This window comes from Alishewanella sp. SMS8, assembly GCF_030737935.1.
GTDB classification, from domain to species: domain Bacteria; phylum Pseudomonadota; class Gammaproteobacteria; order Enterobacterales; family Alteromonadaceae; genus Alishewanella; species Alishewanella maricola.
In genome coordinates this window covers 1-115343 of record NZ_JAPJEA010000004.1, presented here as the reverse complement: position 1 = coordinate 115343, position 115343 = coordinate 1, and the positions used below count along the sequence as shown (strand labels likewise).

General features: G+C 44.7%; 87 protein-coding genes, 2 tRNA genes and 1 pseudogene (1 of these 90 running past the window's edge). 69 read left to right on the top strand and 21 right to left on the bottom strand.

The features are described from left to right. On the top strand, window positions 1-324 hold the 3' portion of the coding sequence (locus ORJ01_RS13430; RefSeq protein WP_306178470.1) for a hypothetical protein. It extends 138 nt beyond the left edge of the window; only the last 324 of its 462 coding nucleotides appear in the window; the start codon falls outside the window, past its left edge; it ends in the stop codon at window positions 322-324. A gap of 1 nt (window position 325) precedes the next feature. Beyond that, window positions 326-715 carry a DUF1761 domain-containing protein gene (locus tag ORJ01_RS13425; RefSeq protein WP_306178469.1) on the top strand — a complete coding sequence of 130 codons (390 nt, stop codon included), beginning with the start codon at window positions 326-328 and terminating at the stop codon, window positions 713-715. A 90-nt stretch (window positions 716-805) separates the two neighbouring features. Here the strand turns inward: ORJ01_RS13425 and katG are convergent, their stop codons facing one another. Beyond that, window positions 806-2989, bottom strand: a complete 2184-nt coding sequence (gene katG / locus ORJ01_RS13420) for a catalase/peroxidase HPI (protein ID WP_306178468.1) — start codon at window positions 2987-2989, stop codon at window positions 806-808. A 174-nt stretch (window positions 2990-3163) separates the two neighbouring features. Beyond that, window positions 3164-3445, bottom strand: coding sequence for a hypothetical protein (locus tag ORJ01_RS13415; protein ID WP_226752099.1), 282 nt, complete (start codon window positions 3443-3445; stop codon window positions 3164-3166). Between the two features lie 243 nt (window positions 3446-3688). Between ORJ01_RS13415 and ORJ01_RS13410 the strand changes: the two genes are divergently transcribed. Both ORJ01_RS13410 and crcB read left to right on the top strand, forming a co-directional pair. Further along, a complete protein-coding gene (locus ORJ01_RS13410; RefSeq protein WP_306178466.1) occupies window positions 3689-5452 on the top strand; it encodes an ABC transporter transmembrane domain-containing protein in 1764 nt (587 codons plus the stop codon). An 86-nt stretch (window positions 5453-5538) separates the two neighbouring features. Beyond that, window positions 5539-5937 carry a fluoride efflux transporter CrcB gene (gene crcB, locus ORJ01_RS13405; protein WP_226752097.1) on the top strand — a complete coding sequence of 133 codons (399 nt, stop codon included), beginning with the start codon at window positions 5539-5541 and terminating at the stop codon, window positions 5935-5937. Here the strand turns inward: crcB and ORJ01_RS13400 are convergent. After that, window positions 5918-11431 (bottom strand): hypothetical protein, encoded by a 5514-nt coding sequence (locus ORJ01_RS13400; RefSeq protein WP_306178465.1) that lies wholly within the window; start codon window positions 11429-11431, stop codon window positions 5918-5920. The two genes, crcB and ORJ01_RS13400, sit on opposite strands and share 20 nt — an antisense overlap. 304 nt (window positions 11432-11735) lie before the next feature. Here ORJ01_RS13400 and recC point away from each other — a divergent pair, with 304 nt between their 5' ends. The 4 genes from recC to ORJ01_RS13380 all read left to right on the top strand — a co-directional run bounded on the left by recC (window position 11736) and on the right by ORJ01_RS13380 (window position 22021). Continuing rightward, complete coding sequence (gene recC / locus ORJ01_RS13395; protein ID WP_306178464.1) at window positions 11736-15203, top strand: exodeoxyribonuclease V subunit gamma; 3468 nt, start codon at window positions 11736-11738, stop codon at window positions 15201-15203. Further along, entirely contained in the window at window positions 15200-19024 is a 3825-nt protein-coding gene (recB, locus tag ORJ01_RS13390) for an exodeoxyribonuclease V subunit beta (RefSeq protein WP_306178463.1), read from the top strand. The genes recC and recB overlap by 4 nt, the downstream gene beginning before the upstream one ends. Then, complete coding sequence (gene recD, locus ORJ01_RS13385) at window positions 19014-21206, top strand: exodeoxyribonuclease V subunit alpha (protein WP_306178462.1); 2193 nt, start codon at window positions 19014-19016, stop codon at window positions 21204-21206. Before recB ends, recD begins: the two co-directional genes overlap by 11 nt. A 134-nt stretch (window positions 21207-21340) precedes the next feature. Continuing rightward, window positions 21341-22021 carry a HEPN domain-containing protein gene (locus tag ORJ01_RS13380; RefSeq protein ID WP_306178460.1) on the top strand — a complete coding sequence of 227 codons (681 nt, stop codon included), beginning with the start codon at window positions 21341-21343 and terminating at the stop codon, window positions 22019-22021. Between the two features lie 8 nt (window positions 22022-22029). Here the strand turns inward: ORJ01_RS13380 and umuC are convergent, their stop codons facing one another. Then, the gene (umuC, locus tag ORJ01_RS13375; RefSeq protein WP_306178459.1) at window positions 22030-23304 is read right to left on the bottom strand and encodes a translesion error-prone DNA polymerase V subunit UmuC; all 1275 of its coding nucleotides are present in this window, start codon (window positions 23302-23304) and stop codon (window positions 22030-22032) included. Beyond that, window positions 23301-23732 (bottom strand): translesion error-prone DNA polymerase V autoproteolytic subunit, encoded by a 432-nt coding sequence (gene umuD, locus ORJ01_RS13370; RefSeq protein ID WP_226752090.1) that lies wholly within the window; start codon window positions 23730-23732, stop codon window positions 23301-23303. Before umuD ends, umuC begins: the two co-directional genes overlap by 4 nt. A gap of 146 nt (window positions 23733-23878) precedes the next feature. Here umuD and ORJ01_RS13365 point away from each other — a divergent pair, with 146 nt between their 5' ends. Further along, complete coding sequence (locus ORJ01_RS13365; RefSeq protein WP_306178458.1) at window positions 23879-25198, top strand: AarF/ABC1/UbiB kinase family protein; 1320 nt, start codon at window positions 23879-23881, stop codon at window positions 25196-25198. A gap of 11 nt (window positions 25199-25209) precedes the next feature. Here the strand turns inward: ORJ01_RS13365 and ORJ01_RS13360 are convergent, their stop codons facing one another. Next, window positions 25210-26595, bottom strand: coding sequence for a M24 family metallopeptidase (locus ORJ01_RS13360; RefSeq protein ID WP_306178457.1), 1386 nt, complete (start codon window positions 26593-26595; stop codon window positions 25210-25212). Window positions 26596-26745: 150 nt separating this feature from the next. Between ORJ01_RS13360 and ORJ01_RS13355 the strand changes: the two genes are divergently transcribed. The 3 genes from ORJ01_RS13355 (at window position 26746) to ORJ01_RS13345 (ending at window position 30516) form a co-directional block, all read left to right on the top strand. Beyond that, complete coding sequence (locus ORJ01_RS13355; RefSeq protein ID WP_306178456.1) at window positions 26746-27477, top strand: DUF429 domain-containing protein; 732 nt, start codon at window positions 26746-26748, stop codon at window positions 27475-27477. Window positions 27478-27600: 123 nt separating this feature from the next. After that, a complete protein-coding gene (locus tag ORJ01_RS13350; RefSeq protein WP_226752086.1) occupies window positions 27601-28530 on the top strand; it encodes a chemotaxis protein in 930 nt (309 codons plus the stop codon). 327 nt (window positions 28531-28857) lie between these two features. Then, window positions 28858-30516, top strand: coding sequence for a phosphoethanolamine transferase (locus tag ORJ01_RS13345; RefSeq protein ID WP_306178455.1), 1659 nt, complete (start codon window positions 28858-28860; stop codon window positions 30514-30516). Here ORJ01_RS13345 and ORJ01_RS13340 read toward each other — a convergent pair. Beyond that, on the bottom strand, window positions 30513-31403 hold the full coding sequence (locus ORJ01_RS13340) for a WYL domain-containing protein (protein WP_306178454.1): 891 nt from the start codon (window positions 31401-31403) through the stop codon (window positions 30513-30515). The two genes, ORJ01_RS13345 and ORJ01_RS13340, sit on opposite strands and share 4 nt — an antisense overlap. 572 nt (window positions 31404-31975) lie before the next feature. On the opposite strand from ORJ01_RS13340, the gene ORJ01_RS13335 reads away from it, so the two are divergent. The 7 genes from ORJ01_RS13335 (at window position 31976) to ORJ01_RS13305 (ending at window position 45451) form a co-directional block, all read left to right on the top strand. Continuing rightward, entirely contained in the window at window positions 31976-33037 is a 1062-nt protein-coding gene (locus tag ORJ01_RS13335) for a hypothetical protein (RefSeq protein ID WP_306178453.1), read from the top strand. Between the two features lie 263 nt (window positions 33038-33300). Continuing rightward, window positions 33301-33924 (top strand): DUF2799 domain-containing protein, encoded by a 624-nt coding sequence (locus ORJ01_RS13330; RefSeq protein WP_306178452.1) that lies wholly within the window; start codon window positions 33301-33303, stop codon window positions 33922-33924. A gap of 237 nt (window positions 33925-34161) precedes the next feature. Beyond that, window positions 34162-36165, top strand: coding sequence for a S9 family peptidase (locus tag ORJ01_RS13325; RefSeq protein ID WP_306178451.1), 2004 nt, complete (start codon window positions 34162-34164; stop codon window positions 36163-36165). A gap of 306 nt (window positions 36166-36471) precedes the next feature. Beyond that, complete coding sequence (locus ORJ01_RS13320) at window positions 36472-38022, top strand: M17 family metallopeptidase (RefSeq protein ID WP_306178450.1); 1551 nt, start codon at window positions 36472-36474, stop codon at window positions 38020-38022. 148 nt (window positions 38023-38170) lie between these two features. After that, window positions 38171-38860 carry an NAD-dependent deacylase gene (locus ORJ01_RS13315; RefSeq protein ID WP_306178448.1) on the top strand — a complete coding sequence of 230 codons (690 nt, stop codon included), beginning with the start codon at window positions 38171-38173 and terminating at the stop codon, window positions 38858-38860. A 634-nt stretch (window positions 38861-39494) separates the two neighbouring features. Further along, on the top strand, window positions 39495-41210 hold the full coding sequence (locus ORJ01_RS13310; protein ID WP_306178447.1) for a response regulator: 1716 nt from the start codon (window positions 39495-39497) through the stop codon (window positions 41208-41210). A 452-nt stretch (window positions 41211-41662) separates the two neighbouring features. After that, on the top strand, window positions 41663-45451 hold the full coding sequence (locus ORJ01_RS13305; protein WP_306178445.1) for a PAS domain-containing protein: 3789 nt from the start codon (window positions 41663-41665) through the stop codon (window positions 45449-45451). Between the two features lie 11 nt (window positions 45452-45462). Here the strand turns inward: ORJ01_RS13305 and ORJ01_RS13300 are convergent, their stop codons facing one another. The 3 genes from ORJ01_RS13300 to ORJ01_RS13290 form a co-directional block, all read right to left on the bottom strand. Continuing rightward, window positions 45463-46062, bottom strand: a complete 600-nt coding sequence (locus ORJ01_RS13300; protein WP_306178444.1) for a response regulator — start codon at window positions 46060-46062, stop codon at window positions 45463-45465. A 304-nt stretch (window positions 46063-46366) separates the two neighbouring features. Continuing rightward, window positions 46367-47707, bottom strand: coding sequence for an ATP-binding protein (locus ORJ01_RS13295; protein ID WP_306178443.1), 1341 nt, complete (start codon window positions 47705-47707; stop codon window positions 46367-46369). After that, window positions 47694-48887: an FIST signal transduction protein gene (locus tag ORJ01_RS13290; RefSeq protein WP_306178442.1), complete on the bottom strand. Its 1194-nt coding sequence runs from the start codon at window positions 48885-48887 to the stop codon at window positions 47694-47696. Before ORJ01_RS13290 ends, ORJ01_RS13295 begins: the two co-directional genes overlap by 14 nt. A 722-nt stretch (window positions 48888-49609) precedes the next feature. Between ORJ01_RS13290 and ORJ01_RS13285 the strand changes: the two genes are divergently transcribed. From ORJ01_RS13285 to ORJ01_RS13275, 3 genes are read left to right on the top strand one after another with little or no spacing between them, the layout of a single operon-like run. Beyond that, on the top strand, window positions 49610-49903 hold the full coding sequence (locus tag ORJ01_RS13285; protein ID WP_306178440.1) for a hypothetical protein: 294 nt from the start codon (window positions 49610-49612) through the stop codon (window positions 49901-49903). A gap of 43 nt (window positions 49904-49946) precedes the next feature. Next, complete coding sequence (locus ORJ01_RS13280; protein ID WP_306178439.1) at window positions 49947-51923, top strand: EAL domain-containing protein; 1977 nt, start codon at window positions 49947-49949, stop codon at window positions 51921-51923. Window positions 51924-51934: 11 nt separating this feature from the next. After that, window positions 51935-52336, top strand: a complete 402-nt coding sequence (locus tag ORJ01_RS13275) for a response regulator (protein WP_306178438.1) — start codon at window positions 51935-51937, stop codon at window positions 52334-52336. Window positions 52337-52470: 134 nt separating this feature from the next. On the opposite strand, the pseudogene ORJ01_RS13270 reads toward ORJ01_RS13275, so the two are convergent. After that, window positions 52471-52938 (bottom strand): annotated as a pseudogene (locus ORJ01_RS13270) (IS3 family transposase); the annotation flags it as partial. 356 nt (window positions 52939-53294) lie between these two features. On the opposite strand from ORJ01_RS13270, the gene ORJ01_RS13265 reads away from it, so the two are divergent. The 9 genes from ORJ01_RS13265 to ORJ01_RS13225 are packed head-to-tail and all read left to right on the top strand — an operon-like array spanning window position 53295 to window position 63069. Further along, complete coding sequence (locus ORJ01_RS13265) at window positions 53295-53828, top strand: chemotaxis protein CheW (RefSeq protein WP_306178437.1); 534 nt, start codon at window positions 53295-53297, stop codon at window positions 53826-53828. Window position 53829: 1 nt separating this feature from the next. Next, window positions 53830-55056, top strand: a complete 1227-nt coding sequence (locus tag ORJ01_RS13260; RefSeq protein WP_306178436.1) for a methyl-accepting chemotaxis protein — start codon at window positions 53830-53832, stop codon at window positions 55054-55056. A gap of 8 nt (window positions 55057-55064) precedes the next feature. Then, window positions 55065-55430, top strand: coding sequence for a response regulator (locus ORJ01_RS13255; RefSeq protein WP_306178435.1), 366 nt, complete (start codon window positions 55065-55067; stop codon window positions 55428-55430). A gap of 10 nt (window positions 55431-55440) precedes the next feature. Continuing rightward, the gene (locus ORJ01_RS13250) at window positions 55441-55734 is read left to right on the top strand and encodes a hypothetical protein (protein WP_306178434.1); all 294 of its coding nucleotides are present in this window, start codon (window positions 55441-55443) and stop codon (window positions 55732-55734) included. Beyond that, window positions 55727-57874: a chemotaxis protein CheA gene (locus ORJ01_RS13245; RefSeq protein WP_306178433.1), complete on the top strand. Its 2148-nt coding sequence runs from the start codon at window positions 55727-55729 to the stop codon at window positions 57872-57874. Before ORJ01_RS13250 ends, ORJ01_RS13245 begins: the two co-directional genes overlap by 8 nt. Then, entirely contained in the window at window positions 57871-60636 is a 2766-nt protein-coding gene (locus ORJ01_RS13240) for a methyl-accepting chemotaxis protein (protein WP_306178432.1), read from the top strand. The genes ORJ01_RS13245 and ORJ01_RS13240 overlap by 4 nt, the downstream gene beginning before the upstream one ends. A 12-nt stretch (window positions 60637-60648) precedes the next feature. Continuing rightward, the gene (locus ORJ01_RS13235; protein WP_306178431.1) at window positions 60649-61464 is read left to right on the top strand and encodes a protein-glutamate O-methyltransferase CheR; all 816 of its coding nucleotides are present in this window, start codon (window positions 60649-60651) and stop codon (window positions 61462-61464) included. Continuing rightward, window positions 61461-61967, top strand: coding sequence for a chemotaxis protein CheD (locus ORJ01_RS13230; protein ID WP_306178429.1), 507 nt, complete (start codon window positions 61461-61463; stop codon window positions 61965-61967). Before ORJ01_RS13235 ends, ORJ01_RS13230 begins: the two co-directional genes overlap by 4 nt. A 19-nt stretch (window positions 61968-61986) precedes the next feature. Next, a complete protein-coding gene (locus tag ORJ01_RS13225; RefSeq protein WP_306178427.1) occupies window positions 61987-63069 on the top strand; it encodes a chemotaxis response regulator protein-glutamate methylesterase in 1083 nt (360 codons plus the stop codon). Window positions 63070-63334: 265 nt separating this feature from the next. Here ORJ01_RS13225 and ORJ01_RS13220 read toward each other — a convergent pair. Together ORJ01_RS13220 and ORJ01_RS13215 are read right to left on the bottom strand one after the other, a co-directional pair. Beyond that, window positions 63335-63411, bottom strand: a tRNA-Met gene (locus ORJ01_RS13220). A gap of 176 nt (window positions 63412-63587) precedes the next feature. Beyond that, window positions 63588-63664: transfer RNA gene (locus ORJ01_RS13215), tRNA-Met, on the bottom strand. A 206-nt stretch (window positions 63665-63870) separates the two neighbouring features. Here ORJ01_RS13215 and rlmKL point away from each other — a divergent pair. The 5 genes from rlmKL (at window position 63871) to rmf (ending at window position 70463) form a co-directional block, all read left to right on the top strand. Beyond that, window positions 63871-65985, top strand: a complete 2115-nt coding sequence (rlmKL, locus tag ORJ01_RS13210; protein WP_306178426.1) for a bifunctional 23S rRNA (guanine(2069)-N(7))-methyltransferase RlmK/23S rRNA (guanine(2445)-N(2))-methyltransferase RlmL — start codon at window positions 63871-63873, stop codon at window positions 65983-65985. Further along, window positions 65985-66233 carry a glutaredoxin family protein gene (locus ORJ01_RS13205; protein ID WP_306178425.1) on the top strand — a complete coding sequence of 83 codons (249 nt, stop codon included), beginning with the start codon at window positions 65985-65987 and terminating at the stop codon, window positions 66231-66233. Before rlmKL ends, ORJ01_RS13205 begins: the two co-directional genes overlap by 1 nt. Beyond that, a complete protein-coding gene (locus tag ORJ01_RS13200) occupies window positions 66233-68149 on the top strand; it encodes an ATP-binding cassette domain-containing protein (RefSeq protein ID WP_306178424.1) in 1917 nt (638 codons plus the stop codon). The genes ORJ01_RS13205 and ORJ01_RS13200 overlap by 1 nt, the downstream gene beginning before the upstream one ends. A 17-nt stretch (window positions 68150-68166) precedes the next feature. Continuing rightward, window positions 68167-69981 (top strand): DUF3466 family protein, encoded by a 1815-nt coding sequence (locus ORJ01_RS13195; protein ID WP_306178422.1) that lies wholly within the window; start codon window positions 68167-68169, stop codon window positions 69979-69981. 299 nt (window positions 69982-70280) lie between these two features. Further along, entirely contained in the window at window positions 70281-70463 is a 183-nt protein-coding gene (rmf, locus tag ORJ01_RS13190; protein WP_229585678.1) for a ribosome modulation factor, read from the top strand. Window positions 70464-70562: 99 nt separating this feature from the next. Here the strand turns inward: rmf and fabA are convergent, their stop codons facing one another. Continuing rightward, entirely contained in the window at window positions 70563-71075 is a 513-nt protein-coding gene (gene fabA / locus ORJ01_RS13185) for a bifunctional 3-hydroxydecanoyl-ACP dehydratase/trans-2-decenoyl-ACP isomerase (protein WP_306178421.1), read from the bottom strand. Window positions 71076-71263: 188 nt separating this feature from the next. Here fabA and ORJ01_RS13180 point away from each other — a divergent pair, with 188 nt between their 5' ends. From ORJ01_RS13180 to ORJ01_RS13170, 3 genes are all read left to right on the top strand, one after another. Beyond that, window positions 71264-71521 carry a hypothetical protein gene (locus ORJ01_RS13180; protein WP_226752197.1) on the top strand — a complete coding sequence of 86 codons (258 nt, stop codon included), beginning with the start codon at window positions 71264-71266 and terminating at the stop codon, window positions 71519-71521. A 72-nt stretch (window positions 71522-71593) separates the two neighbouring features. Then, window positions 71594-72454: a 6-carboxytetrahydropterin synthase gene (locus ORJ01_RS13175; RefSeq protein WP_306178420.1), complete on the top strand. Its 861-nt coding sequence runs from the start codon at window positions 71594-71596 to the stop codon at window positions 72452-72454. Then, window positions 72414-73250, top strand: coding sequence for a M23 family metallopeptidase (locus ORJ01_RS13170; RefSeq protein WP_306178419.1), 837 nt, complete (start codon window positions 72414-72416; stop codon window positions 73248-73250). Before ORJ01_RS13175 ends, ORJ01_RS13170 begins: the two co-directional genes overlap by 41 nt. A gap of 23 nt (window positions 73251-73273) precedes the next feature. Here the strand turns inward: ORJ01_RS13170 and ORJ01_RS13165 are convergent, their stop codons facing one another. Beyond that, the gene (locus ORJ01_RS13165) at window positions 73274-75040 is read right to left on the bottom strand and encodes a M61 family metallopeptidase (protein WP_306178418.1); all 1767 of its coding nucleotides are present in this window, start codon (window positions 75038-75040) and stop codon (window positions 73274-73276) included. Window positions 75041-75184: 144 nt separating this feature from the next. Here ORJ01_RS13165 and ORJ01_RS13160 point away from each other — a divergent pair, with 144 nt between their 5' ends. The 4 genes from ORJ01_RS13160 (at window position 75185) to ORJ01_RS13145 (ending at window position 78160) form a co-directional block, all read left to right on the top strand. Continuing rightward, window positions 75185-75583 (top strand): acyl-CoA thioesterase, encoded by a 399-nt coding sequence (locus tag ORJ01_RS13160; RefSeq protein ID WP_226752201.1) that lies wholly within the window; start codon window positions 75185-75187, stop codon window positions 75581-75583. A gap of 71 nt (window positions 75584-75654) precedes the next feature. Then, window positions 75655-76122, top strand: coding sequence for a DUF962 domain-containing protein (locus ORJ01_RS13155; RefSeq protein ID WP_226752202.1), 468 nt, complete (start codon window positions 75655-75657; stop codon window positions 76120-76122). Window positions 76123-76257: 135 nt separating this feature from the next. Beyond that, window positions 76258-77349: a sensor histidine kinase gene (locus tag ORJ01_RS13150; protein WP_306178417.1), complete on the top strand. Its 1092-nt coding sequence runs from the start codon at window positions 76258-76260 to the stop codon at window positions 77347-77349. Further along, on the top strand, window positions 77342-78160 hold the full coding sequence (locus ORJ01_RS13145; RefSeq protein ID WP_226752204.1) for a LytTR family DNA-binding domain-containing protein: 819 nt from the start codon (window positions 77342-77344) through the stop codon (window positions 78158-78160). The genes ORJ01_RS13150 and ORJ01_RS13145 overlap by 8 nt, the downstream gene beginning before the upstream one ends. Before the next feature lie 8 nt (window positions 78161-78168). Here the strand turns inward: ORJ01_RS13145 and ORJ01_RS13140 are convergent, their stop codons facing one another. Further along, entirely contained in the window at window positions 78169-79164 is a 996-nt protein-coding gene (locus tag ORJ01_RS13140; protein ID WP_306178416.1) for a 6-phosphofructokinase, read from the bottom strand. 163 nt (window positions 79165-79327) lie between these two features. On the opposite strand from ORJ01_RS13140, the gene ORJ01_RS13135 reads away from it, so the two are divergent. Beyond that, window positions 79328-80299, top strand: coding sequence for a DMT family transporter (locus ORJ01_RS13135; RefSeq protein WP_306178415.1), 972 nt, complete (start codon window positions 79328-79330; stop codon window positions 80297-80299). A 78-nt stretch (window positions 80300-80377) separates the two neighbouring features. Here the strand turns inward: ORJ01_RS13135 and pyk are convergent, their stop codons facing one another. Both pyk and ORJ01_RS13125 read right to left on the bottom strand, forming a co-directional pair. Continuing rightward, window positions 80378-81814, bottom strand: a complete 1437-nt coding sequence (pyk, locus tag ORJ01_RS13130) for a pyruvate kinase (protein ID WP_306178414.1) — start codon at window positions 81812-81814, stop codon at window positions 80378-80380. Between the two features lie 115 nt (window positions 81815-81929). Next, on the bottom strand, window positions 81930-82787 hold the full coding sequence (locus ORJ01_RS13125) for a MurR/RpiR family transcriptional regulator (RefSeq protein ID WP_306178412.1): 858 nt from the start codon (window positions 82785-82787) through the stop codon (window positions 81930-81932). Between the two features lie 278 nt (window positions 82788-83065). Here ORJ01_RS13125 and zwf point away from each other — a divergent pair, with 278 nt between their 5' ends. The 10 genes from zwf (at window position 83066) to ORJ01_RS13075 (ending at window position 95713) form a co-directional block, all read left to right on the top strand. Beyond that, entirely contained in the window at window positions 83066-84538 is a 1473-nt protein-coding gene (gene zwf, locus ORJ01_RS13120; RefSeq protein WP_226752209.1) for a glucose-6-phosphate dehydrogenase, read from the top strand. Between the two features lie 2 nt (window positions 84539-84540). Next, window positions 84541-85230: a 6-phosphogluconolactonase gene (pgl, locus tag ORJ01_RS13115; RefSeq protein ID WP_306178411.1), complete on the top strand. Its 690-nt coding sequence runs from the start codon at window positions 84541-84543 to the stop codon at window positions 85228-85230. A gap of 11 nt (window positions 85231-85241) precedes the next feature. After that, window positions 85242-87074: a phosphogluconate dehydratase gene (gene edd, locus ORJ01_RS13110; RefSeq protein ID WP_306178410.1), complete on the top strand. Its 1833-nt coding sequence runs from the start codon at window positions 85242-85244 to the stop codon at window positions 87072-87074. Next, window positions 87067-88038, top strand: a complete 972-nt coding sequence (locus ORJ01_RS13105) for a glucokinase (protein WP_306178409.1) — start codon at window positions 87067-87069, stop codon at window positions 88036-88038. The genes edd and ORJ01_RS13105 overlap by 8 nt, the downstream gene beginning before the upstream one ends. Window positions 88039-88041: 3 nt before the next feature. Then, window positions 88042-88686, top strand: a complete 645-nt coding sequence (locus tag ORJ01_RS13100; RefSeq protein ID WP_306178408.1) for a bifunctional 4-hydroxy-2-oxoglutarate aldolase/2-dehydro-3-deoxy-phosphogluconate aldolase — start codon at window positions 88042-88044, stop codon at window positions 88684-88686. Between the two features lie 137 nt (window positions 88687-88823). Continuing rightward, entirely contained in the window at window positions 88824-90419 is a 1596-nt protein-coding gene (locus ORJ01_RS13095; RefSeq protein WP_226752214.1) for an ABC-F family ATPase, read from the top strand. 389 nt (window positions 90420-90808) lie between these two features. Next, window positions 90809-91276 (top strand): Dps family protein, encoded by a 468-nt coding sequence (locus ORJ01_RS13090; RefSeq protein WP_306178407.1) that lies wholly within the window; start codon window positions 90809-90811, stop codon window positions 91274-91276. 207 nt (window positions 91277-91483) lie between these two features. Then, the gene (gene nhaD, locus ORJ01_RS13085; protein ID WP_306178406.1) at window positions 91484-92929 is read left to right on the top strand and encodes a sodium:proton antiporter NhaD; all 1446 of its coding nucleotides are present in this window, start codon (window positions 91484-91486) and stop codon (window positions 92927-92929) included. Between the two features lie 190 nt (window positions 92930-93119). Next, entirely contained in the window at window positions 93120-93965 is an 846-nt protein-coding gene (locus ORJ01_RS13080) for an HDOD domain-containing protein (RefSeq protein WP_306178405.1), read from the top strand. A gap of 50 nt (window positions 93966-94015) precedes the next feature. After that, window positions 94016-95713 carry an NAD-dependent malic enzyme gene (locus ORJ01_RS13075; RefSeq protein WP_226752218.1) on the top strand — a complete coding sequence of 566 codons (1698 nt, stop codon included), beginning with the start codon at window positions 94016-94018 and terminating at the stop codon, window positions 95711-95713. A gap of 145 nt (window positions 95714-95858) precedes the next feature. On the opposite strand, the gene ORJ01_RS13070 is transcribed toward ORJ01_RS13075, so the two are convergent. Then, a complete protein-coding gene (locus tag ORJ01_RS13070; RefSeq protein ID WP_306178404.1) occupies window positions 95859-98873 on the bottom strand; it encodes a ligand-binding sensor domain-containing diguanylate cyclase in 3015 nt (1004 codons plus the stop codon). A gap of 365 nt (window positions 98874-99238) precedes the next feature. Between ORJ01_RS13070 and ORJ01_RS13065 the strand changes: the two genes are divergently transcribed. Together ORJ01_RS13065 and ORJ01_RS13060 are read left to right on the top strand one after the other, a co-directional pair. Then, window positions 99239-100207: an endonuclease gene (locus ORJ01_RS13065; protein ID WP_306178403.1), complete on the top strand. Its 969-nt coding sequence runs from the start codon at window positions 99239-99241 to the stop codon at window positions 100205-100207. A 62-nt stretch (window positions 100208-100269) separates the two neighbouring features. Further along, window positions 100270-100950: a tellurite resistance TerB family protein gene (locus ORJ01_RS13060; RefSeq protein ID WP_306178549.1), complete on the top strand. Its 681-nt coding sequence runs from the start codon at window positions 100270-100272 to the stop codon at window positions 100948-100950. Window positions 100951-101024: 74 nt separating this feature from the next. On the opposite strand, the gene yghU is transcribed toward ORJ01_RS13060, so the two are convergent. Continuing rightward, entirely contained in the window at window positions 101025-101873 is an 849-nt protein-coding gene (gene yghU / locus ORJ01_RS13055; protein ID WP_306178401.1) for a glutathione-dependent disulfide-bond oxidoreductase, read from the bottom strand. Window positions 101874-102273: 400 nt separating this feature from the next. On the opposite strand from yghU, the gene ORJ01_RS13050 reads away from it, so the two are divergent. The 6 genes from ORJ01_RS13050 (at window position 102274) to kynU (ending at window position 109650) form a co-directional block, all read left to right on the top strand. Next, a complete protein-coding gene (locus tag ORJ01_RS13050) occupies window positions 102274-103323 on the top strand; it encodes a phospholipase A (protein WP_306178400.1) in 1050 nt (349 codons plus the stop codon). Between the two features lie 17 nt (window positions 103324-103340). After that, window positions 103341-104513, top strand: a complete 1173-nt coding sequence (locus tag ORJ01_RS13045) for a GNAT family N-acetyltransferase (protein ID WP_306178399.1) — start codon at window positions 103341-103343, stop codon at window positions 104511-104513. A gap of 6 nt (window positions 104514-104519) precedes the next feature. Further along, entirely contained in the window at window positions 104520-106250 is a 1731-nt protein-coding gene (locus ORJ01_RS13040; RefSeq protein WP_306178398.1) for a potassium/proton antiporter, read from the top strand. A 64-nt stretch (window positions 106251-106314) separates the two neighbouring features. Beyond that, on the top strand, window positions 106315-107400 hold the full coding sequence (locus ORJ01_RS13035) for an AI-2E family transporter (protein ID WP_306178397.1): 1086 nt from the start codon (window positions 106315-106317) through the stop codon (window positions 107398-107400). Between the two features lie 121 nt (window positions 107401-107521). Next, window positions 107522-108418, top strand: coding sequence for a S9 family peptidase (locus ORJ01_RS13030; RefSeq protein WP_306178396.1), 897 nt, complete (start codon window positions 107522-107524; stop codon window positions 108416-108418). Further along, window positions 108415-109650: a kynureninase gene (gene kynU, locus ORJ01_RS13025; protein WP_306178395.1), complete on the top strand. Its 1236-nt coding sequence runs from the start codon at window positions 108415-108417 to the stop codon at window positions 109648-109650. Before ORJ01_RS13030 ends, kynU begins: the two co-directional genes overlap by 4 nt. Here kynU and ORJ01_RS13020 read toward each other — a convergent pair. Further along, on the bottom strand, window positions 109643-110260 hold the full coding sequence (locus tag ORJ01_RS13020) for a DUF938 domain-containing protein (RefSeq protein ID WP_306178394.1): 618 nt from the start codon (window positions 110258-110260) through the stop codon (window positions 109643-109645). The two genes, kynU and ORJ01_RS13020, sit on opposite strands and share 8 nt — an antisense overlap. 323 nt (window positions 110261-110583) lie before the next feature. Here ORJ01_RS13020 and ORJ01_RS13015 point away from each other — a divergent pair, with 323 nt between their 5' ends. The 7 genes from ORJ01_RS13015 to ORJ01_RS12985 all read left to right on the top strand — a co-directional run bounded on the left by ORJ01_RS13015 (window position 110584) and on the right by ORJ01_RS12985 (window position 115191). Next, complete coding sequence (locus ORJ01_RS13015) at window positions 110584-111012, top strand: hypothetical protein (protein WP_306178393.1); 429 nt, start codon at window positions 110584-110586, stop codon at window positions 111010-111012. Between the two features lie 481 nt (window positions 111013-111493). Continuing rightward, complete coding sequence (locus tag ORJ01_RS13010; RefSeq protein WP_306178391.1) at window positions 111494-111895, top strand: hypothetical protein; 402 nt, start codon at window positions 111494-111496, stop codon at window positions 111893-111895. A gap of 194 nt (window positions 111896-112089) precedes the next feature. Next, window positions 112090-112536 carry a hypothetical protein gene (locus tag ORJ01_RS13005; RefSeq protein ID WP_306178390.1) on the top strand — a complete coding sequence of 149 codons (447 nt, stop codon included), beginning with the start codon at window positions 112090-112092 and terminating at the stop codon, window positions 112534-112536. 553 nt (window positions 112537-113089) lie between these two features. Continuing rightward, the gene (locus ORJ01_RS13000) at window positions 113090-113380 is read left to right on the top strand and encodes a DUF3144 domain-containing protein (protein ID WP_306178388.1); all 291 of its coding nucleotides are present in this window, start codon (window positions 113090-113092) and stop codon (window positions 113378-113380) included. Between the two features lie 129 nt (window positions 113381-113509). Then, window positions 113510-114091 (top strand): tetratricopeptide repeat protein, encoded by a 582-nt coding sequence (locus ORJ01_RS12995; protein ID WP_306178387.1) that lies wholly within the window; start codon window positions 113510-113512, stop codon window positions 114089-114091. Window positions 114092-114101: 10 nt separating this feature from the next. Further along, entirely contained in the window at window positions 114102-114617 is a 516-nt protein-coding gene (locus ORJ01_RS12990; RefSeq protein WP_306178386.1) for a hypothetical protein, read from the top strand. A 61-nt stretch (window positions 114618-114678) separates the two neighbouring features. Beyond that, window positions 114679-115191, top strand: coding sequence for a DUF2199 domain-containing protein (locus tag ORJ01_RS12985; protein ID WP_306178385.1), 513 nt, complete (start codon window positions 114679-114681; stop codon window positions 115189-115191). Window positions 115192-115343 lie beyond the last annotated feature (152 nt).

The window sequence follows — 115343 nt, the reverse complement described above, 5'->3', positions numbered from 1 at the left end:
ATGACCACGCTGACTGGGGCCGTTGCCTTGTATAGCAGCAGCAATAATCGTTGTTTGTTAAATTATAACTATGTGATTAAAGCTGAGACCTTTTTACAAGAAATGATGGCTGAAAATCAGCTGACATTGGCAGAAAATGTGGAAGTTTTAAAATCGGATGAAGGTATCGCATCTATTCAAGAGGTGTTTAACGGCTTCGCTAAAGATGCCGCTAAAATGCATTTTCAACCTTTTAGTGGTATCGCTGGGATCACGATTCATTATTCCTATCGGTTTGATGATTATGGCATACCCGGCGTCGTTGCCGTGGTGATGGAGAATTGACATGGTTGAGGTAAGTATACTTGCCGTATTGGTAGCAGCAGTCAGTAGTTTTGTGCTCGGTGGCTTGTGGTATTCACCCTTACTGTTTGGTAAGGCTTGGCTGAAAGAAAGTGGCGCACCGACAACACCGGGTCACCCCGCTAAAGTATTTGGTATCAGTTTTATCTGCAGTTTGCTGGCAGCTTATGCCTTTGCAGTGTTAATGGGATCGTCTGCAGAGCTGGCCACAGCCTTGCATATGGGTTTATTAGTTGGGGTGTGTTTTGTCGCCACTAGTTTTGGTATTAATTATCAGTTTGTGCAGCGCAGTGGTCGCTTGTGGTTAATTGATGGTGGCTATCATATCTGTCAGTTTCTATTGTACAGTTTAGTGTTTGGCTTGTGGCCATAAGCGGTATCGATAGAGCGACTTACTGACCTAAGGTATACCCAAAAAGAACAGGCACCGAGAGGGTGCCTGTTTAGTTCTTTTAAAAGCGAATTATTTCAGATCAAACCGATCGGCATTCATCACTTTTACCCAGGCGTTAATAAAGTCTTTCACAAATTTTTCCTGGTTATCGTCTTGCGCATACACTTCGGCATAAGCACGTAAAATAGAGTTTGAACCGAAGACTAAATCGACTCGTGTCGCTGTCCATTTTACTGTGCCGGTGTCACGGTCAACAATGTTGTAACTATTGCGGCCCGTTGGTTTCCAGCTGTATTGCATATCGGTTAAGTTAACAAAGAAATCATTACTTAACACCCCCTCACGGTCAGTAAAGACACCATGTTTGCTGCCAGCATAGTTGGAGCCAAGTACCCGCATACCACCGATTAACGCGGTCATTTCTGGCGCTGTTAAGCCTAATAGCTGCGTTTTATCCAACATCATTTCTTCTGGCTGTACCGCATAATCTTTTTTCAGGTAGTTGCGGTAAGCATCATGTAAAGGTTCTAAAACCTCAAACGCTTCGATGTCCGTTTGTTGTTGTGTCGCATCGCCACGACCTCCAGCAAAGGGCACGCTAACATTCACGCCTGCCGCTTTGGCGGCTTGTTCAATAGCGGCGCTACCCCCTAACACAACAAGATCAGCGATACTGACGTTTTTAGCAAAATCCGCTTTAATCTTGTCATACACCGCCAAAACTTTTTGTAAACGAGCAGGCTCGTTACCTTCCCAATCTTTTTGAGGCGCCAGACGAATACGCGCGCCATTAGCACCGCCACGGTAATCAGAGCCACGGAATGTACGGGCGCTATCCCAAGCGGTTGCTACTAACTCACCAATAGTTAAACCACTGGCTAAGATTTTTGCTTTTAATGCTGTCACATCAGCATCGGTAAGTTGATAATCGGCAGCGGGGATCGGATCTTGCCAGATTAACTCTTCTGCTGGCACATCTGGGCCAAGGTAACGGCTACGAGGACCTAAATCACGGTGCGTTAATTTAAACCAGGCCCGAGCGAATACGTCATCAAAATAAGCCGGATCTTTATAAAAACGCTCAGAGATTTTGCGATATTCTGGGTCTATTTTCAGTGCCATATCGGCATCGGTCATCATCGGATTACAACGAATTGACGGATCTTCTACATCAACCGGCTTATCTTCTTCTTTAATGCTCACCGGCTCCCATTGACTGGCGCCAGCAGGGCTTTTGGTCAGTTGCCAATCATGCTCTAGCAGTAAATAGAAGTAACCGTTATCCCATTGGGTAGGGTTGGTAGTCCACGCGCCTTCAATACCACTGGTCATGGTATCGCGACCTATGCCACGGGTTTTGTGGTTAACCCAGCCAAAGCCTTGCTCTTCAATCGGCGCGCCTTCTGGCGCTGGGCCCAAATTACTTTCTTTGTTGTTACCGTGCGCTTTACCGACGGTGTGGCCACCTGCCGTTAGAGCAACGGTTTCTTCATCATTCATGGCCATGCGTTGAAAAGTCACGCGCATGTCGTGTGCGGTTTTAAGCGGATCGGATTTACCATCAACCCCTTCAGGATTGACATAAATGAGACCCATCATTACTGCAGCGAGTGGGTTTTCTAAATCTCGCTCACCAGAGTAACGAGTACCTGGGCTACCAGAGGGGGCTAACCATTGTTTTTCTGAGCCCCAGTAGGTGTCTTTTTCTGGATGCCAAATATCTTTGCGGCCACCAGCAAAACCAAACGTTTTAAAACCCATTGATTCATAAGCCATGTTACCGGCTAAGATCATTAAATCGGCCCAAGAGAGTTTATTGCCGTATTTCTTTTTAATGGGCCATAGTAAGCGGCGTGCTTTGTCTAAGTTACCGTTATCAGGCCAGCTGTTTAGTGGCGCAAAACGTTGGTTACCGGTACCGGCACCGCCACGACCATCGGCAATACGGTAACTACCGGCACTGTGCCAAGCCATTCGGATAAATAAACCACCATAATGACCCCAGTCAGCCGGCCACCAAGATTGGCTGTCGGTCATTAAGGCTTTCAGATCGGTTTTAACGGCGTCTAAATCTAAGCTTTTAAAGGCTTCGGCGTAATTAAAGTCAGCACCCAGTGGATTGGTTTTCTGATCATGCTGGTGCAAAATGTCTAAATTAAGAGAGTTTGGCCACCAGGTCATGGTGCTGTTGGCATTGGCTGTATTCGCGCCGTGCGCGATAGGACATTTGCCAGAAGAATTGTTCGTACTCATTGATCACTCCTTGTAGAGGTCGTTGCAAAAACGTTTACGGCTAAGCCGTTTGTAACTGCATTGACTATAGACCTCTAACAAATTTTTTTAAAGTAACTTATTCCGAACAGTCTAATAGCTTTTTTGAATTAGGAAATGAATTGATGGTTAAAATAAATGGCTAAAAGTGGCAGCTTAATGTGGTTGCCACTCAACACCATAATGCGTAAAAATCTCGGCATCGCGGTTATACCAGCGCCGAAACGGTTCAATATCAAAACCGTGTAATTGCGCCAGCCACGCATAACGTATAGCGGTTTTTAATAAATCAGGGTATTGCCAGATCCGGCCATAGGCAACCACAGCGAGCTCAGGTTGCTCGCCCAAAATATCAATGGCTTGCATCACTTTGTGTAAATAACGCAATTCTTCGGTAAACTCGGGAGTAATGCTGCTGTTATCGTGTTTGCTGCTCATTATGCCAGATCCCTTTTTCCTTCAATAAAGCTATATCGGCCAACCAGGGGTAAGGTTTAGCACGAACCGCTACGTGCGCAGTCCTTTTTTGCTAAGTGAATAAATTACTTAAATTTTATTATTTTGAAGCGGGTACAAGGCCATACCACAGTCAGCAGCGTTAAAGTTTAATCAGCGCTTGTATTCAGTGTCTGTTGTCACCATTAACAAGCTAGCCTACTTGCTGACTTACCCGAGGAATGTATGACTGTTGCCAGCAAAGGCGTTGCCACACGTGCAGTATTACCGTGGATCGGCCGCTTTTTATTACCCTATCGCGGCCGTGTGGTCGCGGCCATTGTGTTTCTGTTGATTGGCTCTTTAGCCTGGCTGGGTTTAGGGCAGGGCGTGCGACTGATGGTCGACGAAGGCTTTGTCACCGGCAATTTAGCGCGTTTAAATCAACTCACTGCCCTGGTGCTTGGCATCACTTTACTTGCCTCGGTTGCGGTATTTTTACGTTTCTATTTTATGAGCTGGCTGGGTGAGCGCGTTAGTGCCGATATTCGCAATGCGGTGTATCACAATATGCTAAGGCTCTCACCGGCATTTTACAGTGAAACGCGTACTGGCGAAGTCATTTCCCGTTTTACCGCCGATACCACTTTGTTACAAAGCGTGGTCGGTTCCAGCCTTTCGATGGCGCTGCGCTCTGCGGTGACGGCTATCGGCGGTTTAATTATGATGGCTTTTACCAGCTTTAAATTAACCGCCTTGGTATTTATCGCGGTGCCGTTAGTGCTGTTACCTATTTTAGTGTTAGGCAAAAAGGTACGGCAACTGGCGCGAGACAGCCAAGACAAATTAGCCGTTATTGGTGCTCATGTGGATCAAAGTCTGCACGAAATTCATACCGTACAAGCCTATGGTCACGAAGCACGCGATGAAACTGTGTTTAAAGCAAAAATCGAGCAGGTGCTCGCTGCCGCGCGCGGCCGTATTTTTTATCGTGCGTTGTTAATTGGTACGGTGATGCTGCTGAGTATTGGCGCTATCACCATTGTCGGTTATGTCGGCGCTTTAGACGTGGTGAGCGGGAAGGTTAGCCCTGGGCAATTAACTGCCTTCTTGTTTTATGCCGTAATGGTGGCCGGCGGCATGGCGACGATTAGCGAAGTCATTGGTGAGGTACAGCGTGCCGCAGGTGCGGCTGAACGTTTAATTGAATTAGCGGAAATGCCAGTGACGATTAGTGCGCCAGTGCAACCGCTAACGCTTACCGCTCCGGTGCGCGGTGAGCTGCAATTTAAGCAGGTTGCTTTTGCTTATCCGCAAGTCCCTGAACAAACCGTGTTGTCACAACTGGATCTGCACATTCAACCCGGTGAGCGTTTAGCCCTTGTTGGCCCCAGTGGCGCTGGTAAAAGTACTTTATTTCAATTGTTACAACGCTTTTATGATGTTACCGCAGGCAGCATAGCACTAGATGGCCAAGCCATTACACAGCTTGACCCTCAGCAGTTGCGCGCACAATTTGCACTGGTACCGCAAGATGCCGTAATATTTGCCGATTCTGTTGTCGAAAACGTGCGCTATGGTCGGCCAGAGGCCAGCTTGGCTGATGTTAAAGCGGCCTGCCAAGCCGCGCGTGCCGATGAATTTATTCAGCAGTTTAGTGCCGGTTACGAAACACAACTGGGTGAGCGCGGTGTGCGCTTATCGGGTGGTCAAAAACAACGTATTGCCATTGCCCGCGCCATTTTAGCGGATCGGCCGATTTTGCTATTAGACGAAGCCACCAGCGCTTTAGATGCCAGCAGCGAACACGCTGTTAAACAAGCGTTAGAGCAAGCGATGCAAGGTCGCACCACCTTGATCATTGCCCATCGACTGAGCACGGTACTGACTGCCGATCGCATTTTAGTGTTAGATCAAGGTCGCGTAATTGCCAGCGGTAAGCATGACGAGCTCTTACAAAGTTGTGCGCTGTATCAAGAATTGGCGCAACTGCAATTTTTAACGGAGTAAGTTTTCACCAAAGCTGATAAGTTTGCCAGAGCGCTGGCAGGGTGCGGTGAGCTTCACAAACCCCAATAACAAGCAAAGAGTGCGCAATGTTACTACCTATTCTTGCCATCAGTGTTGGCGCTTCCTGTGGCGCGGTGTTGCGCTGGTTACTTGGCTCAGCGCTGAATCAACATTGGCATGTGTTACCACTGGGTACCTTGACTGCCAATTTACTGGGCGGCTTTTTAGTCGGGGTGGCGGTGCCATGGTTGGCGCAACACTCTCACTTAGCGCCAGAGTGGCGCTTATTGATTATCACCGGCTTTTTAGGTGGCTTAACGACGTTTTCCACCTTTTCTGCTGAAGTGATTGAAATGCTGCTAGAGCAAAAATACAGCCACGCCGCCGCAACAGCGGCGCTGCACTTAATTGGCGCTTTACTGCTTACTGGCCTGGGCTTTATGCTGGCGCGTTTTTTTATGCCACCTACGGCTGGGGCAGGATAGTTAAACTATCGCTGCCCGCGCTCTGACCATACACTAACCAATCATTATTTAGCACAATGGTGCTACTGCCAAATTGATAACGCCCCGGCAAGGTCGCCAGTACACGATACTCCAAAATGGTTTCTCCTTGCTCGATAGCATTAACCTGTAGCTGTAATTGCTGCTCTTGCTGCCAAAGCGTATTGATGATTTGGCTGCGGCTATCCGTGTGAGTGGCATGCTCTTCAGGTAAGGTATCTGCATCACGGGCCGGTAACAATAATAACCCCGGTAATAGGCGCTCATGAATTGTGAGATCGCGCCGTGACACAGGGCTTTGCACGATAAGTTGTACTCGTAAAATATCGCCTGATAGCACCTCATTTGCCGTAACCCATCGTCCCTGTTGCAACTTTAACAACTGCCGCTTAAGCCCAAGTCCCTGATGTAACGCCTTGATGCGGCTAAGCGGCTGCTCAAATTGCACGCTTAACCAATAATTGGCCGGTAGGCTATGCTGCCAATCGTCACTGTTAGATACAGCGCGAAGTTTAGCCGCAACCGGCTTAGCGACGGCTTGCGACTTCGCACCATAAAGTGCCAGTGTACAAATAAAATTCGCTTGGGCAGAGCCAAAATGGCCAGCTGCGTGTTGTGCTTCGACAATTCGGCTTTTTAAGCCTTGTAAGCGTGGCAGGTTAACGGGGCTTGCGTATAACACCCAGCAGGCGGTGACGGTATCTAACTGGCTAAAAGACTGATCCTGGTAGCCACTTTGGATAAGGGCCTTTTGCCATTGCTGGTATTGCGGTTGTAAGGCTGCATCCTCGTTTAGTAAATGACCTAAAGCAACAACCAATTGGGCTTGCAATTTTAAACTGGCCGCATCGCTTGCTTGCCCCACTTGGCTGCGTAAACCTTGCAAGGTTTCAAGCGGTACATGTTGGCGCATACTTTGCCACAGTGCCAATAACACCTGCTCGTCCAAAGATAATGGCCGATAGCGCGAAGTTAATTGTTTTTCTGCCTCGGCGATATTACTGGCAGAGAGCAAGTCAACGGTGTTTACCCCCAAGGCAGCAAGGTGCTGTAGCGCCCAGAGCGTATAAAGCTGACTGCTGTTATCGGCCTGCTGCGCTTGATGACGACGATAACCACTATCATCACGATAGGCAATTGCCCAGTTTGACAGCGGCACTTGCCCGGCCCAGGTTGGTGCTTTATTAGACAGAGTGTAAGCGATTAACCAATCACTCAGTTGCTCAAACCATTCTGTTGGCGCCTCGGTTTGCTGTGGCATCAAGGCGGCCCAATCAGCTTGCTGGGTAGCGGCAGCAAAGGCTTGGGCGCTTAGTACTGTTGCCCCTACAGGCAGGCTTACCCTTGAGGTATTGCTGGTTAGTAAGCGCCGTTGCTGCTGGGCTTTCGCGGCTAAAACCTGCAGCTTATGTTGTTGTAGCAGCCTGGGTACGCCAGGGTTATCTGAGCTGTTGCTTAGCAGCTCCAGGCGCAAGGTGTAGTGGCCGGCGTGACGTTTTGGCAGCGCAATAGCATGTTGTTGCCGCTCTGCTGCGGCAAGTGTGACTGTCCACTGTGCGATAGGCACATCATCTAGTAGCAGTCTTAGCTGTTGCTGCTCAGCCTGTTTGTTTGGGTTAAAGAGCATCACGCTGGCATAGCTGTCATCACCTTCGAACGCCTCAACGGGGGCATGTAAGCGGTTTTCGAGATTAGCCTTTACTAAGGTCGAAATAGACTGGCTGTGCTGCTGTTGTGTACTAGCAGCAATGGCCACCAAATGCCAGTTGCCCGGTTTTTTCGGTGTATTCAGGGTTAAACGAAGTGGCTTGTTTGCCATAAGCCTATGTTGTCCTAGCCAAAGGGGAATTTCGGCCTGAGGTAATGCTGGGGGTTCTGAACTTCTCACTGCGCTATCTGCCATAGCGAATTGCAGGCCAGCGCTTAGCATACGAGCAGATAATGGCCACTGCGCCATAATGAAGGGTGTTATAAGCTCAGGTTCAAAGGCGCTGGCTAAATCAGTAGCATACAAGTAAGACGCTTTAAAACGTGAAACCAGATCATTAGGATTTAGGTTACCTAGGGCGCCACTGCGGGTGTGATAAAGCAGCGCCTCATCTAACCAAAACAGCATAACCGAAGCGGCGCTCTTGCTTGTGATCTCAATATCGACACTGTTATCTGCCTGTAACGCTGTAGCCGGCGTTAACAGTGACAGCGTAAAAGGTAAGGCGCTGATACTGTCAGCGGCACGGATGTCATGCGTTACGCGCGTTAACTGTTGCTGTTCATCGGCATACTGCAGTGTTAACGACAGTTCGGGCTGCATTGCTGGCGTTAACGCCAGCTGTACGGGGTTATCCCCTGGCGTAAGTCGCAGTGGCATAACCTGTTCAATACCTTGGCTTAGCACAAACAATAACGCATCACGCGCTATCTCACTTTGAATACTGATATCCAGCGTTGCTGGCCAGCTATTTAAGGTTTCAGGCGCGATAATGAGGGGTTTGCTTAGCGCTTTTGACCTGGGTTTTTGCTCCGTCAAATTGACCCGTTTAATGGCTAATTGGCTGGGTGTGCCGTAGTGTAAATGCAAGTATAGCCATTGCCTTTTGTCTGTTTTTAACTGTGTAGGAACTTCACAATCAAGTGGCAAGCGCGTAGGCTTTGTAATACAGCGTGCGAGCACCGCTGAGGTCGGATCGGCACTTTCACGCCAGAGCGCTTGCGTAACCGGCACGGTATTATCCAATGTGTTGTGTAAAGTACCTAGCTCAAGCGCCACTAACTTCACCAGGTTGGCCGTGCGCTGATGGCCAATTAAATGGGTACGATTGTAAATAACCAAGCCACTACCACTGCGCTGGCGTTCACCTAAGCTATCGGTGACATCAAAAATATGATGCTGTTGATAGGCCGGGGCACCATGACTGACCGTTATGCCTGCTGGCAGTTGTAATGGGATACTCAGCTGTCCGTTTTCATTGTTTGTATAAGGCGAGATTACCTTGGCAGGGGTGGCGTAATCACCCTCATCATCAAATCGATACTCTTTGGGAAAGCTACTTTCATAGTGGTAGCGCAGCGGTCGCCAACTGGCCTCATGCTGTAATTCGGTTTGTATTGGTACACCTGTCATTGAGCTTACAGAAAGCGTTAGCGCAGCGCTTTGTTTCGGGGTTACGTACTCTGGGTGAGCGGTATCAATCCGATACAGCGGTAAACGCAAGGGTTTCACCTCAAAATAGTGGCTTTTAAGCACGCGATCCTGCTTAAGCAGTGACACGTTGTAGCTCCCCGCGTGTTTGATGAGCGCAGCCGGTAAGTGATAGTGATAAAAGGCTTCAGGGTTGGCGTTTATCTTGGCAATCGTAACAAAAGGCGTTGTGGCGCTCTCGCTAAGTGTACTGGTCAGTGGCCAGCTTAAGATCTGTTGGCCATGGCGGCTCAGTGTCAGTTGAAATTCGCTTTGCGATGCAGGCGCAGTCAGGCCCTCTGCACTTTGCTGGCGTAACAGCAACATGATCTCTGCACTTTGGCCTGGTTGATACACCGGCTGATTACTTTCTAGCCAAGCTTGTGGGGCAGCGTCCTCTTCATCAAGATACAAGGGGTTAATGGCAATGAAGTTTTGCTGTTGGCTCCAGATCCAACAACGTGCATACTCAGGTGCCGCCAGCCCTTGTGTTAATTGGTGTTTAGGCAGCGCTAAACGCCCGGCTGGATCGGTATGTCCTAGTAATAGCGGTGTGGCTTGGCCCAAACAAAGCCGTGAGATCGCTACCTCAGCCTGCGGTTGTTGTTGCCAATTGGTCACTTGTACAACGAGATCACCGGCCTGAAAAATCTGTAGATTAAAGGCCGCCCGTTGCAGCCAGTTTTGCACCGCTTTGCCGGTGTTATCCTCCAGTTGATAAACATACACGCCGCTTTGGGCCAGTGTTTCGCCGCTAAAAAGCGGGCTACGAGCGGCAAAGTGTTCATCGTTTACCGCACTTTGCCAAGGCTGCTGCGTGTTAAAATGCGTGGCAAGCTCTGCGGCAGTGAAAGCCGGAAATAAGGAATGCTCATTGCCATAGCGCTCAACTTTACGTGGCGGTATGCCTTGCCATAAGTTATTAAGCCAAGTTTGAAAAGCCGTTGCGTTGGTAAAATGTTGATAATAGATCGTAAGATCAAAGCTCTGGCTTTGCTGACTGAGGACTTCAGGCACCGCTTTAGGCTTTTCGGCAATGCTGCTGGTTAATGCCTCGTCGGTTTGCGTGATAAAGGCGGTGCGTTTTTTGGCATAGTGCTGCTGCCAGGCTTGGTCTGGCCAAGGCAGCAAGAGTGCGCTTTGCGCGTCTTGCTTGCTTATTTGCCAAAAAGGCGTGGCGGCATTGGTGTAAAACGTCAGGTTAGTGGCTTCTGGAAAAATAGCCGTGAGTTGAAACTGATAGCTGGCTAAAGCACTGAGATATAACTGCAGCAGCGTTGTGCCATCAGCCTCGCGACTGATTTTGCCCTCGGCATAAGGCCCTGTGACCCAATGTTCAGCTAAGTGTCCGATACCCTCGTTATGATCAGTAAAAAAATCTTTTGCAACGGGCTCTGCTAACAACATGCGCAGTGCCAGTTGCTGTGGTGAACAGTCGGTGTGGCGTGGATCAATGGCGCGATACTGCCGCTCTTCGCTGTGATCTGCGGTATAAGTCATAGCAGTTTGGCTAGGCTCAGCAAGGCAATACCAGCCTAAAAAGCGATTTTGCGTAAACACCTCGCCTTGCCAAATAACCCGCTCTGGTGCATCCGGCTGGCTCACCCCAGCGGGTAAAAACAGCTGATGCTCGCCGGTTTCATCGGTTGCTAAGCTGATTTCTTGATAACTGTATTGATTTTCAGGGTAGTAGCGCCCGCCAGTTAAAGCTGTTGGCCGAACCTTACCCGAGGGCAAACGTAATTGAAGTTGTGCTAATTGCGCTTCTGACCAGCGTGGATCTGCTTTTAAAAGGTGCGCCTGATTAAAACTACTTTGCCTGATAAAGGCGCTTAGCCCTTCCACTTCTAATAAAAACGCTCCCGCGCTAAAGTGTTTAGTGACTGAGCTGGCTAAATGGGCATTTAAGGCTGTTACCTTCTCATTTAGCGTCACAGTAACTTGCTGCTCTGTGGCCACTTGGCTATCACAGGCCAATACGCTCGGCTCTGGGAAATGCCAGCGACAGCTAAGTTCAGGCTGAAATTCAATGGCCTCGGTAAGCTCAGCGGGCGGTAATTGCCCGGGTATATGTAGCGCTTGGTTAAAGCGAAACTGCACCTGCATTAAACCGGTTTCATTTAACGACCGAGTCTTAAAGTCGATAAGCGCTAAGCTCGATTCGACCGATGGTTTAGTATCATCGGTTATGGCTGTGGGGCTTTGCCACTTAGTGCAGGATAGTAAACTTACGCTTAAGCAAGCCGTTATAAAAATTGCGCTAAAGGTGCGTTTTGTAAAGGTGGCAGTGGATGTCATTCATCGTCCGTGATTAGCCAAAGTGCATTAAAAGCCATTTAAGCATGGTGCAAATGGGCTGTAAATCACCTTTTTTGCTACGCTAGGGTGCCATTTTGCAGGGTATCTCTATCTTTTTCTGTGATTATAAGTAGCCGTTTATCTTCAAGTAATTTGTGTTATGTCGCTTTACGCTACACTGTGCAAATTTACAGTGTGGCGTTATACTGCCTGCTCGTTATGATATTGCATCCATCGTTATTGCCTTTGCAAACAGTTAACTGACTGTTCTAGCAAGTGCAGTCAAGTTTTCAGGAACGAAACAATGACCCTCACCCCCGGCTTTATTGCTGCCCATAGCCATCGCTTAGAAGCCTTAACTGATCTTGTGGTGCAGTTAGTGGCGCAATATCCGATTGCCCCTTTAGAAGAAGAAGTGGTATTGGTGCAATCTAATGGTATTGCCCAGTGGTTAAAACAAGCGCTGGCCAGCCATACCGGTATTGCCACTATGCTGGAGGTGACTTTGCCTGCGCGTCTTGTGTGGCGTGCTTATCGGGCCGTGCTTGGCCAAGCGATCCCCAGGCAATCACCGTTTGATAAAAGCCGTTTACGCTGGCGCTTATTGCGTTTACTACCTGCGTTGATGCAGCAACATGCCGAGTTTGCAGCGCTGCAAAGTTATGTAGCAGAAGATGCCGATCAACGTAAGCTATTTCAGTTAAGTGACAAGCTTGCTGATTTGTTCGATCAGTATCAAGTGTATCGAGCCGATTGGCTGGACGCTTGGGCCAACTGTCAGGCAACAATTTGGCATCGTGGTAAAGCCGAGCCTTTAGCCGCCGATCAGCAATGGCAAGCTCTGTTGTGGCAAGCCTTGGTGCAAGATATCGGCGCCGAGCAAATTTGTAGTAACCGCGCCACCTTGCATCAGCGCTTTTTGACAGAAGCCGCTATCCTCACCGCCACGGGTCGCAAACCGGCCGCCTTACCGCCGCGCATTGTGGTGTTTGGTATTTCTTCCTTGCCGCGGCAAACCTTAGAAGTGCTACACGCCCTTAAAGGGCTATGTCAGGTGGTGCTATGCGTTCATAACCCGTGTAAATACCACTGGGCCGATATTGTGGATGGTCGTGAGCTGTTAAATCAGGCAGCGAAGCCTCGCTTTAAAGAAAAACAGCCCTTAACAGCTGTGGAGCAAGCCGAGTTACATCAATTTGCTCAACCCTTGCTGGCGTCTTGGGGCAAACAGGGGCGTGATTATATTCGTTTACTGGATGAGTTTGATGAAACGCGGGCTAAGGCTGAGCGTTTTGCCGATCTGCATTTTGATTTATTTGATGAAGATGAAAACGACACGCTTTTAACACAATTACAAAGTGATATTTTGAATTTACGGCCTTTAGCAGAAAGTCAGCAAGGGCGGCAGCGCCAAGCAACGGATCAGTCATTACTTTTTCAATCTTGTCATAGCCCACAGCGCGAAGTGGAAGTGCTGCATGATCAATTACTTGCCGCCTTTGCCGCCGACCCAAGCTTGCAACCGCGCGATATTATGGTGATGGTACCGGATATCAACCATTATGCGCCCTATATTGATGCCGTGTTCGGTCAACTGGCGCGCGAGGATAAACGCTTTATTCCTTATACCATTGCCGATCAAGGGTTACGGCAGCGTAACCCGATTTTGCAAGCCCTTGAATTGGTGCTCAGTGCGCCACAACAGCGTTTTACCCAAAGCGACGTATTCGACTTACTTTATGTGCCGGCAATTCAACAGCGTTTTGCGATCAACCAAGCGCAGGTAGTGCAACTGCAGCAATGGAGCCAAGCAGCCGGTGCTCGCTGGGGCTTAGATGCGAAGCAGCGCCAAGCCTTGGGTTTAGACTATTCCTTTAATGCCAATAGTTGGCAATTTGCGTTAGATCGTATGTTGTATGGCTATGCCGCTGGCAACCAAGTTGAGCAACCGTGGCAGCAGATTGAACCCTATGCTGAAGTCGCCGGTATTGCTGCGCAAGCGGTGGGGGCACTTGCCAATATACTGCAGCTATTACAGCATTATTGGCAAGCCTTGGCACAAAGCCAAACACCGGCACAGTGGCATCAATTATTACAAAACTTGCTGGATGAACTGTTTTTAGCCAAGGCCGATGAGGAATATTTACTGCTTGGTCGGTTACGCGATACTCTTGATGAGTGGCTAAGCAGTACCGATGAAGCCGAGTTTCACGGCGATCTGCGTTATAACATCGTGTTGGATGTTTGGTTAAGTGCGGTGGATGAGCCTAATTTACAACAGCGCTTTATGGCCGGCAGTGTCAACTTTGCTACCTTAATGCCGATGCGGGCTATTCCGTTTAAACGTATTTGTTTGCTAGGAATGAATGATCAAGATTACCCACGAACCAGCAGTAAAACCGATTTTGATTTAATGAGTTACTACACGCGGCCCGGTGATCGCTCGCGCCGTGAAGATGACCGCTATTTATTTTTAGAGGCCATGCTCTCGGCGCGTGAGCAATTTTATATCAGTTGGGTTGGGCAAAGTGCTCAAGATAATAGCCATTTGCCGCCTTCGGTATTAGTGGGACAATTACAAGATCACCTGAACGCGGTATGGGGTGCAGACTGCGCTGCGGCTTTAACGCTTAACCATCGCTTACAACCTTTTGCCAGTAGTTATTTTCAAGCTGAGGCGGATGCCCGCTATTTTAGTTATGCCAAAGAGTGGTTACCGTTACATCAGGCTAATACAGCTGCGGCTGCGGCTACGTTGACACCTTTACCGCCGTATCAAGCTGAAGCGGCGTTTAGTTTAGCTGACTTACGCATCTTACTGCGTGAACCGGCACAAATGTTAGCCCGCAGACGGCTTGGGGTTTATCTTGAGCGTGTTGAGCAAGCCGCCACTGATGTTGAGCAATTCACTGCCGATAATTTAGTGGCTTGGCAACAACGCGATTTGTTGTTACAGCAACTATTGCAAGCCGAAACCAACAGCATGAGCATCGCGCCGACACTGTTGTTACAACAAAGTATTACTCGGCTTAGGCAGCGCGGTCATTTGCCTTATGGCCATGCGGCTGATCCGGTTTTAGCCGACAGCGAGGCGGCAGTACTGACGATATATGAACACTTTTGCAAGTTACGCGATACCAAAAGGCCGCTTAGCGCTGAGCGATTCAGCTTATCTTTCGAGGGTTACCAGTTAGAAGATGAGCTAAACAGCCTGTATCACGTTGCCGATGGGCAGTTGCTGCAAATCGAATTAAACGTGAGCAAAGTCGCTAATTTTAAAGCGCGCAGTTACGAACTGGTTTGGCGTAACGTTATCGTGGCTTATTTAAAGCATCTTTTTGCCAGTGCCGCGTTACCAAATCAGTTACTCAGTACGGTTATTATTGGTGAAGGCAGCATGTTAACCTTGTCACCCATCGCAGCAGATGAGGCGAAACGTCAGCTGGCTCATTTATTTAAACTCTTAACCGAGGCGCTGTCTCAGCCATTACCGGTTGCGTTAAGTTTGGCCGAAGCCTGGTGGAAAAAATCAGATAAAGACCAAGAATTGACTGAACAAGACTTAAGCAAATTATATCTAGGTGATGACTTTATTGCCGGTGAACAAAGCAAGTTAGGGTATTTAGCGCGTTTTTACACCGATGCCCAGAGCCTGCTTGCCGCGAACTTCGTCAGTTATTGTCAGCAATTTTACCAGCCGATGTTTGCCTTATTACAACAAGGCAGTGCCACGAAACTGGATGCGGCTCAGGATGCAGGAGATGAGGCATGAGCGTCACGTTAAGCAGTCCTTTGCAATTGCCTTTAGCGGGCAGTGCTTTAATTGAAGCCAGTGCCGGTACGGGCAAAACCTTTACCATTGCGGCCTTGTATGTGCGCTTTATTTTGGCGCATATTCCCACACTTTTGGCACCCGCTCGTCGCGCTTTACCTTTATTGCCCGCAGATATTTTGGTGGTGACGTTTACTAAAGCAGCCACAGCCGAGCTTAAAGATCGTATTCGCCAGCGTTTAGTCGAAGCCGCGGTGTTGTTTCGAGACACTGAAACACCGGCTGGCGCCGATCCTTTTTTGGTGGCGCTAAAAGCCGAGTTTGCCGTTGAGCACTGGCCACAATGTGCTTATGCGTTGCAAATGGCCAGCGAAGCGATGGATGAAGCCAGTGTTAAAACGATCCACAGCTGGTGTCAAAATGTGCTGCGCGAGCATGCCTTTAGCAGTGGCAGTTTATTTAGCCAGCAATTAGTCACCGATCTTAGTCAATTGAAGCTAGAAGCCGTTCGTGATTACTGGCGTAACTTTTGTTATCCGTTAACTGCACAGCAATTGCAGGCGGTGCGTGCTGTGTGTCAAAGCCCAGAAGACTTGTTAGAGCGGATCAATGGTTTATGGGAGCATGCCAAACCAAGCCTGATGCCGCAGGATCTGGCCGAGATGATCAATGCGCAACAGCAGCAGTATCAGCAACAGATCTTCGCGGCGCAGCAAGATTGGCAAACGCGCTTACCACGTTATATCGATTGGGTTGATTTGGCTTGCAACAACAAATGGTTGGATAAACCACGCACTTATAACAGTAATAAAGTACGCAAAGATTTTTCGGCATTAAATCAATGGTTAGCCACTGCCGATGAGCAGGTACTGCAAGATTTTCCTGATTTAAAAGACGCGCTACTAAAAAACTACGGTAGCGATTTTCAGAGTAATTACACTGGCCCAGCTTTAGAGGAAGATTTTCCGGCGCAGTTATTGGCTCTGAATAGCTTGTTTAACCAAGGCCCGGATTTAACCCTGAGTTTATTAAGTCATGCCGTCAGTTGGTGTAAAGCGCGGTTTCAACAGCAGTTAGCGCGGGATGCATTAATGGGTTTTGACGATATTATTGAACAAACGGCGCGCGCGGTCACGTCGGCGAGCGGTGCACAATTAACCGAGGTACTGCGACAGCAATATCCGGTAGCGCTGATTGATGAATTTCAAGATACCGATCCGGCGCAGTACAGCATCTTTAATGCGGTGTATCAGTTAGCCAACGATCGGCATGATCTTGCGGTATTTTTAATCGGCGATCCAAAACAAGCCATATACGCCTTTCGTGGCGCCGATATTTTTACCTATCTGCAAGCCCGACGCGACACGGCGGGGCGTCATTACACCTTAGCAACGAATTTCCGCTCTAGCCAAGCCTTAGTCAGTGCCACCAATGCTATCTTTATGCCAGCAGAGCAGGCCGCTGGCGAAAAAGCTTTTTTGTTTAATAGCGAGCAAGGTAATCAAGTGCCCTTTGTTGAGGTTGCGGCCAAAGGCGTTAAAGCGCAATTACTGATTGATGGTAAGGTACCAAGCCAAGCGTTAACGCTTTGGCAGTGCAGTGCCTCGATGCTAGATAGCAGTATGGATGACAGTAAACCACTGAGCGTTGAACGCTATCGGCAAAGTCAGGCTGAGCACTTTAGTGATTATATCGTGCAGCTGTTATTGCAAGCGGCGGTGGGCAAAACCGGATTTCAGCTGGGCGACGAGCCGTTAGTGCCGTTGCAAAGTAATGATATTGCCATTTTAGTTAGTACCCACAAAGAAGGGCATTTAATGCAACAAGCACTGCGCCAACGTGGGCTGGCCAGTGTCTATTTGTCTGATCGGCAATCGGTGTTTGATACCGAAGTGGCGCGCGATCTGCTAACGGTACTGCACGCCTGTGCTGAGCCTGGCGATCGCCGTGCGCTGTTAGCGGCACTTTATACCGCGTTGTTGCAATTGCCGTTAACTGAACTCGACCGCTTACAGCATGATGACCAATATTGGGATCAGCGGGTCGGGCAATTCTATCAATTTGCCGCCACCTGGCAGCAGCAAGGTGTGCTGGCGATGATCCGTCAGTTATTACAGCAATTTGCTATTGCCGAGCGTTTATTAGCCGACAGTGCCCGCAACAGCGGTATCGCTGGCGAGCGCTATCTAACCGATCTGCTGCACTTGGCTGAAGTGTTACAACAAGCTGCGGCGAAATTGGATGGGCCCTTGGCATTGATCCGCTTTTTACACGAGCACATTTATCAACGTGACAGTTTGCAGCAAGCGGCCGATGAGCAAATTGTTAGGCTAGAGAGCGATGCTGAGCTGATTCAAATTGTCACGATCCATAAATCAAAAGGCTTAGAATATCCGCTGGTGTTTTTACCTTTTATTAGCAGTTGTAGACCCATTAAAGCCGATGACAAGGTGTTTAATTTTCATGATGAGCACGGTCAGTTACAGCAAGTATTGCAAGCAGACGAGTTGATGCTGGCTCGCGCTGATAAAGAGCGTTTAGGTGAAGATATCCGTAAGCTTTATGTGGCACTGACCCGCGCCAAGCATGCCTGCTGGGTGAGTTTAGCGCCAGTGGGAAGCAGTAACAATCGGGTTTGGCAAAAAACCGCCTGGGCACATTTAGCCGGGTTGGCTAACAACGCCTTACCTGATGAGTTGCTTAAGCAAGCACAGCAGGTGTGGCAACACCCGGCGATTGCTATTACGCCTTTGCCGCAAGCTAGCAGCAACGTGTTCTATCAGGTAGCGCCAAGCTCCGAGCCCGCCGCAGCTGCGCAAGCCCGGCACATGCCAGCCGATCATCGGTTTGATTTATGGTGGGTGGCAAGTTATTCCGCGTTAAAATACGGTGCACTGCGCCAGCCGGACAGTCCGAGTGAGCATAATCTGTTGGATGAGCAAGACGATGCACGGGATGAATTGGCTAATGCCTTAGCGCAAGATACGGCAAGTCGTGCACCGAATAATGACACTGCCGTAAGTAAGCAAGCTATGGCGCTGAGCCTACACGATTTACCCCGCGGCGCGGGGCCTGGCACCTTTTTACATAACCTATTGCAAGATGCCGCCGATGAAGGTTTTGCTAATGTAGCGCATGACGCTGCTGTTCGCGCCGCTATTTTGGCTCGGCGCTGTCGGCATGGCAGTTGGCTGGCACGGCGGGAGCAGCTCGATAGCTGGTTGACGGCCTATTTGCAATCACGTTTTACGCTCGCCGATGGCACTCAGCTGTGTTTAGCCGATCTTAAGCACTATAAGGCTGAACCTGAGTTTTGGTTTGCGGTTAATGGTATCAGTACGCTGCAGCTCGATCAGTTGATCTGTCAGCATGTGCTGCCAGGTTTTGCCCGGCCGGGGTTACAAGCGAACTATTTGAATGGCATGCTCAAAGGCTTCATCGATTTAGTGTTTGAGCATAATGGACGTTATTACGTTATAGATTACAAGTCGAATTATTTAGGGCCCAATAACAGTGCTTACACGCCAAGTGCGATGCGCGATAAAATATTAAGTAGTCGTTACGACTTACAATATGTGTTGTACACGCTGGCATTGCATAAGCTGCTAAAAGTGCGGTTAAAAGAGCAGTATTGTTATGAGCAGCATATGGGCGGCGTGGCCTATTTATTTTTGCGCGGCCAAACATCTAACGGCAGTGCCGCCTTTACCGATCTGCCACCGGCCTCGCTAATTATGGCGCTGGAGCACTATTTACACCAAGGTTCACCGCAGGGTGACTCGGCTAAAACCGTTAGTAAGGAGAGCCAAGATGTTGAATAACCTGGTGAGCAATGCCGCTGAGATCGGCTTACTTAAACAGATTAATAGCCCGCAATTATTGCAGTTATTGGTTGATTGGCAGCGAGTGGGTTGGTTAACTGCGCTTGATTTAGCCTTTGCTCGTTTTATTCAGCAGCATACGGCGGTTCCAAGCCGAGCCGAGTGTGACACAGCTAACCGCACTGTCACGGACCTGTCTAACAATATCAGTATGCTACTTGCCGCTTTGCTTTCGCATCAAGTGGGGCGTGGCCATGTCTGTTTATCGCTTAGGGCGTTATTAGCCGAGCCAGAGCGGTTGTTGAATATCTCTGTGGAGAGTGCATTATCAGCGTCAACTAGCGCTTCGTTTACGCCGCTTTCAGCGGTGTCATCTGTATTACTCGCGCCAAGTCTTGGCAACGAGCAGGAAGCTTCATTAGTCACGCCTACAGCGTTATTAGCAGGCTTAACGCTTAGCGATCTGCAGCAGGCCTTAGCGCACAGTGCCGCGGTGCAAGTTTCGAGTGAACAGCAGGAAGCACATCCTTTAGTGCTGGTGGGTGAGACACTCTATCTTTACCGTTATTGGCAATATGAGCGGCAGTTAGCGGCTGATTTACAGCGTTTAATGCAACCGGTTGCCAAAGCATTACCGCCGGTGGCGCAGCTTAATAGCTGGTTAAGTGAATTATTTGATACCCCGCAAACCACCACCGCCATTAACTGGCAAAAACTGGCCTGTGTGAACACGCTGCGCAGTCATTTTAGTGTGATCACGGGCGGGCCCGGTACCGGAAAAACCTATACGGTGGTGCGCTTATTAGCCTTATTGCAACGGCTGCATTTGGCAGACTCAGCCGATGCTCAGGTTCGGCCGTTGGTGATTAAATTGGCAGCGCCTACCGGTAAAGCGGCGGCACGTTTAAAAGAGTCTATCCAAGCGGCCGCCGAGCAATTACGGCAGTTACCCGCCAGTTGGCACAGCGCGCTTCAGCAGATTAGCGCCGACAGTTCGACCTTACATAAATTACTTGGGGTGCAAGCCGGTACACGGCAATTTCGTCACCACCGCGCCAAACCTTTAGCTTTAGATGTATTGATTATTGATGAAGCCTCTATGGTGGATATTGAGTTGATGCATGCCACCTTAGCGGCTTTACCGCCCGGTGCGAAATTAGTATTGCTAGGCGATAAGGATCAGCTAGCCTCGGTGGAAGCGGGCGCCATTTTAGGGCAGTTATGTGCTGGCGCTGAGCAGGGCGGTTATAGCCGTGAAACCTTAGCCTTCTTGCAAGGTTTTACTCAAAGTCATTTACCGGAGTTTATGCATGTTGCTGAAGCACCACGGCATCTTCAGCATGTGATCATGTTGCGCGTTAGTCGACGTTTTGATGATAGCAGTGGTATTGGCGCACTGGCTCGTGTTGTTAATCACGGTCGCAGTAACGAGGTGGCGGCATTATTTAAACCGGACAGTGGTTTTACTGATCTGCATTTATTACAGCCAACACAGCCAGATCCAGAAGGTCAGCAAGCGCTGTTAGCGTCTTTGCAGCAACTTTGTCAGCAAGGTTTTGCCGGTTATTTGCAGCAAATTTCAGCTCGGCCTGCGCCTGGCGCGAGTGCTGAGCAGTTTGAGCGGTGGGCACGTTCGGTGCTTAAGGCTTATCATGGCTTTCAACTGTTAACGCCCGTACGCGATGGCCCTTTTGGTGTCAGCGGTTTAAATGCGTTAGTGCAGCAAAGCCTTAGCTTTGTATCACGTAGCGCCTCGGCACAAGGGCGGCAAGATAGCTGGTATGAAGGGCGGCCGGTGATGATCACGGCGAATGACTACAACTTGAATTTGCGTAATGGCGATATTGGTATCGTTCTGCGATCCGCCGATACAGAGCAGAAACGGGTGGTGTTTGTGGACAGTGATAATCAGCTTCGTTGGATCTTACCCAGCCGTTTAGCCGAGGTGACGACTGTTTTTGCCATGACGGTGCATAAGTCACAAGGCTCAGAGTTTACGCATACGGTGTTAGTACTGCCGGATCGTGATAACCCGGTGTTAAGCCGTGAACTGTTATATACCGGTTTAACCCGTGCTGCTCAGCAACTGACCTTAGTGGTGCCGTCATGGCCCGTGCTAACACAAGCGGTGGATCGGCCAACGATCCGGGCAGGTCAATTGCATTTATCTTTTAGCCCATAGCCCATGCCGTTAATATTACGGTCAATCTCCCCCTGATAACGCGGCATAAGCTGCGCTATTCAGGGGGGAATGGTACTTGCCATCCTCGCGATATTTATGCATCATAAGTTATTGAATGCTATGGATTGGCTCTTATGTTGACTTTAACGGATTTATCCTACGCTAAACTCAAAACCTATCAGCGATTATATCGTGATCATTTCCCTGAAAATTTAGCGTTGCGGGTGCATCGGGCGCTGAGTTGGCTAGCCCGCGCCGAAGCCGCCAGAGCGGCGCAAGATAGCGACAGTGCCTTTATCTTTTATTGGATCAGCTTTAATGCCGCCTATGCCAATGATTTTGGTCAAGCCGACCGGTTACCGGAGCAAGAACACTTTCAGCAGTTTTTAGCTAAGATCTGCGCTTATGATACCGATGAGCATCTTTATGAACTGATTTGGCAGCAATTTTCATCTAGTATTCGGCTGTTAATTAGTAATCATTTTGTTTATGCGCCGTATTGGGAGTTCCAACGCGGTCGTATCAGTGAGGTGGAGTGGTTAAAACGTTTTGCGCAGTCTAAAGAGCAAACCCACAACGCCTTAGCCAACAAGAATGTGCCGCTGGCGCTATCGCATATTTTTAATCGTTTATACACCTTACGTAATCAACTTATGCATGGCGGCTCGACGTGGAATAGCCAGATAAATCGTCAACAAGTAAACGATGCCAGTAATTTACTGAGTAAACTGGTACCGCTGATTATTGGTTTGATGATGAATGCGCCCGATCAATTATGGGGTGAGGCGATTTACCCGGTGATTAACCCGTCTTAGCTTAACACTTAGCTTACCACCGGCAACTGTAACCAGTTGGTGGTGTACGCTGGTGACAAATGTTGTCGTTTCATCGCCCAGCTTTGCTTCACGCCTTGGCTGGCAAACCAGATCTTACCTTTACCCGACTGATTATACCGATCGAGTGTTTGCATTAAGCTGGGATCAGCATGATAACTGGCGGTGGGTTCAAATAAGCTGGGTTGATATACGCCCTCATCATAAAAGTCACTTAACATTACGCCGGCTTTGGCATAGCGATAGCCATCGCGCCAGATCTGCTGTAATAAGCGGTTAGCTAAGGGCAAAAAATCACGGGTATCAGCACTAGGCGCGCCCAACGTGGCATTGGCGCTGTTGGCATAATAAGGCTCTTGTGGTTTGCTAAATGGGCTGGTGCGTAAAAATACCGTCAGTTGTCGGGCATGTTGCCGCTCTTTGCGCAGTTTTTGACAGGCTCGTGCCACATACTCGGCAATGGCTTCTTGCAATAATGGCTGCGCGGTAATGCGCTCACCAAAAGAGCGCGAACTGACAATCTCTTTTTTAGTGGGGGGCTGTTCTTCTAACGGGATACACGACTCACCATTCAGCTCGCGCACGGTACGTTCGACCACCACCGAAAATTGCTGGCGAATAAAGCTGGGATTGGCATCTGCTAACTGTAAAGCGGTGTGGATCCCCAGTGCTTGTAAACGGATCGATAACTTATGACCAATGCCCCATACTTCACCAACAGGTAATAATGCCAGCAGCTTACGTTGGCGCGTGACCGCCGTAAGGTCGACCACGCCCTGGGTTTTTGGCCAGGTTTTTGCGGCATGATTGGCTAATTTGGCTAACGTTTTACTCGGCGCAATACCCACACACACGGAAATGCCTTGCCACTGGGCAATGCGCTGCCGGATAAATTGGCCATACTGCGTTAACTCCGAATGCGGTAAGAGGCTCAAATCTAAAAAGGCTTCATCAATACTGTACACCTCAACGGCGGGGGCCATTAATTCTAAGGTGGTCATCACCCGAGCAGACATATCGGCATACAGGGCATAATTCGATGAAAAGGTGACAATACGGTGCTGTTTAATTAACTCGTTAATTTGAAATAACGGCACGCCCATTTTTATGCCCAGCGCTTTCGCTTCTTTAGAGCGCGCCACGACACAGCCGTCGTTATTCGATAACACCACCACCGGGCGGTGCGCTAAGTCAGGCCGAAACAGTTTTTCACAACTGGCATAAAAGTTATTGCAATCGACCAGCGCAAAACACGTTGCTTTCATTTACGATTAAACCGACGAATAGCATTGGTTACCACGCCAAAGATCTGTAACTCATCGGCGTTTTTAATGTGCACTGGCTGATAGCGCGGATTCTCTGGCAGCAGCATCAAATTCATTTTGCAGCTTAAACGCTTCACGGTAAATTCGCCGTTGATTGAAGCCACCACAATGTCTCCGTGTTCAGCAGTGATCGCGCGATCAACCACCAAAACATCATCTTCAAAAATACCGGCTTCAATCATCGAATCCCCCGATACGCGCACAAAAAATGTGGCGGTGGGGTGATGAATACACAACTGGTTTAAATCGATACTTTGCTCGATATAATCTTGCGCGGGTGAAGGGAAGCCCGCAGGCACCTTACTGCTAAAAAAAGGCAACCGAATAGGTGCGCCGGCTTGCGCCTGACCGAGAAACTGAACAGACATGGCATTACCTCAAATACTGTTTATCTATACAGTGTAGTATGCCTTGCTTCAGGTTGCACAACAAGTGCTAACTTATGCCCGAGAAGCAACCAAAAAGCGGTTAGCTGCGTATAGCCTACTATACAGATTGCAAGAGTAAGGTACTTATGTCGGCAGGTAGTTCAAAGGTGCCCGCGCACCGGATATCCCGTTTTGGTAGTTTAGCCTCATTAGCAGGGCGAGTCGCCGGTGGCATGCTGGCTGAAGGGGCACGACAATTAGCCAAAGGCCAAGTGCCGTCTAAAAAAGATTTGTTACTTACCCCAGGCAATGCCAAACGCGTCGCCGATCAATTGGCGCATTTGCGCGGTGCGGCGATGAAAGTCGGTCAGTTATTGTCCATGGACAGCGGTGATATGCTGCCACCAGCTTTAGCTGAAATTTTAGCGCGCTTGCGTGCCAGCGGTAACCCCATGCCCGTTAAGCAGTTAGCACAGGTGTTACGCAACGAATGGGGTGAGCAATGGCAGCGTCATTTCAGTGATTTTACCTTTACGCCTTTAGCCGCCGCCTCGATAGGTCAGGTGCATCAGGCTTATCATGACAATGGCCAGCGCCTTGCGGTAAAAATTCAATATCCGGGGATTAAAGCCAGTATCGACAGTGATGTTGATAACGTGGCAACCTTATTACGCATTAGCGGGCTGGTGCCTAAAAGTGTCGATTATCGTGGGCTCTTAACCGAAGCAAAAGCACAATTACACAGCGAAGCCGATTATTTGCAAGAAGCCACCTACTTGCGGCAGTATCGCCAAGCCTTGGGGCAAAGCCCACACTTTGTGGTACCCGAAGTGTTCTCAGAATTAACCACCGAAAACATTTTGGTGATGAGTTTTGTGGAAGGCAGTGCGTTAGAGGCATTAAGCAGTCATGAGCAAGCCGAGCGCGATCGTGTGATGGGCTTGTTGTTTGAACTGCTGTTTCGTGAATTATTTGAATTTAAATTGGTGCAAACCGATCCGAACTTTGCCAATTATTTATACAACACGAAAACCCAACAACTGGTGTTATTAGATTTTGGCGCTTGTAGGCATTACAGCAGCCGCTTTAGTGATGGTTATCGCCAATTATTTGCTGCGGCCTTAACTGAAGATCACGCGGCCATGGCCGCTGCGTTAACGCAGATTGGTTTTTTCAGCCAACAGATTTTACCCGCACAAAAACAAGCCGTACTTTCATTAGTGAATTTAGCGGCCGAGCCTTTAAAGCACGATAGCGCCTTTGATTTTGGGCAAACGGATTTAGCACTGCGAATTCGTGAAGCGGGCACCGCCTTAAGTATGCAGCAAGATTACTGGCATACACCGCCGGCAGATGCGATCTTTTTACATCGCAAAATAGGTGGTTTGTATTTGTTGGCGGCGCGGTTAAAAGCGCGCGTCAATGTGCGCGCTTTGTTAGCCCCGTATTTAAGCAACGAGGCCTAAAAGTAACGGGGTTAACGCACCAGATGCCACTGTGTTTGCCGACCGGCTAAATAGATCACGCGCCGGCCATCGAAATAGGCGCTTTGTTCTAGCTTGACCTGCAGCAGTTGGTTTTGCCACTCGGGTACCGCTTGTTTAATATTGCCTTCAATGGCATAAGCGGTATTACTATAAAGCGGCCAATCGCCATGGATCTCAGTAGGGCCCTGATTATCCCACATGCCAATAGTTGGGCCTGGGGCATGGCCGGTAAAGCCAATTGGGTGGGTGTAAGTGCTGCTAATAATACCTGCCGCTTGGCTTTTTTGTTGAACGCCCGCTAACACCTGATTACCTGTACGACCCACCACAAACTGCTCAGTTAACAGATCTTGCCAACGATTACCGGTGGCCAAAGCCGCACGAATACCGGCCGGCGCTTGCTCCTCATCGGCTTTGAGCACATAAGCCATCTCTTGGGTGTCAGTGCACAGGGTTAAATAACAAATGCCAACATCGGTATGCAGAATATCACCGCGTTGGATCACGCCGCTTTGACCACAATTGGCGGCATCAGCCGCACAAGCAGTGCCGGCACGTTGTAAGCTGACATAGGGCATAAACCACACCGGCAATTGCAACTGAGCAAAACGCTCACGGATATACCAGGCCACATCATCGGTATGGGTTACGCCTGGCGTAATCACTTTACTGCTAAAGGCTTCGGCAATCACACCGCGAGCAAGGCTAACACTGTGTGGATAGACGCTCAGCTCGGCTGCTGTGCGCTGTTCAAACCAACGTACCACCAGCTTTTCTGCTGAGATTAAACGCGATTGATACTCTGGCGGCAGCACAGCTTGTAAACGGCTATGTAAAGCTGACGATAAACCATCGGCGACTGGCCAATCTTTAGACACATTAATGCCGATACGCTTCGGGTTTTTACTGACAATTAACTCTCCCAAGGCCTGCCATTGTTCATCTAAACTGCCGCCTTGCCAGGCTGAGTTGTAAGGTGCACCTAACGGGTAACGATTCACCGTGAGTTTTTCGATAGTACCGTCGGCTAAACGATGAAACACCAGCATAGTGGTGCGTCGAGCAGCAAAAGTGGGTTGTGGCACTAAGGTGAAATACACCGGATCTTCAGCGTTTTCTCGGTTAATCACTAACCACATATCCAAATCTTGCTCGGCCATTAAGGTGGGTAAAAGCTTATCTATACGCTCACTGAGTAACGCATTTTCAGGTGCAATACGCTGGCGTGGGCTAAGTACCGCAAAGTCAGCAGCGCTATTCAGTACCCGGCCTTGGCTGGCCGGCGTAGCGGCTGTCAGCGTAGCGCTTAAAAAAACACTGCCAAGCAAGGCAGTGACTACCGCAGAACGAACCAAGTAAGAAGAGACAGATATCATAAGATGATCCTTTTTCAGCTGAGTGTTGGCACAAAGCAAGTTAAAGCACGTAAGGTATGCACTTATCCTAACTGAAAACGTCAACAAGCCCTAGAATGAGTTATCTCAGAAAAGGCGGGGCTCATCGCGAAATATACAAAAGGAGTTTTTATGCAAACAACGCCAACAGAACATAACACAACTTATGTGGGCATTGATGGCTGCAAAAGCGGTTGGTTTGTGGCGATTTTGCAGGGCGAGCAGCTTCGTTTTCAGCTGTGTCGTACCTTAGCTGAAGTGGATGCCCGTTTGCCCAGGCACAGTATTGTGTTTATTGATATGCCAATTGGCTTTATTGAACCCGGTGAAGCGCAGCGCCAATGCGATCGCTTAGCCCGTCAGGCTTTGCCAGGACGGCGTGGTAGTGTCTTTCCGGTGCCATGTCGAAAGGCGGTGTATGCTGATGATTATCCTACCGCCTGTGACATCAATGCGGCTGAGATCGGGAAACGTTTTCCCATTCAAACCTGGCACATTGTGCCAAAAATACGTGAAGTACATCAATTATTGCAAACACAACCACGCTGTAATGGCGACTATTACGAATCACATCCGGAATTGGTGTTTGCCGGTTTTGCACAGGCTCCGATGGCGGAGTTGAAAAGTACTGCTGCTGGGCAACAAGCACGCTTAGCGGTGATCGCGAGACAAGTACCTCACTGGCTACCCGTTATTGAGCAGGCGTTAAGCGAAACCTTAAAAAAACACGCAAAACCCGATGATATTATCGATGCTTTTGTTTTATTACTGGCGGCGAGTCAGCCTAAACACTGGCAATATCTGCCGTCAGTGGCCGATCCAGACAGTGAAGGCCTGAATCGGCAAATTGTTTATGTACCTTGAATAAATTAATTTATAGATTTAACGATGTGGTAAAAAGAAAGCAGAAAAACTATGCTATCGTTATATGACAATAAATAACGCTTTGCCAAATGAGCAGAATGCGTGCAAGCAGGGGTTGCAGTAATGAGTAATGTTTTAAATTCAGTTAATCAGCGTACTAACTTAGCTGGGCAAAACCGCTTTGAGTTACTGTTATTTCGGTTAAATGGTAATCAGTTGTTTGGTATCAACGTATTTAAAGTGCGCGAAGTGATTCAAGCTCCCGAATTATCAGAAATGCCTGGCTCACATGCTTGTGTTAAGGGCATTGCGCAGTTGCGGGGTGATTCAGTTATTGTGGTAGATTTATCCCAAGCAACAACCGGCGTACCAATTGCAGATATGTCGAAAGCTTTTGTTATCGTGACTGAGTACAACCGTCATGTACAAGGGTTTCTTGTGTCGGGCGTGGATCGGATCGTGAACTTAAATTGGGATCAAATTAAGCCACCACCACAAGGTGCAGGCCGTGGTCATTATCTGACGGCAGTAACAGAAATAGAAAAGCAGTTAATTCAAATTATTGATGTTGAAAAAGTCTTTTCTGAAATTATCCCGATGGAAGAAGAGGTCAGTGATCAAGTTAAAGCGCAGTCACACAAACTAGATCTGAGCAAAATCGTGGTACTGGTAGCCGACGATTCTGCGGTAGCGCGAAATCAAGTAAAACGGGCGTTAAATAGCGTGAATATTCATGCGGAATTAGTGAAAGATGGTCAAGAAGCCCTCGACTGGTTACATAAACGAGCCGAGAGTGCAGGGACGAATTTGATTCATGAAGTCCCGTTATTAATTTCGGATATCGAAATGCCTCGGATGGACGGTTATACCCTAGCCGCCGAAATTAAAGCCGATGCTAAGCTAAAAGATATTCACATTATTCTTCACTCGTCACTGAGCGGTGTATTCAACGAAGCTATGGTAAAAAAAGTCGGGGCAGATCAGTTTATTGCTAAATTCCATCCCGATGAATTGCTCTCTGCCGTGAATTATTGGTTAGAGCAATCATCTTAAACCGAGAATTTTAAAGTGCAACATCCCAGATGTATGGCTTAGCATTAGTTTAAATCGATATGCTAAGCTTGCCTGAAAAGGAGATATCTCATTTAACATGCTCAAATTGCGCGGCGTTTTCTATAAATGTAACGCGCAAACTGCCTTTGCTTCATCCCGCAACTTCAGCCTTTCTTAAGTAAGCTGCTTTAAACTTTGCTGTATTCGGTGCTCAGCACCTGCCTCAAAAGGTGCGCTTTGCCAAAACGGGCAGGGGTTAGCTGAGTCATCAGTTTTGCTCGGTGTTTCAGCGCCGAAATAACATGACTGAGTTTTAAGAGGGGCAATATGGCGGAAGCGGCGTTAACGGTAAATCATACAACCTTTAGTTTACGGGCATTACAACATGCCTGGCATCCGTTATGGTTTGCCGTATTGATGGCTATAGGAATGACCTTAATGTTAAACGCGCCTTTTTTATCCGCGTTACAAGCCAAAGTGCCAGGCCAATATCTGTTACAAGCATTTTTACTCAGTATGTTGCTGTTACTTAATTTGTTATTACTCGTTTTGTTGAGTGTTAATCGGTTACAAAAGCCTATTTCAATCGCGCTGTTTGCCGTAGGAGCCATCAGTCTTTACTTTATCGATAATTTTGGCATCGTTATCGATAAATCCATGTTACAAAATGCTATCGAAACCGATGCGGCCGAAGCACAAGGGATCTTGTCATTAAACCTGTACTGGCAGGTGATCACTATTATGTTGTTTCCGTTTCTGGCCAGCACCTTGATTAAAATACGGCGATTGCCCCGTATGCAATTGCTTAAGCATTGGCTGCTGTGTTTAGTGTTAATTATGTTGGCTTTAAGCAGTATTGTGGTGGTGGAATATGCACAGCTCGCGCCTTTTTTTCGTAATAATCGTGAAGTTAAACATATGGCATTACCCTTTAGTGCGGTGTCTGCAGCGGTATCCATGGGTAATACCTTGCTGCAACAACAATTTCCAACAGAGTTTACTTTACTAGGGCAAGACGCTGTGCAAGCCCCTTATGTTGGAACAAACAAACCTCGTTTAATCATCATGGTGCTTGGCGAAACCGCGCGGGCTGATCATTTTCAATTAAACGGTTATCAGCGCGCCACTAACCCTAAATTAAGCCAATTACCAGTATTTAGTTTTCAGCAAGTAAGCTCTTGCGGCACAGCAACGGCACATTCGGTACCCTGTATGTTTTCGAATATGGGCAGACAACACTATGACGAACGCATAGCTAAAAACAGCAGTAATGTGTTGGATATTTTGCAACGCAGTGGCGTAGCGGTAACGTGGTTGGATAATAATTCAGGCTGTAAAGGGGTATGTGATCGTGTTGCCACCGAATTGTTGTTTCAAAAGCAACAGTCCGAAGATTGTCAAAATGGGCAGTGCTTAGATAGCATTATATTACCGGCAGTAGATAAGCAAATCGCGCTAGATTTAACCACTGATCGACTGATAGTGGTTCATCAACTGGGAAGCCATGGCCCAGAGTATTTTAAGCGAAGTGCTGAGCAGGATAAGCATTTTTTACCCGAGTGTGGTGATAAGCAATTACAACTGTGCGAACCTAGCAGCATAATCAATGCTTACGATAACAGTATTGTTGCCACAGACCATTTATTAGCCGATTTGATTGACCGCTTACAACAACAAACCGATTTTCAAACGGCGCTATTTTATGTGTCAGATCATGGTGAGTCTTTAGGTGAAAACGGTGTCTATTTGCATGGTTTACCCTATTTTATGGCGCCCGACGCACAAACACATGTGCCACTGATTTGGTGGATGTCGCCCGATTATGTAACTGCGCATACACTTACCGCAACCTGTTTGCGAGATAAAGAAACCGAGCCTTTCAGCCACGATAATGTATTTCATAGCTTGCTAGGTATGTTTAATGTGCAAACTGCGGTGTATCAGCGCAATAAAGATATGTTTCAAAGCTGTGTAAATGAACGCTAAAAGGCGTGTAAACGCACCTCTGCCAGGTTAGCGACCATAATTTGTTGCGCTTCGGGCCTGGCATCTAATTTATGTAAATCCAGATTCAAGGCCTGCACAACATAAGGCACTAAAGCTGAGCGAACCGTGATGATACGTTTACCTGCGATCATATGATAATCTTCGGCGATGATACTTTGCTGATAAGCGCTTAAGCGTGAGTCGGGAATCAGCACGATATCAACGGTATTTTGCCAGCGCAGATCTAGCTCACGGCTCATATTGGCATCACCTTCTATACCGTTAATGCCTCGAAAACGACTGAGTACAAAGTCACGATAATCCCGATTTTTCTCACAATAAGCACGCACATGCCACCGCAGTGGTGTGCATACCAAGGTGTGCGGCGCAATGATGCGGCTTTCTTCATCGGGTGATGATAGCGACACATAACCCATATCAATTTTTTTACTCTCGCGAGCTGCTTGCACCAAAGTACGTAAGATCTCGGGTTTCACCTGACGCAGTGGTGGCGTGAGCATTTCGGTATGCGTAAACCCTAGATCGAGTTGGGTAAAGGTATGCGAAAAATCTTGTGAGCTGGCCAGTGCATGTAAATACTCGTCGGCGAGGCCACGTGTAACTTTCGGGCTAAATTCGGCAGTAGGTTTATAGCCTTTTAACTTACTGTCATACACTAGATTGTTTGGCGCAATTTCACGTAAATAAGTATTAATGTCTTTTGACGCTTGTTGGCGAGCGATACCAAAACTGTTACACAAATGATTAGTCGTGAGCCGACCTTCCCATTGCGCCACAATTTCAATCAGCCGATAACGCATCAGTAATTCCCAACGTAGCGGCCAATTTTCGGTGGGCGCTGATACAGCAATAGCGTTAGATAGCATAAAAGTCCTTTTCAAATGCAGCTGATCTGTTTACAAAACAGACACCACTAAATGGGCCAAGCTAAATGATGCTCGTTTAAAATGGCATGTTATTGCACTAACCCGGTGACAACACTGTCGGTATTTAAATCGAAGTGTTTTAACAAAAAATAATACTGGTAAACAAGATATACTAAATCAGCAAAACACCCTTTGCTGCCTGCATAAATCGCTTTATCCTGACAAGCCCTTCTTTTTGTGTTGGTTTCACGCAGGTTGGCTAAACGAATAAGCGTAAAGCGACAAAAGCTAAGCGTGGCTAGGTACTTGACTTAACCGTTTACCGGCTCATCAAACCGTAGAACATACTGAGGTTAAGGCCTAATACTTTTTTTGCAAGGTAAACGAGATCTGCCTGAAAAAGCGACACTGCATACTTACACAGTATGGTGGCTTTTTTACGTTGCGTTATGCTGTTTGCAGCAAGGATGTACGCCGCTGTTGATTCAGTAGTTAACGCGGCGCGACTGCTAAAAGCAGGTCAGGATGAGCAAGGGATAACGAGGCAGGGATGCCATTTTAGGGAGATAAGTATGTGGTTTGCAGAGTTAACCGGTTTTAAAGAGCAGGGCGCCGCCCAGATCAGACAATTACTGCAGTTAGAGGGTGATTATCTTCGCAGTAAAGTGAATGGTGTTAGCTATAAAGTGGGCTCGTTAATCACGCCAAGTTTAGCGGAGCTACATACCCGTGCTGCGGCTGTGTTAAAACAGCCACAGCAGCCGTTATCACATCTGCAACTGCGCGAGGTGGTGGCAAATGCGCAAGCCTTACATGCCGATCCGAAAAATGCAGGGGCGCTATTTCAAGTCGCATCACAATTTAACTTGTTGGAAATGGTGTCACCGACCATTACCCCAGATAGCGGTATTACTAATTATCAATTTGATAAAACCCAGGGCCCAGCCTGCGCTATGGCCTGTGGTGCTGGGCTGATTTATCGCAACTACTTTGTGCCGGTGCAAGGTGAACTAGGCCAAACGGCTGAGCGCCAGTTAGATATGTTGGAAGATTTTTCTGACGCTTTACTTAGCCATATTAAAACAAGCACGGGGCGCAATGATCAGCCACTTTGGTTGATGAAAAATGGTTACGCATTACCAAATCAGCAACAACTATTACTGATTAATCAGGTGTTAACTACCTGCTCTAGCGCTGAATTGGCGCAGTTACGCGGCAGAATAAAAATCGGCTTGCAACTTGATACCCAAGTTACGCTCAAAGGCTGTTTTCATGCCGTGTCGCAAGCATATTGCTCGGCCATGCCAGTGGCATATAGCCAACACAGTAAAGCGTTATGGCAACCGTTAGCCACCTTGGTATTGCAAGCTGCATACGAGGCAACGCTGGCTGCAGCAGTAGTAAACGCCGCAGCAACGGGTAATAAAACGCTGTATTTAACGCTACTCGGTGGTGGCGCCTTTGGTAACCCGACAAAATGGATTATCCAGGCGATCAGCGCTGCACTAGAGCAATATAAACACAGTGGTTTAACCGTTAATATTGTCAGTTATGGCGCGAGTAAACCTGAGGTGCAAGCGCTGCTGAACGACTATCACGCAGTGCCAACTAACAAAATAGCAGATCCAGCCTAAAGCATGAGCGATAGCATCACCAAAAAGACTTGAGCTGGTTAGCAACGCAAAATGGCCAATTTTTTTAAATACACGGTATGTGCAGCAACAGGCGAGAGATAAAAATGTTGTCTGCAGAGCGGTGCGTTTCGTCACGGCACGGCGATAAGACCGGGTCTTTAGGATCCTCGCTTGCCAAAACAGCGTGTTAGCAGTTAACGTATACGGCATCATTGCTTTGTAATGCATGAGTTACAAGGCGTAATCAGTATATCGAGACGGTAATGAATAACAATAAATGGCCACTTTTGCTGCTGAGCATGATCATTTCTGGCTGTTCTGGCATGAACAAATCGCAATGTATTACGGCAGATTGGCGCACCATTGGTTTTGAAGATGGCGTTAATGGTAAAGCAGAAAACGCCATTGCCACTTACCGGCAAGAGTGTGCAGAGCACGGTGTCACACCGCAACTGGAAGCGTATCGGCTGGGTCATCGTGAAGGTTCAGAGCGTTATTGCACTACGCGTAACGGTTTTATTGTAGGCAAACGCGGCAGTCATTATCAAAATAGCTGTATGCCCGACTTAGAAAAGGGCTTTTTGCTCGGTTATCGCGATGGTAAAACCGTGTTTGAATTGCAGCGAGCGTTAAATTCAGCGCGTTCGAGCCTTGATAAACAACGTCGTGTTATTGCGAATTTACAGCAGGAAATCGTCGATAAAACCGAATTATTGGTAGCCGATGGCTTAACGCGCGATGACCGAGTACAGTTATTAAATGAAATTGAGCTGCATAAATATGAAATTAATGAAGCGCTTAATGCGTTGCCGGGGTTAGAAGAACAAGCCTATAGCGCAGAGCAAGCCTATATCCAAGCTGAGCAGCGTGTTAAAAACCATTTATAGCCAAGTATTTGAAAAACTTGGGTTTTTTATTATCCCGCCATGCTTCTCTGCTAAACAAACCGTTTAGCGTTATTGCCTCAGATAACAGGCGTAAAACGGTTGGGTTTTATTCACTAAAGCCTGCTGATTTAATTAACATAAAACGTATTTATTAGCACGTTGAACGGTTTTCACTTGTAGATTTTTAGCGGTTACGTTTCAATCAAGATTGTCGTGATTCAGCTAAAGGTCGATCTTATGTTGCTACGTTATTTTCTCTACTTCATCTTGTGCTGTTGTTTTGGCGCTTTTGCCGATACCCGAGGCATGCAACCAGAAGACTACTATCGTTTTGTGTTTGTGGCAGAGCCGCAATTAGCGCCCAACGGCAAGCAGGTAGCCTTTGTACACACCACCATTGCGGCCGATAAACGTGAGCGGTTAAGTAACCTCTGGCTGGTGGCGACCGATGGCAAAAGCCCGCCACGGCAACTGAGTTTTAGTAACGCCGATAGCAGCCCAGTGTGGTCTCCTGATGGCAGCATGTTGGCCTTTATCTCTGGTCGTGAAGTGGGGCAACAGCTGTATATCCTACCCATGGCGGGTGGCGAAGCCCGAGCGATAACCGCATTAAAACAAGCTGGCATTCGGGATGTTAAGTGGTCACCTGATGGCCAACAGCTGCTATTGACATTATCTGTGGATCCAACTGTTACGGATCCCAGCACAGAAAAAAGCAAAAGTGACCAAGCTCAAGCCGATGTGGTGGTGATTACGGATGCACTGTATAAACGCAATGGCGGTGGCTATTTAAATGAACGCCGCTCTGGCTTATGGTTATTGGATCTGAACAGCGAAAAACTGACAAAACTCACCGGTGACACACGTTGGCATGATCATTCAGCAGCATTTTCACCTGATGGCAAACAGATTGTATTTGCTTCAGATCGCAGTGCTGATGCGCTGGAAGGCAGCATGCAGCAGGGGTTATATCTTTATCAATTAAGCGATGGCTCTACCAAGCAACTGACTACCTTGCCTGGTTATGCCAGCGCGCCGCAGTGGTCACCCGATGGCCGTCGACTGCTCTATCAATATCAAGCCGATTACTTTACGCCAGAGCAGTTAGTGTTGCTGACTTTACGCGATGGCACTAACAAGCAGGTGGCAGTTGATTGGGATCGTAATGCTAATAGCATGCAGTGGCTTAATAATGATCGTATTTTACTCAGTGCGGATCACTTAGGCGCTCGGCCTCTTTTTGAACTCAACTTACGGCGTGATAAAACGCAAATTCGCTTAAGCGAACAAGGTAGTGCTTCAAATGTGAGCCTTTCCGCCAATGGCAAACAGCTAAGCTACCTGTGGCAAGATGCGCTAAACCTGCCCGAAATTTGGTTTCAAACAGAGAGCAATGCGCCGCGCCAATTAACCCAGTTTAATCAAGCGTTATTGGCCGAGTTAACACTACAGCCACTAGAGTCGTTTTGGTTTGAACATGAGCAGGGCAAAAGTCAGGGCTTTTTCATTAAACCGCTTGGTTGGCAAGCCGGGCAGTCGTATCCACTGGTATTGAATATAAAAGGTGGCCCCGGTGGCATGTGGGGTGACGAATGGTTTCATGAGTTTCAGATGATGGCCGCCAGGGGGTACGCCGTGGTCTTTACCAATTATCGTGGCAGTACCGGCTATGGTTTTGCCCATCAACATGCGGTGCATGCCGATTACGGCGGTGTAGATTATCGCGATAATATGGCGGTGCTGGATACGGTATTACAGCAACATGACTGGCTTGATGCAACACGCTTGTTTATCACCGGCGGCAGCCATGGCGGCTTTTTAACCAACTGGATCACTACGCAAACCAGCCGTTTTAAAGCGGCGGTCACCCAGCGTAGTGTCAGTAACTGGATCTCTGAAGCGGGTACTCAGCAATTTCCACCCAATTCAATGCGTCGTGAATTTGCCGGTAGCATTTGGGAAAACTATGACTTGTATTGGGATCGCTCGCCGTTAAAGCATGCCGATAAAGTCACGACACCCACCTTGATTATTCACAGCACCGCCGATCACATAACGCCAATTGGTCAAGGCGAAGAGTGGTTTTATGCGTTAAAAGCCAACCAGGTTCCGGTTGAAATGGTGGTGTTTAAAGATGAGAACCACAGTTTGTCTCGAAGCGGTACACCGGTTAATTTGGTCGAGCGTTTAAAGCGCATTTTAGACTGGTTTGAGCGTTATCATCAGCCAACCAAAGCCTAAAACAAAGCGATGATCTGATGCAGGTTGCGCTGTTCTAAACGCCGTAACCTGCCGTTATTGCTCAAGGCATAATCACTGAAAAGCTCATTGTTATTAAGCATGACAACAAACAGCGGTTTTCATGAGCTAATTCATCGAAATAGCCAGGTGCGACAAAAGCGATTTCACCGTTAACTATCGGTTAAATACTCAGTTTTATCGCTAAAAAGTACGCAAGCCATGACGGGTATGATAATTAAATATTCATAACCCCGTTAAGCCAGTACTGACGTTGGTAACATGTTTATTGAAAATTTTAGGAGCCATATGAAAAAGTCTCTACTTTACTGCGCAGTCGCGCTCTTTAGTTTTAGTGCCGCGGCAGTCACACCACAGCCCTTTTTAAATACGCAGGTGCAATTCAGTCAAAGCCAGCAGCAGGCTGACATCTTAGTGCTTTTGGTGCCTGAAAATACCACTGATCTGGCGATAACTAAGTGGAGCAGTGCCACTCGCGCGCACATCAACCGCGCCATGCAAGTGGCCGAGTTTACCGGTAAAAGTGGCAGTAAACTGGAAGTCGTTGCACCCGTTGGCTTAGATGTTGGCCGAGTAGTGTTACTCGGTGTGGGTAACCCCGCAGAGTTAAGTCGGGCAAAAGCCGAAGAGTTGGGTGCGACGCTAGGAGTGCATGTTAACAGCACCTCGGCTAAACGGGTGCAAGTCAATAGCCAGTTGATCAGCGATACCGCCCTGAATACCCACATCAGTACTGCTTTAGCCCATGGTATGGAGCTGCGTAATTACCGCTTTGATCGCTTCAAATCGAAACCGGATGCACGGCCTGTGCAACAATATACTTTGCAAGTCACTGATGTTAAAGCCAGCCAAGCACAATACCAGCAACTGCATGCGCTAGCACAAGGCGTATTTACCGCGCGGGAACTGACCAATTTACCGGGTAGTAGCGGTTATCCTGAAGCCTTTGCTAATTATGCCAAACAGGTATTAGAGCCACTGGGTGTTAAGGTGACTATCTTAGGGCCAGAGCAAATCAAGGCGTTAGGCATGGGTTCGCTGTATGGTGTCAGCCAAGGTAGCGATAAAAAATCACATTTATTAATTGCGCATTGGCAAGGCGCCGACGGGCAACCCGTTGCCTTAGTGGGTAAAGGCAATACCTTCGACTCTGGCGGTTATAACTTAAAAACCTCATCCTCTTCTATTATTCGTATGCATACCGATAAAGCCGGTGCGGCCGCTGTTGTTGGCGCAGTACAAGCGTTAGCAGGGCAAAAAGCGGCGGTGAATGTGGTGGCGGTAGCACCACTGTCTACTAACATTATTTCGCGTGATGCGCAGCTGCCGGGTGATGTGGTTACCGCCGGTGATGGCAGTACCATTGAAATTGGTAGCACCGATGCTGAGGGCCGTTTAATTTTAGCCGATGGCATCTGGTATGCGCGTGAGCATTTAAAGGCGCGGGCAATTGTTGATGTGGCTACCTTAACCGGGGCCAAAGTGGGCGCTTTAGGCACGGTTTATTCGGCCGTGTTTACCGAAAACGCGACCCTTGAACAAACGCTACGCGAGGCAGGCGAAAAAGTGCAAGAGCGTGTATGGCCATTACCTCTTGACGGTTATGACGGCATTATTAAAAGCCGTATTGCCGATAGGATCAATACCGGCTCACCCGGTGCGCAAGCGGGTGCCATCTTCCTACAACACTTTGCCGCTGATACGCCATGGGCACACGTTGATATGGCTGGCGATGCCTTTAATAGCAGCGCGAAAGGCATTCATCCAGAAGGCAGTAATGGCTATGGTGTTCGTTTATTAACAGAGTGGGTTAAGTTGTATCAGCAACAGAGCAACTAACATGCTTGCCAATAGCACAGTGTGAAGTATTGCAAGGGCTAGGGAAAACTCTGGCCTTTTTTAATTTTTAAATAGCGGCGCGACTTATCTTGTCGAGGTGATACTTTACATTGTGTTTAAACTATGACTGGCTAGGGGTAAAGGACAAGTGCAAAACAATCAACAAAAAATTGTGGTGATCAGCGGCGCGGGCATCAGCGCCGAAAGTGGCCTGGCAACCTTTCGTGATCCCGAAGGGTTGTGGCAGCAATACTCGCTGGAAGATCTGGCAACGCCGCAAGCCTTTGCACGCAATCCTGAATTGGTACACCACTTTTACAATGCCAGGCGCAGGCAAGCGGCACAGGCAGAGCCAAATGCCGCGCATTTGGCTATTGCTAAATTGGAACAGGCTTATCAAGTGGTGGTGATCACACAAAATGTGGATGATTTGCACGAGCGGGCTGGTTCAAGCCAGGTACTGCACTTACATGGCAAATTATCAGAAGCCCGCAGTAGCCGCGATCCACAACTAATACAAGAGATTGGCAGCCAGGCGCTTAACCTAGGTGATCTCGCCGCTGATGGCTCACCGCTTAGACCTAACATTGTTTGGTTTGGTGAAGAAGTTACCGCTATGGCATCGGCTATGACAGAAGTGGCCAGTGCCGATAAAATTTTGGTGGTAGGTACCTCATTGCAAGTGTACCCGGCAGCCTCATTGTTGTTTTATGCCAGAGAGGATGCTGAAAAAGTGCTGATTAACCTGGATATTGCTGATATTGAAACGGGCTATCAATTTATTCAAGGTAAGGCAGCAACTCAGGTGCCCGCGTTAGTGGCGGCATGGGGCTGTTGACACAGTTAATCATAAATTGTGGCAGTGTCGGTTCATTTCAGCCAGCGGTTTAGTGATAAGCAGCCGGCTTATAAAAGTCGTGCTAGCTCTGACCATGTTTTTCTTTTGAACACCAGCAAGAATGCATTCGCACAAAGGCAAAGCTCTCTATCTTGTGTTATGTGAATAATTTTCTTCAATCGGTGAGTTTTTGTGCCGTATCAAAATGCTATCTTTTAATTTTCAATGCTTTTACCAGACGAAAATCCTATGATTAAGGCACTGATACTATTTGTTTTTTACTAAGCCATTTTGCCAAAGCAACAACAGCCCGTGTTAAGACTGACGCAATTTGTTTGCGAGCCGTTACAGTAAAATCGAGCCTTTAACTATCTAGCCTTTCGTTTAGATCAAGAAGGCATTTTGCTGAGTATGTAGCAAAATGATTTGCTTAGTTCGTTAGCATATGTGTTTTTTTGCATCGTAAAATGGGTGAGCTCTATCTATTGGCTGATTGATTAAAAGTGAGGAAGAACATCGAAGTTTTACTCAATACGTATCTAAGTAATTTAGTGGGAGTTAATGTACTAAAATATTGACAAGCTATTCTAAAGTCTTATCCTTAAAGACAGATAAGACAGTTTCGGAGTTTTAAATGGTGACATCAGCGATAAACACTGTAGATAAGCCTGATGGCTTATATGAGTTATTGTTAAAAATCGCACTTCGATATATCAACGTACCGCTCACAGAAGCTCATAGCACCATTAATCTCACCCTGGCTGAAATGGGGCAATTTGTAAATGCTGATCGAGTGTATATTTTTGATTATGACTTTGAAAATAATACTTGCTCGAACACCTACGAATGGTGTTCCAAAGGTATTACACCAGAAATTGCCCACTTACAACAAACACCGATCGATGCAATTCCTCAATGGGTAGCTGCCCATAAGAATGGTCAAGAAATGTATATCGCAGATGTACCAGGTTTAGCCGATGACGAACCTATTAAAGCCATATTATTTCCGCAGGGAATTAAGAGCATTATTACGTTGCCAATGTTAAATGAAGGCGAGTTGTTAGGTTTTGTTGGGTTCGATTCGGTTAATGCCTATCATCACTACAGTGAGCAAGAGCGTACCTTATTAGCCGTTTTTGCACAGATGCTGGTCAATATTAAGGCTAGAGTTCGCTCTATTGCACTGTTATCTGCGGCCAAAGAAAAGGCAGAGCAAGCTACCCGGGTGAAAAGTGATTTTGTTGCTAATATGAGTCATGAATTAAGAACCCCTCTTAATGCCATTATGGGGTTTGCCGATTTGTTGGCTTTTAGTGAGCTTAACGAGACCCAAAGCAGCTATTTAGAAAAAATTACCCAATCATCAGAATTATTATTAAATCTGATCAATGACATACTCGACTTTTCCAAGGTAGAAGCCGGTAAGCTGCGTTTACAGCCTAAACCAGCCAACTTAGGTATTATTAGTCAGCAATTATACAATTTATTTTCTCATGTAGCAGAAGACAAAGGCTTAGCTTTTAACATTGAATTGGATCCTTTGCTGCCAGAAACATTATATTTAGATCCGCTCCGTTTAACGCAAATTCTTACTAATCTGTTGAGTAATGCTGTTAAATTTACAGAAAAAGGCAGTGTAAAACTAACTATTGGCTACTTCGGGCAACGTCAGAACGCCCATGTATTAAGGTTTCAGGTTAAAGATACAGGGATCGGTATACATCAATCTCATCTAGCCACACTTTGTCATGCTTTTACTCAAGCCGATACCTCCATTACCCGACGCTATGGTGGCACCGGATTGGGTTTAGCCATCACGAGTAAATTGTTAGAGCAAATGCATAGCGAGCTTGATATTTTGTCTCAGTTGGGTGCTGGCAGTAATTTTAGCTTTGAACTGGTAGTAGCCGGTGTAACTGTTTTAGAGCAAACTGAACCGGATGTTAAAACTGAACAAATAGAATCACAAACCGAGATGTACATGAAACACATTTTGGTAGCGGAAGATAATAGCACCAATCGACTGGTAATCAGCAAAATGCTTGCTAAGTTAGGTGTGCAAGTTACTTTAGCTGAAGATGGCTTACAAGCAGTAACTAAAGCTAAAAAGCAGCATTTTGATCTAGTTCTAATGGATTTACAAATGCCTGTCATGGATGGCTTTGCTGCGACTCGCGCGTTAAAGACCGCATTTCCTAAACTACCTGTTATCGCACTGTCTGCTGCCGTATTAGATAACGATAAGGCTGAGGCAAAAGCTGCAGGGGTCGATGCACATTTAGCTAAACCTATATCACTTGCCACTTTATCATCGGCTTTACAGTATTGGTTGGCCAAAAGCGCTGAATAATAAATCTACAACTTGACAGGGTAAGATTTCAAAGCCATTATGGGACATATAAGACAAAAGGGTCAGAGGGGTCGAGGGTGAATGCCGTGACTTGTTACCTTCTCAGATGATTCTGCCTTATCCCTTAAATTGATAGCGTGGGCGAGTTTTTCCGGAACATTACGCTGCAATGTTCCGTGAAGCAACCAATGGTAATGAGGCTTTAACGGCCGTGATGTTGATAGAACAGATGTGCTTTTTTGTTTTGTAAATGCCTGATATAGATAGCTATCAAGTATTGAAAACACCGAGAGAGCATTATATCAAAACTATTGTAATTGTTATCAGCGCGGATCTTCAGCTAAAAGCAACGTCACTCGATATTACGTTAGGTTCTTTTCGTTTTCCCGTCAGTGTCAAGTTTGAATTGTGAGCGATAATGTGCTGTTGACAAAGCTAAAGGAGCCGAAATAATGGCCGAATTTGAGCTAATTACACATAAACATTCTGTTCTGATTGCAAAGCTACTGGCAAACCGAGAGCAGAATATTCCTCGCTATTTACGTATTCTTCGTTTAGCGCAAGCGCTATTTAATACTCCTTTCATATCGCTTTCCCTTGTGCATGACGAGATTTTTTACCGCTTTGCTGAACTTGGCCAATCTGCCTTTTCTAAAGCGCAAATTGCAAGGTTATGTGCTGCAACGCTTAATGAAAAAGCGGTTTTCGTTCTTACAGAGCCCCAAAATATTACTAGGCCCGTTAAAGTATCTTCTGATATGCATGAGATGAGTATGCATTGTTATGCTGGCGTGCCGATTTGTGTTCAGGGACAACATACCTTGGGTATCCTGTATCTTATTGATCATCAGCCAAGAGTTTTTTCTGATGAAGCCAAGGCACAATTGGTCGATCTTGCTGATATTCTTGCAGAAGAATTCGCTTCAGACTTAATTAGTGAGCAAATCCATAAAATCAATAAAGTTCAGATGGTTAGTGAAAGTATTGCGCGCGTGCAATCCGACTTTATTCTCGAAGATGATAGAAAAGCAGCTTTTGCTCGTGTATTAAACGATATCTTACAGATCACCGATAGCGGATACGGTTTTGTTGGAGAGGTGCTCTACGATGAGCAGGGTGCACCTTACCTTAAAACTTTTGCGCTAACCAACATCGCTTGGGATGAAGCAAGCCAAAGATTTTATGATGAACATGCCCCTGTAGGGCTGGAATTTAGAAATTTACAGTCAATATTTGGTTATACGCTACGCACAAAACAAGTGATGATTACCAATGATCCAACAACAAATCCTCATTCTTGCGGTATACCCAAAGGACATCCGCCACTGAATTGCTATCTTGGGCTTCCTATTTTTTTCGATAATCAGCTTATTGCGATGATAGGATTGGCAAATAAAGTTGGTGGCTATCATGAAGAAGACGTTGAATTTTTACGTCCGTTTCTTACTACTATTGGTCAACTTGTTTATGCCACCCGAATTAAACGCCAACAACAACAGGTTAAACAACAACTGAAAAATATTGTAGAAGCCTCTGAGATTGGGACCTGGACATTAGATTTGGAAACGGAGTTACTCGAAGTCAATCCAAGGTGGTTGGAGATGTTAGGTTATCAACCAAACGAGTTGCCCCAAGTAACGTTGTCGTGGATGCGTAATAATATGCATCAAGATGATTTACTCGCTTCACGCGAAAGTGTTCGTTTGCATTTAGAGGGCATTAAAGATTTTTACGAGAGCCAGTTTAGGATCCGCCATAAAAAAGGATATTGGGTATGGATCCAAGCACGTGGACGTATTATGGTTGATTCAGACCAAAGCACTAAGTTCTCTAAACTTTATGGTATTAATATCGATATTACGCGAGAGAAATTATTACAAAATCAATTAAGTCATTTGGCAGAGCACGTGCCGGGTATGGTGTATCAATTTAAGCTAAAACCCGATCAAAGCAGTTCATTTCCCTATGTGGGTCCTGCCGTCGAAAAATTACTCGGCTTTACTGCTGATCAACTTGCGACAGAAGGCGCTTTGGTTTACTCAAAGGTACATCCTGAAGACCTTAAAGTTTTTTATGAATCTTTACAGCATTCTGCTGCTACATTACAACAGTGGAGTCTGCGATTTAGAATTTCTGCAAAAGGTGCGAAGTATCGTTGGCTTGCAGGACAATCCAGTCCAGAAATACAAGATGATGGCGCTATCATTTGGCATGGTTATATTCAGGATGTCACAGAAGAAACGGAGATGCAGCTCGCTCTCGAAGCCGCAAAAGCTCAAGCCGAACTCGCTGTTGCTACTAAATCCAGTTTTTTGGCCAACATGAGTCATGAAATTCGAACACCGATGAATGGTGTAATTGGTATGTTAGATATTCTGGCAGAAAATAATACTGACGCAAAACAGACCGAAAGTATCAGCTTGATGCGCGAATCTGCGTATTCGTTACTGACAATCATTGATGATATTCTCGATTTTTCTAAACTTGAAGCAGGTAAATTAAACATTGCTAAAGAGCCTTTAATGCTCGAACCGGTGATAGAGCAAATATGCAATATGCTCGATTACTTGGCATTAAAAAGTAACGTTGAACTGACCTGTTATGTTGATCCTGCCATAGACACCCAAATTATGTTTGATCCCAATCGTGTGCGGCAGATACTGGTTAATTTATTAAGCAATGCGATTAAATTTTCCAGCAAGCTCGATCGAACTGGCCAAGTTAGACTCGCCGTGACGTTAGCAGATAAACAACAAGATCAAGCGTTAATTGATTTTAGTATTACCGATAATGGTATTGGCATGGCGTCTGATGTTGTTGAAAAACTCTTCCAGCCCTTTACTCAAGCTGACGATTCTACCAGCCGAAAATATGGCGGAACTGGCTTGGGATTAGCTATCACTCATCAATTAGTGCAACTAATGCAGGGAATCATCACTGCTGAATCCACGCCTAGTATAGGGAGTACTTTTAAAGTCAGCTTACCTGTAGAAATGTGTAGTAATAAAGATTTGTCACGAACAAAACTCTTAAACGCGATAGAAGTAGTCATTTTAGGTGAGAGCAAGCAACAGCAGCTTGTTGATTATGCTAGCTATCTAACCGCTGCAGGTGCAACAATAAGTTGGATGCCAATTACTAAACTGACGGTAGATTGGTTAACTAAGTTAGAGCATCGAGTAGTTTGGCTATTTGACAGTGTATACAGTCAAGGTGATTCTTTAGTACTAATCGACAAAATAAAGCAGTATTGTGAAGAAAACAGTCGTTTTGTTGTTCTCGACCGAGGGCGCAGAAGAAAAACTCGGCGCACTGGCCCTGATTCGGTCAAAGTTGATGTTAATGTATTACAACGTAGTCAGTTAATACAAGCTGTTCACGCTGCTTTTCATGATGCTGACTTAGCGCAAGACGTCGAACAAATTCATCAACCGGTTTTTACCCAACAACACTCTCGCATACTTGTACTTGAAGACAACTCAACCAACCAAAAGGTTATTAAACAACAATTACAGCGATTAGGTTATAACGTGGTTGTGGCAGAAGATGGTCTCACAGGTTTGCGTTGTTTAGAAAAACAACAATTTGATCTCATTTTAAGTGACTTACACATGCCGAATATGGATGGTTATCAATTTGTTAAAAAATTTCGTCAGCAAGAGTTAGAGCAGGGGCGCACCAGAATTCCGGTTATTGCCTTGACAGCAAATATCGTCCCCGAAGAGTTGTTGCGTTGTAAAGACGAGGGCATGGATGACTACTTAGTTAAACCTTTGCCCTCAGATCAATTAAAAGCCACTTTAGATACTTGGTTAAATTCAAAAAGTGAAAAAAATAGTATGGTTTCTAAGCTACAAACTCAAACTACTGAGCCCCATGTACTCAACACCAACACGATAGATTTTGATATTAGCGTATTGGCAGAAACGGTTGGTGAAGAGTCGGTAACAGAAATTTTGCAAGATTACGCCTGCTCTCTTGATAACGCCATAGCGAAGCTTGAACAAGCTATGATAGTAAAAGATTTTGCTACTGCTTCTGCTGAGGCACATAAACTGAAATCATCAAGTCGTTTTGTTGGCGCAACAGAATTAGGCGACGCTTTTGCTAACTTTGAACAGGCCAGCAAGGCTGTCGCCTCGAATAATCTTAACCATAAAGAGCAGGTTAACGACATCTACTATACTTTAATTGCAACTGCCGCTGTTGTCATGGAGCAATTGAACAATTATCTAAAATAATAACGCCGTTTCTAACGGCGTCTCTCCATACAAATGGCTTGTAAGTACCCCTCTATAAAAGCAGGGTTAACAGGTTTTTTTAATAAAGTAATATTATGTTGCTGTGCATTACTTACAAGGATTTCACTATCAGTTAAACCAGTAATAACTAATATATGTTTAGATTTATTCACGGATATTTTCTGTAGCCGCTTTAACATTTCAAAGCCATCTATAAAAGGTACTTCTAAGTCCAGAAAAAGCACGTCCGGAAAATTTGAGCCAATTTTAAGCATGGCATCTAAGCCATTGTCAAAGGGCTCGCATATTACAGGTAATTGTGTTTTTTCAATGAGTTTTTGATAGCTCTTAAGCAACAAAGGATCATCTTCAACAATATAGAGCGATAACGGCTTTTGATTAGGTATAGTATTAACTTGTGTTTCAGTGTCTTTTGTGTAGAGTAGTGTTTCGACAGACGTTAATAAAATACGTCTATGCCCACCTGCCGTTTTCCAAGCTTGTAATGTACCGTTTTCAACAAGCTGTTGAACAGTCCCAACCGATATACCTAATAATTTTGCGGCCTGTGTAGTGCTGCAATATTGATTTTTTTTAGTAGAAGTGTTCAAGCTGACTCTCTCAATCAATAAACAATACAATTAATAATAACTGACAAAAAAAACAAAATCATCTAAATTGATAATTTATTCCTTAACTTATGTTATTAGTGTTGCAAATAATTCGCTATAGCGTCTATTGGTTTGAATGGCCTGCACACAGTTTAGTGCAGATTCAGATAACGCCTAATAATCAAAACAAGTACTTGATTGCTACAACCTAGGGCAGTATCAGATATTTAGCCCAAGCAGTGAGTGAGATTTACGAAGCCGATCGCGAAGTCTTAAATGAGGCAGAGCAACTTATTTTGTTTAATTACACTAGCACAGCAGGTAAGGTCACTCTAAATGTAGAACCTGTTTGACTAGAATGGCGCAGTTCAATTTGCCCTTTATGCTGATCGATAATTGCCTTGGACAAAGATAAGCCTAAACCTGTACCTTGACCAATATCTTTAGTGGTAAAAAAGGGTTCGAATATTTTCGATTGTGCCTCTATGGATATACCACAACCATTGTCAATAATTTCAAAATAGCAATTATCTTCAACAAAGCCTGATTGGATGGAGATAATACCTTTACCCTCAGCTACGGCTTGATTGGCATTAACAATCAGATTCAAAATAACCTGATTAAGTTGGTTCGCATTGACAATGACCATTGGATTCTGAGCGCATAATTTAAGTTCAATTACCGAATTGTGCTTTATCTGCGTTTTAGCAATTTTTACTGCGCTGTCCAATAATTGATTTAATGCCATCTTGCTTGAGGTTTTGTCATCGGGATGAGAATAACTTCTCAGATTATTGATAATATCCCTTGCACGACGTGCTCCTTCTAAAGACTCCTCAATTAAATCTTTGCCGTCATCTAATAAAAAATCTACATCAATTTTCTGTTGGTTTTGCTCTGCCGAAGGGTGCGCTCTAATCACCTTTTCAAAGTCAGCTAAATACACTTTTAAGGTATTTAAATTACTGTAAATAAAGCCTAGCGGATTATTAAGCTCATGCGCCACACCAGCAGCTAATTGGCCTAAAGACGCCATTTTTTCTTGTTGTAATAAGCTTTGCTCAATACGATGTTGGCGCAGTAATAATTTATCCCGTTCAGATATCAGTTTGCGCGTCTCTACCTGAGTGAGGGTGTTGGCAACAAAGCTGGTAAATGAGCTAAGCAACTCTTGGATCTGTGGACTAAAAGCACCACGCTTTTCACTTAATAAAAGTAATATATAATGCGATTGAGATGTTTTAAAAGGGTGACTTAAAGCCGAATTAATTGTGTCAAAGGTATCAGCAAAAATATCTGTCCACCATGGCAAGTTTTTCACATTAAAACAATTCAGAGTATGCTCTGTTAGATGTACTAACTTATCCAAAGGTTTAGGCTCACAGGGCAAGTTTTCATTGGTACTGCGAACCAGTTCTAGCTGCTGCGGTTTGTCATTCACCAACAATAAAACAATATCCTGGCAACTAATCACCTCATGGATTACCGAGAATAATTTCTGAAATATTTGTTCATGATTATCAGAGCTTAAAATGGCATTCAAGCCATTTAATATCAGGTCATTTAAAAACTTAAATCGCTCAAGTTGTTTTTTCTCAAAACTAAGTTGCATGAGCTTCTCATGTAACTGCTCATTCGTTAGCATGGTGTGCTCCAATTAAAACAGCCGAGATCATTAAATTACCATGTCTGTTTGAGCCGTCAACAAAACAACCTTGTTCGCCAAAAGTAAAAGTCACAATAAAAGGGATATCACCAAGTTCTGCTTGAATAGCCTGTTGTACTTCATCAATGTTGTCTTTCACCGCCAGCATGCAGCCTGCACAATAGACGATGATTGCGCCAGCTGCATCGCAATTATAATGAAACTTTAAGTTTTGTTTTGCTGTTCTAACCACCTCGCCGGCTCTAGCAATTAAATCCGTTTTGTCACCTTGCATTAACCAAAGTTGTTCACCAACTTGTATCTCGGAAAATAGCGATAGGCTGCCGTCTTCATGCAACACTGCTGGATGAGATAATAAATAAAAAGGTAAGTGACTTTCCTGCTTTACTTCACGACCTAAAGGAAAGAGTGTGCTCTCCATTAAAATATTTCCGGGATTCAATACGCTGTTGTTTGTTTGTTGCAACCATTGGTTATAAATTTTAGCGGCAGGTTGATTGTCAATACTATAAAGGCGCCTTTCAGTTACAGCAGTGGCAACACCATGGCATTCAGTTAAAAAGTAACCACTACTAAAGAAATTGCTGATTGGGGTGGAAGGGTAGAATACAGCTAATAAAAGGGTGTTAGCAGAGAGCGTATTACCATCAAACTGTAACCACTGTCCACTAACATCATTATCTGCTGTACTACCGCCAAATATCGGAACTTGGTCACCAACTAAATTTTCTATGCCCTGTATTACTGCTTCTTCTGTACCTGGCGCTTGTAAACACCAAATTAGATTTGGTAGTTCATGGCTTTTGCCTGCGATATCCATAGCCATTTGTAACGCGTTGCTTGCTTTATCCGCGATATTGCCCGTTAGTTCAGCTGAGCCAACACCATAGTGACCTGTTGGATCATCTATTAATAATACTGTGACACTTGGCGCACTACTATTATTTAACCCTGCTTGATCGGCACATCCTAAACAAGAAGAACCTGCAAGCCAATTTTTGGCAAGTTGCTTAAGATCCGCTCGCAGACCTAATTGTTTTATACCCTCAATATTCCCAAAAGCAATTGCTAATTCTGCTGGATTTGATAAATCATCAAACTGCCAAGCGCCAAGCGTCGATATTTGGTCACCAACAATTCTTAAGGTCCGGATTTGCATTGCTACTCTTCCTCTTCTAGGGCTGTTTTAGAAAGCGATTTAATATTATCAAAACAGGGTGTTGCTCATGCTAATTAATTTTTCAACATTAATTGAATTGATAGTCGAGCAAAGATCAAGACAACCGGTCATTATGATACGGTAAATGTCTTGCCGAATTAACACTGCTTGGGCTAAAAGTATTACCTAAAGTCATTTCAGGCATGAGCACATCAATAATAAAAAGAACAAATGGTTGTAGACTAGGAGTGACCCATACCTCTTGCCCGCTGTTTGCTAACTGCAGGTTGATAATTTGCCCAGAAAAAAACCGAGCAAGATATTTAAAGATACTTGTTTCGTCATCAACACACCATAAAGCTGGGCTATTTTGTACTAGCGTAATGTAACACTCTCAAAATTCTCATTTGTCTCATATGTCTTTTGGTGTATTTATATGCTATAAGAAGCAAAAGATCAAATAGTAATCTGATAATTGCTTGATGAAAGCTTTTAAACTCGGTGAAATTGCCGCCTATTATGATATTCGTCACAGAAAGCGAGTTGTTGTATCGATAATGATTAATTAAAAGACCATGAACTATTTGGAAGAGGGCATTTACGGGTACAATTTGAAAGTTTTCTCGCTTTTTTGCAAAAGCAAAAAAGCTCAAACAGTGGCCTTCGCTTTTCAAACACAATTTTCAGTGAGCACATTACTCGTGATTGACGATGGATAACTTTTGCATGCGGCCATAAATCGTGCCCTCAACAGCAAGGAGCAGGATACTACGCTGGTTAATAATGTTTTCCAGTTTAGGCTCAAGTTAATGCATCTAAAGCTTGTTTTAATGACTTTTGATCTTGATATCTCGGGTTTAAATAAATTTGTGGTATTGAGTTATATTCGACATACGCCTGACCTAGCGGCATTTAAAGTGTTAGTAATATCAGGATTATCTGACATCGAATTTGTAACAGCTATGATGAGTGCCGCTGATAATTTCTGGCAAAACCCCTTGAAAATAAGCGTTTAAAAGTGTTGTAGCTGAGTTTCTATCAAGATATAAGGCCATTAATATGGAAAAAATTCTGCTAGTAGACGACGAAATAAATATTCTAAAGTCGTTAGAGCGACTTTTACGCCGTGCCGGTTTTAATGTTTTTACAGCAGAAAGCGCTGAACAAGCGCTACAGTTACTTGCGTTAACGCCATGCAAGGTAGTGATATCAGACTATCGAATGCCTGAAATGAATGGCGGTACCTTGCTAAAGCAGATTCATAAACGTTATCCAAATACGGTGTGTATGATCTTAAGCGGTTATGCAGATTTTAATGCGGTTATTGATTTATTAAATGCGGGTGTTGTGTTTCGTTTTTTACAAAAGCCTTGGGATGATTCACAGTTGCTTACTGAAGTTGAATCTGCTTTTAAAAAATATAAGTCAAAACGATCAGAGCACATTCGTACTCAGTTTTTAATTTCAAGCCCCGAACCTTTATTAGAGATCGCATTAAACGGTGTGGTATTGCGATGTAATTTCGCGGCCCAACAACTTTTGCAATTATCCGCAGCTGAAATAAATGGGTCTTTGCTAGAGCAGGTGTTTAATGATTTAACCGCTGACAAGGTGATGCCTTTTTTGCAAGCCAAGATATCAATGTTAGTTGCAAGTAAGCTCGGGAAAGAATTCGAATTAGTTGTTCAAAAATCAGATAATGATATCAAACTAATAAAAATTCAGCAGCTTGACGAATTATCGTCTACTTTCACCAATATCGTTAACTTACCGATGGTGTTAAACCAATCGCAACTTATTCAAGAGATGGATAATCTTCTTTACTGCGAAGACACTTTTGCGGTGGTCTCTTTACAAATTCGTGATTTTAATCTTATGGCTGACATTATCGGTATTCATGAAGCAGAAGGGGTTTTTGAACGTGTTTCAGTCGCATTTTTACAAGGTATGGAACGACAAGGTCGATTAGCCTATCTGGCTAACGAGCAGTTTATTCTTTTATTTCCAAATGTGTCTTCGGAATCTGAATTACACCAGAAAATCCTTGAATTTATCAACCTAGTAGATGCTAGACAATTGATAAAAGGCAAGATGGTACAATTAGGCTTTACAGTTGCTTATGCTATAGCACCAGAAGATGGCCGTTCAGGTAAAGCGATACTTAACAATGTTCTGTTAACAAACCGTTTAAACAGCAAAGGTAATGTTGACTTCTTTATGCGTTACAGTGCAAGCCTTACGGCTAACCGTAAACAGAAACTACAATTAAGCGAAGCGCTGTACTATGCTGTTGAACAAGAAGAGCTTTCATTACAATTTCAGCCCAAGTGGGACATTAAGACAAATAAGATCATAGGTGCAGAAGTGTTATTGAGATGGCACAGTAGTGCCTTTGGCAGCGTTTCGCCAGCGGTTTTTATTCCTATAGCGGAAGAAGATGGCCAAATTTTGGAACTGGGTCATTGGGTTCTAAGTCGTAGCCTCCAATTTCTAGCCAAGTGGCAAAAAGAGGACATAGCAGTTTTACCTTTGGCAGTAAATATGTCGGCATTGCAGTTAGTAAAAGCCGATTTTCTGCAAGAAACACTACAGTTGATTGAACAATACGCAATAAGTACCGATTTACTACAGCTAGAGATTACCGAAAGCGCAGTGATGGAAAATTTAGAGAGTAATGCCCAAAAACTAACAGAGTTAAAAAATGCGGGTTTGAGTTTAGCAATAGACGACTTTGGCACAGGCTACTCATCGTTGGCATATTTAACACGATTACCAGTAGATACACTAAAAATTGATCGCGCATTGATCACAGATCTTGATGGAAATTTAAATATACAAACTATGTTGCAAAATATCATACGTATGGCTCATGATCTCAATCAAACCGTAGTAGTTGAAGGCGTAGAAACAGCCGAACAACTTACTATTCTCGAACGTCTAGGTTGCGATCAGGTGCAAGGTTTTTTACTCAGCAAACCTTTAAATGAAACTGATTATATTGCTCTTTTAAGCGCAAATGCTGAAGCGCCTAAATAGGGAGAATTCTTATGAATTTTAATGTGCTGTTTATAGATGATGATGCCTTTATGTTAAAAGCATTGTTGATAATAGGAAAACGACTAAAACCAGATTGGCATTTTTTTGGTTGTGAGCACTCATCTGAATGGCTGAAAGTTGCAAAAGATATTGCTCCACTGGATTTGATTATATGTGATTATCAAATGCCAGAAATGAACGGCGAACAAGTTTTATTTCAAGCAAAAACAGCTTGTCCAACAGCAGTAAGAGTATTACTAACAGGTGATATTTCGGAAGAAATGCTGAAAAAAGCGGTTCAATTCAGCCATCATATTGTTGGTAAACCATTTTCAGAGCAAGATATCCTCAGGGTATTTGAATCGGTTATCCAATTCAAACGTAAGCCTTTTGATACTGCCATCTTTAATTAACTTTGGTAAATAAGGATGGCCTATTTTGCGGGTTATTGTTTAGAAAATCGCGCAATTTATACCTGATCTGTACCAACAACGGTACACAGTTCACTAAGCACTGTTATTCAATTCAAAATTTTCTGGACTAAGATATCCATATGAGCCGTCACTGATGAAGGACAGTTCCAACGAAACAGAGCCATCTTTAGCACAATACACATCAAGTCTGCTGTCATACGGTTGCTCCTAAACCAGTTAATTACTGCATACGAATACAGATCAATAAAACGGCCACATAGGTCCCGCTTTCACTGGTCATCAAAGACATGATATCACCAACGAACTTCTGGCTTGAGATTGTTTAGTTAAGGTCACTGTAAAGTAAATTTAGTATAAATAACTGCGAGTGTTTGCTGTCAGTCGTCACTTTAAATTTGCGTGCAGTTTTAGCTAGCGAGCCTTAGCACATCATGCTGCTTAGTCGTTTTTATATCAGGTTTCTTGTCATGCTTAGCCAGGTTTACCTGAATACGTCTGAAACCATTACGTGTTTTGGATTCAGCAAACGCTTCCTTGATCGGGACATCACGTTCTGCACGTTTCACCGATTTAGCGCTTGGCTTGGCCGTTTGCTGACAGAACGCTTCACAGCGAGCACCCAAGTGCAACTGCAACAAATCCAACCTTTCTGAGCAACAACCACTCCGGTGCCTGAGATTGATGCACCGCTTACGAATTACTATCAAATTTTAAGCTCATCTCCCCAAAAAAACACGCTGCACTTTGACCCAAAATGGCAGCAGGCGGGCAGCAAAATTTGAAATGAACGCTATTAACTGTTGCAGCTAAGATAAAAAAAGCCATTATATTAATTGCTGAATTTATCAATTAATAAGAATTAAAATTTAATTTTTATGATTTCTTGACATATTTGGCAAATGAAGTAATTATTGTTTAGGTAAACACGGGAGGGGCTATGCAGCAACAATCCAATGGTATGCAAATTATTTCAGCTATTCCAAGCATTAAGCAATATCTAACCTTCAATACAGGTGGAGAATGCTATGCATTAGGCATTCTTCTTGTTAAGGAAATTATCGAATTTGGCGGAATTACTAAAATTCCACTAATGCCAAATTTTGTGCGTGGCGTGATCAATTTAAGAGGTTCGGTAGTTCCTGTTATCGACCTTAGCGCCCGCCTTTATGGCAAATGTGTTGATGAGGGTAAGCGTACTTGCATTGTTATTGTTGAAATACCAGACAACGCTGAAGGGCTTACAGAACTTGGCGTAGTGGTGGATGGCGTAAATGAAGTGCTTGAACTTAATAGCGCAGATTTAACCGCACCTCCACAATTTGGTAGCAAAATAAGAACAGATTTTATCGAGGCCATGGCGCGTTTATCAAACCGCCTTCTAATGATTCTGGCACCTGAAAAAGTACTCTCTGTGGAGGAAATGGCAACATTAGTGGCAGCAACTGAGCATGCATCAGCAAAGGAGCACTAAAATGAGCAGCCTTAAATCTTCAATTATGGCACCAGAGCACTCCAGTTCAGAGTGGTTATTGCAACGTTTTTTACAAAGCAGTGTTATTCACCTCAACCGTTATGGTCCGTCATTACCTTATTTACTACTTGGTTTAACTTTATTGTTTGTCGTATTTGCTATTTGGTGTTTGTGGAGTCTGTTGATTGCCTCGGTGCTATGTGTTGCTTGGTTACTGGAGCGTCAAATTTTTTCAGAGTTACAGCACGGCAAAACCACAATAGCGCAACTTGAGTGTAGCCTTAGTGTTCTGGAACAAAATGTTGTAGCGCAGCAAGAAAATGGTTTAACTGAGTTACTGGCCACCCTGTGTCAACAACTCGAATTAGCTAGAACGGATGCCAACAGTGCAGTTACCTTATTAACCCAAGACTTTCAGTTTATTTACGAGGCTTTAGATCAAAGCATCCACTTAGCCAGTGAAGCTACTACACAGTTTGGTAATGCAGAGCAGGGCTTTGTCCGCAAGAGTAAACTCGAGCTCGCCGAGGTTATTAGTGCCTTAAATGCCGCGCTTGCCAGTAAATCAGAGCTGGTACAAGCCGTGAGTTATGTGTCAGAAACGGCAACTGAACTGATGACACAAACAACTTCTATTCAAAAGATATCAAAAGAAATCAACTTACTTTCTCTTAATGCCTCTATTGAAGCTGCACGAGCAGGGGAAGCAGGCCGTGGGTTTGCCGTAGTCGCTGAGCGAGTTCGAGAATTGTCTGATATCACTGCAGACGCTGCTAACTTAATTATTAACCGGATGGATGCGCTTATGGCTGCTGTGACTGAAAGCAGCAATAAATTGTCGATTTCACAACATCAAGATCAGCAAATTTTGCACGATGCTGAACAGAAAATTTCTGATGTTTTAGTGCAAATGAACGATGTTAACCAAAACCTTAACCAAAATGTGGTTGCCCTTGAGCAAAGTTCTTCTGAAGTACAGCAAAAGGTAGCTACAGCTATAACACAATTTCAGTTTCAAGATCGCGTGAGTCAAAAGTTAGAACATACCATCTTCGCGCTAGCAAGCTTGCAGCAAATTAGCGACAGTAAAAAACCCATACAGCGTGAGCAGATTGAACAAGTCAGTCAGCAACTGTATGCCTCTTATACCATGCAAGAAGAGCGGCAAAGTCATCAAGGTAATACAGCAAATACCAAGCATGTTGAAAGCGAAATAACCTTTTTCTGAGGTGAGAAATGAGTAAAACAATATTAGTGGTAGATGATTCCGCTTCAATCAGGCAAGTAAGCCGCATGGTACTTACAGGTAATGGCTTTGATGTGATTACTGCTGAGGATGGTTTAGATGCACTCAATAAATTAGATGGTACAAAAATTCATCTCATTATCAGTGATTTAAATATGCCTAAGTTAGATGGTTTGTCACTACTAAAAAAAGTAAAAGAGCTACCGGCATACAAATTTACCCCCTTTGTGATGTTAACAACTGAATCGGGTGAAAGCTTTATGTCGCAAGGCAAAGCGGCGGGTGCCAAAGCCTGGATGGTAAAACCCTTTCAACCCGACAATTTATTAAATGTAGTACAAAAACTGCTGCCGTAACGAGGTGCTTATGTCTGACATCTTACAGGTAATAGAAACGCCAGCAATTCTTACCATCTATGAGGTGGCTCAACAAGCTGCCATATGGCAAGAGCAGCTAAAAACGACAATGATTGATTGTTGGTCTTTAGAGGCCTTAGCAGAATTTGATGCGGCAGGTCTGCAGTTATTAATAGCGATGTCGAATGCTGTTAACACTCTTAATCAAGACAGGAAATTAAGCATAAAACCACCTGTAAATCCCGATATTGCACATTGGCTCATGCCAAGGCTTAGTTTAGCGCGAGGTAACGATAATGCTTAATATGCAAGAACTTGTCAGCATTTTTCTTACTGAGGGTAGAGAGCTCACAGATTTTCTAGAGCAGCAACTATTACACATAGACCAAGACCCTAATAACTTAGATGAAGAGACTGTAAATGCGCTGTTTCGTGCGGCACATACGATTAAAGGATCAGCTGGTGTGGTAGGGTTGAACGAGGTTGTTGCCTTTACGCATTTAGTAGAAACGGCGTTTGAAAGTGTCCGTGCAAAAGCGCTAACACTAAATACTCCTCTGATTAATGTGTTACTGCGCTGTAATGATCACATTGTCAATTTGTTTAATTTTGCTGAGAGGCAACAAGCGGTTTCACAGCCGGATATTCAGGCTGGTCAGGCTTTACTAGACGAGCTGAGTACTTTTTTGAATCAATCTGAACTAACAAATAAACACATTGTTGTTACAGAAACGCCTGTGTCAGTCGATACAACCCAACATATCTACATTAAATTTGGTATCGATACGTTCCGTGATGGCTTCGACCCGATAGCCATAGTTCGCTTTATTGCTAAACAGGCTAATGTTCTGTTAGAACACTGGTCTTATGACACGAAAAAATTACCAAATTTAGTAAACACAACTCACATTGAAGATTTCGAAAGCTGCTGGCTAATCTTAGATTTACATGTCTCACAAGCTTCTTCCACGTTGCTATCTGAAGCCTTTGAATACATAAAAACAGATAGTTTAGTCCAAATTTTCAGTCCAAACGCTGATTTGTCAGACTACAACGATTTTTTGAGTAAGTATCCCACAGACGAAGCCATTGCACTAAAAGCACATTGGCAAAGCCTTAATCTTTTGCCTTTGGCTAACGAGATCCCGCTCAATACGCCATCAATGACTTCTTCAGCACAGGCTGCCAAGGATGATAATTTAGCAATAGTTGCTGAAGAAGAGACATCACAAGTAATACCCAAAAAATCGGTACTGAAAGATCAACGTTTAATGCGAGTTCCTGCCTATCGCCTAGATGAAATGGTTAATCAGTTGGGTGAACTACTCATTGCCACAGCAACAATGCAATCGTTAATTCAGCAAAGCGGCAATACGGCCTTAAGTGAGACTGTAGAACATATTCAACAATTGGTGGATGATATTCAGGGAACGGCTTTACAGTTAAGGATGGTTCAAATTGGTGAAACCTTTAATCGGTTCAATCGTGTTGTTCGTGATATTGCCGCATCTTTAGGTAAAGATATTCGGTTGCAAATTGAAGGTGCTGAAACTGAGCTTGATAAGTCTATGGTCGAGCGGATAAGCGATCCTTTGATGCATTTGGTGCGCAATGCTATGGATCATGGTTTGGAATCACCAGAAGAGCGTCTTTCTGCGGGTAAAACATCTCAGGGCTTATTATCGCTTAGCGCATACCATGACTCAGGTTCAATAGTTATTGAAATTAAAGACGATGGTCGTGGGATTAACCGCAAAAAAGTTCTAAAAAAAGCCATAGAAAAAGGCATTGTAAATAAAACGGCTGAGTTGTCTGATAATGAAATAGATGAGCTTATTTTTGCTGCAGGTTTTTCAACCGCTGATGAGGTGAGTAACTTATCCGGCCGCGGTGTGGGCATGGATGTGGTACGCAAAAATATTGAGGCATTAAGAGGGACTGTGCACATTGCTTCAGTTCCAAGCAAAGGCACCACGTTTCAATTACGTTTACCTTTAACTTTAGCCATTATTGACGGTTTTATGGTTAGGGTGGCCGAATCCAAATTTGTTATCCCACTTAATCTGGTTACTGAATGCATTGAATTACCTGAAGACATTTCGAAAAGTCAGGCAACAGCTTTTATGAATTTGCGTGGCGAGATGCTGCCTTTCATTTTTTTAGATCAAATGTTTCAACTATCAACGGCAAAACAAGGCAGACGCAGCATTATCGTCGTGCGATATGGCCAACATAAAGCAGGCTTGGTCGTTGATCAAGTGCTTGGTGAGTTTCAAACCGTTATTAAACCTTTAGGAAAGTTATTCGAGTTTATGCAGGGCATAAGCGGATCCAGCATTTTAGGTTCTGGTGATATCGCGCTAATTCTTGATATTCCAAAGCTAATTAATACACAAACAGTTAAAAGCACTATAGCCAATGCTAAGCACGAGGTGATCAAATGAGCATTATCGATTTTTTAAGTAAAAACCAAACAAAAAGTTTAGCCTCTGCAATAGAGCAAACTGTTCAGCAAAAACAATTTCAAGCGTTAGCTGCAAGAAATTATGCGGGAGAACACGCGCAACTTGCCGCATCGGTAAATGCACTTATTGAAAATGTTCGTCAAGGTATGCTGAAAAATAGCGCTTTAGATGCCGTAGAAACCAATATCATGGTCGCGGATAGAGATTACAACATTGTTTATGCTAATAATTCATTATTAAACATGTTATTAACAGCAGAAAGCGATATCAAAAAAGATTTACCCAACTTTCAAGCCCACAATGTTGTTGGTAGTAATGTTGATGTTTTCCACAAAAAACCTGCTATGCAGCGTGGCATGTTAGATAAGCTTACCTCTCCCCATCGCACGCGGTTACTGATTGGTGGCAGAACGTTCACATTGTTAGTCACGCCAGTCTTTGAACGAGAGCTGCGTGTAGGTACCGTAGTTGAATGGAAAGACATGAGCGAGCAGCTTCATCGCGAGCAACAACAAAAAGAGTTGATACAAAGTGCGACGGATAATATGCGTGTCGTCAGTGCGCTTGAAGCTGTTGAGAGCAACATTATGGTTGCTGATGCTGACTATAACATTGTCTATGTGAATAAATCACTGATGGATATGTTGCAGTTTGCTGAAGCAGACATAAGGAAAGATCTAGTTAAATTCTCAGCTAACACCGTTGTGGGAACTAATATAGATGTATTTCACAAAAATCCAGCGCATCAACGTAATATGCTTGATCGCATGCAAGCACCGCATAAAACCAAACTATTAATTGGTGGCCGCACTTTTACTTTATTGGTTACGCCAGTGTTTGATCAGCAAATTCGTATTGGTACGGTTGTTGAGTGGCAAGATATGACTGACCAACTGCAAAGAGTAGAACAAGAAAAAGCAGCAGTTATTAAAGAGCAAAAGATTGCAGAAGAAAATCTCAGAGTTCGAACGGCTTTAGATGCCAGTACCGCCAATATTATGCTAGCAGATGATAATCTCAATATCATTTATGTGAATCGCTCAATGGCAAATACGTTAAGGCGTATTGAGAGTGCAATTCAAACCACCATACCTGTTTTCTCCGCCGCAAGTGTTGTTGGAACAAATATTGATGTCTTTCATAAAAACCCGTCACATCAACGTAAAATGTTAAGTGCACTTGAGCAACCCTATACAGCCATATTACGTTTTGCCGAATACACACTTGAGCTGATTATTACACCGGTGTTTAATCAAGATAACCAAAGAACCGCCACAATCGTGGAATGGAAAGATATTACCGCTCAGCTTAAATATGATGAGCAAATGTTAGAGATATTTGGTAACGCTTTTATTGCTATACAGCAAGGTTTGTTTAATCAGCGAATTGAAACTCAATTGTTAGAGGGCGTGGTGAGGGAAATTGCTATCAAATATAATGAGGCGGTTTCTGTACTCGATTCTGCAGTGTCCGATAACGCTAGTGTACTTAAAGCAGTATCTGAGGGTCGGTTAGAAGTTATGCCCAAGGTGGAGTGTGCTGGTTTATTAGACGAATTAGCACAAAGTACCGCCACCGTAGCCAATACTGTTAAACTTGTTGTTAACAGTGTTCTTGAAATGGTCACGGATGCTCAGCAAGGTAATTTAAGCAGCAGAGCGGATAGCGGTCAGTACAGTAATAGCTTCGAAGTGTTAATTGAAAGCATGAATCAGCTATTAGAAGCCACCGAACGGCCCATTAAAGAAACTGCAGAGGTCATGAATAGTTTACGAGACGGTAATTTAAATATCATGATTGAAGGAGATTACCAAGGTACCTACGGTGAACTCAAAACCAGTGTAAATGGAACTATTGAGAGCCTGCGCCAAGTTATATCTGATGTTCGGTCTAACTCCGAATCATTAGCTCAAGCTTCGTCAGAAGTATCTGCAACCGCCCAATCATTAGCACAGGGTGCCAGCGAGCAAGCCGCGTCAGTAGAAGAAACCTCTGCTGCTGTTGAACAAATGACCGCCTCTATTGCCCAAAATGCCGAAAATGCCAAAGTCACCGATTCGATGTCAGCCAAGGCTGCTGCTGAGGCGCGTGAGGGAGGCGTTGCGGTTGAAAATACCGTTCAGGCTATGAAAGAGATAGCCTCTAAAATAGGCATTATTGACGATATCGCGTATCAAACTAACTTGCTAGCACTCAATGCTGCCATTGAAGCGGCTAGGGCGGGCGAGCATGGTAAAGGTTTTGCTGTTGTTGCGGCAGAGGTGCGTAAATTAGCCGAACGTTCACAAGTTGCTGCGCAGGAAATTTCTACGCTCGCTAGTGGTTCAGTTCAAAAAGCCGAACGCGCGGGATCATTATTAAATGAGATCGTGCCTGCCATTGGAAAAACTTCTGATTTAGTGCAAGAGATAGCTGCGGCATCCGATGAGCAATCGGCAGGGGTTGGGCAAATTAACGAATCCATGGCGCAAGTTACACAGGCAACTCAACAAAGTGCTTCTGCGTCTGAAGAGTTGGCAGCTACGGCTGAAGAAATGTCAGGTCAGGCTGAAACGTTAATGCAGCTGGTTAGTTACTTCAATATTGATGATGAAACACAAAGCCAAACCAGTTATGTAAAAGCCTCCGCACAAACGTCAAAACCCATACAACAATCCGTTAAAGCTGTCACTGCACCCACAACAGCCAAGCAAACCGTACTGGGTAAAAAAGTAGATAAAAGCCAGTTTGGGGCCTTTTAAGGGGGTTAAACCATGCAAGTGGATCTGATCTCTAACATTGAATTTGACCAGATACGGCGTTTTTTTCAGCAAGAATCCGGTATATGTTTGGCAGATACTAAGCGCAGCTTAGTATCTGGCCGCTTAGCGGGTAGGTTAAGAGCATTAAAATTGGATAATTTTAATGCTTATCTCAGTTATATTGCAAAACAAGGTAACGAGTTAGAAAGACAAATGGCGGTAGATTTACTAACTACCAATGAAACCTATTTTTATCGTGAGCCCAAACACTTTGCTTTTTTAGAAAAAGTACTTACAGAAAAGCAGGGAGAAAAGGCTCCATTAATATGGAGCGCTGCCTGTTCCTCTGGCGAAGAGCCATATACTATCGCCATGCTTATGGCAGAAGTATTTGGTAGTAGACCTTGGCAAGTCTTAGGCAGTGATATCTCGATGAGAATGCTCGAAAGTGGCAGAACTGGGTTATATCCACTTAGCCGAGCAAAAGAATTACCCACACATTTATTAAAAAAATATTGCCTTAAAGGCCATGGTGATTTTGACGGTTACTTATTAGTTGATGACAAAATCAAGCAACACGTGCAGTTTGCGCAGCGTAATTTAATGGAACCACAGCAGCTCGATACAAAGGCTGATATCATTTTTCTACGCAACGTACTGATTTATTTTGATAATAAAACCAAAACACAAATCATCAATAACATATCACGCTGTTTAAAACCCAATGGCTTACTTTTTATAGGACATTCGGAATCATTGCACGGAATTTCAGAGCAATTTACCGCTCTAAAACCTGCACTTTATCGCTTTAAAGGAGCACGTTCATGAACAAAAACGTGTTTTTAAAACCCGGTGAGTGGTTTTTTGGTAAAGGTCAAGGCAAGGTGAGTACTATTTTAGGATCATGTGTTTCAGTAGTGCTTTGGCATCCTGAAAAACACGTGTTAGGTGTAAGCCATATTCTTTTACCAAATCACCAGCAGTCAGCTATGCCGCTATCTTGTGTTAAAAAATCTGACCTAAATGGCCGTTTTGCCGATGATTTAATGAAGATATTTCAACTCGAAATAGCACTATTTGGTATCAAAGCTTCTGAGTTTAAAGCTTATTTAATTGGTGGCGGCAATATGTTCCCGCATGCTCAAAAAGCGCCAGGTATAGGCGAAAAAAATATTGAGCGCTGTTTAAGTCTTCTCGGGGCTTTAAATATTCCTGTACAAAGCACCGACGTTGGAGGCCCACTATATCGGCGCTTAACTGTAGATATTGCCAGCGGGCATTTCAGTATTGAGCAATCTGAAGTGAATCGCTTCGAACTGTTATTTGCTTGAAAGAGCCAAAAGGTGCGATATGAATAATTCACCTATTAAAGTGATGATTATTGATGATTCTGCTGTTGTTAGGCAGACCTTAGGACAAATTATACAATCTGATATGCAACTTGAGCTAATTGGCGCACATAGTAACCCGCTGTTTGCTATGAAAGCGCTAGAGCAAGTATGGCCTGATGTTATCGTACTTGACGTTGAAATGCCGGGGATGGATGGCATTACCTTTCTAAAAACCATAATGAAAAGCAAACCTTTACCTGTGATCATTTGCTCCTCTTTAACCACTAAAGGCGCGGCTATGACCTTAGATGCCATGGCGGCAGGTGCAGTGGAAATCATTGCCAAACCTACCGCAGGTTTAAAAAATCATTTGAAATCGATTGGTATTGAAATGCTTACTGCGATAAAAATAGCGGCTAAAGCCAACGTAAAACGAAACGTTTTTAGAACTGGCAATGAAGAGAACGCCAGTTTAGTAAAAACTGCACAGCAATTACTGCTTTCTTCTGAAAATACTGCCTTACAACAAACGACTGATCGGTTAATTGCAATAGGCACTTCAACGGGTGGTACTCAGGTTTTAGAGTATATTTGTCGTGCTCTACCTATATCTGTACCAGGTATTGTTGTAGTACAGCATATGCCAGAGGCATTTACTCGCGCTTTTGCCGAGCGTTTAGATAAATGTTCTGCGGTTACAGTAAAGGAAGCAGAAAATAACGAACGTATTTTGCCTGGTCATGTTTACATTGCCAATGGGGGAGTACATTTGCAAATACGCCGGCAGGGGGCATTTTACTATACGTTATTGAAGGATGGTCCTGCGGTGTCACGTCACAAACCTTCTGTAAATGTATTATTCGACTCTGTTGCCAGTAGTGCCGGTAAAAACGCCATTGGCGTTATTTTAACCGGAATGGGCGATGATGGTGCTCGGGGTTTACTTGCCATGCGACAAGGAGGGGCTGTTACTTACGGTCAAAATGAGCAAAGCTGTGTGGTGTACGGTATGCCAAAAGAGGCGGCAAAGCTAGGTGCTGTGAAACATAGCTTAGCGCTAGAGCAAATAACGGAAATTCTTTGCAAGATTAAAGCAGTTTAAGCTCCAGGTTATAAGGGCAAAAATTTAAATTAATTTCAAAAAATCAGCACAAGGCTGATTAAGATGTTGGTGGCGGGAGCCCTGTTCTGAGTGAAGAGCGAACCGACGTCCGTCGGGTTACCGAACTTTAGGGACAAAAAAATCAGCACAAGGCTGATTAAGATGTTGGTGGCGGGAGCCCTGTTCTGAGTGAAGAGTGAACCGACGTCCGTCGGGTTACCGAAATTTAGGGACAAAAAAATCAGCACAAGGCTGATTAAGATGTTGGTTGCGGGAGCCGGATTTGAACCGACGACCTTCGGGTTATGAGCCCGACGAGCTACCAGGCTGCTCCATCCCGCGTCCGTGTATTACCCTTGAGCAGTGAGGGTAATAGTTTGATTTGCAAGACGTTAATTGATGACCTTTGGAATAAGTTGGTCACAATTGGTTGCGGGAGCCGGATTTAGACCTTCGCCCCGTGGTTATAAAGAGGAGGCCGAGGGCCGTTTCTTAATAACTACTTGTCACAATCAATTTGGTTGCGGGAGCCGGATTTGAACCGACGACCTTCGGGTTATGAGCCCGACGAGCTACCAGGCTGCTCCATCCCGCGTCCGTCATTGCGGGGCGCATCTTAGTGTTTTTAGATAAGCGATGCAAGCGGTTAATTGCAATATTTTTGCGAATGGCAGTCAACTGCTGCTTTAAGCAGCGGCTTGTTGTTTTTAACATCAATATCGTTACTAACGATAATTCTTCAAACGTCTTTAAAGCACATTCTGTTATACTACTGGCCATTTTATTTGAAGGTTGGGTGTTATGCTGGAATTCTGGGCTTTAACGTCAAAAGGCGTCGAAGAGCTGTTAGCCGATGAGATACGTTCACATCAAGGCGAAGTATTAAAAGTTTCTATGGGTGTGGTGCGCTTTAAAGCAGAGCTAAGCAGCGCTTATCAGTTGTGCTTATGGTCGCGCTTGGCTACCCGTATTATGCGGCTGATCCAGTCAGAGCCGGTAACAGCAGAAACCGATCTTTATCAAGTGGCACGTAAAATTGATTGGCCACAGCTCATGACCATTCGTCAAACGCTTGCCGTAGATTGCGTGGGTAAACATGCCACTATTGATAACAGTCAGTTTGGCGGTATGCGTTTAAAAGATGCCATCGTCGATCAATTTCGCGAAGAAACCGGTCAGCGCCCGGATGTGGATCGCTTAAACCCCGATATGCGTTTCCAAGTACGTTTAGAGAAAAACTTCTTTCATTTCTTGCAAGATTTCTCTGGCCCATCATTACATCAGCGTGGTTATCGCGCCGGGCAGGGTGAAGCGCCGTTAAAAGAACATCTGGCGGCCGCCTTATTAAAGCGTTCTGGCTGGACACCCGAGCAACCGTTATTTGATCCGTTTTGCGGTAGCGGTACCATTATTATTGAAGCGGCATTAATTGCGCTGAACAAAGCTCCCGGCTTACAGCGCGAGCGTTTTGCTTTTGAAGGCTGGCCTGGCCATCGTGCTGCGATATGGCAGCAACTTAAAGCCGCCGCTAAGGCGCAAGAACGCAGTTTACCCGATCAGATACTCTGTTATGGCAGTGACACCGACGAGCGCGCTTTAGGGAAAGCGCGGCAGAATATTGCTCGTGCTGGTGTCGCACATTTAGTTAGTGTCGATTATGGTGATGCCACGGCATTACAAAAAGCGGTTAGCGAGCAACCGGGTGTGATTGTCACTAACCCGCCTTATGGTGAGCGGTTAGGTGATTTACCCAGTTTAATTCCGTTATACAGCAAATTTGCCTTAGCGTTAAAACAGCATTATCAAGGTTGGCGTTTAGCCATTATTACCTCAAATGCCGATTTACTGCGTTCATTGCGTTTATCAAAAAGTAAAACGTACAAATTTACCAACGGCCCATTGGATTGTGAATTCACCTTATTTGAATTAACCGAAAAACAAGTGGCAGTGAGTTCTAGCGCACCGTCGTTGTTTTATAGCGAAAGCAGCTCTTTTGGTAATCGCTTGGCGAAGAACTTAAAGCAATTACAAAAATGGGCCAAACGCGAAAACCTGAATTGTTATCGTTTATATGATGCCGATATTCCAGAATATAACGTTGCGGTAGATTGGTACGATGGCGAAGTGGTGGTGCATGAGTATACGGCACCGGCGACAGTGGATGAAGATATTGCACAAAAACGGTTGTTTGATGTGGTTAATCAAGTGCCTACGGTACTGGGTATTACATCCGATAAAATGATTTTAAAAGTGCGGGAAAAGCAAAAAGGCACCAATCAGTATCAAGCCATGGCCAAAGCGGGGCAATATAAAGAAGTGTCAGAATATGGCGCGCGCTTTTTGGTTAACTTGCGTGATTACCTAGATACCGGTTTATTTTTAGATCACCGCTTAACGCGTCGGCTTATTCAGCAACAGGCTAAAGGCAAAACAGTTCTTAACCTCTTTGCTTACACAGGCACCGCGTCTGTTCACGCTGGTATGGGTGGTGCGGCGAGTGTTACTACCGTCGATATGTCGAATACTTATTTAGATTGGGCTAAACGTAACTTCATGCTGAATGGCCTGCAAGGCAATCAGTATCAGTTTGAGCAAGCTGACTGTTTACAATGGCTGTCACGTAATCGCAATTTGTATGATTTGATCTTTGTGGATCCGCCCACGTTTTCTAACTCAAAGCGGATGGAAGACAATTGGGATGTGCAGCGCGATCATGTGAAATTAATCAATATGTTGATTGGCCGCTTGGCACCCGGTGGCAAGGTGATTTTCTCGAACAACAAGCGGCGTTTCAAAATTGATCAAGCTGCCTTAGTCGAGTCTGGCTGGCAGGTAAAAGACATTTCTGCCGCCACATTACCGGAAGACTTTAAACGCAATCCGCACATTCACGTTTGTTTTGAGTTAACACGTTAATGTCTGTTTATACCCTTTACAGTACCTGGGGTTGCCATCTGTGCGAAGAGGCAGAAAGCCTGTTAGCGACAGTCGGCATTGCCGAGCATACTCAGGTTCTGGATATTATCGACGATGAACAATTGCTAGCACGTTTTCGGGTACATATCCCGGTGCTAGCTGGCATCGATCAGCAAGGTAATGAAAACCTATTATATTGGCCTTTTACAGCGGCACAGTTACAGCATTGGCTTAAGGATACAAAGTAGTGGAGTTATTACGTTTTCAACAGGCGAGCTTGGCTTTTGGTACCAACCCGGTATTAGATCAAGTCGATTTTAGTTTATTCAGCGGCGAACGCGTCTGTTTAGTGGGGCGGAATGGTGCAGGCAAATCAACCTTTTTAAAATTGCTGACCGGTCAACAAAACTTAGATGATGGCCAAATCGTTATGACCAACGGCGTAATTTTAAGCCGTTTAGAGCAAGATCCCCCGGCGAAAATGGACGTGAAAATTGCCGATTTTATTCGGGAAGGTGCCGGCGATTTAGCGGATAAAGTACAGCAATTTTATACCTTATCTGAAAACTTAGACGGTGCCGGCGATGCCGAATACCGTTTATTTGAAAGCCTGCAAGCTGATTTAGATGCCCGCGATGGTTGGGGTTTAGAAGCGCGCGTTGAAATGCTTTGCCAGCAGTTTGAGATGGACGGTAATAACAGTTTAGCGACCTTATCAGGAGGTTGGTTACGTAAAGCGGCTTTAGCCCGCGCGTTAATTGCCAAGCCCGATATTTTGTTACTTGACGAGCCAACCAACCACTTAGATGTGGCAGCCATTAACTGGCTTGAGCAATTTTTATTAAGCTTTGGCGGCGCCATTATTTTTATCTCGCACGATAGGGCCTTTATTCGCGCCTTAGCCACCCGCATTATCGATTTAGATCGTGGTCAGCTCACTTCGCACCCCGGTAATTATCAAGAATACCTCGATCGTAAGCAAAAAATGCTAGAAGACGAGCAACAACATAATTCACTCTTCGATAAACGTTTAGCCGAAGAAGAGGTGTGGATCCGCCAAGGTATTAAAGCGCGCCGCACCCGCAATGAAGGCCGCGTGCGTGCGCTTAAGGCATTACGGCAAGAACGGGCGGCTCGGGTTGAGCAACTAGGCAAGGTCGATTTTAATATCGAACAAGCGGCGCGCTCAGGTAAGTTAGTATTTGAAACCAAAGCGTTAAGCCATGCCTTTAGTGGTAAAGCGGTGTTGAACGACTTAGATTTACTGGTGATGCGCGGTGATCGGATTGCCTTATTAGGGCCAAACGGTGTCGGTAAATCCACACTGATCAAATTACTGTTAGGTGATTACCAGCAAGATAGTGGCGAGATTAAGCGCGGTACCAATTTAGAAGTGGCTTATTTTGACCAACACCGGATGGCGCTGGATTTAAATGCCACGGTGCAAGATAACGTGGCTGATGGTAAACAAGAAATTACCCAAAACGGTCAAACACGGCATGTATTAAGTTACTTACAAGACTTTTTATTCCCGCCACTGCGCGCTCGAACACCCGTGCGCGCTTTATCGGGTGGTGAGAAAAACCGCTTATTACTGGCTAAGTTATTTGCAAGGCCAAGTAACTTATTGATCCTCGATGAACCGACTAACGATTTAGACGTGGAAACCTTAGAGCTGTTAGAAGATATATTACAGCAGTATCAAGGTACCGTGTTGTTAGTTAGTCATGACCGTGAATTCGTTAATAATACCGTAACCAGCTCATTATTATTTGCCGGTGAAGGCAAAATCATTGAATTAGCCGGTGGTTATGACGAAGTCATTGCTTGGCAAAAACGTCAACAAACGGCGCAAAACAGCAAAGCGCCAGTAAAAAATAATGATAAAAACAACAGCCAAGTTGAGGAAAAGCCGATACAGGCTTCTGTTAACAATGGTAAAAAGCTATCATACAAAGAAAAGCGCGAGCTAGAGCTGTTACCTGTCTTAATTGAAGAGCTTGATCAACAAGTCAAAGCCTTACAGTTGGAAGTGAACGACGCCGAGTTTTTCAAAGGTTCTGCTGAACACACACAGCAAAGATTGAACCTATTACAAGATACCGAGTCGAAGCTGGCGCAAGCGTACACGCGCTGGGAAGAATTAGAAGCTGCAATTTCGTAAATTTTTAGGGGCCATGCATGAAATTATCACCGATCAGCTTAGCATTATTGCCGTTGCTGACAGTATTTACGGCGCAAGCCGCGGTGTATCAGATCGTTGAATTAGATACTACCACTAAAGTTCGTTCTACCTCGGGCGTTGCGGCAACGCCTCAGGGTGAGGTAATTTTAAATGGCAGCACCTTATTAGACTTTGAAATTGATCTTGATGAAATCGATTTTGAAAGTGAAATCATCTTAGCGCTATTTACTGATGAGCAGATTGAAGAAATTAATAATGGGATCTTTAGTTCCACGGTTAAATCCACGTTAATCAACTATCTTAGTTCACAAGCTTTTGTCACTATTCAGCCTGTTGGTTCGACACGTGTTATACGTCAAACTCAAAATTCAGGGCAATCGCAGGTGGTGTTGCGTGATACGCAGCAAACCAAAAATAACAGTGAATTTGCTTATGCCGTGAACAACAGCGGATATATTGCAGGTATTGCCACCGCGCCATCCTTTAAAAGCACTTTTACGCCTACGGCTGCGCCGGTAGCTGAAGGTGAAGATCCGGTTGAGCCAGCCAATCCTTATACTGCCTGGATCCCCGAAGCCGGCTACTTGTTCGGCTATGTTGTTAATGGTCAGCAAAGCACCGCTTTACCGCCGCAGTTTTCTAGTTATGGTGGTGGCATGTCAGCGGCCCTTGATATTAATAACAATAATCTTGTGGCGGGTTTCACCTCTACCGGTATTACTACAACCACTCAAGAAACCATTGATTCAATTTGTACTGGCTTTAGTCAGCCATTGCAGTTTTGTTTAAATCAAGTGCTGTCTGCCAGAAGCGTGAATGTGCTTTCCTTGTTAAGCAAAGTACGTTTATATGGAACGGTAGATACTTATACCGAGGGTTATGAAGAGCGCGCTGCTCTTTGGCAATATTCACCAGAGGGTACAGCGGTTTTAAATCGCACTTGGGGCTTTTTAGGTGAGAAAGGTACAGGTTTAGCGGCAACGACTTCTGAAGATTATACCGTGCCGGTATATTACAGTCGGGCTAATGCTGTTAATGACAGCGGTATTGCTGTCGGTAGTTCGTTATATTCAGATACCAGCCGTGTTACGACCTTTCTAGATGGTTTTGGTGGTGAATTCCGAATTATTTACAGTGCGCCACATGCCACCATTTTTAATGGTGACAGCGTGACCGGCTTTATTGATACTGAAGAATGGGTGGGTAGTGTCGCTACTGATATTAATAATCAGAATTTAATAGCGGGCTATGCGCTGAAAAACATTAATAGCAGTGTTCGCTCACGTTTTTTTACTTATGATATGAACACGCAAACCTTGCGTTTTCCTGAGGGCTTTTTCAGTAGTTCAGGTACTGAACCGCTGGATATGAATAACCAAGGTCAGGTAGTTGGCCGGGCTGAAGTGATTGTAGGCGGTACTACCTCACGCCGTATTAATGCTTTTCTGTATGATAACGCCAGTAACACCTTTACTAATTTGAACAGTTTAGTGGGATGTGATGCGCCTTACACCTTAGTTGAAGCGAGTTCAATTAATGATGATGGTGTGATCACCGCAACCGCGCTAATTAATCGAGTGGTGTATGGTTATAATGGCGAGCCGGTGCTTGATGAAAACGGTGATGTGTTTGAATCTGAGCAAGCGACTACGGTACTTTTACAGCCTATTGCTAATGGCCAAGTTGAAGACTGTAATGCCGAAGAAAATACCTATGAACGTAACGCTGGTTCACTTTCAGCGTTATGGTTGATGTTGCTAGGTACTTTACCTTTACTACGTCGTCGCAGCCGCGCGCGATTAAACCGATAAGCTATTAAGTTTACGGCAAACAAAAAAGCTGCTTCGGCAGCTTTTTTGTTTGCATAACCTCATCGACTTCGCTTTATGCTTTTATGTTTGAAATTCACATTGCCTTATAGCTCTTCCATCTAAAAATAAAAAACTTCAAAAACCGACTAGTTCTCATGCTGTTAGTAAAAGTCAAGTTGTTTATTATGGTAATTTCGCTTGAACCTTTTGCCGTCTTTGACTATCTATTAAATGTAACATTTAGCTGTTATGGCAGCGCAGTGTTATTTCTAAATAAAAATTGTGAGGAAGATTGCCGTATGAAAAGACAAAAACGTGATCGTCTGGAACGTGCTCATGCTCAAGGTTATCGTGCTGGTGTTACCGGCCGTTCAAAAGAACTTTGTCCTTATCAAAATTTAGACGCTCGTTCTGAGTGGTTAGGTGGCTGGCGGGAGGCCATAGAAGATCGTAACGTGGGTTTATTTAACAAAGGCGCCTAGAATTCATATACACCTAAACCAAAGCCCCGTACTTAGACGGGGCTTTTTGGTATTAAGCGCTAAGTGCTAAAACGCACTAAAGCTTACAGGCAATAGGTATTAGAAGCTGGAAGTATCTTGAAATAAACCTACTTTGAGATCGGTTGCTACATAGATATCGCGTCCGTCGACACTCACTACACCGTCACCAATCCCCATAAACAGTTTACGCTTAATCACACGCTTCATATTGATGGTGTAAGTCACTTTCTTCGCCGTTGGCAATACTTGACCAGTAAATTTCACTTCACCAACACCTAAAGCACGCCCTTTACCCGGGCCACCGGCCCAACCTAAGAAAAAACCAACCAGTTGCCACATGGCATCAAGGCCTAAACAACCTGGCATAACCGGATCGCCTTTAAAGTGGCAAGCAAAGAACCACAGCTCAGGGGTAATATCTAATTCGGCAATGATTTGGCCTTTACCATATAAACCGCCTTCTTCAGAGATGTGCACTATGCGATCCATCATTAGCATGTTGTCAGAAGGGAGTTGGCTGTTGCCTGGGCCAAACAATTCACCGTTGCCGCAAGCGATTAAATCTTCTTTTGAAAAGCTATTCTTAGTCATGTATGTTTATCCAATAAAAATGCATCATCAGCTTAGCGAACAGCTGTACGCTAAACAAGTCCGATTTGTTATAGTATTAACGATTTCTGCAGGTAAATCATTCTAAAACGGTTTGTTCAGCGCTGAAACTGAACAGCCACACTCCGACACCAAGCAGGTGCGGGTAACGCGTTATGATGGAGTGTCCCATGAGTAATGAAAAAAAGCCGGCGTTAAGTAACGCAGAAAAACAACGACGCTACCGTGATCGGCAAAAAGACTCCGGTAAAAAAGAATTACGCGGCTATTTAACACCAGAAGCCTTAAAGTGCTACGAAGATATTGTGCAAAAAACGCAGTGGAACGACAGTACAATTTTGAGCAATGCGCTGCGTTTAATGTATGCCGCACATAAACTTGGCCAAGTGGGGATTTTAAATAGCTGGTTAAATGAACATAAACGCTAAAAGTGACGCCACCGTGTGGTAAAGGTATAATAGGCTTCATTTTTTGCTTGAAGCTTATTTCAGGAAGGCGCCATGATTTTATTTGTGCAGGATCTTACCGTAATTGATTTTTCTTATCTGCATCGGCAGCGTGGTATGTTGGGTGAAAGCTTTATTGTCGATGTCGAGCTACATGGTGCTTTAGATGACACCGCTATGGTGTTCGATTTTGCTAAAGTGAAAAAAGTGATTAAACAAGCGATTGACCAATTAGTTGATCACAAGTTAGCCGTTGCTGCGGCATGTCCTGCGCTTCGTCACAGTGAAGCAGAGCAAATGATTGTGCTGCAGTATCAAAGTGAACGCGGCACCTTACAACTCGCTTGTCCGCCTTCTGCTTTTGCTTTTATTCCCGGTACAGAGATTAACGAGCAAACGGTAGCCCATTTCCTTGAGCAACAAATAAAACCCTTGTTACCTGATAATGTCGCTAAACTGGTTTTAAATTTGCGCAGCGAAGCGATGCGCGGTTTTTATTATCATTACAGTCATGGTTTGAAAAAGCACGATGGTAATTGTCAGCGCATTGCCCATGGTCATCGCTCTACTATCCAAATCTTTGAAGATGGCATGTTAGTACCACGCTTAAATAAAATGTGGTGCGAGCGCTGGGAAGATATTTATTTAGGCAGTAAAGACGATCTCGTTTCGGCCGAAGCCTTGTCGTTTTTAACGCCGGGCAGCGATGATTATAGCTTCCGTTATCAGGCTACCCAAGGTTGGTTCGAGTTATGTATACCTGCCAGTCATTGTGAACTTGTGCCTTGTGATACTACGGTAGAATGTCTGGCCGATTTTATTGCCGATCAGTTAAAAGCGGCCAATGGCAGTAAACAATATAAGGTGGTAGCTTATGAAGGTGTGGGTAAAGGCGCTATTGCTTTGCGCGATTAGTGTTGCGGCTAACGCCGCGGAAGTGGTGTTACATGGCCCATTAACCCAAGGCAGTTTGATCCGTGGTCAAGCGCCGATGGGTGCTCAGGTTTGGTTTAACGAGCAACCAGTTGTTGTTAGTGCGCAAGGCCAATTTGTTTTTGGTATTGGCCGTGATGCGTCACTGCAACATCAACTTAAAGTGGTACATCAAGGCAAGCAACAGCAATTTCCACTGCGCTTTACCGCCAGAGAATACGATATTCAGCGTATTACCGGCGTGGAGCAAAAGTATGTAGCACCGCCAAAAGAAGTTAGCGCGCGCATTGCCAATGATAATGCTAAGGTGCGACAAGTTCGCACCACTTTAAGCGAGCGTGATGCCATTTTTAGCACACCCATGCGCCCAGCCGCAGGGCGGATTAGTGGTGTTTATGGCAGTCAACGTGTGTTTAACGGCCAACCGCGCAATCCACATTTTGGTTTAGATATTGCCGCTCCGGTCGGTGCACCGGTATTGGCGCCATGGCAGGGTAAGGTGTTACTGGCTGAAGATCTGTATTTTTCAGGGTTAACGGTAATTGTTGATCATGGCTTTGGGGTAAGCTCAACCTTTATGCATTTAAATGCCATTAAAGTAAAGGTTGGGGATACCGTAGCACAAAGCCAACATATTGCCGATATTGGTGCGACAGGCCGCGTTACCGGCCCGCATTTAGATTGGCGTATCAATTGGTTTCAAGAGCGGCTTGACCCGCAACTGTTGTTACCCGAATTTACGCCAAACCAAACGCAGCGTTTAGCGCTTACCCCTTAAAGCTAAAAAAGGGTTGTTGAGTTTTAACTCGACAACCAGTGTTTTACTGTTACTTCGTTTGCTACGTTTAACATGGCAACTGCTGGCGCAGCCTGTTGTATCGGTAGTGCCAACTCGAGTAATCGATCTTTTCTAAAAATGAATAACGGCTGCACCGAACCCAGCGGTAAACGTAGCATTAGCTCCGTTAAACTCGTTTCGCTGATCTTATAACCGCCCAAGGCCACTAATTGGTCGCCGCTCATTAATCCGGCCTGATGGGCAGCCGAGCCCCGATATAATTGCTGAATAAACACGCCTTGCGCTGTCGTTTTAAGGCTGCAGCCTAAACTGGCTGGCACGACCTTACTGCTTTCACCGGCCAGATCGCTAAAACTGCTGGGCGCGCGCTGTGTTAAGGTTAGGCCTAGTTTGCCCAAGGTTGCTGCCAGCGGTAAGGGTTTGGCTTCATTGATCCAGCTCGTCAATTGGGCAGCGAGTTCGGGTAATTGCCATGCGATGAGTTGCTCGAATATAGCGTTATCCGAGGTGCCTGTTGCAACATGCTGCTGATACAGTTGTCGGCAAAAAGCAGCCAAATTTAATCCTTTAGATTGCAGTTCAGCCTCTAGCAATAAGGCCACTAACGCTCCTTTCGCGTAATAACTGACCACACTGTTAACCGCATTCTCATCTTGTAAATAAAATTTAGTCCACGCCGTAAAGCTGCTATCCGTTAAACTTTGCTGACTATCTGAGGGGTTGCGACTGACCCGAGTAATTAATTTCTCTAACACCGTTAAATAACGGCTTTGCTCGATAATACCGCTTTTAACTAAAGCTAAATCATCAAAGTAAGAGGTAAAACCTTCATAAAGCCATAATTGCCGACTGTACTGCTCTTTGTCTAAGACATAGGGCGTAAAACATTGTGGTTTTAAGCGTTTTACCCACCAAGTATGAAAGTATTCATGGCTGAATAAGCCCAACAGATTCTGATAGGCTTCGGTTAATTCTGTTTGTTGTACTGCAGGTAAGTCATAGCGATTACACAGTAACAAGGTACTAAATTTATGCTCTAAGCCACCATAGCCTTGCTCGGTCACCCAAAGTAAAAACCAATATTGATCTAAATCTCGCGGCAATTCGCCAAATACATCGCGCTGTACCTGGCAAAGCTTAGCGACATCGGCAGTTAAGCGCGCTTCATCATACAGGTTATGACCACTGACCACGACGTAATGCGGCACACCATCCAAATTAAATTGCTGCACATTGAAAATGCCCACCAGTAAGGGGCTATCTATCAGATGATCATAGTTATCAGCCTGATAACAACCAAAGTCGAGCGGGGCGGTATGAGTTGCTTTGGGCATGGCCGTAGCAACACGCCATGCCGCGCAGCGAAGATCAGTGGGTTTGTGCAGGGTCAGTGAATGGGGCTGTGCCGTCATTTCACTGACGTTTAAACACAGACAAGCCGGGTTAAGCACTGCCAGTTCATCATCAACATAGGCTGCGCGAACCGATAAATCATTAGCGTAAACTTGGTAAGTTACGGTGACCGGTTGTTGCCCACAACTGAGCTGCCAAGATTGTTTATCACGTTGCGCCAGATGAAGTTCACCGTCGGCATCATAAGCACGGATGTTGACAATATGCCGCGCAAAATTCCGCACAAGGTAACTGCCAGGGATCCAAGCCGGCAGGGTTAAATGATGCACTGCGCTGCTAGGCTCAAAATGCAGCGATAGGGTGAGTAGATGCGCACTGATATCATCAAAGGTTATTTCATACTGCACGGCTGACATAACGAGATCTCCAAAGGCTTATGCTAACGGCTAATTGAACACTATTATGCCGTTTCGTTATTAAATTACCAAATGTGCCACAAGTGTTCAGCACTCAGGGCTGACATCACGTATAATATGACCATTTATCACTTAAGGAATTTTATGTCTAACGAAGCCCTCATCATAAAGCGCATGGAATATGCGGTTACTCGAGTGACAAAAACGGTATTTCCTGGGCGCACCAATCATCATAATACGTTATTCGGTGGTGAAGCCCTAGCTTGGATGGATGAAGCCGCTTTTATTGCGGCGACGCGTTTTTGTCGTAAGCCATTAGTTACCGTGTGTTCCGATCGCGTTGATTTTAAAGAATCCATTGCGGCGGGAGATATTGTCGAGTTAGTTGCCCGTGTTGCGCACGTCGGTCGTACCAGTATTAAAGTGCAGGTCGATATTTTTGTTGAAAACATGTACAACGACAATCAACACAAAGCCATTTCGGGTAGCTTTACTTTTGTCGCTTTAGATGAAGATCGCAAACCCACACCGGTGCTAGGCTAAGTTGCACTTGTATAACTGGCCTGACCTTGTTATGTTGCATTAAAAATTAGCCCTGCCAGAGAGTTAGCCACATGAAGACAGCAACAGAGTGGTTTAGTGAATACGCCGTTAGTCATCAAAACTCGGTGAATAAAGCCATCCATTGGGTAGCGGTGCCGCTTATTTACGCGTCGGTGTTGGGTTTGCTGTGGCAGATCCCTATGCCATTTTCAGGCTTGGCAGAGCAGGGCATTAATTGGGCTTTGTTACTGGTAATGCCCGCGTTACTTTTTTACTTTTTACTCGCTTTTAGTTTAGGCCTTGGCATGACCATCTTTACCGCTGCCGTGGTGACAGCGCTAAGAGCATTGGAGCAACAAAGCCTGTTTGCCATTTGGCAAATTGCCGCTGCGGTGTTTGTATTGATGTGGATCTTACAATTTATTGGCCACAAAATTGAGGGTAAAAAACCGTCATTCTTTCAAGATCTGGCCTTTCTGTTGATTGGTCCTGCCTGGTTACTCGGTTTCATTTTGCAACGTTTTCGCATTCGCTATTAATTTAGTTTGTGAAGTGTGCGCGGTTTTATGGCCAAAGTTGCGATTAATGTCTGGTTGTATACGGCAGGTAGCCGAGGCATTATGCGCAGCTATCGTTATAATGCATCTCTATTATGATAGAAACCGGCGTCAACATTGAATAAACTTTTCGAAGATAGAAACCGACAATTCTGGATCCTGCATTCTCTCGGCTGGCTCGGTTTCGCTATAGTCAATTATCTCAGCTCTCTGATGTTAGACACCCGAGATGCTTTTCTGATCGTGATTAGCCTCGATGCTTATGTTGGTTGGTTATTAACCATACCGCTGCGCTATCTTTATCGTAAAGTCTGGTTCTGGGAACCGTGGAAAATGGTGCTGGTTATTTTGGCAGCGGCATTAGTAACGGCGTTAGTTTGGACGGTGATCCGCAATTTTAACTATTGGGAGATCTATCGACATGGCTACCGCCCAGCCGACTGGTTTTTATATATCCGTGATACGCCCGTGGCCTTTTACGTTATGCTTAGTTGGAGTGGCTTGTATTTTGGTATTAAGTACTATCAAACCTTACAACTAGAAAAACAAAAACTGCTTACGGCGATGAATAAAGCGCATGAAGCGCAATTAAAAATGCTACGGTATCAGCTAAACCCCCATTTTTTATTTAATACACTGAATGCCATCTCAACCTTAGTATTAATTAACGATAACGATACTGCCAATAAGATGGTCAGCCGTTTAAGCGATTTCTTACGCTATTCGCTGTATAAAGACCCGATTAATAAGGTCATGCTTGAGCAAGAGATCTATGCGGCGAGGTTGTACTTAGAAATTGAAAAGGTGCGATTCTCAGAACGACTAGCAATAGTGATCGATTTAGAGCCTGGCACCGAAAAAGCTTTAGTGCCCAGTTTAATTTTGCAGCCATTAATTGAAAACGCCATTAAGTATGCGGTGGCAAGTCAAGTGGATGGAGGCGAGATCACCATCAAAGCCAAACGCTTTGGCCATGATCTATTGCTTGAGGTGGCCGACAATGGCCCAGGCATGCCGTTAGTTGATGGCTTAGTTAAAGCTGCTGACAACACGGACAGTGGCGTTGGATTAGTGAATACACGAGAAAGACTGGCTGCGTTGTACGACAATGATTTTGCTTTGGTATTAACTCATAATCAACCGCAAGGTGTAAAAGTGAATATCAGAATTCCATTACAACTAGAGAAGACGGATATTGAACATGCTTAATGTAATCGTAGTGGATGACGAACCCTTAGCGCGCAGAGGTATGTTAGTTCGATTAGCTGCATTTCCTGAATTGAAGGTGATTGCAGAATGTGCGAACGGGCCTGATGCATTAAAAGCCATTATTGAGCTGTCACCCGATTTGGTGTTTCTAGATGTCGAAATGCCAGGCATGGACGGTTTTGCAGTGTTAAAACAATTACAGGCGCAAGAAATTAAATTGCCCTACATCGTCTTTGTGACGGCTTATGATCAATATGCCTTTAATGCTTTTGAAGTGAATGCATTAGATTATGTGTTAAAGCCTGTTGAAGCGGATCGGCTGAAAGCGGCGGTAGACAAGGTGATTACTTATCATGGGGCGTCTGACAATCAAAAACATAAAGATCAGCTGGCAGCGGCGGTGGCGCGTTTAACCGGTGATCAAGCCAATCACATCTTAGAGCGTTTAGATAAAGCAGAGCCCGTGGTGAACAGTCGTTTCCCTGAAGCGATCAGTATTAAAGACAGTGGTGAGATCACTCGGGTACCGGTAGCCGAAATCGATTGGGTAGATGCTGCGGGCGATTATATGTGTATTCATACTCGCGATGGCCAAACCCATATTTTACGCCGTACCATGAAAGAATTAGAGAGCGAATTAGATCCAAGGCAATTTGTGCGAGTGCATCGTTCGGCTATTGTCAATGTACAAACCATTGCTAAACTGCAAATGCTTAGCAATGGCGAACATCAATTACTGTTAACTAATGGTCAAGCGGTTAAGGTTAGCCGTAGTTACAAAGACCGTGTAAAACAAGTGTTTAGCCATTAACTGCCCCTTTAATAACTGCCCACTTGCTGTTGCCAGCGCACTAAGTAAGGATCAATCGCCTTAGTGCGATCGCCGGTTTTAGCCAGTGGGTACAGGGTTACCTCACCGTGTACTTCACCGGCCATTTGTAAATGCGCCCCTTGTTGTAAGGCTTCCACTGCATAAGCACCCAGTTTAGTGGCTAAGATGCGATCTGCGCCAACCGGGCTGCCGCCACGTTGAATATGCCCCAAAATACAGGCGCGACATTCAATACCAATCGCTTTAGTTAATGCTTCAGCCAGCGCGGTGGTGCCGCCAGGGTAACTGTTTTCAGCCACCACAATAATGTAACTGGCTTTGCCCATTAACAGTTGAGCATGCTGTATTGGCGTGGTGATTTGACGTAAATCTGTGGGCGTGATTTGACTAAACTCAGGGCAAATAATTTGCTCGGCACCGCCGGCAATCCCTGCGGCTAAACTGATATAACCGCTGTGACGCCCCATCAGTTCCACCAGAAAAATACGTTCAAAGGCATCGGCTGTATCGCGAATTTTATCAATAGCATCCAGTGCTGTATCAATGGCTGTGGCATAACCAATGGTGTTGGTGGTGCCATCAACATCATTATCAATGGTGCCGGGCACGCCAATAATTTGCCCATCATAATACCGGGCAATTTCCAAGGCACCTCGAAAACTACCATCGCCACCAATCACAATTAAGGCATCGATATTCAATTGCTGTAGGTTATCGGCGGCCAGATTGGGGCCTTCTGGCGTTTGCAGAGCAGGGCAACGTGCACTTTTTAATATGGTGCCGCCGCGTTGAATAATATTATGCACATGCTGCGGTAGTAAGGTGCGGTATTCTTGCTCTAATAAACCGATGTAGCCGTGCTCAAAGCCGACCACTTCAATACGACACGCCGCCGCCGTTAGCACCACGGCTCGGATGGCGGCGTTCATTCCTGGCGCATCTCCGCCTGAGGTCAGTAATGCAATCCGCTTAATCGTAGCCATATAATTATTCTCCTTTGCCATAAGCCTTGATTATAACGACAGATCTCTAATTTACTTTGATTTATCGCAATTTGATAGAAACACCGCGACAGTAGGCCGAGTTTTAAGCGACAATATAAACCCTTCTTGTTGATTCGTTATTTTGTTTAGGAAAACCTGCGGCATGCATCAAATTACCGGTAAAACCTTGATCGGTTTCTTACTCGCCTTAACCACTGCCGTGCTATGGGGGATATTACCCATCGCATTAAAAGTGCTATTGGAGGTATTTACCACCAATACCATTACTGCCATTCGTTTTTTGTTTGCGGCTTTGATGGTAGGGGTTTGGCTTGGACTAAGAGGTAAGTTGCCGTCATTGGCGTTAATGAAACAGCGCAAAATCTTTATCTTAATGGCCATTGCCGTGGTGGGCTTGCTGCTAAACTACATTTTATATTTATCTGGTCTGAATAACTTAACCGCAGAAACCGCGCAAACCTTAATACAATTAGCGCCATTTTTAATGATGCTTGGCGGTATTATTATTTTTAAAGAACGTTTGTTACTCTGGCAACGCGTAGGCGCCATATTGTTGGTCAGTGGCTTGTTATTATTTTTTAACGAGCGGCTGCTCAGTTTAATTGTGCAGGCCAGCAATGAAACGCTTGGAGTGATCTTAGTCATTTTTGCGGCCATTACCTGGGCCGCCTATGCGTTGGCGCAAAAACAGTTGTTGGTCAGTTATAGTTCTAAACAAATTATGTATCTGATTTACTTTGCCGGGAGTATTGCTTTTATTCCGGTGTCAGACTTCACGCCACTGGGGCAATTAAGTGTACTGCAATGGTCATTGCTGCTGTTTTGTTGTTTAAACACGGTGGTAGCTTATGGCGCTTTTGCCGAAGCCTTACACCATTGGGAAGCCTCGAAGGTCAGTGCGGTACTAGCGATTACGCCGTTGGTCACCATTATCAGTGCCAACATCGTCGCCGCAATTTGGCCTGACTTGTTAATTCCACAGCAACTGAATATTTGGTCTTGGTTAGGCGCTATCCTAGTGGTAATGGGCTCTGCTTTAACGGCTTTAGCACCGCAGTTCGTACAATATCGCGAAGCACGCCGAGTGAGAAAACTACAACGCGATGTGTTATAACAAAGACAACGGCCAAAAATTAAAAACGCTAAACAAAAAGGCCCTGCATTGCAGGGCCTTTGCTAATGATACAAAAACTTATTTAACGGTCACAATGCGGCAGGTATTAGACGCGCCAACCTGTAACATCACATCGCCGTGCGTCATAATGACTAAGTCACCTGATTTTAAACCGGCTTTCTCTCTGATCACCTTGATGGCTTCATCCGCTAAAGACAAGGCTTCTACTTCGGTGCTGTCAAAATGCACGGGATAAACACCACGATACATCGCCATTTTGTTCAGGGTTTTGGTATGGCGCGATAGCGCATAAATAGGCTGTGGTGAGGTTATACGAGACATCAACTTCGCAGTATAGCCTGATTCAGTTAACGCAATAATGGCTTTAATTTCTGGTAAATGGTTTGCCGCATACATCGCAGACAATGCAATAGTTTCACTGATTTCTGTGAAGTTTAAGTTCATTCGATGCTTAGAGCTTTGCACTGATGGGTGTTTTTCAGCACCAATACAAACGCGCGCCATGGCTTTGACGGTTTCAATGGGATATTTACCTGCAGCAGTTTCAGCAGACAACATGACACCGTCAGTACCATCTAACACAGCATTGGCCACGTCCATGACTTCTGCACGCGTTGGCATCGGGCTTTCGATCATGCTTTCCATCATTTGCGTTGCGGTGATCACAATGCGATTTAATTGGCGTGAACGCGCGATAATGCGTTTTTGTTGGCCAACCAGTTCAGCATCACCAATCTCAACACCCAGATCGCCACGTGCTACCATCACGGCGTCAGAAGCACGAATGATATCGTCGAGGGTTTCATCATCGGCAACGGCTTCAGCACGTTCTACTTTTGCCATAATGCGGGCTTCAGAGCCTGCTGCCACGGCAAGTTCACGGGCATAACGTAAATCATCACCAGAACGCGGGAAAGAGACGGCAAGGTAATCAACATCAATTTCAGCGGCAGTAATAATGTCGCGTTTGTCTTTTTCAGTCAGGGCAGGGGCGGTTAAACCACCACCTTGGCGGTTGATCCCTTTATTGTTACTTAATTTACCACCGATAGTGACTTCAGTGATCACGCGCTCGCCTTGCACGTCATTTACTTTTAATACAATACGGCCATCATCTAACAGCAGTAAGTCGCCGGCAACGACATCTTGTGGCAGTTGCTTGTAATCGATACCCACTTGTGAGTTATCGCCTTCACCTTTACCTAAAGTGGCATCTAGCACGAAGATTTGACCTTCTTCTAGCATGATGGCGCCATCTTTAAAGGTTGAAACCCGAATTTTAGGGCCTTGTAAATCGCCTAAGATGGCGACATTAGCGCCTAACTTAGCCGCGGCAGCTCGGACCATCTCAGCACGTTGCTTGTGATCTTCTGCCGTTCCGTGAGAAAAGTTTAAACGAAAAACGCTAGCACCAGCGCTGATCAATTTTTCTAGGATAGCTTGCGTATTAGTTGCGGGGCCGAGGGTGGCGACGATTTTAGTTCTTCTGAGCATCGAAAACTCCTGCTGTTGAAGCTGTGAATAGCTTACTACTTAGTCTAATGTAATTTTATTACATAACCTAGCAGAAAACTGAATTAAAATTACAAAAGCGATCATATTTCAACGCTTAGCTGATTAGATCTTTTTTATCAAAGCGCGAACCACGCAAACTATCTTTGACTTTCTTTAAGTTTTCTCGAAACTTACTGCCACGTCTTAAGGTAAAGCCGGTTGCTAAAATATCAATTAATACCAGTTGCGCGACCCGTGAAGCCATTGGCATATACATGTCGGTATCTTCGGGTACATCGAGAGAAAGCACCAAGGTACATTCCTTAGCTAACGGGCTGTCATAAGCCGTAATACCAATAACCGTTGCATCGTTTTCACGCGCTATCGCTGCGATATCACACAGGTTTTTCGTTCTACCCGTGTGGCTAATACACACGACCACTTCACCATCACAGCTGTTAATTGCCGACATACGTTGCATGACGATGTCATCAAAGCATACCACCGGGACGTTAAAGCGAAAAAATTTGTTTTGTGCATCATGGGCTACCGAGGCAGAAGCCCCCAGGCCAAAAAATGAAATTTTCTTTGCTTGGGTTAAGACATCGACCGCGCGGTTAATGGCGCCAATATCAACTCGTTGCCGTGCAGTATCCAGTGCAGCCATGGTCGATTCAAAAATTTTGGCGGTGTAAGCCTCTGGGCCATCTTCTTCTTCGACATGCCGGTTCACATAAGGCGTACCATTAGCAAGACTTTGCGCCAGGTGTAGTTTAAAATCAGGAAAACCTTTGGTATCGAGTCGACGGCAAAAGCGATTAACGGTGGGCTCACTCACATCTGCTAATTTTGCTAAAGAAGCAATGCTGCTATGAATAGTGGTTTGAGGATTCGCCAGAATAACGTCTGCAACTTTGCGTTCAGATTTGCTGAAGTTATTGACGCTATTAATAATTTTTTCAAGTACGTTCATTCGCTGCTACCTGCACTTATCATTCCTCGTAAGGTCGAGGTGAGTTTTTTAAGTTTAATGATCTGTCGGTTATACTGTTTTATTTCAATTGCGCCGACAAAACAGTATTAAATTTACCACAAAACCTGAGGAATAGGATAAAACCTGCACTATAATACTACTTTAGTTAAATTTTGAACAGTTCTGTAATTAAATTACATTATCTGACGTTTACAAGCGACATTCTCTCCGTTAGTATGGGGTAAGTGTTGTAAAATTACATCTTTTAAGGCTGAGTTATGACAACCTCCAAGCAAAACCAGGCATGTGATCTTATTCTATTTGGCACCAAGGGCGATCTTGCTCGCAGAAAATTGTTGCCCGCATTATATCAACTTGAGAAAGCCGGTTTATTAGCCGCAGACTCCCGTATTATTGGGGTGGCGCGTGATGATTTAGATAACGCTGCCTATATTGAACTGGTTAAAAGCAACCTAACGCGCTTCCTAAAAAAAGAAACCCTAGATGAAACCGTTTGGGAGACCTTATCTAAAAAGCTGCATTATGTTTCTATCGATTTAAAAGAAACGGCTGATTATAAAAAGTTAGCTGAGGTGGTGGATATCACCAAACGTGTACCCGTGAGTTATTTTGCTACTCCTCCTTCATTATTTGGCGATTTGTGTCGGGGTTTAGCAGAAGCAGGTTTAGCCGCAGAGCCATCGCGAGTGGTGCTTGAAAAACCGATTGGTCATGATTTGCAATCGTCTTATGTGATTAACGATCAAGTGGCTGAGCATTTTAAAGAGTGCCAAATTTATCGTATCGATCATTACTTAGGTAAAGAAACGGTACTTAACTTATTAGCCCTGCGTTTTGCGAATGCTATTTTTGCCTCTAACTGGGATCACAATGCCATTGACCATGTGCAGATCACGGTGGCTGAAGAGGTCGGCGTAGAAGGCCGCTGGAGCTACTACGATGATGCTGGTCAAATGCGCGATATGGTGCAAAACCACTTATTACAAGTGTTGTCATTGATTGCCATGGAGCCGCCTGCACGCTTAGATGCAGACAGCATTCGAGATGAAAAATTAAAAGTATTGAAAGCCTTACGTCGTATTGATGATAGTAACGTACAAGAAAAAACCGTACGTGGTCAGTATTCGGCGGGTTTTGCGGCGGGTCAAGCCGCACCCGGTTATTTAGAAGAAGAGGGCGCTAGACCAAACAGTAAAACTGAAACCTTTGTGGCGATAAGGGTGGATATTGATAACTGGCGTTGGGCCGGTGTGCCGTTTTATTTAAGAACGGGCAAGCGCATGCCGAAGAAACACAGCGAAGTGGTGATTTGCTTTAAGCCACAACCGCACAATATTTTCAAAGCCACTTACCGCGATTTACCGGCCAACAAATTAATTATTCGTTTACAGCCAGATGAAGGGGTCGAAATTCAGGTAATGAATAAGATTCCAGGTCTTGGCGAAAGCATGCGCTTACAACAAAGTAAGCTAGATTTAAGTTTCGATGAAACTTTTAAATCACAGCGTATTGCAGATGCCTACGAACGGCTGTTACTTGAAGCGATGCTGGGTAACCAGTACTTGTTCGTGCGTCGTGATGAGGTTGAACAAGCCTGGCAATGGGTTGACGGTATTATCAACGCTTGGAAAAACACCAATGAGCCACCGAAGGCCTATCAAGCCGGTACTTGGGGCCCCGTTTCGTCTATCTCGATGATGGCACGTGACGATCGTAATTGGGACGAATAAGCATGAATTTACAAACGTTTTCTGATAGCAACGCTTTAAACCAAGCCTTTGCTCAGCAACTATTGACTATTCTCAGCACGGCGATTGCCGAACGTGGCCAAGCGACGCTGGTTGTTTCGGGTGGCCGTACGCCATTAGCGTTATTTAGCACTTTGGCCAATACGGATCTAGCTTGGGATAAAGTGACCATTTTACTGGCCGATGATCGTTATTTACCCACCAGTGCTGAGCACAGCAACGAGCGGCTGGTAAAGGCTAATTTGTTACAACAGCATGCGGCTAAAGCGCACTTTATTAGTTTATACGCCGAAGCCGCGAATGCGTTTGCTGCCGTACCGCAGATTTTGCCCCGTGTAGCGGCTTTGCCCACTTTTGACGCCGTTATTTTAGGCATGGGTGAAGATGGTCATACGGCATCTTTGTTTCCGTGCAGCCAACAGTTGGCGGCAGGTTTAGCTGATGATGCACCGGCGGTTCTGGCCACAGAGCCCACCAGTGCCCCTTATCAACGGATCAGTTTAAGCAAAGCGCGTTTGTTAGACAGTCGGCATATTTTTCTTCACTTAGTGGGTGAAAACAAATATCCGGTTTTACAACAAGCATTAGCCGACACCGATCCAATGGAAATGCCCATTCGAGCATTCTTACAGCATCCATCCATCAGCATTGATGTGATGTACGCACCGCAATAGAGGTTTTAGTTATGAATCCAGTGATTCAGAAAGTTACCGATCGTATTATCGCCCGCAGCAGTAAAAGTCGTGCTATTTATTTAGAACGGTTAGAGCAAGCCCGTCAACAGGGCCCACACCGTGGTGTTTTGAGTTGCGGTAACTTAGCACACGGTTTTGCCGCCTGTAGTGCCAGCGATAAAGCGGATTTACGCAGTCTAACTAAAGCTAATATTGGCATTATCTCGTCTTATAACGATATGTTGTCGGCGCATCAACCTTATCAAACTTATCCAGACATCATTAAAAAAGCCGTTAATGAGATCGGCAGTGTTGCCCAGTTTGCTGGCGGTGTTCCTGCCATGTGTGACGGTGTCACCCAAGGCCAACCTGGCATGGAATTAAGTTTACTCAGCCGCGACATTATTGCGATGTCTGCTGCGGTAGGCTTATCACACAATATGTTTGATGGCGGCTTAATGCTCGGGATCTGCGATAAAATCGTTCCGGGTTTATTAATGGCAGCGTTGAGTTTTGGTCATTTACCTTTTGTGTTTGTTCCTGCCGGCCCGATGCCATCAGGGATCCCAAATAAAGAAAAAGCGCGCGTACGTCAGCTTTATGCTGAAGGTAAAGTCGGTCAAGAAGAGCTTTTAGAAGCGGAAGCCGCGTCTTATCACTCTGCTGGAACCTGTACTTTCTACGGCACGGCCAACTCGAACCAATTAGTGGTAGAAATGATGGGCCTGCATTTACCTGGCTCGTCTTTTGTTAACCCCAACACCCCGTTACGTGATGAATTAACCAAGGCGGCAGCTCGTCAAGTAACGCGTTTAACAGAGCTAGGTAATGACTATTTACCCATCGGTAAATTGGTTGATGCAAAAGCCATTGTTAACGGTATCGTGGGTCTGTTAGCCACGGGTGGTTCAACTAATCACACTATGCACTTGATTGCGGTTGCGCGTTCAGCCGGTTTTATTGTGAATTGGGATGATTTTGCTGAGCTTTCAGATGCGACGCCGTTGTTAACGCGCATTTACCCGAACGGCCAAGCAGATATTAACCATTTCCAATATGCCGGTGGTATGGCGTACTTGATGCGCACTTTATTAGATGCCGGCTTATTACACGAAGATGTGCGAACGATTGCTGGCCCAGGGCTACGTCGTTATACCCAAGTTCCGGTATTACAAGACGGCAAATTAGTTTGGGTGGATGGTCCCGAGCAATCATCTGATGATGATGTTTTAACCTCAGTGGACAAACCCTTTAAAGCTCATGGTGGCTTACAAGTGTTATCCGGTAATGTCGGTCGCAGCGTCATGAAAACCTCTTCACTGCGTCCAGGCACCGAAATTGTTAAAGCGCCAGCAGTCGTTTTCCACAGCCAACATGAATTAGACGCGGCGTTTAAAGCCGGTGAATTAGACAAAGACTGTGTTGTTGTAGTGCGTTTCCAAGGTCCAAAAGCCTGTGGTATGCCAGAGCTACACAAGTTAACGCCACCGTTAGGGGTGTTACAAGATAAAGGTTTTAAAGTGGCTTTGGTAACGGATGGTCGAATGTCCGGCGCGTCAGGAAAAGTACCAGCAGCCATCCACGTCACACCAGAAGCCTTAGATGGCGGCAACATTGCTCGTATTAATAATGGCGATATGCTGTTAGTGGATGGCGAAAGTGGCAAGTTAGAAGTGTTGGTCGATGCTAAAGAGTTTGCCGCAAGACCGGTTGCAGTAGCAGACATGGCACCGAATTTATACGGCATGGGCCGTGAAATGTTTGGTGCCATGCGTCAGCAACTTACTGGGGCTGAGCAGGGTGCATGCAGCTTATTTATTACGGAGGAACACCTGCATGGCTGACACTCGTAAATTTGCCATCGTCGCCGATATTGGTGGCACAAATGCCCGCTTCAGCCGGGTTGCATTAGATACCTTAGCGCTGGATAAAGTCGCAGTTTATCCTTGCGCAGATTTTGCAACCTTAGCCGATGCATTATCGCACTATCAGCAGCAGCAAGGATTAACTGCGTTAAAAGATGTTGCTATTGGTATTGCTTGCCCCATTAACGGTGATGAAGTTCGGATGACGAACTTTCATTGGCAATTTTCGATTAAGGCCATGCAAGCCGGCTTGGGGTTAGATACGCTGCTGTTAATGAATGACTTTACCGCTGTTGCCATGTCATTACCGGCGTTGGCTGACGACCAAAAAATTCAGATTGGTGGTGAAGCCGCTAACCCAGCACAGCCTATGGCTGTGCTGGGTGCCGGAACGGGCTTAGGCGTGGCGAATTTAGTGCCTTTTGGCCAAAAGTATATACCGTTACCGGGTGAGGGCGGCCATGTTGATTGGGCGCCACAAACTGAACAAGAGTGGTTTATTTATCAACAATTAGCTGCTGAGCATGATCATGTATCACCAGAGCGCCTGTTATCTGGCCCTGGTTTAGAAGCCATTTATCGTGCGCTAGCGGCTTATCAAAAAATCGACACGCCCGCTTTAACTGCCGGTGAGATTGGCCAACAAGCGCTCAGCAACAGCTCAGCGTTAGCTGTAGCAACAGTTGAACAATTTTATGCCAGTCTTGGCAGCATTGCCGGTAATTTAGCATTGACGCTCAGTACTTTTGGTGGCGTATACGTGGCCGGAGGCATTGTACCGAAACTTCTACCCTTGTTAGGTCGCAGCGAATTTCGTCAACGATTTGATGCAAAAGGGCGCTTTAGTGGCTTCAACCGGCAAATACCGGTTTTCATTGTTACAGCCGAGCAACCCGGTTTATTGGGTGCCGCGGTTTATCTAAAACAAACATTGGCGGGTTAATTTATGGCATTTTCTAATTGGCAACTACAACCATCGGTGTTGTTTGCTATGGGTCCTGTAGTTCCAGTAATCGTTATTAAAGATATTAATGACGCTGTTCCGTTAGCCAAAGCATTAATTGCCGGTGGTATTAAGGTGTTAGAAGTGACATTGCGCACTCCACAAGCGTTAGCGGCCATTAAACTTTTAGCTGAAGAAGTGCCAGAGGCGGTTGTCGGTGCCGGTACAGTGACCACTGCAGAACAATTAGCTCAAGTCATCGCAGCAGGTGCTAAATTTGCAATCAGCCCAGGGTTAACCGAAAACTTGTTAATTGCCGCCAAAGAATCCAGTATTCCGCTGATCCCCGGCATTGCCACCATTTCAGAGTTAATGCAAGGCACCGTATTAGGCTATACCCACTTTAAATTTTTCCCAGCAGAAGCTGCCGGGGGCGTGAAAAACCTAAAATCAATTTATGGTCCTTTCGCTGATATTCGTTTTTGTCCTACCGGTGGTATTAACGAGAAAAACTATCATGATTACCTAGCGCTACCGAATGTCAGTTGTGTTGGCGGTTCATGGATAGTACCTGATAGCGCAGTCGATGCTAAAGACTGGGCAACTATTACCGCGCTAACGGCCAAAGCCGTTGCCGAGGCAAAATAAGGTAACAACAAACCGGCTTAGGCCGGTTTGTTGTTTTAAACACATTTAAAAGCACTGTGCTTTTGAGTTTTACCGACAAAACGCGTATAGTAGCGCACCATTTTTAGCTGTTTTAACCCTGTAACGGACCCTTTTCTGTGATTTCAACCAATAACATTACCATGCAGTTCGGCGCTAAGCCGTTGTTTGAAAATATTTCGATTAAATTTGGCGATGGCAATCGTTATGGTTTGATCGGCGCGAACGGCTGCGGCAAGTCGACATTCATGAAGATTTTAAGTCGCGAGCTTGAACCTAGCGCGGGTAATGTTTTTGTTGAGCCTAATTTTCGTGTAGCAAAACTGCACCAAGATCAATTTGCTTTTGAAAAGTACACCGTTATTGATACGGTAATCATGGGGCATGCAGAGCTATGGTCGGTGAAGTCAGAACGCGATCGTATTTATGCCGAACCTGAAATGACTGAAGAAGATGGCATGAAAGTCGCCGATCTGGAAGTCGCTTTTGGTGAGATGGATGGCTACTCTGCTGAATCGCGGGCCAGTGAATTATTATTAGGCGTGGGGATCCCGATTGAACAGCATTATGGTTTGATGTCGTCAGTCGCGCCAGGCTTCAAATTACGTGTTTTATTGGCCCAGGTGTTATTTGCTGATCCCGATATCATGTTGCTAGACGAACCTACCAACAACTTGGATATTAATACGATCCGTTGGTTAGAAAACGTGTTGGCTGAGCGTAATTCCACCATGGTCATCATCTCGCACGATAGACACTTCTTAAACAGCGTCTGTACGCATATGGCTGATTTAGACTACGGCGAGTTACGCGTATTCCCAGGCAACTATGATGAATACATGACGGCCGCCACGCAAACACGTGAGCGTTTGTTATCGGATAATGCCAAGAAAAAAGCGCAAATTGCCGAACTCCAAACGTTCGTCAGCCGCTTTTCTGCCAATGCGTCAAAAGCACGACAAGCCACCAGTCGCGCTAAACAAATTGATAAAATTCAGTTAGAAGAAGTGAAAGCCTCTAGCCGTGTTAATCCGTTTATTCGTTTTGAACAGCAAAAACAATTGTATCGTTTAGCGTTAGAAGTGGAAGACTTAAGCAAAAGCTTTGGTGAATTACAACTATTACGCAAGTTAAAAATGACCATCGAAGTCGGTGAAAAGGTCGCCATCCTGGGCCCGAACGGTATCGGTAAATCAACCCTGTTAAAGTGTTTAGTGGGTGATCTCAAACTGGATAGCGGTACGGTAAAATGGTCTGAAAACGTCTGTATTGGTTACTATGCGCAAGATCATGCACATGAATTTGCAACTGACATGACGTTGTTCGATTGGATGAGCCAATGGAAACAACCCTCAGATGACGAACAAGCGATTCGTGGTGTTTTAGGACGTTTACTATTCTCACAAGATGACATCAAAAAGTCCGTTAAAGTGTTATCGGGTGGTGAGCAAGGCCGCATGTTGTTCGGTAAACTGATGTTATTAAGACCGAATATTTTGGTGATGGATGAACCGACTAACCACTTAGATATGGAGTCGATTGAGTCACTTAACTTAGCCTTAGAGCATTACAAAGGGACCTTGTTGTTTGTCAGTCATGACCGTGAGTTTGTTTCTTCGTTGGCCAGCCGTATTATCGAAATCACCGACAAAGGGATGAGTAACTTTGCCGGTAGTTACGAAGAATATTTGGCGCAACAACTCGCCTTACAATAACAACTTCACGGCTGGTATAAACTGTTTATATTATACCAGCACTTGATATTGAATATTTTGCCTCCATGTTACTGTTAATAGGCTAACATTTCTTGTGCATTAACTATTAGGGCTTGTTGACGTTTTCTGTTTAGATTTTGTTCGTTTGGCGATGTTTTGATCGCGAAACGAGGAGTGTAATTTAGTTATTCTAAATAAACGACGAGAGACAAAGAGCAAAGCATCGCCAGACGAACCCTTCGGGCAGCGTGTGGCTGGCATTTCTACTGCGTTATCGCTTGTTTATGTAGAATAACTACACGGCACAAGCTCTGCCTTGTATAAATACCAGCCACTCAGCTGCAAAAACAACCAGCAAACGTCAACAAGCCCTAGACCAAGGAGAGAAAATGAAGATCAATATAGGTATTGAAGAAGAACAGCGTAAAGCCATTGCTCATGGTTTATCGGTATTACTGGCAGATACTTATACGCTGTATCTGAAAACACATAATTATCATTGGAATGTTACGGGGCCAATGTTTCAAACCCTGCATACATTATTTGAAACCCAGTACACCGAGTTAGCGATTGCCGTGGATGATATCGCCGAGCGGATCCGGGCTTTAGGTGAATTTGCGCCAGGCTCTTATAAAGCTTATGCCGGTTTAACCAGTTTAAAAGAAGCAGACGGTATTCCAACAGCGGAAGAGATGATTAAAGACTTAGTCAAAGGCCAAGAGGCCATTGCTAAGACTTCTCGCTCTATTGTGCCCGTGGCAGACGGCGCTTCAGATGAAGTGACGCTGGATCTGCTGACGCAGCGTATGACAGTACATGAAAAAAATGCGTGGATGTTACGTAGCTTAGTGGCTTAATCTGCCCATCTTCATCGTTAATTAAAGGAGCCTGAGGCTCCTTTTTTTATGTCTAAAAAGTAAACTTTGGTCTAATTTTGCAATTTATCGTGGAAATCCGCCAACTCATCTGGCACTCTGGCCATCCAGAAGTGCAATATTTTATTAACTGAAATTGGCTGATCCAACATGGATCTGTTTTAAAACGCAACCCGAATAGGTTTATGCATGCAAAAGTTCCTTTCTGTTTTCTGCTGTGCCGTGCTGTTATTACTTACCCCCTCAGCCTTTGCGGCAGCAGCTGGGCACCTAGAACTGACACAATCGATGGTTGGCTATGTGTGTATCGGTATTTTCGTTATCGCTTATGCACTGGTGATGGGCGAAGAAAAACTGCATATGCGCAAATCCAAGCCAGTATTAGTTGCGGCCGGTTTAATTTGGATGTTAATTGGTTGGGTTTATATTCAGCAGGGGCAACCCGAAGTCACGCAGGTGGCATTTCGGCATAATTTGCTCGAATTTGCTGAGTTAATGCTTTTTTTATTAGTAGCGATGACCTACATCAATGCAATGGAAGAGCGGCGTTTATTTGATGCGTTACGTTCTTGGATGATAAAAAAGGGCTTCAGTTATCAAAACCTGTTCTGGATCACCGGCTTTTTATCCTTCTTTATCTCACCGGTAGCAGATAACCTGACCACGGCTTTGCTGATGTGTGCTGTGGTGATGAAAGTGGCTGAAGGCGATAAAAAATTTATCAATTTATGCTGTGTCAATATTGTGGTCGCCGCTAATGCCGGAGGCGCTTTTAGTCCGTTTGGTGACATCACTACGCTGATGGTGTGGCAAGCTGGTTTATTACATTTTCAAGAATTCTTTGCACTGTTTATCCCATCTTTAGTTAATTTCTTAGTCCCGGCCATAGTGATGAGTTTTTTTGTCGAAAAACGTCAACCCAGTGCGTTATTAGAAGAAGTGGAATTAAAGCGCGGTGCACTGCGTATCGTGAGTTTATTTCTTGTCACTATTGCCACTGCTGTAAGTTGTCATACCTTCCTGCATTTGCCCCCTGTACTGGGCATGATGATGGGCTTGGGTTATTTACAATTTTTTGGCTACTTTTTGCGGCAAACATTACCGGGTTCATTGGCGCGCAAAAGAGCAATGGCCGAACGTAGCGGTGATGTGGAACGCTTAAAACGTTTAGGCGGCGTTGTGCCATTTGATGTGTTTAGTCGGGTACAACGCGCTGAGTGGGATACCTTATTATTTTTTTATGGAGTCGTGATGTGTGTGGGGGGCTTGGGCTTTTTAGGTTATCTTGGCTTGATGTCTGATATTCTGTATACCCAATGGGGCGCGACCCATGCCAATATCGCTTTGGGCGTGATCTCGGCCGTGATCGATAACATTCCGGTGATGTTTGCGGTACTGACCATGCAACCTGAGATGTCACACGGTCAATGGCTATTAATTACCTTAACCGCCGGGGTAGGCGGTAGTTTACTGTCGATAGGCTCTGCGGCAGGGGTGGCCTTAATGGGCCAAGCCCGAGGTTACTATACCTTTTCTGGGCATTTAAAGTGGGCGCCGGTTATTGCTCTTGGTTATGCGGCGTCCATTGCCACGCATCAATGGATTAATGCCGGTTTATTTGAGATTTATGGTTAAGTTTTTGGCCGCTAACTGTGGGTAAAACATACACAGTTGGCGGTTTTTATCACTCTTTTTGCCTTTCTGAGCTAAAATTTCTAAGTATTTTAGCTAAAACCTTGTAAAATCAAAACTTGAAGTAACACTTATACTTACCTTAGTGTAGGTTATGTAGTGTCTAAGCGTAGGTTAAAACGGAGAAGGTCGAATGAATGCGTTACAGTATGCGCAAAATGTGCAAGAGCTGTTTTCTTTACCGGATAGTTATTTCCGGGTTAAAGAGCTTATGGATTCAGACACTGCAAATCTTGATGATATTGCCGATGTCATTCTGCTTGATCCGGTATTAACGTCAAAAATTCTAAAACTGGCCAACAGTGCGGTTTATCGTCTGCCTTACCAAGTTGAAACCATCAATAAAGCGTTATTGGTATTGGGTAAAACCCAAGTCTATAACTTGATCCTCAGTATTGGTATCAGTACCGCCTGTAGTAAATTGAACACGCAAGCGATTGACACCGAACGTTTTTGGGAACAAAGTGTTAATGCGGCATTAATTGCTAAATATTTAGCACAGCGTATTGGCTTAAAACATCCCGATCGCTCTTATGTTTCTGGTTTATTACATAATATTGGTGAGTTAGTCGTTGTGCAGCAAAACGCTGACGTGGCTGCAGCTTGTCAAGAATACACCGATGAAATGAAACCCTGGCAACTACAACAAAAACTGCTTGGCTTTAGCTATGCCGCTTGCGGTGCAGAATTACTGAATATGTGGCAGCTGCCTGATTCAATCGTAGAGCCACTTGCTCTGCAAAATAATACCCATTATGAAGCGAGATCACTTGATGTGCTTGTAGTGCATCTTGCTGTACGTTTAGCCTTAGCTAATCAGCACCCTGAGCTTTATAATATGCAAACGCTGGTCGATCCCTACTTATTAGAAGTACTGCAACTGGCGCAGGCGGATTTGATTAAAGCGATCGATTTTTGTAATACCGAAGGCTTGTTCGTGTTGTCCATTTTAAACCCTAGGATCAGCACCATTTATTAAATCAATTTACTGCCATCGACAGGTGGCAGTGGTCATTTTCGGATTAAATCATGTCTGTAACACCATCAAACAAGCGTCCTCTTTACACAGGCTACGCAGGCTCAGCATTACTTGAAACGCCATTATTAAACAAAGGCAGTGCTTTCACCCGAGAAGAGCGCTCCACCTTTAATTTAACCGGTTTACTGCCACCACGTTATGAAACGATTGAAGAGCAGGTCAGTCGTTGTTATTTGCAGTATCGCAGTTTTGATGATGCCATCAACAAGCACATTTATTTACGGGCGATCCAAGATAACAATGAAACCTTGTTTTATCGTTTAGTGCAGCAGCATTTAGAAGAAATGTTGCCCATTATCTATACCCCCACAGTCGGTGATGCTTGTGAGCAATTCTCTGATATTTATCGCAGCTCGCGCGGCTTATTTATCAGTTATGACGATCGCTACAATTTGGACGATGTGCTGCGCAATGCCACTAAAGCGAAAGTTAAAGTTATTGTCGTAACGGATGGTGAGCGAGTGCTAGGTTTAGGTGACCAAGGTATCGGCGGCATGGGTATTTCCATCGGTAAGCTATCGCTTTATACCGCTTGTGGTGGCATTAGCCCCGCTTATACCTTGCCTGTGATGCTGGATGTCGGGACCAATAACGAAAAGCTGTTAAATGATCCGATGTACATGGGCCTGCGGCAAAAACGGGTTGCGCAAGAACAGTATAACGAATTTATTGATTTATTTATGACTGCCGTTAATCGACGTTGGCCTGATGCGATTATTCAATTTGAAGATTTTGCGCAGCCTAATGCCATGCCGATTCTGCAGCGCTACCGTGATCAGGTATGTTGTTTTAATGATGATATTCAAGGTACAGCAGCCGTTACCGTGGGAACCTTACTTGCCGCTTGCCGCTCTAAAGGCGTGTCGTTGCATCAGCAAAAAGTGGTGTTTGTCGGTGCGGGATCTGCGGGTTGTGGTATTGCAGAACAAATTATTAGCCAAATGGTTGCAGAAGGTGCAACGGAGCCACAAGCGCGTAGCCAGATTTACATGGTCGACCGTTTTGGTTTATTAACCGAAACGATGCCCGATTTACGTGATTTTCAACAAGCCTTAGTACAACGCAGCGAAGCGATCAGTGATTGGAGCTTCAGTGGCGATTACCCAAGCTTACTGGATGTCATGCACTGTGCAAAGCCCACTATCCTAATTGGGGTGTCTGGCCAAGCGGGCTTATTTACCGAGCAAGTGATCCGCGCCATGAAAAAAGGCTGTGACACACCGATTATTTTCCCATTGAGTAATCCGTCACGTCAGGTCGAAGCCACACCAGAGCAAGTGATTCATTGGACTGACGGTGACGTGATTATTGCTACGGGGAGTCCTTTTGCCCCCGTGACTTATCAGGGTAAGCAACATCTGATCACCCAATGTAATAACAGCTATATTTTCCCTGGTATTGGTTTAGGCGTGCTGGCTGTAAAAGCCCGTTTGATCAGTGATGACATGCTACGAGCGGCCAGCGAAACCTTAGCGGCGAACTCACCGCTGGCAAATACCGGGCAGGGCGGGTTATTACCAAATTTCACTGCGCTGGCAGAATTAAGTAAGAAGATTGCTTTTGCGGTTGCCAAAGTGGCGATCCAGCAGGGTTTAGCGCTAGAGATAGACGATAACGTGCTACAGCAAAAAATTGAACAAAATTTTTGGCAGCCACAGTATCGTTCCTACCGTCGTGTAAGTAACTAATCTACTCACCATCACGCCGTTATAGTTAACGTTAGCGGTGTGATGGTTAGCTAAAGACAGTGTTAATTGGCTACTAAAGCGCGTTTTGCAAGTTTACGTAGGTAAAAGTTACGCTTTATCGGAACTGATCGAATAATGCTGCACGTCAGGTTGAAGTTAAATTAGTTGGTATAGTGGCGATCACCGCCTGATTGCGACCATTATTTTTGCCGATATATAATGCCTCATCAGCATACTTTACCCATTGCTGCAGTGAGTTTACAGATAAGGGCAAGCTGGCAATGCCCATAGTGGCACTGATGGTGAGTTGTGTGCCCTGATACTTACAACCGTCATGCTGTAAGAGCCGTAAAAACTGCTGGCAAAAAACCTTAGCATCCATAGCATTACAATTCGCTAAGGCGAGGACAAACTCTTCGCCACCCCAGCGTCCCACGATATCAGTACCACGAATTCGCTGGCTTAATAACTTGGCAAAATGCTGCAGCACCACATCGCCCGCATTATGACCGTATTGGTCATTGAGCATTTTGAAGTAATCAATATCAATTAATACCAGGCTGACGGCTTGATTTTCACGGGTAGCATGGGCTAACAGGCGAGAGAAATTCTCAGCAAACCCATCTCGATTTAAGAGATTAGTTAATGGATCGTGGTCGGCTCGATTTTTCAATTGTGCTGCCAGTGATTCTAACTCTTGCGTGCGCTGTTTAACTAAGTCGTGTAAGCGAACATTTTGTCGGCGTAAACTGGCTTCGCGTAACCAAACAATTAGCACAAACAAGGCGAGTAAAGACACAATAAATAACAGCCAGATCCACACAGAATAGTACCAAGGTGCCGCAACACTAAATGTTAAGCGTAAAGGCGCTATGGTGTTAAAACCACGGCTGTTTTGGCCTTCAATTTCTAATTGAAACTTGCCTGGCTTCAAATTGACATAGCGAATTTCACGGCTATTATTCAGTGCTGACCACTGATCAGATAAGCCAATGAGTCGACTTCGCGCGCTATTCAGCTCAGGCTCCCAATAATCCAATACCGCAAAACGAATAATCAGCTCGTTAAACGCATAGGGTAATTCTAAATTTTCATTCAGGACGTCAAACTCACGCGTTAAATCAACACCATCAACAATCAACTCGGTAAGCACCAGGCGCGGCGGTTGAAACACTTCTTGTTCTGGCTCGTTATTCAGCACCACAGCACCAATGGCGGTCCCAAGCACCATTTCGCCATCGGCAGAAATAGAATAGGCATTACGCTGCATAGTAAGATCGGGTAAGCCATCGGCTACACCATAACTAACAAAACGCTGAAGTTGAGAATCAAAACGAGCTGGACCATTGTTGGTAAGAGCCCAAAGCTGGCCGTGTGCATCAAAAAAGGCACTATTTATATATGGGCTAGGTAACCCCTGCTCTGGCATGTAATGCAGCAAATTGTTATTGGTTTTATCAAATTGCCACAAGCCGTATTCAGAGCATAACCACAAGATGCCGTTATCTTCGGGTAAGGCACAGCCAAAGCCATCAATATCATCTTGGATCGGCAGAGTAAGCCGAGACCAACGCTCCTGCGCAGCATTGTTAACAAATAAGCCTGAGTAGCGACTGGCAGCATAGAGTGGTAAACCGTCTTGCACACTTATTTGATGAATTAAATCCCCATTGATACCGTGAATATCACTGATAACCATTTTTACGTCTTGTTTATCAGATTGCCAGATTAACATCCCTTGCTGCCACAAACTAAAATAGAAGGTACCGGTAGTACTGATAAAGAGGTCGGTTACGGCAGTACTATTAATATTAGCTAAATCAAAGGGACGCGTTTCTTGGGTCAATTGTTCATCTTTAAAATGGAACAAACCAACATCGGTAGCGAGCCAAAGCACATCATTTGCATCGCTGTAGAGCTTAAAAACTTTACGGATCCCAGTTTGCCAGCCAAAATCAAATATTTGCCATTGCTGTTTTGGATCACGGCGTAATAATTGATTGGGCGTTGCAAGCCAAAGATTACCCGTTTTGTCATGGTAAACCGCGCTTATGCGTTTTAACGCCGCTTCTTGCAAGGTAGCTGGCATAGTGAGAGCTAATGGTTTAAAAACCGAGTGTTGTGCCAAACCAACAAAGATTCCGCGATCACGCGTGCCTACCCATAATTGCTTACTGCTGTTCTGATGTAAGCTGCGTACATCGGCATTAGGTAAAAAGTTGTAATTGTTATTGCTATTGTTTTTTAGCCAAGTCAGTGATGGGATATCAAATAAATATAAGCCATCTGAGGCACCCACCCACAATCTTCCGGGGCTTAATTCGGCTAAAACATTACCGCGAGGGGTCGGCAAATCTTCTGGCGTTTCTATTTCAGTAAAACACTGGCAAGCTGCCTGGTAAAGAAATAAGCCTTGAGAGGAAAGTGCCCATAGCTGATTATTGATATTCGCGATATTTCGTACTTCTCGAGCGCGATCGGCTACCAACTTATTTAAAGCAGGCAAATCGAGCTGTGTATAAGTTGACAGATCTGAATTGAGTTTAACGATACCGTTGGAAGTGGCAAACCAAATCGCATTATCAAATTCGGTGATACCCCAAATGCGCTGGCCATTTAACGGATGATTGGTCTGGTTTAGCGCAAAACGCGTGAGGCGATAAGGTTGATCAGGGTAAATAATATTGACACCACCTGCGGAGCCAATCCAAATACGATCTTGGCTGTCTGAAAATATTTCTTGAACACGATCAGAAGCTAACGCATTGTCATCAGTGCTATCGGCTTTAAAATTAATGCGCTCTTTAGATTGCTGTTTGAGTAAGAGTAAACCTTCACCCCAGCCACCCAGCCACATGTCTCCACGTTCAGTAAACACCATGCGGTTGATGTTTAGGCGGTTATATTCGTTTGAATCGGGTACCAACCAATTGGCGCTTCTGTAACCATCAAAGCGAATCAAACCATCGGTATCGCTGGAAAACCACAGAAGACCTTGTTTATCCGCTTTAATGTCATAAACAGAAGCTTGTCGTGCTAACAGGGGATCATCGATTGGACTAAATTGATAATCAAGGCTTAAGACAGTTGGGGAGCAGAGCAGCATCAGGCATAGAAACCCTCTTTTTAAAATATGCTGCATGCAGGGGAATACATCCATTTAATTCGACCCGTTATTCATACTATAAGCATACCGTTCAGACAATGTAAGAATCATCACTGATCTCTAATTTAGCAGTTAACCCAGACTGAAAAAAACAAAAAATTATTACTGTTAGTAAGTATTTAAGTATTAATTTCAATCAGCATATCGTGTTTTAAAAGGCAAGCCAAACGCTAATTTGCAATATTTCGCGCGCAATTGAACTCGCTTCGTTTTAAACACTAAAACTGTTAACATTCCCTAAGTTGTCTTTGCTCTCTGAAGGGTTCTCTAAGTACAACGTAACGCTGTTTTGTGCTGGCCGTCACAAAATAGGTAGTCAGCTTTGCGCGTTCGGCCCGCGCCGTAGAGTCGTTGTCAGTATGAGAACAAGATGGTTTTTCGCAAGTGGCTTGTTAGCAAGCGGGTTGCTCAGTGTGTTGGCCTTTGCAGCAGAACCGACCAATTTTGAACAAGCGAAAGTGTTATTAAAACAGGTGTATCAAGATAAACCTCAAACATTTTATTGCGATTGCCCTATCAGCTGGGTAGGACGCAGTGGCGGTAGAGTTGATCATGCTGCTTGTGGTTTTGCGGTTTATTCACCAAAAGGTTTACCCAGTACCGCCACCTTAGCTCGCGCGGCGCGCTCTGAAGTAGAACATATCATCCCAATCTCATGGGTGGGTAAACAATTACAGTGTTGGCAAAAGGGAGGCAGAAAAAACTGCCAACAAAACGATCCGCTGTTTAATCGTATTGAAGCGGATTTATTTAATTTAACTTATGCGGTTGGCCAAATTAATGGTCTTCGCTCGGATCTACCATTTGGTATGGTTAGCCCAACACTAACCGCGCAATTTGGCCAATGCGACATTAAAATCGATACCCAAAACCGTAAAGTTCAACCGAAAATGACTATTCGTGGCGATATTGCCAGAGTAGCATTTTATATGGCAGACCGTTATAACCTGACACTCAGTCGCCAGGATCAACAATTGTATATGGCGTGGCATTTACAAGATCCGGTATCGGCAATTGAACAACAGCGACATGCTCGTACCGCTGCGTTAACCGGCAGAAGCAATCCCTTTATTTCGGGGGCAGAGCAATGGTCGCTGGGTTATGAAACGAGAGGGGATGGTTTAGTGGTCAAAGAGCAACTCGCTGCAGCAGCACCTAGTGCCAGCATGGCAGTTACGCCGATTTATGGTAATCGTCGCTCAAAAATCTATCACCGACCTGATTGTCCTAATTATTTAAGTATGGCGGTAAGCAATCGCGTGAGTTTTGATACGGCCTCGGAAGCTGAAGCGCAAGGCTATCGACAAGCAAACAATTGCCCAAAGTAACCCACTGGAACTTTTAACCATTAAACACTCTAATAAGTGTCTGAGAGAGGGGGAATGTTGTGATGATTAATAAAAACTTTTTAGAAAAGCTGCTGCAATCCGGGCTTGGTAATAACAGCCGTTCTGCAACAAGTGGTGGTGTGAGTGACATGCTAAAAGGTAAGGGCGGTGCCGCCTTGGCTGGTGGTGCTTTAGGGTTGCTATTAGGGAATAAAAAAGGCCGAAAGCTTGGCGGTAAAGTGTTAACTTACGGTGGTTTAGCCGCGGTTGGTGTACTCGCTTACAAAGCTTATACAAGTTGGCAGCAATCGGAGCAGACGCAAACAGCACCTGCGGCACAATCGTTAGAAAACCTGAGTGCTGCAGAAGCCGATGAGCACAGCAAAGCTATTTTAATTGCGTTAATTGCCGCGGCCAAAGCAGATGGTCATATTGATGATCGTGAACGACACATCATTGATACCGAAGTGGCTAAACTAACTGCCGATCAGGCGTTACTGTCTTTTATTGATCAGCAATTACAACAACCTTTAGATCCTGCCAATGTAGCGAAATATGCGACCAGCAGAGACATCGCCGTAGAAATGTATCTTGCCAGCGTATTGGTAATTGACGAAGAAAGTTTTATGGAGCGCAGTTACCTAAATGAACTTGCCAAACAATTAGCCTTACCCGAAAGTTTACAAAATGAATTGCAGCACCAAGCAAGACAAGCGCAGCAGCTTACCGCGGCTCAAACTTAATAAGGTATCAGGCAACGTAAAAAAAGGCGCTAAACGCTAAACCTAGAGGGTATTACGCTTAACGCGCCTTATTTTTACAAACCAAAAACTTTAAAATCTTCTTGGCTGTGTCTTTCAGCCAAATGCGGCTCAGGTCCAAAAGTACGATTAACAATATAACCACGCTTTACCGCAGGTCGCGCGTCAATCTGCTTGGCCCAGCGTCGTACATGAGTGTAGCTATCAACACTTAAAAACTCTGCCGCATCATACAAACGGCCTAATACTAAAGCACCGTACCATGGCCAAATGGCCATATCCGCAATCGTGTATTCTTCACCGGCAATAAACTGATTGTTGGCCAACTGCTTATCTAATACGTCTAATTGCCGTTTTGTCTCCATAGCATAGCGATCAATGGCATATTCAATTTTCTCGGGAGCATAAACATAAAAATGCCCAAAGCCACCGCCTAAGAAGGGCGTACTGCCCATTTGCCAAAATAACCAATTAAACATTTGCGCACGGGCTGAGGTGTCTTTGGGTATAAATGCCTGAAATTTTTCTGCCAAATACAGCATGATGGATGCAGATTCAAACAACCGTGTTGGCGGAGTAGTTGAATAATCCATCAGAGCGGGGATTTTAGAATTGGGGTTAACGTTAACAAAGCCACTGCTAAATTGATCGCCCTCACGAATATTCACTAACCAAGCATCATAATCTGCTTGTTCAAAGCCTGCGGCCAACAACTCTTCTAATAAAATACTGACTTTAACCCCATTCGGTGTGGCCAGTGAATACAGCTGTAAAGCATGTTCCCCCTTGGGCAAAGCTTTATCATGCGTCGCCCCCGCGATAGGGCGATTGACATTAGCAAAGGCGCCACCATTAGCTTGCTGCCATTGCCAAACTTTGGGGGGGTGGTAAGTGGATTGACTCATAAAGCTTTCCTTATTGGGTGATAACGGCTCTGCCTTGCTGCATAAAATAAAACAGGGCATTGCCATGAAATATCTTATGCTCGGGTTTTCATATAACGGTCTATCTGAGGGTGCGGCTAAAAAATTTAAAGTGCGGGTTTAACGAAATCAGCTAAATGGGCTTGATATCGACAAAGTTAAACACCAACACCCTATAACTGGCCAAAGTAACTAAACATCTTAGCAAAGTAAAAAATAGCAATTTACGCTGCTGAATAACCAAGGAATAAGCCAGTGACAAATAGCGCTTCGCTATGTTAATCAGCTAATTAGATAACATGAGCTAACAAATTTGTCATGTTCAGCGTTTTGTCATGTTAAGCTATTAATATAAGTAGATTGACGCTAAAGGAAATAGGCCGTGCTCACACCATTAACCGGAATTTTATTATTAAGCTCAAGTGCAGTGTCGGCAGATATTTCGCCGATGGAACAATGTCTTGGTCAAGATGATCTACAAAGGTTGGCTTGTTACGACCGCTTAGTGGAAGCGCAACAAAAAGCTCGCTTAGTTGCTGAAGCTAAAATTGAAACCACGCCTTCGATAAAGGTGACTCAAGTTGAAGAGGCAGCACCCATTCCGGTAGCGACTATTTTGCAAAGCCTTTGGGAGCTGGGTGATAATGAAAAACGCGGGCCTTTTGTGGTGCGTACTTATCAGCCAAACTTCTTATTACCCGCACATTACACATCGTCGATTAATCGGCAACCGCAAAGCCCAACTTTAGGTTTGGCTGATTTACAAGAGAATTACAAACCAATTGAAGCAAAATTGCAGGTGTCTTTACGCGCGAAGATGTTAGAAGATGTATTATTGCCTAATGCAGATTTATGGTTTGCTTACACTCAAACGTCGATGTGGCAACTTTGGAACTCGCAAGACTCCGCCCCCTTTCGTAGCACCGATTATCAGCCTGAAGTCATTTACGTTATTCCTACTGCAAAATATCTGGGTAATCTGCCACTAGGTTGGAGTATGCAAATGCTCCAACTTGGCTTTGTACACCAATCTAACGGACAAAGCGAACCCATGTCGCGCAGTTGGAATCGTATTTATGCCGCAGCGGCTTTCGAACGTGACCAAGTGGGTTTTAGAGTTAAAGTGAATCGGCGTATTCCAGAGCAAGCCGATGATGATGACAACCCTGATCTGACCTCTTTTTTGGGTACCACTGAATTACAACTCAGCTGGTTACCGGGCAGCGCGACCGCTTCTTTAACGCGCAAAATGAGTTGGAATGACTTTTCGAATGGCTCATGGCAATTAGACTTAACTTACCCAATTGATAAATCAAAAGCCGATGGTTTACGGGTACACTTGCAGTTGTTTTCAGGTTATGCCGAAACCTTACTGGATTATAATCATCGGCAAAATAGCATCGGTTTAGGCTTTATGCTGTTTAACTTTTAACGAAGCCCTCAGCCATTATGCAGTTTCGTTGGCTAACATCACTTAACAGTATCCCGGCGGGTGCTTGGGATGCCTTATTTGAGCCAACCGAGTTGTTTGCTAAACATGCCTTTTTGCTTGCTTTAGAGCAGGGGGGCAGTGTGGATGGCAACAGCGGCTGGTTTAGCCGTCATGCTAGTTTATGGCAAGACGATCAGTTGATAGCGGTGATCCCTGGTTATCTAAAAACGCATTCTTATGGAGAGTATCTATTTGATTGGCCCATGGTGCGCGCCTATGAGCATTATCAATTGCCTTATTATCCTAAATGGATATCAGCTATTCCCTTTACGCCCGTTACTGGCTCGCGGCTGGCGGTATTACCCTGTTTAGATTGGCAAAGTATTGCCAGCCTATTAATACAAACCGTTTTAGCTGACATTGCACAGCAAGGCTGGCATAGCGCGCATTGGTTTTATTGCCACTTGCCACTGCAACAGCTTTTAATCGACCAACAATGCTTACCTCGACACGAAGTGCAGTTTTTATGGCAGAACCAGCAATATACTGACTTTTCAGATTTTTTAGCGGCATTGTCTTCACGTAAGCGGAAACAAATTCGACAAGAACGAAAAAAAACGCAGCAATTACCGCTGCAGTTTAAAACGTTGCAAGGCATCGATATTACCCCAGCGCAATGGCAAAGCGTGATCGCCTGTTATCAGCAAACCTACCAAGAGCGCTCAGGGCATAATGGCTACATTAGCGCCGAAAGTTGGTGGCAATTACTCAGCAGTATGCGAGCGCAGATCGTGGTATTTGCGGCTTTCACGCAGGATGATCCTGCGCAATTGGTTGCTGCAGCTTTGTGTTTTCAGCTCGGCGATACCTTGTATGGTCGTTATTGGGGTGCGTTAGCGGATTATGCATTACTGCACTTTGAATGCTGTTATTATCAAGGTATCCAGTATTGTATTGAACACGGTTTACGCTACTTTGATGGTGGCGCGCAAGGGGAGCAAAAACTCAGAAGGGGGTTTAGCCCGGTTTTACGTTACGGTGCATGCTGGTATCGACCCAATATATTAAGTTCGGCTATTGAGCAATATTGCCAAAAAGAACAACAACATTGCCAACATATGTTAGCTGCCGCCAGTGAGTTGTTGCCATATAGTCAGGCTAATAGCCTCGCGGCTTTTTCAGGAAAATAATACCTTATGTTTTTGATTGATCAGCTGATCCTTTTGGCCGCCGTATTAATTTTGTTGGGTATTTTCTCCAGTAAAATCTCTGCCCGCTTAGGTTTACCTATGCTGGTACTGTTTTTACTGGTTGGCATGTTGGCTGGCGAAGACGGCATTGGTCGTATTGCGTTTGACAACCCGCAGGCCGCGCATGCCTTAGGCACCTTAGCCTTGGCATTGATCTTATTTGACGGCGGCTTACAAACACCCCTGAAGTCGATTAAGCAAGTCTGGAAACCGGCGTCCATGTTAGCCACCTTTGGCGTATTGGGCACGGCCGTGATCACCGGCGCAGCCGCCAGTTATATCTTAGATATCAGTTTACTTACCGGTATGTTATTGGGGGCTATTGTCGGCTCTACCGATGCCGCGGCCGTTTTTTCTTTATTGCGTAATGCCGGTATTCATTTAAATCCACGTTTAAAATCTACACTGGAAATTGAAAGTGCCTCGAACGATCCGATGGCGATATTTTTAACCGTAGGGTTGCTAGAAATTTTAGTGAATGATATGCAGCCGGGTTGGCCTTTACTGCAACTATTTGTCATGCAAATGGGTGTAGGTGCGCTTGTCGGCATAGCAGTAGGTTATGCGGTATTAAAGGTCATTAATCGTATTCACTTACAAGCCAGCGGTTTGTATCCTGTGCTGGTTACCGCAGCAGGTTTATTATCTTTTGGCGTTGCAGCAAACACCGGCGGCAGTGGTTTTTTGGCCATCTTTATTTGTGGTGTCTTAATTGGGAATACCCAATTCGCTTTTCAACGAACGACCTTTTTATTCCATGACGGGTTAGCCTGGCTTAGTCAAATTACCATGTTCGTTGTACTGGGTTTGTTAATTAACCCCAGCTCGTTATTAGACGTTTGGTGGCAAGGTATTTTAATTGCTGCGGTATTAGTGTTTTTGGCAAGGCCCATTACCATAGTGCCTATTTTAACCTTATTTGGCTTTAATCGGCGTGAAATGACCTTAGTCTCTTGGGTAGGTTTACGCGGTTCAGTACCGATTATTTTAGCTATTTTTCCGTTGATGTTTGGTTTAGCCGATGCAGAATTGATCTTTAACGTGGTGTTTTTCGTGGTATTAATCTCTGCCACCTTACAAGGTTCAACCTTAGCTTGGGTGGCACGGCGCTTAAATCTGATTGAGCAACCCACGGCTCAAGCGCCCGTTACGTTAGAAATTACCGCTTTAGGTGATGTTGATGCCGAGATTGTAGAGTACAGTTTGTCTGAAAACTCGCGAGCCGCTTATCGACGCTTATCTCGCATGGCATTACCTGAGAGCGTGGTCGTTGCGATGATTAGCCGAGGTGATAAAGTGATACCACCACGGGGCTCGACGATTTTACACCCGGGTGATCATTTGTTTGTCGTACTGCATGTTGATTACAAACATTTTGTTGAGCAAGCCTTTGCCGACAAAGGCTTTCAGTTAGCTAGGCCTATAGGTGAGTTGCGCATGAAAGGGGCGACTAAGCTGAGTGATATTGATTGGTGCTATGGCTATGGCGTTGCTTTAAATCAAGGCCGTGACGATCTAACCTTAGAAGCCTTGTGTATTGCTCAGCTTGGCGACAATGTTGCCGATCAAGCCGAATTTGAGTTTGCCGAGCGCCATTTTCAGATCGTTGAAATGGTCGGCGAACGAATTGTTACGGTGCGGATTAAACCTTTAGCTAGCGCTAGCAGCGCTGAATAATCTTATTTTGCCTTTGCGACGCACTTAAGGTGCAGCGCTTTAATTTGTTATAGGAACAACCGTCATGGCTAAAAAGTTTAACGCCGAATCGCGGCACTATATTTTAATTGCCGCGCTGTTATTGGCGCTTTATGGCAGTTATTTGCTGATTGCGCCCTATGTGGGTGCTTTGGTGTTAGCTTTTGTTTTATCGTTACTGTGTTTCCCGCTGCATCAATGGATTGAACAAAAATGTCCCGGTAAACCCAATTTGGCTGCAAGCTTGTCCTGCTTATTGTTAGTGGTGGTGATTATCGTGCCTATTACGATTGTGTTTATGGCAATAGTGCAACAGGGCGTCATGTTTACCAAGCAAAGCTACACTTGGTTAAATGGTGGTGGGGCAGAGCAGTTGCTGCAACATCCGTATTTATTACAAGCACAAACCCTGGCGGCTGAATATTTACCAGGCGATGGCTTTACTGCCAAATCAATTGTTGAAAAAATGACTGAGTTTGCTTCTGGTTTTAGTCGTGAATTGTTAGATCTCAGCACAAAATTGGTAGGCGATATCACCGGTTTCTTATTTGGTTTTGTGTTGATGCTTTTTATTCTGTTTTTCTTGTTACGTGATCACGACAAAATTGTCGATACCTTGCATTGGGTGATCCCGCTATCACGCTCACAAGAAGAAGCGTTATTAACTGAAGCAAAAACGGTGGCTCGCTCAGCTGTTTTAGGATCGGTCTTAACCGCCATTGCTCAAGGTATTGCAGGGGGCATTGCCATGGCCATTGTCGGCTTTCCCGGTTTATTTTGGGGAACCATGATGGCTTTTGCGTCGTTTATTCCAGCCATTGGTACGGCGCTGATCTGGTTGCCGGCAACGCTTTATTTGCTACTCACCGGTGACTGGCCTTGGGCTCTCTTTTTAGCCGCTTGGGGGATTATCGTGGTGGGCTCTATTGATAATGTGCTACGGCCGATCTTGATGCAAGGTAGCTCAAACATGAGCACCTTATTGATTTTCTTGTCATTGATTGGTGGGATCCAATTGTTTGGCTTAATAGGCGTCATTTATGGGCCGATTATTTTTGCGTTAACCTTGGTGTTGTTGCGGCTTTATACCATTGAGTTTAAATCCTTTTTAGAAAAACAAGACAATAGCTAACAGCGCTAACTCGCGTGGTTTGTACCTAGGCTTAAACTACACTCTTTTTGGCGAGTTTAGGCCTTACATCTGCGCGACTTTATGTTATAACTGCGGCAATTATTCTTTAATATTTGTTTAAATGCGCCTACTTATTCCTATTAGCTTAACATTGCTACTCAGTGCCTGTGCACAGCAACCTGACTTAGAACCTGACCTAGCCACTGTTGTTGATGACAGGTCGTTAACTCAGCCTGCGCTGTTATCACAAGTTTCTTATAGCAGCTTATTACCCCTCGCCGCGGCTGTTCCAGAATCGGCCAGCCAACGCATTAACTACGGTACAGGCGCGCTGCAATATGGCCAGTTGTTTTTACCGGCGAATGGCTCGAACACGCCGGCACCGCTGCTAGTCTTTGTGCATGGTGGTTGTTGGTTAAATGCCTATGATATTACACACAGCCAGGCCTTTAGCTATGCCTTAGCCCAACAAGGATATGCGGTTTGGTCTATTGAGTATCGGCGAACCGGAGATGAAGGCGGCGGTTGGCCAGGCAGTTATCAAGATATTATGCAAGCTTTACGCTACATTCCTTACTTGCCCCGCAAGCAACTGGATCTTAGTCGTGTTGTGCTAGCCGGGCATTCCGCTGGCGGGCATTTGGCGCTCTTGGCCGCCAGTGAAGTCACTATGACACCTGCATTAAAAGGCGTCATTGGGCTGGCCGCGATTACCGATGTAAAACGCTACAGCCAGGGTGAAAATGGCTGTCAAAAAGCGACGCAAGGCTTCTTTGCCGGTGATCTACAAAGCCAAGCAGAGGCTTACCAACAAGCTAACCCGGTAGAACAACCACTACCTCAATCGACCTTACTGTTACACGGCAGTGCAGACAGTATCGTTCCGATTGAGCAGGCCAGTGACAGTGGTTTACCGATGTTGTTGGTACCCGACGCGGGGCATTTTGATTGGATCCATCCACAAAGCGCTGCGTATAACCAATTTTTACTTTCTTTAAATGAGCTGATTTCGCCGTGAATTATCAAGAACTGCTGCTATTAGATCAACAAGACCCGTTACACAAACTGCGTGAAGCTTTTGTGTTACCAGACGACACCATTTATCTCGATGGTAATTCTCTTGGTCCAATGCCGAAAGTGTGTGCTGAACGTGCGCAAGAGGTGTTACATCAGCAATGGTCACAAGACTTAATCAAAAGCTGGAACACGCATCAGTGGATTGAACTGCCCAGCAAAGTAGGTAGCAAAATTGCCGCCTTAATTGGTGCGGCACCAGAGCAAGTGATGTGTTGCGACTCTACCTCTATTAATTTATTTAAGGTACTAAGCAGTGCCTTACTGTTGCAACCCAAACGCCGTATTGTGTTATCACTTAATGGCAACTTTCCAACCGATCTTTATATGGTTCAAGGCTTAAGCAGCTTAATTGGCGAAGATCGCTGTGAAATGCAATTAGTGGAAGAAGCGGAACTTGAGCAAGCATTAACTGACCAAATTGCGGTGTTATTACTGTCGCATGTCGATTTTCGTTCTGGCAAATTGCTTGATATGGCGCGCATGACAAAACTTGCGCAGCAACAAGGCATTTTAGTGATCTGGGATTTAGCCCACAGTGCCGGAGCTTTACCCGTCGCCTTAGATGACTGCCAGGTCGATTTCGCAGTGGGATGCGGTTATAAATATCTGAATGGTGGCCCTGGCGCACCGGCTTTTTTATACGTGGCGAAGCGGCATTTATCTAAAGTATCACAACCTTTAAGTGGCTGGATGGGGCATAAAGCGCCCTTTGCTTTCACTATTCAATATGAAAAACCTGCCGGCATCGAGCATTTTTTAACAGGTACACCGCCCGTCATTTCCATGAGTGTACTTGATGCCGCACTTGATGTGTTTGCTGACGTTAATATGCAGACTCTGCGTGCTAAATCCTTAGCATTGGCCAATACCTTTCATCAATTATTGACAAGTCATGCTGAACTTCACGAATTAACCCTGTTAACGCCATTAACAGAAGCCGAGCGGGGCAGTCAGTTAGCATATTGTCATCCTCAGGCATATGCGTTATGTCAGGCGTTAATCAAGCGCGGCGTAATCGCTGATTTTCGCGCTCCCGATATTTTAAGATTAGGTTTTACCCCGTTATATTTACGTTATATCGATATGTGGATCGCCGTAGAAATATTAAGTGACGTGGTAAAAACAGCCGAATATTTAAAAGCAGAATATGCTGTAAAGCAAAAAGTTACCTAACTTTGCTAAAGCATAATAAACGATTATTTGCTGGCATGGCGTGATCATGCGTTAGGTGAAAACCTTGTTGTTGTGCCAGCACTAAAACCTGCTCGTGGTCACGAATACCCATTGCTGGATCCCGAGTTTTTAAACTTAGATCAAAGGCCTGATTGCTTGTGCTGGTAAAGTGCCCTTGGTAATTAAAAGGGCCATAGATACACAAGATGGCTTCTGGCTGGGTTAATTCATTAAGACGACTAAAAAAATGCTGCACCACAGGCCAAGGCATAATATGTAAAGTATTTGCGGTAAAGAGCGCATCGGCCCGCGTGACCGGCGCAGCATCTGCACAGATATCTAATGCCAAAGGCAAGGGTAAATTAGCCAAGTTAGCACGACGAATACGCTCAGTTAATGTGGGTAAATACTGCGATTGATCGGATGCTTGCCAAACTAAATGGGGTAAATGTTCGGCAAAGTAAAGCGCATGTTGGCCCGTACCACTACCAATTTCCAAAACTCGCTGATGTTTTGCAAACAATTGCTGTAAATGACTGAGAATAGTGACTTTATTGTTTTCACAGGCCAGTGAAAAAGGTAAATCGGTGTATTTATTATCTCTGCTCATAACGTAAAGTCATACTCTGTGTGCAATAAAACAAAGCATATCATTAAAACCCTAGCGGTTTTAATGCAACAGAGGTTTTTATGTTAGGCCATACTACGGCGAATGAGCATAAATATCGCGTAAATGTTAAGCATTCTGCATAGCCCAAATGGGTTATACTGAGTGCTGAGCTCGCTATAAAAAAACCTAAAAAATAGCATTTATATTGAATAAAATCATAACCTTAAAATAATTTCATTTTTTTAAGGAAAAACAGTAGCAGGTTGATAAATTATTAGCTGCTATTATGAGTTTGTAGCAAGTCGTTAAAGAGGGTCGCCATTATGAAATTATCAAAATTGTTAGTACCATTGTTGTTCATGATACCTATGACTCAAGCTGTGGAAGTTGGCCCTGCACACACCGCGGGCTCATCTTTTCATCAAGCAAGAGCAACACTAGCCACTTTTTTGAATCATATGACCTTTTCTGCTGAAGAAAAGCACTGGTTTGAACAGTCTGCGGAATCGTTAGAGAAGGTTATTTACTTTAATGGCACTGACCGCGAGGCCGCTTTAGCACTATTAGTTGAGTTAGAAATGAATACCACCTGTTTTTTACAAGTGACCGACCAAAATCAATTCAACAGACATATGGGTACACTGTACTTATTAGTGGCGGATAACGATATTAAAAAACAGAAGTTAAAACAGTTTCATGAGTTTCTACAGATCCCTGGCATCAGACCAGCAGATAACAAGCATTGTAACTAATAGCGAAATACCTATTAAACAGATACAGGGATGTATTGCTTGTTGTTTGAAAATGCTCTCTCAAACTGACATGATAAATAATGTTAATGACTATTCCGTTCAATCACACCATTTGCTATAGCTTTTTAGCTGCCCCAGCATAGTTAACTCACGTTTAATCTTCATCGTTATTGCCAACGATTCTTCAGCGACAAGCTCTAATAAGCACCTCTGGTTAAAACCTAGATTAGCAGAGAAAAATTTTATATTTACTTGGCGATAATCAAGAACTCGGCGCACGTAACTCCAGCGCTTTTAGCCCTATTAATGTAGCAATATGCTGAACAAATTACGTATTTAGGTTGCTTTATTGACTAATTTGAATTGTTTTTGAGCAAAAAAAAGTGTAGCTTTAAAAACAATATATTTACATAAAATCCAACATTAAGATTCAATCCCAGCAATTATTGTAAATTGTTTAAGCAATTGGAGCGTGTTAAAAATGATCAAATTATCAGCTGCTATCATATTTTCTATGCTAATTATGGGTTGTGCAAAATCGTCTCATAATATTACTGGCCAAGTTAAACCTGTTATTGCATCCTCAAATGTTGTTGTTTATGACGACGCGCCACAGGACTACACAGAAATAGCCACGGTCAGTGCCAGTAGTCGAGAATATACCGTACCTTATGATCCCTCAGGCAAAGAGGAAGTAGTGGATCTGTTAAAATCTGAAGCTGCAGCCTTAGGTGCAAACGGCGTTATCATAACGTATCTTGATAATGAAGGTTCCACTAAAAAGGTCGCTACAACAAGCGCAACGAATAACGGAATTGTCGGTTTGACCACTGAAGATAGATTCATCACTAAAGCTAATGGTATCGCAATTTTCGTTAAATAAAATTCACTGGTTTAGTCTGTTTCATAAACCATAGAGAAAAATTATAAAGGCCTTATTGGAATAATACTCTTCAGTAAAGCTTTTTTTGTTCTAAATTAACCGTTAATGGCTATGGCTAGCCAAACAAATTAACAGCGCACGAACTGAACTGTTTCTCTGGCCAGCAAGGGATGACTTATAAAAAGGAATTATAAATGCCTTATAGAATGATCTTAACAATTGTGTTTTTTTCCTATACGCAAACAGCAATGGCGGCGCTGGATTGCAAGTCTGATGGAAGCAGAGAGCAGGTTGTTTATGCTTCAGCTGCGAGTGAGCAAATTACATCTTGGAAACCCGGAGCCGGTATTCACAAACTCACGCTAAATAATCATTTTGCTATTGGAGTTAAAGTAGAAGAGGCATCTGCAGAATATTATGCAAAAAGGTTTGGGCAGGATGAGTATGTACCTGAACTCGTTAAAATCACTTTTTATGATATGAATACGGATCGTCCGAAAGAGCTTACTCATACTTGGGCTGGTGCGAATTCTGTTCAACTTTTCAATGCTATCGGTAATGCGGATCATGTTCTTGAGCTCGCAGAACCCGGCTTAACACTTAATTTGATTAAACAAGTGTGTGTCAAAGTCGGTGTGTAAAGCTGGCCACTTAGCGATTAACTGAATACCGATAGATCTCGGTATTCAGCCACCTTTCGATGTAATTCACGAAATACTTTAAAAGACCGATTATTGGCGTTGTCTCAATGCTTCGCTGGAGGATTATGCAGCGATGAGTAAGGCAAAATTTAAAAGAGGATAGGTGAAGTATTTCTTATTAGTCCATTTCAATTGAAATACTGTTCACTTCAACCGGCTTGTTAACACCTACTGGTTAATTATTAATTATTCACTTGAAATAAAAGAACGATATTTCTATTTTTTAGCTTTGTACGAAATACAATATTTTTTGTGATATTGACCAAGCCTTAATGCTTGTATTTACATACAGCCACTATCGAAAGTGCATCGTGTTTTGTTAGACGGATATTTCCGCATTTATCACTAATAGTAAAGTTTCTGTACCCATAACTCATTGTAAACAAGTCAAAATCAATGTAGTGTTATCACATGAAATTTACAAATACGGAAAAGTCCGTGTTTAAATACGGATGTTTCCGTCGAATAAGCGTTATGCATCAAAGGAGAATCCGTGCAGGAAGTAGATGAGGAGTTTTACGAACGTGCTGATGCGCATATTCATTTGTCCAACGATCAGATAAATGAGAAAGCAACTCTAGGTAAAGTCAGCGCCTCAAATATGTACGCTACAGCCCGTTTCAATGCTTGGGTTAGTGCATGTGGCTGGAACGATGGTCAAGAAATGGCTGCGTCCAAGCAGGAGACATTGGAATACTTCGTCACAGAGTACCGAAAAATGCTCGAAGAAAACCTAGATGACTACATCGAAAACTTCGAGTCCTATATGAGGCCGGGTGAGTAATGCATAACAAACAGCTCAATCCGATCTTCACTGCGTTGCTCGTTTTGTGCTTTTTCGCTACGCTCGCACAAAACAATCAACTCCGTTCCGGCGGCTTAGCTGGGCGTTATGTTTCTCAAGGAGTGACCATTGCCTAAAATTGAACAAGCAAAAAAATTTATAGAATCCTTGTCTGAACAAGATTTAAGTGACGATGAATTACTCGCCAAAACTAACAAATTCTTCAGTGAAAATTGTAGTGAAATTGATGCCGAATTTGTTGATAAGCTTTTGTCATCAAAAGCCGAAGGATTAAATGTTGGCTTTGAATTAATGGAAGAGTATGCCTACAAAGGATCTCCCGCTGCACAATTGGCAATCGGTGCGCTGAAACTCGAAGGAAAGGGTGTAGTCATGAATGTTCATGAAGCTATATTTTGGCTTAAGCGTTCATTTATAGGAAAAAATCCTAAATCAGGTTTTTTACTCTTTTCCGTATATGCAAATGGAATCGGCGTTTCTGAAAATATGGTCAAAGCCCGTGAATATTTAAAAGGCTCAGCTGACATGGGGGTTCCAAAAGCACAATATTATTATGCTGGTATGTTGCTTGAAGGAGAAGGTGGTGAAATTGACGAAGAACTCGCTATTGATTATATGTTTTTAGCAGCCAATAGTGGCTATGAAGATGCAATAACGTTTCTAAAAGACAATGAGTTAATCGAAACATAACAAAGCCATTATGAAGGAACGCAAAAAGCTTGGCTGCGTCACTTCGCTCCTAATTTTAGCCAAGTTTTTCATGCCTCATATGGCGGCGTTATGTTTTAAAGGAAATGACATGGATGTAATCTTCGACTTAGAAAAAGAAAATGCTGATTGGGCTTCTGAAATAAACAACGAGCTTCAATCGTCATTCCCTGAATTTTTTAATGAGCACCCTCACATTGGCACCTCTGAATGGTGGGCTTCATTGTCGCCGGATATCTCAAAGGGCAAAATTTCGCATGTTGGCCCATTCGTGGAAGATGGTCAGCTTTACGACATTGTTGCAATCGAGCCTTTGGATGACGATTTAAATGGTGCTCAACCTGGCGCAATCGGACAACCTGAGTTTTCTTTGGCAAGAGAAGATTATTGGCTTTCTGATAGTGTTCGCGAAGGTAAATTTGTTCAGATTGAGTCAGTAACGGTTCTGCCTACTGGTGAGCTGGATGAGCATTCAATCTACATCGAGACAAAGGTATCGGTGTGGTAAAACATAACAATCCGCGTCATTCGGGGCCTGCGGCCCCTGCGACGCTCACAAGTTCGCGCGCATGCGCGGGGCGTTAGCTTTCAGGGAGAATATATTGAAATGTGGATGTTGCGGTAAGGATATTGGCGAAATTGTTTTTGATAAAAGCTACAAAATGCCTGATGAAATTTGGAGCCTTTCCAAAACAGAAAAAGAAGAAAGGGCGCAAATTGACTCTGACCTTTGTAGATTGGATGACAGGTATTTCATTCGCGGTGTTGCTTATTTGCCAGTAAACGGAACTGATAATTCCTATGGATGGGGTATATGGGCTGAAGTGTCTCGAGAAGATTTTTTTGATTACGTAGAAAATTATGAAGAAGATAATAGTACCAGGCCAAAATTTTCTGGCTTGGTCGCCAACGTAATACCTTCATACGAAAATACTATCGGATTAAAACTAACGGTTCAGCTTGGGAGCGAAACGCAGCGACCAGAATTCTATTTTACTGATCCTATGCATCTATTAACTAAAGAGCAGGCTGAGGGCATCAGTATTGAAAAAGTTCACAGTTTTAGCAGCAACAAAAGCTAACAAAGCCAGTCAGCAACGCTCCCGTTGGTCGCTGGACCTCAAACCCGCTGCGCGGTTTCTCGGCCGCTGCTGGCAGCGTTAGCCGGCTGTCGAGATGGTTTAGTTTCAAAATCTGTTTTACTTTTCGGCTCTGCTTGCGTTAAGTTGTATAT

Bases quoted from the DNA above. Each gene is read 5' to 3' on its own strand.
- ORJ01_RS13425 (WP_306178469.1), top strand. From the start codon at position 326: ATGGTTGAGGTAAGTATACTTGCCGTATTGGTAGCAGCAGTCAGTAGT.
- katG (WP_306178468.1), bottom strand. From the start codon at position 2,989: ATGAGTACGAACAATTCTTCTGGCAAATGTCCTATCGCGCACGGCGCG.
- ORJ01_RS13415 (WP_226752099.1), bottom strand. From the start codon at position 3,445: ATGAGCAGCAAACACGATAACAGCAGCATTACTCCCGAGTTTACCGAA.
- ORJ01_RS13410 (WP_306178466.1), top strand. From the start codon at position 3,689: ATGACTGTTGCCAGCAAAGGCGTTGCCACACGTGCAGTATTACCGTGG.
- crcB (WP_226752097.1), top strand. From the start codon at position 5,539: ATGTTACTACCTATTCTTGCCATCAGTGTTGGCGCTTCCTGTGGCGCG.
- ORJ01_RS13400 (WP_306178465.1), bottom strand. From the start codon at position 11,431: ATGACATCCACTGCCACCTTTACAAAACGCACCTTTAGCGCAATTTTT.
- recC (WP_306178464.1), top strand. From the start codon at position 11,736: ATGACCCTCACCCCCGGCTTTATTGCTGCCCATAGCCATCGCTTAGAA.
- recB (WP_306178463.1), top strand. From the start codon at position 15,200: ATGAGCGTCACGTTAAGCAGTCCTTTGCAATTGCCTTTAGCGGGCAGT.
- recD (WP_306178462.1), top strand. From the start codon at position 19,014: ATGTTGAATAACCTGGTGAGCAATGCCGCTGAGATCGGCTTACTTAAA.
- ORJ01_RS13380 (WP_306178460.1), top strand. From the start codon at position 21,341: ATGTTGACTTTAACGGATTTATCCTACGCTAAACTCAAAACCTATCAG.
- umuC (WP_306178459.1), bottom strand. From the start codon at position 23,304: ATGAAAGCAACGTGTTTTGCGCTGGTCGATTGCAATAACTTTTATGCC.
- umuD (WP_226752090.1), bottom strand. From the start codon at position 23,732: ATGTCTGTTCAGTTTCTCGGTCAGGCGCAAGCCGGCGCACCTATTCGG.
- ORJ01_RS13365 (WP_306178458.1), top strand. From the start codon at position 23,879: ATGTCGGCAGGTAGTTCAAAGGTGCCCGCGCACCGGATATCCCGTTTT.
- ORJ01_RS13360 (WP_306178457.1), bottom strand. From the start codon at position 26,595: ATGATATCTGTCTCTTCTTACTTGGTTCGTTCTGCGGTAGTCACTGCC.
- ORJ01_RS13355 (WP_306178456.1), top strand. From the start codon at position 26,746: ATGCAAACAACGCCAACAGAACATAACACAACTTATGTGGGCATTGAT.
- ORJ01_RS13350 (WP_226752086.1), top strand. From the start codon at position 27,601: ATGAGTAATGTTTTAAATTCAGTTAATCAGCGTACTAACTTAGCTGGG.
- ORJ01_RS13345 (WP_306178455.1), top strand. From the start codon at position 28,858: ATGGCGGAAGCGGCGTTAACGGTAAATCATACAACCTTTAGTTTACGG.
- ORJ01_RS13340 (WP_306178454.1), bottom strand. From the start codon at position 31,403: ATGCTATCTAACGCTATTGCTGTATCAGCGCCCACCGAAAATTGGCCG.
- ORJ01_RS13335 (WP_306178453.1), top strand. From the start codon at position 31,976: ATGTGGTTTGCAGAGTTAACCGGTTTTAAAGAGCAGGGCGCCGCCCAG.
- ORJ01_RS13330 (WP_306178452.1), top strand. From the start codon at position 33,301: ATGAATAACAATAAATGGCCACTTTTGCTGCTGAGCATGATCATTTCT.
- ORJ01_RS13325 (WP_306178451.1), top strand. From the start codon at position 34,162: ATGTTGCTACGTTATTTTCTCTACTTCATCTTGTGCTGTTGTTTTGGC.
- ORJ01_RS13320 (WP_306178450.1), top strand. From the start codon at position 36,472: ATGAAAAAGTCTCTACTTTACTGCGCAGTCGCGCTCTTTAGTTTTAGT.
- ORJ01_RS13310 (WP_306178447.1), top strand. From the start codon at position 39,495: ATGGTGACATCAGCGATAAACACTGTAGATAAGCCTGATGGCTTATAT.
- ORJ01_RS13305 (WP_306178445.1), top strand. From the start codon at position 41,663: ATGGCCGAATTTGAGCTAATTACACATAAACATTCTGTTCTGATTGCA.
- ORJ01_RS13295 (WP_306178443.1), bottom strand. From the start codon at position 47,707: ATGCTAACGAATGAGCAGTTACATGAGAAGCTCATGCAACTTAGTTTT.
- ORJ01_RS13290 (WP_306178442.1), bottom strand. From the start codon at position 48,887: ATGCAAATCCGGACCTTAAGAATTGTTGGTGACCAAATATCGACGCTT.
- ORJ01_RS13280 (WP_306178439.1), top strand. From the start codon at position 49,947: ATGGAAAAAATTCTGCTAGTAGACGACGAAATAAATATTCTAAAGTCG.
- ORJ01_RS13275 (WP_306178438.1), top strand. From the start codon at position 51,935: ATGAATTTTAATGTGCTGTTTATAGATGATGATGCCTTTATGTTAAAA.
- ORJ01_RS13265 (WP_306178437.1), top strand. From the start codon at position 53,295: ATGCAGCAACAATCCAATGGTATGCAAATTATTTCAGCTATTCCAAGC.
- ORJ01_RS13260 (WP_306178436.1), top strand. From the start codon at position 53,830: ATGAGCAGCCTTAAATCTTCAATTATGGCACCAGAGCACTCCAGTTCA.
- ORJ01_RS13255 (WP_306178435.1), top strand. From the start codon at position 55,065: ATGAGTAAAACAATATTAGTGGTAGATGATTCCGCTTCAATCAGGCAA.
- ORJ01_RS13250 (WP_306178434.1), top strand. From the start codon at position 55,441: ATGTCTGACATCTTACAGGTAATAGAAACGCCAGCAATTCTTACCATC.
- ORJ01_RS13245 (WP_306178433.1), top strand. From the start codon at position 55,727: ATGCTTAATATGCAAGAACTTGTCAGCATTTTTCTTACTGAGGGTAGA.
- ORJ01_RS13240 (WP_306178432.1), top strand. From the start codon at position 57,871: ATGAGCATTATCGATTTTTTAAGTAAAAACCAAACAAAAAGTTTAGCC.
- ORJ01_RS13235 (WP_306178431.1), top strand. From the start codon at position 60,649: ATGCAAGTGGATCTGATCTCTAACATTGAATTTGACCAGATACGGCGT.
- ORJ01_RS13230 (WP_306178429.1), top strand. From the start codon at position 61,461: ATGAACAAAAACGTGTTTTTAAAACCCGGTGAGTGGTTTTTTGGTAAA.
- ORJ01_RS13225 (WP_306178427.1), top strand. From the start codon at position 61,987: ATGAATAATTCACCTATTAAAGTGATGATTATTGATGATTCTGCTGTT.
- rlmKL (WP_306178426.1), top strand. From the start codon at position 63,871: ATGCTGGAATTCTGGGCTTTAACGTCAAAAGGCGTCGAAGAGCTGTTA.
- ORJ01_RS13205 (WP_306178425.1), top strand. From the start codon at position 65,985: ATGTCTGTTTATACCCTTTACAGTACCTGGGGTTGCCATCTGTGCGAA.
- ORJ01_RS13195 (WP_306178422.1), top strand. From the start codon at position 68,167: ATGAAATTATCACCGATCAGCTTAGCATTATTGCCGTTGCTGACAGTA.
- rmf (WP_229585678.1), top strand. From the start codon at position 70,281: ATGAAAAGACAAAAACGTGATCGTCTGGAACGTGCTCATGCTCAAGGT.
- fabA (WP_306178421.1), bottom strand. From the start codon at position 71,075: ATGACTAAGAATAGCTTTTCAAAAGAAGATTTAATCGCTTGCGGCAAC.
- ORJ01_RS13180 (WP_226752197.1), top strand. From the start codon at position 71,264: ATGAGTAATGAAAAAAAGCCGGCGTTAAGTAACGCAGAAAAACAACGA.
- ORJ01_RS13175 (WP_306178420.1), top strand. From the start codon at position 71,594: ATGATTTTATTTGTGCAGGATCTTACCGTAATTGATTTTTCTTATCTG.
- ORJ01_RS13170 (WP_306178419.1), top strand. From the start codon at position 72,414: ATGAAGGTGTGGGTAAAGGCGCTATTGCTTTGCGCGATTAGTGTTGCG.
- ORJ01_RS13165 (WP_306178418.1), bottom strand. From the start codon at position 75,040: ATGTCAGCCGTGCAGTATGAAATAACCTTTGATGATATCAGTGCGCAT.
- ORJ01_RS13160 (WP_226752201.1), top strand. From the start codon at position 75,185: ATGTCTAACGAAGCCCTCATCATAAAGCGCATGGAATATGCGGTTACT.
- ORJ01_RS13155 (WP_226752202.1), top strand. From the start codon at position 75,655: ATGAAGACAGCAACAGAGTGGTTTAGTGAATACGCCGTTAGTCATCAA.
- ORJ01_RS13145 (WP_226752204.1), top strand. From the start codon at position 77,342: ATGCTTAATGTAATCGTAGTGGATGACGAACCCTTAGCGCGCAGAGGT.
- ORJ01_RS13140 (WP_306178416.1), bottom strand. From the start codon at position 79,164: ATGGCTACGATTAAGCGGATTGCATTACTGACCTCAGGCGGAGATGCG.
- ORJ01_RS13135 (WP_306178415.1), top strand. From the start codon at position 79,328: ATGCATCAAATTACCGGTAAAACCTTGATCGGTTTCTTACTCGCCTTA.
- pyk (WP_306178414.1), bottom strand. From the start codon at position 81,814: ATGCTCAGAAGAACTAAAATCGTCGCCACCCTCGGCCCCGCAACTAAT.
- ORJ01_RS13125 (WP_306178412.1), bottom strand. From the start codon at position 82,787: ATGAACGTACTTGAAAAAATTATTAATAGCGTCAATAACTTCAGCAAA.
- zwf (WP_226752209.1), top strand. From the start codon at position 83,066: ATGACAACCTCCAAGCAAAACCAGGCATGTGATCTTATTCTATTTGGC.
- pgl (WP_306178411.1), top strand. From the start codon at position 84,541: ATGAATTTACAAACGTTTTCTGATAGCAACGCTTTAAACCAAGCCTTT.
- edd (WP_306178410.1), top strand. From the start codon at position 85,242: ATGAATCCAGTGATTCAGAAAGTTACCGATCGTATTATCGCCCGCAGC.
- ORJ01_RS13105 (WP_306178409.1), top strand. From the start codon at position 87,067: ATGGCTGACACTCGTAAATTTGCCATCGTCGCCGATATTGGTGGCACA.
- ORJ01_RS13100 (WP_306178408.1), top strand. From the start codon at position 88,042: ATGGCATTTTCTAATTGGCAACTACAACCATCGGTGTTGTTTGCTATG.
- ORJ01_RS13090 (WP_306178407.1), top strand. From the start codon at position 90,809: ATGAAGATCAATATAGGTATTGAAGAAGAACAGCGTAAAGCCATTGCT.
- nhaD (WP_306178406.1), top strand. From the start codon at position 91,484: ATGCAAAAGTTCCTTTCTGTTTTCTGCTGTGCCGTGCTGTTATTACTT.
- ORJ01_RS13080 (WP_306178405.1), top strand. From the start codon at position 93,120: ATGAATGCGTTACAGTATGCGCAAAATGTGCAAGAGCTGTTTTCTTTA.
- ORJ01_RS13075 (WP_226752218.1), top strand. From the start codon at position 94,016: ATGTCTGTAACACCATCAAACAAGCGTCCTCTTTACACAGGCTACGCA.
- ORJ01_RS13070 (WP_306178404.1), bottom strand. From the start codon at position 98,873: ATGGATGTATTCCCCTGCATGCAGCATATTTTAAAAAGAGGGTTTCTA.
- ORJ01_RS13065 (WP_306178403.1), top strand. From the start codon at position 99,239: ATGAGAACAAGATGGTTTTTCGCAAGTGGCTTGTTAGCAAGCGGGTTG.
- ORJ01_RS13060 (WP_306178549.1), top strand. From the start codon at position 100,270: ATGATTAATAAAAACTTTTTAGAAAAGCTGCTGCAATCCGGGCTTGGT.
- yghU (WP_306178401.1), bottom strand. From the start codon at position 101,873: ATGAGTCAATCCACTTACCACCCCCCCAAAGTTTGGCAATGGCAGCAA.
- ORJ01_RS13045 (WP_306178399.1), top strand. From the start codon at position 103,341: ATGCAGTTTCGTTGGCTAACATCACTTAACAGTATCCCGGCGGGTGCT.
- ORJ01_RS13040 (WP_306178398.1), top strand. From the start codon at position 104,520: ATGTTTTTGATTGATCAGCTGATCCTTTTGGCCGCCGTATTAATTTTG.
- ORJ01_RS13035 (WP_306178397.1), top strand. From the start codon at position 106,315: ATGGCTAAAAAGTTTAACGCCGAATCGCGGCACTATATTTTAATTGCC.
- ORJ01_RS13030 (WP_306178396.1), top strand. From the start codon at position 107,522: ATGCGCCTACTTATTCCTATTAGCTTAACATTGCTACTCAGTGCCTGT.
- ORJ01_RS13020 (WP_306178394.1), bottom strand. From the start codon at position 110,260: ATGAGCAGAGATAATAAATACACCGATTTACCTTTTTCACTGGCCTGT.
- ORJ01_RS13015 (WP_306178393.1), top strand. From the start codon at position 110,584: ATGAAATTATCAAAATTGTTAGTACCATTGTTGTTCATGATACCTATG.
- ORJ01_RS13010 (WP_306178391.1), top strand. From the start codon at position 111,494: ATGATCAAATTATCAGCTGCTATCATATTTTCTATGCTAATTATGGGT.
- ORJ01_RS13005 (WP_306178390.1), top strand. From the start codon at position 112,090: ATGCCTTATAGAATGATCTTAACAATTGTGTTTTTTTCCTATACGCAA.
- ORJ01_RS12990 (WP_306178386.1), top strand. From the start codon at position 114,102: ATGAAGGAACGCAAAAAGCTTGGCTGCGTCACTTCGCTCCTAATTTTA.
- ORJ01_RS12985 (WP_306178385.1), top strand. From the start codon at position 114,679: ATGCGCGGGGCGTTAGCTTTCAGGGAGAATATATTGAAATGTGGATGT.